This window comes from Mucilaginibacter frigoritolerans, from assembly GCF_007830615.1.
Classification (GTDB): domain Bacteria; phylum Bacteroidota; class Bacteroidia; order Sphingobacteriales; family Sphingobacteriaceae; genus Mucilaginibacter; species Mucilaginibacter frigoritolerans.
Window position 1 is genome coordinate 57672 of sequence record NZ_VLLI01000010.1, and the last position, 115343, is coordinate 173014.

Below are 115343 nucleotides of genomic sequence, written 5' to 3' on the forward strand. Positions count from 1 at the left end.
TAATTGAGTTTACTGTAATAAGGATATGTGCTTTCTGATCAGCCATATCACTTAATTCCTGATGATTTTTGGAACTTATCCTGAACATGGTTTCAATACCTCTGTCTGGTTTATCGTTATCCTTTTTCTTTTTTTTTCCTTCAGCTAACTTCCCAGCCTGATCATCGGGTTGTTTGTTAATATCAACGGCAATTTCACCCATAATATCTTTAACATTAATTTTTAAGACCGTTTAATTTCATCTTCTATTTAGCTAAAAGGAGCATGCGGCTGATGGTTTAATTCCTTCGATATCTTTTGAAAGTATAGCATTACCTTGTTTAAAAGTTATTACCCAAATGGTATCATAATCTGCAGGATCCCAATATAGTTTACCTTTTACACCAAGCATTTCTGCAATGGAAACCAATTCTTTATGTTCCCAAACCACTAAAATAGTACCACTATTTTTGGTAATATTGTTTGCCAGTTTATTAGCCTCATCAACATTATAATTGGTATTAATGTTAAGGTTGTATTTTATTGCAAGTGGTGTTGCCGTTTGCAGCATTCTGCAATTTTTTGTTTTTTTTCCTGTTCCGGGAGCGGGGACATATATATAATCAGGAACCCCGTATTTGCTTTTAATTACAGCAGGCAATTTAAGCGACCTGTTTAGTCCGCTGCATGATAAGTTATCTCCATCATCAGGCTTTTCACCATGACGTATTAATATTACCCGTAAATCACTTGTTTTACCGGATTTTGATTGACCACAACTGGCAGTAGCAATGCCAAGGCCAATTAAGAGGCAGGTAATGCCGATGATGACTTTTCTATTCATATTTTTAATAATTATATGGTTGGCTTATTAGTACTGAAAAACGTAACTGCAATAATAAATGCAATGACCGATACAATAAGGCCAAACATAAAAACGCTGTAAGCAATACGCAACAACCGGTATTTTTTACCTAAAACCACACCCTGTGAGTATAAATCTTTAATCAAACTGCCGTATAAAAACTCTTTATCATCCATCATTTTTAGCATGCCATAGTTATAATCATCCAAACCCATTTTATAAAAGTTGCCAAAAAATAACAGGTTCACTGTTTTATTATCCACTTCATCTTTTGAAAAAACGCCGTTGGGAATAGATGGACGGGTTGACAAAATGGAAAACGTCATAGCAGCAACGCTAACACCTAATAAAATAATAGTTGGTATCAGCAAGTATTCATATTCATTAAGCCGGCGCAATACCAAACTTATCAAAGCCGATAAAATAATTGAATTAACGGTGATCATGATATGTGCCTTTTTATCGGCCATATCGCTGAGCCGTTGATGATTACTTGAACTAATGCGAAACATGGTTTCTATTCCTTTTTCAGGCTTATCATCAATTGCTTTGTCTTTGTTCTTTTTTATTTTTGGACGATCGGTGGCTGGTGTTACATCTGCAACAGCAATATTTTCATCTAACTTATGTTCTGGTTGAACAACTTTATCTAACGCATTTCCAACCTTACTTTTTAATATTTCAATGTTTTTTTGTTTACTACTATCCAATAGCTGCTGGCAATAATCGGTATGATATTGATGCTTTTGTAAAAACACAATGCTTTTTTGGCGCCATTCTGATTTATTTAAATGGGGATGATGAAAATCATTATATTCCTGTTGCATCGCTTTGTCTTTTTTGAGAAAATCATCTGTCCCCAAATGATACAGATCGGCATCACAAATAATTTTTTCCAATAAACTATTTGGCGATTGTGGCATATGAGTCGCCATAATACAATTTTTAATAATCAGTATATCCGATTCATCAACTTCTTTAGCTCTCAGAAAACTTTCTGCCAATAAAGCGCTTTGCGATTCGTGGTGATCGGGATCAATAAAATACCCCAAATCATGGAACCATGCAGCAGAACAAACCATAGCCAGATCATGCGGGTTTACCTGATAATGATTTGCAATTTCGGTTGTTTTATTAACCACATCTTCTGTATGCTTTTTATTGTGATAAATAAAAGACTTACTGTTTTGTGTCTTGAAATAATCCAATGCATATTCAGATACCTTTTCAAGCAATTTGTGGTAATTCATCATAGTTATTTTAACAATTGTATTGTTTTTATTTAGCCTAATGGTTTATGATACATTCTGCTTATTCATTTCATGTAATAGTTCCGTATAATCATATCGTTTAGTTAAAGGCAGATCTTTATCGTACAATATTTTCACACGCAACGCTTTTAAACCCGAAATTCCCTGCAGGTCTTCAATTTCCAGCATTTCAATTCCATCATCCAGCATTTGTTTTGATTGCAGAAATTGAATGTAAGTTATGTACTCCCACTCTTCTTCTTTATTTGAGTAAACAATAGCTAATTTCCCAACCTCTGTAATACGTTCATTTGTGCCTTTAACAAAGGCCTTATCTATCCTTTTTTTAACTACCTCATAGCGTGCATTGTAGGCGCCATCAACATCAAATTGTTTTTCATCGGTACGAAAGCGGATAGATATGGGATTATTGAACACTAAAATAAGGGAGGTTACTTCAAGCGGATGGGGTAATGCGTTTTTTTGAAAATGATGCTCTATCTCCATTTCACAAAGTACCTGTATTTGCCAAAGGCGCAGGTTGTATAAGTCGGTCAGCTCAAATTTACGTTCAGGAACTATTGATGCTCCAATGTATAGGTTATGCTCTATACCATCAGTTTTAAATCTTTCAAAATAATGGGGAAATCGTGCCTGTGATTCAACCTGCGCATGATCAAGTATAAGCACCATTTTTTCATTTATGAGTATTATTGTTTTATCATACTCCCTTCGGTTTGAATGGAAGTCACCATCAGTTTTATCGCAATGTGAAAAATATTCACGAATTAAAGGCTTTATAACCGATTGCGATGAAATAGCCAGGTTAAACAATGGGTATATTTTAGTATCAAGAAAATGGTAAAACTGCTGTTCGGTATCAGCTTTAAAAAAATCAAGCTGGGTTATCAGCTCGCTTAATTCGGGGATATACTCATCGGTAAGATCCTTAAATTCAGCCTTTAGTTGCTCTAAAATGGCCATTATTGTTAGTGCCTGCTTTTGCAAATCTAATTGCAAACAATTGTTCCTGGTTATGGAAGAGTCTTTTATATCAATTTGTCCATAAAGAGGGTAAACGTCTTCAAATACTACTTCTTTTAGCGCATATTCTTTTTGTTGATTTTTATATTGAATTGATTTTAATGCTTCTTTTTCAAACTTCCAGTAAACGCTGGGGTGAATGGACGTGTATTCAATTTGTATAAGTGCCCGTATCCTGTTTTGAAGTTCTGTAAATTGACGATCTATCGTATCCGTTAAAAACGGCATTACTATATTGAGCCTGTTAGCATTGATACTATTAAGTTGCCCGGTTTTATAAGAAATGACTTCAAAAACACCAATTAAACGATTATTTTTTAATACAGGAGCCAAAATGAGGCTCTTAATATGCTGGTTATTAAAATGCTGTGTAAAGCCATTATCTTTGTTTTTAGCCAAAAAAGCGGGCACATCAGCTACTGCATAGTAAGTTTTCTCCTCCATAAGGCTGGTAATAGCAGATGCGCATAAAGCCTTGTCGGCATCTTTTTCTTCTTCACCAAATAAAAGAAAACTTGGAATACTTTGATCAAAACTGGTAATACTGAATTTGTTTTCGTTGGCATTAAAAGCAGCGAAACCAATATAGAGGTCCGGGATATTAAAGATGGAGCGAAAAATTGATAGCAGTTGCTTTTTTAATTCTTCACTGCGTTCGCCTAATAAAGTTTCTTTTAAAGCAGATAAAGCATTTTCAACAGTTGCATCAAATAAAGTTATAATGGCAAAACCTTTAGCAAGCCAGCTTCCCGACGGGAATTTTTGTTTCCAGAGCTCAAGATCGTCAAAATTATCTCTCAACAATTCGATATCGCTTTGTGAAATTGCAACTGATCTTTCGGTTGGTATCAGCTCTAAAAAATCACCATTATAAGTAATGCGATAATGTTTAATTACCCCCTCAGCAGTTGGAATATCATAAAACAGCGGACGGCTAAAATCAAAATTGGTACCGTAAAACCTATTCATTATAAGGCAACAACTCATTATATACAATTGATGCTCATCTGAATTCCTGATAAATATATCGAAAGGAGGATTTGCCGCATCAAGGATATTTTGAAGCCTTCTTGTTGGGCTAATTAAAATATGCTGATATGGAAGGGTTACAGCCTTAATTTCATTATTTGTTAATGCAACGGGAAAAAGTTCTGATAATAAGTTACTAATAACTGCCTGATTATTCTTCACCCAATTAAAGTCAGTTATTCCATTTTTTAATTCAGGATAAGGTTCTATTTCCCTTAATCTTTCTTTTGCCAATAAACTTTTTGCACCTGCTGAAACAGCCAGTTCTTCCCAATGCTCAATTATTTTGTTAAATGAGAACTGAAGCTGAAATGGATTATTTTCGGGCAACTGAAATTTCATTATGTAAATATAAAATCAAAATTTATAGCCGATAGTTATATAAGGGTATGTGCCTTCTTTTGAAAAACCAACAACTGCCTGTATCAGTACTAATTGAGCCGGGATAATGTAAAAACCACCGCCATAACCATCATGTAAAGCTGTTGATGATTCACCCGGTGTCCATACCCTTCCAACATCATTAAAACCTATCACACCTACACTACCAGGGGTAATATATGATGTAAAATCAAATAACTTTAAGTGTATTTCAAAGTTATCATATGCCATACTTTTACCGGTAAAGCGCCATATATAAAAGCCACGGAGATCCAAATCACCACCTAGTTTAACCTGCTGATAATAATTGGCATTGCCAGCAATAATGCCGCCACCAATACGGTTGGATATAACGAATACAGAATCCCTGTCAGGATTTAAATAAAAACTGAATTCTGTTAAGAATTTCCCAAAGGTGTGATTGCTTACATTAACTGAGGTCATTCCGGAGGCAATAGTGTTCCAGTAAATACCATTATGCGGTATGACGCCCTTTGTCCGTGTATCTAACGTTAAAGAGCCGATAACTCCTGTGGAAAACTGCGTGCTGAATACGTTTTGATCAGGATGTAACTGATTGTATTCGTTCAGGTACTTATTTTTATTATCATCTCTTTCACCATTGTAATATTCTTCCATAATACCCAGGCTTCCAACCCACTTGCCATATTTGTGTCTGATCCGCAAATCTGCTGCTATATAATCATACACATTTCTGTAATACTCAATATCCTTGCTACCTGAATTTACAAATACACTGTTGTTACCTACTCCAAAAAAATAACTATTATAATTTGGCCCTTTTGATAATACATTAGCAACTAAATCATCATCACCTATAGCCTTTTTAAATTCACCCTTGTAGTTTAGCAATAAGGAATTGTTCCCGAAGCCATAATCAACTGTCAAACTCTGTCTTGAAGAATATGGTTCTTTTCTGAAACCATGTTTTTCATAAACAAATTGCGGGATCAGTTGAAAACCGTAATCTTTATTGTAACTGGTCAACAATAAGGGTTGCAGGTAATCATACTTAAAACTGAATTTATTATAGGAATTTACTGACGTATCAGCAGCTGTTCTTAATCTGGCTTGTGATGATGGCGGAAGATTATTCTTTTCATCAGACCTGTCATAAACATAGAGCCTTGATTTATTATGCAGCGTACTGTCAATGGTAAATGTATCTTCATCGTCTCCGCCAATCATTCTAACAACAATTGGCGAAGCCTTTTTTCCGCTAACTACAAATTGATCTTTCCCTCCAAAACCATATAACCTAATTTCATTGGTGACAGATGGACTAAAAGTACGCTGATAAACTGTTCTCTCCACCCTGCCATCTTTCTTTACCCTGTTTATGGTTACTGATAAACTACCATCAGGCTGGTTAACTATTTCAAACTTTTCACGTTTATCAGAAGCTGGTATTTCAACTGTTTTTGCTAAAAACATGTAATAGGTTAACCCCTGTTCATTTAAAACGCTTCTGCGGGCAATGAGCTTTTTTATAATATCATTACCACTAAGTTTAAAAATGGTATCGGGCATTTGTTTAATAGCGCGGGTTATCACTTCGTCTGTTAACGTTTTCTGTACATAGGCAATCTCGGTTTTCCAATCCTGTTCTGACAGTCCGTTTAAAAAGTAGCGGTCAAAATAGCGGGCGTTTAAATTCCACCTGCTAATTGACCTGATATGATAGCCATAGCTCTGGAATTTGGCCATCAATAAATAATTTGATACTGCCCATGGTAAAAAGCCGTTGGCGCTGTCATATACCTGATCCCTGTCGCGCGGTACGGGTTTATATACAATGCCGTCGCTATCTTTTGTTCTTTCCCAACGCCATTGGTCTTCGTGCCTGTCCCAGTCGCCTAAGAGCATGTCCAATAGCCGGGCCCTTAAAACTAAATGCTGATCAACGCGATTAGCATCATCATCTTGCAGTTTTCTCTGTGCTTTTGGTGTATTATCAGTTTTATCTGCATTTAAAGGTTCGCGTTCTTCAAATAAAAATACCTGGTTAGCAAAATCTTTTCTATAACTGCCCAAAGCCGGATCATCTGGTACATAAACAATTTTTGGATGAGCATGTGGTATACTCAGCGCCTCAGCCAATTCTGGTACGGTTAAAGCCGCAAACGGATGTTCAGCTGATATTTGATCCTGTACAATATCTTTTGCTATTGTAGGCCTTAAATTAGGCGGCAGTACCTTTTCCGGGTATTTTTGAATAGTACGCAAAACCCATTCCTGACCACTACTGTCCTGAAGGCGTAGCGATTTAGTTTGCATCCCGCCGCCAAGCTGCAGTATTTTTAATCCACCTTTTTCTTTTTCCAGGTAAAACACAGGCAGTTTAACTTTTGTGGCCCAAAGCAGGCGGTAATTCTCACCCAAAAGTGCCCGGTGCAGTTTACTTACTTTATTATAATCTGGTTCAATAGCTACAGTAACACTATCAGCTGGTTTTACACCCTGTGCCAAGCCATTGAAATGCAATGCAGGAATAATAAGAATTAAGGAAATAAAAAATTTCAATTTGTAAAAGTTGAGCATCGACCTATGTGATAATTTGATTAAAACCCCTGCCGCAATAATTAACATTAATAGCATTAAGACAACCAATGACTATTATTAACCATGATATTTGCTTGTAGAAATCATGGTTAAATAAATAGTGAGGCAGCCTTAATCATGACTAAGATACATATTATGACCATTTTTATAATATCAATGGCTTTTTAAATCCATTTTATGATTCCTTTATGATAAGTTTTGTGTTATTCACATTTAAAAATCGGTAATGAAGTTTATCGGGATAAAAAGAATCTGTCAAATAAATTACAATGTCCAAAAATGAACTCGCGAACGCTGTGAATACCTTGAACACGCTGCCATCATCCCCTTTCTAAAAAAATATTAAAAAAAGTTCTGTCCTCCTGATAGGATATCGAACAAGCTAACAAATTGACTTTCAATAACTCGTAAAGCTCTATTTTTTCAATCGCGAAATAGTGCGGGTCCGTTCAACTAAAAAAGATAAGATTCTTTTAAAAAAGATTTGGATTAGTAAATCTAAATCCTACCTTTGCAATCCCAATTCGGGGTGTAGCGTAGCCCGGTATCGCGCCACATTTGGGATGTGGAGGCCGCAGGTTCGAATCCTGCCACCCCGACAGAAAGCGATACCAAACAAAAACCTCTTCAAATGCTTGAAGAGGTTTTTTGTTTTATAGCCTTGCGGAAGAAACGATACTATATTATTCTTTGATTTTTATTGCCCCTGTTTTGTAAAAACTGATCGCCTTTTGTATAATGCTTTCTATTGTTTGCAAGGGTAAATCTTCGTTCGGGTTAAACAGCATAATTTTCATTCTTGAACGGTCTTCCTGTATTAAAAACGACTCATCAAACCGCTTCCCCTCTACCATCCCGATGTAGGGCTGTTGGTACTTTTTATGCACCCATAAATAGCAGAACATTTTCCCTTTGTAGCAAAAAAACGGCATCCCGTATTTCCAGGCGTTAGTGATGTCTTCGTCTTGCTTTAAAATGATTTGCTTCAATGCCAGCAGCGTACCTTTAACAGGTTCATCTTGCTGCAAATAAAAATCATCTAATGTGCTCATTGTTTTTAATGATGGTAAATATAGCGACTTTGCGGATATCTCTGACGAGGCTGCAAACCCGGCCTTTGAGTGATTACCCGCCTGCTGCTAATTAACCACGCTGTCCCGCGAATACATGACACAAAAAGAAACACCCGGTACAACAGAAACAAGCCAGTACTGTAAATTAATAAGTTAACGCAAGCCGTGGGCCAAGCTGGGACAGCCCGGGCCAAAAACTGTAAAAAAAACTAAATGCTAACGTAAGGTCTTACTTAATAATGGTTTATTCAGGTACCCTCTCATCCTAAAAACAGTAATAAATCTGCATACCAATCCGCTCCTGTATTGTGCAATAACAAATGGTTCATCATACTTCTTAAAACATGCATTTACTTTGGCCGATGTCCGGTAATTAAACCCATCAGAGGGCACAATAAAATAAGCGCTTTCACCTGCTTTTAACTGATTTTTGTATTTATTTGTCCAGTAATATTGATGCAGGTCCAAAACGTCTCCTATTCCTATTACCTCTTGTTTAGTTTTATAAGCAATGTTAAATTCTATAGCGGCCCCCGTATCCCAATTGGTGATAACAATTGGTGCATTGGCTGGCATAATATATTTTGCTACATCGCTTTTATACAGGGAGTCGAAACTATTTCCAGCTTCCCGCCAACCATAGGAGTCGAGCGTAATATCCCCAACGCCGGTTTTGGGCCCTTGTTTTTGTAAAGATATTGTACCGGGAAAATGGTTTATCATCCCAATTTGTAATAATGCCACTATAAACAGGTATGATAGCGTCCATTTGATAATACCGGGAATGAGTTGTTCTTTACTTTTGGCGTTAGCAGCCAATTTTACGGCAGGGAAAATCAGCAAACTGCTGTAGCCAGGCCCCGACCAATAGGGATGTGTTTCTTTAAATAAAGAGATGAACAGGACAAAAGCAATTAATGGCATGCTGCAGAAAAGCAAGATCCTAACTTCCTTTTTTGCAATTGGCATCTTCCCTTTAAATATGGTTATAAGGCTAATAACAATAAGAACGAAGTTTATCGGATTATTACTTGCAGCCTGGCTAAATACGGCTTTTATAAAACCCAATAAATTCAATCCGCCCCCCAATGGGTTAACCCGGTCACTGTGGAATTTATAGGTAATAAAATCGTTTTGAAAGTTCCATATAATCACCGGAGACACTATAATTAAACTTATAATTGCACCTAAATAAATGCCAGATCTTTTCAGCCAATCCCGGTTAATAAATAGCACATAAAGTAAGGCTCCGAGCCATAAAAAAACGCCATGAGCTTTGCTCATCATACACAAACCGGCAGTTAATCCAAAAAGACACCAAAGTAAGCTGGCTTTGGGCATATCATCGGTTAAGCGGGAAATTTTGATAAGAAGTAAAATACCAATGAGCCAAAAAATCATTTCCGGGCCGTCTGGTAAAATATTAGTGCCCGCAGTAATGCTGCAATAAATTGACGAGGTATAAAGCAGTGCTGCAAACCAGCCGGTTTGCAAATTATTTATCAGGGTTCCTAATTTAAATATTACCCAGGTACAGATAGCCGAGCATATAATAGCGCCAAGGCGAACGGAAAGCTCATTATGAAATAAAAGATTTCCTGTAGTTAAACGGATTAACCAGGCCACCAGGGGCGGATGGTCAAAATAATTCCATTGAAGTTTTGATGCGAAGGTCCAGTAATATACTTCATCCGCACCTAATTCTGTAGTGGTCGAAAACAGCAACTTCAATATGGAAGATACTATAATCAACAAAAAAACTTTTCTTTGATAACTCACGGGTTTCTCTTTTATTAAAAATCAGTCATTATTTTCTAAAAACGCTGCAAAATACTTTATACAAGTTTACAAAAAACCACAAAGCATAACGGCTCCAAACAATTGTAGCTATTGCCAATGAAGCTGCTTTTAGCCCTCACCGCATTGCTTTACAAAATCGCCCACAATGTACTTAAAACCGGGTTGCAGTTAAAAAGAGAATGCAAGCCATAATAACATACCAGCCATACAGTAAGGCTTCTTCAAGTATTTTTTTCGAAAGTCCCATTTTTTGTTGCTTTTGTGTTTAAGGAATGCTAAAAAAGACGCATTCAGCACATAAACTTATAAGTCAATTCTGTAGTAATACGGAAGATATTCGAATCATTATAAAAATATATCCTGGGGTATCAATGTGCATTTCAAACACACATTTCGTTATCATGGCAAGCGTGGACGTTTTGCTGGGCGGGATAAAATCGTTTTATAACTAAAAACTTTAATTAATTAATATTAAATTAGTAAAACCTAATCCTACTTATTATGACTGGCTTCCAAAAATTCATTAATAGCGTACTTAATTCATTTAGATCTGTAGGCCCTATTTATACCTGGGTAACCGTTTGGATCATTTTCGGCAATGTTTTAGGGTTATTTGTTATCAATCATTTTTCACCAACTGGTAATATTGATTTTGGACAAGTGGCCATATGGGCACTTGCTATTTTTTTATTGGGTGCCGTTATCGGAATACTTTTTGGCGTGCCTAAAAATGTTTCGTCGCCCGTAACTAATGTTGTTACCCAGATGAACGCCGGCACTCTAGAACAAGGAAATTCGTCCCTTAAGAGCAGTACTACAAACCTCACGGAAATTTCGGATTGGCTTACAAAAATCGTACTAGGTGCAGGGTTAGTCCAGTTAAAAGAGATGCCCCACTTTATATTGAAAGTTGCTGATAAAATGGCGTTGGGAGTATCCCTTAAATCAAGCTATTACTCAACAAGCTTATGTGCCGCCGTGATTATTTATTACCTCTGTTTCGGCCTGTTATGCGGCTATTTTGCGATGCGAACCATTTTTACCGAAATTTTCAATAGTCAGGAAGCGAAAGCACAATAGATATTTCGCTATAGATAATCTACAGACAATAGTGTAAATCTGTATTATTGTATCATTTAGCGCTTTTCTCAAAGGACAAGCAAAGAAATAAATTTTGAACCATTGCAAAAAAATATGGCAATGAACAAACCTCTTTGTTTTAACTAAAATATTTAGCAAATTAGCATATGGCTGAATCAACAATAGAATGGACTGAACTAACCTGGAATCCGGTTACTGGTTGTAAAAAAATCAGTCCAGGGTGTAAATTCTGCTATGCAGAAGTTATGTCAAGACGATTAAAGGCTATGGGCGTAGAAAAATATAAAAATGGTTTTAAGATCAAAACACATCCGGAATCATTAAATATACCATTCACATGGAAAAAACCTAAAGTGGTTTTTGTAAATTCTATGAGTGATTTATTTCATGATGAAATCTCTTTGGAATTTATAAAAGCAGTTTTTTCCGTAATGAATGCCACTCCACAACATACTTATCAGGTACTAACAAAAAGAGCTGACAGGTTGTTATTAATAGCTAATGAATTAAATTGGACATCAAATATATGGATGGGGGTTTCAATTGAAAATGAAAAATATGTTCAACGAGTTACCGAATTGAGTCAAACACCTGCTAAAACAAAGTTTCTATCGGTTGAGCCATTACTCGGTCATATCAAAAATATACCTTTGGATAAAATTAATTGGGTTATTGTAGGAGGAGAGTCTGGACATGGGGCAAGACCGGTTAAACATGAGTGGATTGAATCAGTAAGATTACAATGTGAAAATCATAATGTACCGTTTTTCTTCAAACAATGGGGCAAACCTAAATTTAATACGAATGCCAATGATCCTACGATTGACAAATTGCATCCACGACATGCAAAAGGTGGCTGCGAGCTTGACGGGAAAATTTATCGAGAATTGCCTATAATGGCATAATTTCATTTAAATTTTGGTTTAATTACGTCATTAGCAATCTTTATTGCTGTAGTATTATTGGTCGCCAGATAAAAATGGTACATCGGTGAATTTTTTGAGTTCCGCATTACAAAAGGTTGAGACACATATTTGAATATTGTATTAAGACGTTCTCGATACAACTTTGCGGCTTTTAAAATGGTATTATTTAAACGTTTTCCTCCTTCTAATTCTCCAAATAAATTAAGTGTATCGCTTGCATAAAAGTAACTCCTGATTTCACTTTCTGAAATTCCTAAAAATATCTGCAACCGAGCAACCCATGTATCATCGATATTTCCGTCTTTTTTTAAAAGTCTGGTGACCCCCATACCCAATGGCACTAATATCCACATATCAATACCCAAATCTTTTAATATTTCTAAAGATTCCCATTTAACCTGCATTCCTTTTGGATCAATAAAGGCTAAAACCCTAGTAAACTTGTTGGCAGGTTTACGTAAATAGTCGGCCATATCCTTTATCTTAACATTGCAATCTTCGGATTTTACGATAAACTTCCTTTGGGGATACCTTGACTTTATCAAGGTTTCTAGATTATCAGCATACTTTTTTTCAAGTTCAACAAAATAATATAGATTAAATGGTTTAGGTTCATCAATTGCCAAAATGCGCAACGCAGCGCCTTGAATAATAGCTTCTTTTTTTTCAATTTCACCAGAACCAGCAAAGCCATCAAAATAAATCAATTTAAACGGTTGGTTTTTCATTACCGTTAGATAGGCTTGCGTGTATGAGATTACTATTTCAATTTTTTGACTAGTCCAATCCCCGCCAAAGTTATTATTCATGATAAGTGGTTTAGAATTATAAAGGTATGTTACTTAAAGCCAATTTGAGAGGTTAATTAACATATCTTTAATATTAATTAAACTTCCTTATATTTCTTCCCGATTAAGTATCTTCCCTCCTCCCCAACTGCACTAAATTTAGCAACAGCATAACTTAGCACCAAATGCATCAAGCATACTGCTTGCGAAGGGTTTATTTTATTAATTTAATTTTATTGACAAAAGAATAATCGGCGAGCATGGGTACTTTGCCAAAAGACTGAACACTTTGTTAGTACAGACTACTTAAAAAATCTGACGTAAAGTTTAATGTTAAAGTTCGAGCCTATTATTAATAATAAATCAAACAGCCGCTGGTTATATTTTCCCAGTAAGCCTTTTTCTAATACGGCTTAATGACGGTGCTTGAATGCCCAAATAAGAAGAGATGTGGTATTGCTGTATGCTATTAAAAATATCCGGGTGATGTTTTATCAAATCAAGATAACGTTCTTCCGGTGTTTTAAAAAGAAAACTCTCTGTCCTATCTATCGCTACATTAAACGCTTCCTGCGCTAATAGCCTGCCAAAGCATTCCCATTTATGGGATTGTTTATATAAATTAAGCAAATCGGTTATACAAATGTAAATGACCGTGGCATCAGTCATCGCTTGCGTGTGATAATCACATGGCACTTGATTGATAAAACTTTTAAAGGTAACAACGAAGCCGTTTTTGGTGTATAGAAAAATATTTTTCTGATCATTAGTCTTTTCATCGATAATAAAAGATCGGAAAATACCACTGGTAACAAACCCTAAATTTTTGCAAACAGATTTATATTCATTATAATATTCACCTTTTTTATAAGTCTTACAACGCCAAAAACGTGACGATTGTTGGAAGTCATTTTCATCTAAACCTGCAAAGGCTTGTAAGGCATATTTTAGAATCGAAATTTCTGTCTTCATTTTTCAGTAATCGAATAGACAAACAAATATTTTTTCAAAGGCAAATCGAATATAGGTAGCTATACTCGATTAACCTTTTTAGGGTAATTAATCAAATCAAAAATTGTACTGTTTAGAATGTGCCAAAAGCACATTTGATGGCATTACTTATTTAGCCAATTATAGACATAACCGGCTACCTCTTGCCAATTAGGTTCGCCAACAATATAATGGCTCCTTCCTTTAAACTCTTTAAATGTAATTACACTACTAGTGTCTTTATATGCCTTGAAATTTTTCAAGTTTAAAGAGGGTGGTACAATATGGTCCTTCTCACCGGCAATTATAAGCAAGGGATTATGAGGTTTTTTTAAATCTATTTTTGCAAAGCTTTTTAACGTTCCTCTTGGAATACTTCTACTTTCCGGAACGGCAATTTCATCAAAAACTTTGTCAGACTCCGCTCGCGTCATGGTGTTGCAAAAAGCATAATAGAACCATTTTTGAGTAGGTATAAATACGGAATGGCCCTTGAGTGGGTTAATTGCAGGTAAATTAGCATTCCAAAAACTCCATTTTAAAGTTATAATTCCAACAGGAGCAGCTCCGTCAATACAAACACCTGCGGCTCCTTTATTCATAGAAATTAACTTTTGAACTACAAGCCCAGCCATGGAATGGCCGATGAGGATTGGCTTTTCGGGCAAGGAATCAATTAACTTAGCTATATTATTTACTACATCTTCAAAATTAACCTTTGCAAGTCTTGGGTCAATGTTCTTTCTAAGATCCGCCGGATTACCTTCATGATAAGGATTTGCAGGAGTATAACATTTATAGCCCTTTGCTTCAAAATAGGCCTTCCATGCCTCCCAACTTTCTGGATTAACGAACAGTCCATGAATAAATACAATAGTTTTAGATTTTATCATCTTCGTGTCTGGCTCTTGTGCTTGTGAAAAAACCCGATGAGACATAAAAAATAGTGACAGAGATAGAAATAGGAGTTTTAGTTTCATTTTGAGGATTGAATTAATTTCTGCAAATCTCACCTATTGGAATAACTAAAATGTTAACCGAAGTTAAGAACCACTATTTTTCTTCCTTTAATCCAACTCCATGGCCTTGTTTGTAGTAAAAAATGGGATTGAAAAACACGATCTTAACCCGGGTTAATCGATAATAAATATTGCTTTTGTTTTTTTGTGAAAAAAAATATTTATGGAAAATTCAGAAACAAGCAATACTGCGACTCATCAAAAACAGAAATTTTCAAGTATCAAGGAGGAGATTGAATTCCGTGTCGGCAACAGGATTACAACCGACGAAGAGTTTGATATTCATTCAGCATTACGGGAACTGCTCGAAAAATTTGGACTTAGCCCTGAAGACACCGGCGGAGATATTATCTTTGAAGGAAAAGATCCTATTGTACCCAGTACAATAAAGTTTGCATCGGCATCTGCACTGGGCCTTACCGCCAAGGCAGTGGCGATTGCAAAATTATGGAAATACAGAACAGGGGAATCGCAAGACATAAAAGTCGATCTGCGCAGGGTGATCCATCGCCTGTCTCCTTTTTTCCAGGGAAAATGGGAAAAACTCAACAGTTTCAGTCCGGGGTTTCCAACGGAAATATCCAGCCCTTTTTCACCGCATTTCTACAAAACCAAGGACGATCGTCATGTAATGCCACTGGATTTTTATAATCGCCTCAGAATTTCCACGCTGAAATTCCTGAATGTTCCTGAAGATAAAGATGCCATTGCTGGGGCTATCCTGAAATGGAATTCTGATGAACTGGAGGAAAAAGCTAATGCTGAAGGTTTGGTGCTAACAAAACTCAGATCCGTTCAGGAGTTTCTTGCCACAGCGCAGTTCGAAGTTCTAGAGAAGTTGTCCATCATACAGATTGAAAAAATCGGAGAAAGTGATCCTGTTCCATTCACATCCGATCCAAGCACACCGCTTGAAGGAATTCGGGCGCTTGGAATGGGCCATGTAATCGCTGGTGCAGGCACGGGACGCGGACTTGCACTACACGGTGCTGATGTGCTTAACATCTGGTCGCTAACGGATGTAGAAATGGAAAGTCTTTATGCAACTGCCGATGTAGGGATGCGCTCAGCAAAGCTTGATCTCAAGTCAATCGAGGGAAAAGCAACTATGGATGGTCTGATTAAAACCGCCGACATTTTTTTTGCTAATCGCCGCGTTGGCTATCTGGAAAAATATGGACTATCGGCAAATGATATGGCAAAGATCAGACCTGGTATTATCCACGCAACGGTGTCGCTATTCGGACAAGAAGGACCGTGGGCAAGCCATAGTGGCTTTGACGTATCGGCTGGTGTTGCTACGGGCATCATGGCGTTGGAGGGAACATTGGAAAATCCGCAGTTGCCGTCTATCATGGTTGTTGATGACTATCTGGTGGCGTGGCTGTTGACAACTGCCATTATTGCAACCCTGGTTCGCAGAGCTGAAGAAGGCGGCAGCTATAAAATCCATTGTTCATTATCACGAACTGTTTTGTGGATGTATCAGCTTGGTGTGTTCGATAAAGAATTCGCAACATCTATAGCGGGCAAGTCCCCCGGTCACGAATTTGTGGACCCTGAACTCTTCACCGCTGACACTCCAATGGGAAAATATCAGGGCTTAACGGAACAGGTATTCATGTCCAAAACGCCAGGACATTACAAGTATGCGCTGCTTCCCCGCGGAGCATCAGATCCGGTCTGGGAAAAATAGCATTATGTCAAGTAATCTACGCTAACCTTGACAAATCCGCAATTAGGTTCAAACATGAGGATGATAACCCATTAACCGGGTGATCATCCTCATTATATCAGTTGATAGTGACGTCATTTATCAGACGTTCTCAGTAAAAAACCCTATCGCTCCTTAACTGTACTAAGTTTAGCAACATCGTAACTTAGTCTTAAAGTGTAGCAAGCACCCCGCTTACAAAAAGAAATACATATATAAATAGGCTAAAGGAAACAGAGCTCAAATGTTAATAAAACTAAAAAGTTTATTTTTTTAAATTTAATTTTATCATCTATGGAAACAAACAAAAGCGAAAACAAACAAAATGAAGCTGCTCCGAGCACTTTTGCTCAGACCTTTTTCCACGGCACAAAGGCCGACCTAAAGCTTGGTGACTTTATAGAAATTGGTATTAACTCAAACTATGGGCAAAAAAATAAGGCGAAATATATTTATCTCACTGCTACGCTTGATGCCGCTATTTGGGGTGCAGAACTTGCTTTGGGCGAAGCGCGCGAAAGGATATATTTAGTAGAGCCAACAGGCCCTATTGAGGATGATCCTAATTTGACAGACAAAAAATTCCCGGGTAACCCTACAAAATCATATCGCTCAAAAGACCCATTCAAGGTTGTTGGTGAGATTGCCATCTGGCAGGGACACTCAGCAGAGCAAGTCAACGCAATGAAAGGTGGATTGGCAAAACTTAAGGGACAAGGTATTGAAGCAATAGAAGACTAAAACAGCTCTTCAACAAAACGTAGCAGGAGTAGAACTTATATGCAATATTTTAGTTGTACCATTTACATTAGCAGCAAATACAAAAAGTAATTTATCTCCCTTATTCAATTAACAATCTGACTTATTAAAACCATATGTATATTCTTATCGGCATAATCGTAATTATTGCACTGGGTTATCTCTTTTTTGCCAGGAAACAAAAAACCGTAATCCCCAATAACCTGGCCAACAGTATTTACCGCAATCTACTGAATGAACATGTAGATTATTATTCCAGGCTCAGCCCTGATGAAAAAACGAGATTTGAAAAGCTCCTTTCTGAATTTTTAGCTGATATAAATATTGAAGGGGTTGGAACCGAGGTTACCGATCTGGATAGTGTGCTTATTGCGTCGAGCGCTATTATCCCAATTTTTGGCTTGGGCAACTGGAAATATAAAAACCTTACAAATGTTATCCTTTACCCAGACACTTTTGATAAGGAGTTTCAGTTTGAAGGTGAGAACCGCAATATATTGGGAATGGTGGGATCGGGCTATATGAATGGCCAAATGCTCCTTTCACGTGCTGCATTGGATAAAGGCTTTTCCAAATCGTCAGGTAAAGAAAATACGGCTATTCATGAATTTGTTCATTTGCTGGATAAATCAGACGGCGCAACAGATGGTGTACCTGAAAACCTGATGGCACATCAATATGCTATCCCATGGCTCAGTATGATGCACCAGGAAATGCATAGGATTGAACAGGGAAAATCAGACATTAGTCCTTATGCCTTAACCAACGAGGCAGAATTTTTAGCAGTAGCTTCGGAGTATTTTTTTGAAAAGCCTGATAAATTCAAGCATATGCACCCGGCTTTATATGATCAGCTAAGCCTGATTTTTAACCAGGCCCCCTCAGATAGTACAGAGTTAAGTAATGCCATCAAATCCTGAAAAAAGCTCATCTAACTTACACCGCCAATTAGTCCGGGTACTTTCATTGTTTTTTTAATACAAGCATTTCGTTTCCTCCTTTTTGAAATTCATAAGGTACCTTTTTAACTTGCGTTTGAATTTCCGCAAATCAAAAAAAATCGCCCTGCTTTATTTTCAAAATAAGCCCAGTTCATCTTTGGATTTGTCGCTATAACCCCACTCCTTTCCTTCGGCTAATTCGGGATAATCATAACGATCGTCTTTAAGCACGATATATACCATTCCTAAAACAAGGAATGGCGACGCCAAAAACCATATGGTAGCACCTGGAGCATAGCCTACCACAACTAACAATATGTAAATTATTAAACATAATGTAGTTAAACCTACTGCTGACATTGCATTCATCACGTTGAAATTTAGTTTCAATTTATAACACCTTCACTAAAAAAAAGTTTTCATCCTCCTGAAGCTTTTGTCAAACTGATTTTTTCAATCAAAATATGATATTATAATTTGTGAGATAAAATCCCAATTTAATTATTCATAATGCAACAATGACTAAATAGGATTTTGATCTAAAAACAAAAGCCTGAAATAACTTAATTTTCAGGCTTTTATCTTTTTAAAATAGAATTTTGCAAAGAGGAGAATATTTAACTTAAACATGGATTCATTATACTCTACCTTCTTTAGCGGAGATTCTAATATCTACAATAAAAAGGTGGGAGACGGTTTGTTTGCTCCCCACCTGTACAACTTAGGGTTTAGCTATTTCGAGTACAATTCGGCCATCTATCTGGCCTTTTTTCATCTCGTCAAATACGGCATTAATATCCTCTAGTTTAGCCGGGATTACGGTAGCTTTTACTTTACCTTCAACAGCGAAAGCTATCGCTTCCTGCATATCCTTGCGTGTTCCTACTATAGATCCTCTCACAGTGTACCTGTTAAGCACTGTTTGAAATATTGGCAAATCAAAACTACCTTTTGGCAATCCATTAAGTGCAATAGTACCCTTACGGCGAAGAGCGGAAATGCCCTGTTGAAAAGCGATTGGCGAAACTGCGGTAACCAATACGCCATGCATGCCACCGGTTTTCTTTTTCAGGTATTCACCCGGATCTTGATTTCTTGCATTAACCACCAGCTCTGCACCTAACTTTTTAGCCAGTTTAAGTTTGTCGTCGGCAATGTCAATTGCAGCTACATGCATACCCATTGCTTTGGCATATTGCACAGCTAAGTGGCCCAAGCCACCGATGCCTGATATGGCTACCCATTCGCCCGGTTTAACCTCAGTTTCCTTTAATCCTTTATATACTGTTACCCCAGCACAAATAATCGGTGCCATTTCGGTGAAATTAATACCGGCCGGAAAGTGTGCAACATATCTTGGATCCGCCAATACATATTCGGCAAAACCGCCATCCACACTGTAACCGCCATTTTGTTGTGTATCGCATAATGTTTCCCAGCCGGTAATACAAAACTCACAGCAACCACAAGCACTCGCCAACCAGGGAACGCCAACAATATCACCTTCATTTACACCTGTAACCAACCGCCCTTTAGCTACCACATAACCCAGCGCTTCGTGGCCAGGAATCAGGGGTAATTGCGGCTTAACCGGCCAATCGCCATTAATGGCGTGCAAATCAGTGTGGCAAACACCACATGTAATAACCTTAACTAATATCTGGTTATCATTCGGTAACTTAACTTTTATCTCTTCAATCTGTAATGGCGCACCAAACTCGCGTATCACTGCCGCCTTCATGGTTTTAGGAATCGGTGTTCCTAACACAAAGCCTGATGTTGTTTGATTTGACTTGTTGCCCTTACTTACCGGGGCCTCTGCAATAGTTTCCATTTTGATTTTGGTTTTAATTTTTTTAAAGTTCCTCAATTCAAATTGGTCAGGTAATGATGCGCCACACTAAAAAAGGTGACACTTATCATATTGGTAAATATGTTAAAATCAGGATTTCTATTGGTTTGAAATCGGATATTCAAGGGGGGCAACAAGCACGCATGTTAATCGTTAATACCTCAAGCAACTATCTACATAATAAAAGGGATTCGCCCCAATATCATGCTGTAATTCAATATCTTAGTTGGATTTCATTTCTTACTCACCAATACCCTCAGCCTTTTTTTGACAGATTGATTTCAATCAACTTTAAAGTCCGCTATAACAGGATTATGATCAACCAATTGCTCATAATTAATCATATCCGAGATGCTTGTATTAGATAATATTTTAAGCTCTTCTTCGCGAATTTTAAGGTAAACCTTCCGTATGCTACATGTTGCCTCATCGAGGCATTCTTCGCAGTTATGATAGTGGTATGCACTGGCACAGGATACCCTTGCTATCGGCCCATCCATCAACCTCACTACACCAACCAGAATTATTTCTTCGGGCAATTTGTTTAATACATACCCTCCGTCTACACCCTTTTTACTAAATAAATAACCGGCGTTTCGCAGGTCTAATAATATTACTTCTAAATACTTCTTGGGGATTTTTTCCAGCTCAGAAATTTTTGAAACCGGCATTGGAGGTTTATCCAGATTTTTCGCCAGAAATATAAGTGCTTTTATAGCGTATTTTGCTTTTTTTGATAGCATAAGGTTTTAATTTTTTTAAGCCACCAAATAGCAGCGGAAGACACAACTTAGATTAATAATATTAACCAACAATAAGGCTTTTCAACATCCACAAAGATTGCGATATAAGCAGCAATATTTTTATTTACCAGCCTTTAATTGCGCCTCCTTTAAAGGCTTTTTCGGCAGCCGCTGCCACTTCTGGCGATTGATAGGATTTTACAAAATTCTTCACATTATCCTGATCTTTATTATCGTTTCTTGATACGATGATATTTACGTACGGCGACTTTTCATCCTCAATAAATATCCCATCACGTTTAGCAACCAAACCCGCCGGGCCTGCAAACGTATTATTGATGATAGCTATGGTTACCTTTTGGTCATCCAGTGCTCTTGGCAATTGAGGTGCTTCCAATTCTAATATTTTTAAACTTTTAGGATTGGCGACGATATCGTTTACAGTTGGTAATAAACCTACGCCGTCTTTTAGTTTTAGCAAGCCTGTTTTTTGCAACAGCAGTAATGATCTGCCACTGTTAGTAGGGTCATTGGGAATAATAATCGTACTTCCATCTTTCAAATCAGCAAGAGTTTTAATCTTTCTGGAATAACCCGCCAATGGATAAACAAAGGTATTGCCAAGTATGGCAAATTTATACCCACGTTGTTTGGCTTGTACATCCAGGTAAGGCTTGTTTTGGAACACATTTAAATCGATATCTCCCTGGTTTAAAGCCTCATTGGGCATTACATAATCGTTAAATTGTACCAGCTCTATATCCAACCCATATTTTTCTTTGGCTACTTTTTGTGCTGCCTGTGCCACTGTATATTCGGGCCCGGATTCAACACCAACTTTAATATGATTGGTGTTGTTTGGTTGAGCTTTTTTTCCACATGCTGCCAGTCCAATACACGTGACAGCGATCATTAACAAATTTTTCATTTTTTTTATATAATTATTTACGGTGGTCTACTTTTTTTGCAATAAATTCACCTGCTACCTGAATAATAAACACCAGTAATACTAAAAGAACAAGAACAGTATTCATAACCACTATATCATAACCCACATAGCCATACTGATAACCAATCTGTCCCAATCCACCTGCACCAACTGCGCCGCCCATTGCTGAATAGCCAACAAGCGTAATTAATGTAATTGATGCACTGCCAATAATAGAAGGTAATGCTTCGGGCAGCAATACTTTGAGCACAATCTGCAAAGGCGTTGCTCCCATTGACCGGGCCGCTTCAATTAAGCCGTTCGGAATCTCAATTAAACTATTTTCAACCATCCTTGCTATAAAGGGCGCAGCGCCTATACTTAATGGCACCAACGCTGCCTGAACGCCGATGGATGTGCCCACCAATGCCCTGGTAAATGGAATCATCCAAACAATTAAAATAATGAATGGGATGGAACGGAAAATATTAACCAGCATAGAAACAGTTCCATTTATCCAACGATTTTCAGACACTTGCCCTTTCCGGGTCATAAACAGCAATACGCCCGTAGGTAAACCTAAAAGGAAACCGAAAAAGCCGGATACAAAAGTCATTACAATGGTTTCCCATAAACCTTGCAGTATCATTATAAACATAGTGTTAGACATATCCAAGTACCTCCACCTCTATTTGTTTACTCCTATAATATTCAAGGGAGTTTTGCGTGTCTTTTTCGCTACCGGTTACTTCAATAAGCATTACGCCGTATTTCACTCCGCCGGTATAATCCATCTGCGCGCTAATGATGTTATTATCAACGTTAAATTTCCTGCTGGCCTCAGATAAAATGGTTGCCTCGGCCGAATGTCCGTTAAATTCCAGTTTGATAACAGGATGGCTATTCCCCGCAGGTGTAGGCGACACCCGCTGTTCATATTCAGCGGGCAGTGCCGCATGCAGGGATGATGCGATGAATTGTTTTGCTATGGCAGTTTCCGGATAGGCAAAAACTTCACTTACAGTGCCGCGTTCAATCAATCTCCCTTCGCTGATCACTGCTACCTCGTCGCAAATGGCCTTTACCACATTCATTTCGTGAGTAATGAGCAAAATGGTTATATGGAAACGCTGGTTGATGTCTTTTAACAGGTTAAGAATAGCGCGTGTTGTTGCCGGATCAAGGGCGCTGGTGGCCTCATCGCACAAAAGCACTTTAGGATTAGTTGCTAATGTTCTTGCAATGGCTACTCTTTGTTTTTGTCCGCCTGATAAATTTGAAGGATATTCATTTGCTTTGTCTGCAAGGCCAACTAATTCCAGTAATTCAGCAACCCGTTTTCTTATTTCATCCGCTGGGGTATTACTTAATTCAAGCGGAAACGCTACATTCCCTGCCACAGTACGTGATGATAATAAGTTAAAATGCTGAAAGATCATTCCTATTTCGCGCCTTGCTTTGGCAAGCGCAGCGGATGAAAGCTGGGTTAAATTTCGCCCGTCAATGAGTACATCTCCTGACGTTGGTCGCTCCAACAGGTTAACACAGCGAATTAAGGTACTTTTCCCGGCACCCGAAGCGCCAATTACCCCTAGTATTTTACCCTTAGGAACAACCAGCGAAACATTAGACAAGGCGCTGACCTTGCTGTTCTTTTTATAAAATGTTTTTGTAATATTTTTTAGTTCGATCATTGTTATCGTCATTTAAGCTGGAACAAGACCCGGGAATACCATAAAGAATTCCTGGCCGGCAGCTTTGAAGCAGCGTGCAATAAGGTGTGTTCCGATAAGCAAATAAGCGAATCAAAAATGGTGGTACCAGCTATTTATATCTTCAACAGGCTGTCCACTTCTTCATTAAATTCTTTAATAAATTGCTGATAATAAACTCCGGTTGCGGGCCCGGTGAAACCCGTATAAATTTTTGCAACATTCCCTTTTTTGTCTATAAATATAATTGTAGGGAAGGATAAAAATGCGTTTAACGACGGAAACGATTCAGCAACTGCTTTTTTATCAGCAAGGCCACCAAAAACTTCATCGTATTCAATTCCATATCTCTTCTTGAAATTCTCAATGGCATTTTTAACATATTCAGTATCAGCCTTGCGCTCAAAATGAACACCAATTGCGGCTACGCCACGGTTCTTATTCTTTTTATACCAGGGAGCCAGAAAGGCCGCCTCGTCAATACAGTTAGGGCACCATGTTCCGGTGATAGTTACAATAACCACTTTACCTTTATACTTATCATCCTTAAGCGATACCTTATTGCCGTTTACATCAGGTAAAGAGAAATCAAAACTGGTATAACCATCTTTCAGATAAGTCAGTTTATAAGGATCGGGTAGTGCAGCGCCGGCATTTTTCACTCCGGTAAATTGTGAGCCACCTGATGTTCCTGTTAGCTGTCCAGATGCATCAAAGGTGCCTGAATAGTAAGCAGGGCCGCCGCCGATAAATGAGGAAAGAAAAAACTGGTTTCCCTTTACAATCCCTTCAAGGTACCTCGAATCGCCGGTAATCCTCATGAAGGTGGCATACAGTTTATTACCTTTTTGCTTAAACAACCCTACCGCTTTCTCTTCTTTCCCGCTATTTGATTTGAAATCAATATCATAAGTACCTGAAATATCTGCTGAGGGCTTTTCTCCGCTATCGTCAAAACGGAAGGATTGGCCAAATACCGCATCAACCGGAATGGTTCTGCCGGAGTGGTCTTTTTTCCTGAAAGTACCAGTCAGTTTGTTATAACCAATGGCAAATGCCAATTCGTTGTCAAACTGGTCAAAAGGAACAAATAACGAATCGCCTTTTTGTGTTAACGCACTGGTTTCAAAACGCTCATCACCATTCAGTAAATATATTTTCCTGGTGGCAGCAGTTTTTCCATCCACCTCAAAATTAAAAGGAACATCGGTCCCATTGGTTAAATGGAACACCGCTCTCCATTTGCCTTCAGGAACTTTAGTTTGTGCCATGGCAGAAAAACTACCTATAAAAGAAAGACCCAGGATAAACCGGCTTATTAAACGTGCTATTTTATTCATTACTAAATTAAAAAATTGAACAGAGTGCAAATATAATTTTAATACACTAAATCTATGGAATATATATAATTTATTACAATTCAGACATACGTAAAATCCACAACAAGTACAAGATTTTCATCTTATCAGAACTTATTCTTTATATAAACTAATATGTTTTAGATAAATAAGGGGTTTGTTTTAATGAATTAAACAGGGTAACACATTTATCTATTCCGGCTTTGCCGTTTAATTTAAAATACCAAAATTCTTCCAGGTCACCATCATTCATTGTCATTTGTGTAAAACCCTGGGTTTTGTGTTCAGCAAGTTCCCAATTGGCAATAATTTTATAATTAATCTTGTTTCTATAACCAAAACATGTTGTCCGGTCCACCTTAAATAAAGGCGTGTCGGTGAGTGTGCTGGTTTCACTGTAATCTTTGTATGCAGAGAATCTGCATATCTGATCGGTCTTATTTCTGGTAGTAGCTGCTAGTATAACAGGCCTGTTATTTTCAGGTAATCCTGCTATTACATCTAAACTGAGAAGTGTGGCCGCTTTATGCTCCCCATGTGTGGAGGAATCCGGCAATAAGCACAAAACAAAATCATAATGCTTCTTTGATAACACACGGTTTAGATTTCTTTTAATCAGCGCGATATTCCAGCTGGTATCCAACGGTTCTTTTTCATCTAAACCATAATGGGCATCTGTTTGATCTTCGAAATAATAATTAGAAACCCCTATAATATTACCTGCGTTTCTTAATTCTTTTTTCCGGATTCGCGGCAAATTGGCCTGCCCGGCTTTTTTATCCGTAAGTTCAACATGGTAGTATTCTTCGGCCAGGGTAGAATATTTATAGCCTGCTTCTCCATCTGTAATCACAAACAAATCAACTGTACCATGCTGCTCTTTTGCAATTTTATAAAGCGTTACTGAAAATATGCTTTCATCATCTGGATGGGCCACAACAACCAATACACGAGGGCCGGGCGTGACGTTTTGTGCCTCTACTTTTAATATGGCGAACAGAAGCAAAAAAGCAAGCTGTGGGAAAATGATTTTAAAGCGCATTAAATATTTGTAATGAGGTAATTAAAATAAGAGAGAATGTTATGCCGCAACTGTTTGATAAACAGATGTAATAACTTCTGCCACGTGGTCTATTTCATTTAAGGTATTAAACTTGCTAAATGAAAAACGGAGATTATCAGACCCGCTTTCGATGCCTAAAGCTTTTAATACATGTGATGAAGAACTATCCCCACCCGATACTGCAATCTGATTGTCGTCAAGGTATTGCAACAGGTTCCGGTTTAACAGGGTTTGAGGTAAATTCACATTCAATATAGCAGCAATGCTTTTTTTTGAATCAGCAGAATTACCGTTAAACCTGATTCCGGGTACCAGCGCTGATAGTTTATCGATCATGCGGTCTTTCATACTTTGTATTAACCTCTCTTTTTTATTTGCTTCATCATAAGCTATTGCCAACGCTTTGGCAAGGCCAATTATGCCTGGTATATTTTCTGTGGAAGTATTAAGCGATGGCGATAATCTGCTTCCTTTGCGGCAATAAAGTATCCCAATGCCTTTAGGGCCATGGAATTTGTGGGCAGATGCAGCAAGGAAATTAACCTTTAGTTTTTTTAAATCATGTTGATAGTATCCCATCGTTTGTGCAGCATCAGTATGAAAAATCGCTTTGTATTTTTCACAAAGCACACCAATTGTTTCTATATCGTTTAAATTTCCGATTTCATTATTGGCATGCATCACCGATACCAAATTCCGGGTGTTTGTTCGGAGCAAGTAGTCGAGGTAATTAATATCAAGGTTACCTTTTTCGTCATGCCTGATATAACTTATTCGCAAGTCATGCTTTCTCTGCATGACTTTTAATGTTTTTAGTACTGTCTGATGTTCAAAAGGAGTAGTTATTACATGATCAACAAATGCACATTCAATGGTTGAAATTATTGCCAGATTATTTGCTTCTGTGCCTCCAGATGTAAAAATAATTTCCTCGGGCGAAGCATTTAATAATTTGGCAATACTTATCCTGCTAATCTCAATTGCGGCTTTTGCATCCCTCCCATATCCATGATGTGCAGACGGAATACCAAACTTATCCAACAAATAAGGCGTCATCACATTATACACTTCCCTATCAAGCGGAGTACTCGCTGCATTATCCAGGTAAATTTTAATATTATCCATTATTAAATCAAAAATCATTTCCTTTAACTTATCCGAAGGTTGAAGGAAATAACCTTCAACCTTCTATAGACAAGTATTTTCAAACTATTAAATCGACTAAACGATACAAATGTATATAAAATCTATAGACTTTATATACATTTTTTTTTAAAATGATTAATTGATGCCTAAAAAGAGGTATTACAGGAGCGGTAGATTTCACTCCTGGTTCTTTTTTTACCTGAAAAGTCATTGATTGTGTAGTAGCAGACTGTTCTGTTTATAAAATCAAGCCTATCCTGCAACTGTTTATTGTTATTATCTATTCTTCTCTAACTTCTATTCGCAATTGGTGCGTATTGAAAACGCTTGAATAAGGGGCTACACTTTTGGTTAAAAAGACGCTGCCACCTATAACACTATCATGCCCTATAACTGTTTTGCCGCCAAGTATGGTGCTTCGGGCATAAATAATTACATTATCCTCTACTGTAGGATGCCGTTTAACATCAGACAACACTTTACTTACCTGCGATGCTCCCAGTGTAACTCCTTGATAAATACAAACATTTTTACCTATAATGCTCGTAGCCCCAATAACAATACCAGTGCCATGGTCAATGAAAAACGGCACATCAATTTGTGCATTAGGATGAATATCTACCCCCGTTTTGCCGTGTGCATGTTCGCTTAATATGCGGGGTAAAATAGGTACTGATAGTTGTGACAGTTTGTTGGCAATTCGATAAACCGCTGTTGCATAAAAGCCAGGATAAGAAACAATTACTTCATGTATGCTGACAGCTGCAGGGTCTTCTTCATAAATCTTTGTGGCATCCAGCCTTAAGTTCTGGTAAATTTCTTCAAGCGAGGCGTAAAATTTATAAATAACTTCATCAATATTTATGGTAGATGGATCCAGATAACTCAACAAAATATTCTCCAGATCAATTTGATTCTTTTTAAGCTGTCCCTCATATATCGACTGTCTGTTTAAACGATTATTGGGAAAAAGGAATTCAAAAAGATCTGACAGCCAATCTACCGCCTGCCTAAAAGACGGAGTGGCTTCCCACTCCGCCTTATGGATCTGGTATAGGTGTTCAATAAACGTATTGACGCGGTTTGCTTCCATTTTCATTTTTTAAGTCGATGAAGCGTTTCCACAAGTAAGTCAACTTCTGCACAGGTATTATAAAATGCCAGCGATGGCCTAACAGTACTTTCCACCCCAAAACGGCGTAGTATTGGTTGTGCGCAGTGATGACCTGAACGTACAGCAATTCCCTGCTTATTGAGTTCATGCCCCACTTCTTCGGTTTTATATCCTTCGAGCACGAATGATAATACGCTGGCCTTATTTGCAGCAGTACCAATTAACCGTAAACCTGGTACTTCTTTTAAAAGTTGGGTAGCATATATAAGCAGGTAATGTTCGTACGTCGAGATCTTCTCCATTCCTATGCGGCTTACATAGTCTATCGCCGCCCCAAGTCCCACGGCATCCGCTATGTTACCTGTACCTGCTTCAAATCTGGCCGGGGCATTATGATACTGCGTATGTTCAAATGTCACATCAACAATCATATTTCCACCGCCTTGCCATGGTTGCGTTTCATTTAAAAGATCTTCTTTTCCATAAAGCACTCCAATACCTGTAGGAGCGAATACTTTATGGCCCGAAAAAACAAACCAATCGGCATCTAATGCCTGAACATCAACAGGCATATGCGATACTGACTGTGCCCCGTCTACTAAAACCTTTGCACCTGCCAAATGGCCCAGCCTTACAATTTGTTCTGCAGGAGTTACTGTTCCCAATGCGTTGGAAACCTGCGTAAAGGATACCAGCTTTGTTTTAGGGCCCAATAGTTTAGTATATTCCTCTATGATAAGCTGCCCGTCATCATCTACCGGGATTACCCTGATTTTAAGATTCTTCTTACTCGCAAGTTGCTGCCATGGAACAATGTTTGCATGGTGCTCCAGGTGGCTAACAATAATCTCATCCCCAGCCTGCAAGTTTTGTTCGCCCCAGCTTTTGGCAACCAGGTTAATTGCCTCTGTGGCACCCCTCACAAAAACAATTTCATTAACAGATGCTGCATTCAGAAAATTTTGCACCTTTTTGCGGGCTCCTTCATACGCATCAGTGGCCCTTGCTGCCAGTTCATGTGCGGCGCGATGAATATTTGAGTTTTCATGCTCGTAGAAATAGCTGATCCGGTCAATTACCTGTTTAGGCTTTTGTGTAGTTGCCGCATTATCCAGCCAAACCAATTGTTTGCCATTTACCCTTTCCTTCAGAATGGGAAAATCCTGCCGGATGATGTTTACATCAAAAGGCGGATTGATTATTCCGCTTGCGCCCGAAGATTTTGGAGCAGAAAACTGCGGAGGTATCGTTTTCAGGAAATAATACGATGGGTCACTTACCTGTTGCGCTGATCCAAAAGGGAGTTGCGGAACCGCAGGAGCAGTATTTATCTTATTGAGCGTATCCTGCAATTCTTTCTCAAAAGAATGATCCTGCAAATAAGGCAAGCCATTTAAATTATTGAGCGATAATCCGTTTCCCGAAAAAGGAGTAGCGGGTACGTTATTGCCATTTGAAAGGTGCGATGGCTGTACGGCAGGATCCTCAAAACTGGTTTGAGGTTCGTTTAGATTGATTACGTTTCCCTGGTTAACAGCTGATGGAGATGCACCCACACCTGCAAGTGATGGCGGTTGCGGGTTATTGCCAAATAAAGCAATAGGAAAACCGTTTGCACCAGGTATCCCACCAGCGTAATCACCGACAGGGTTATATTCCTTTATCGGCTCTGTTTGAGCTATTGGATCAGCACTTCCGGGTAAAGCTTTGAAAAACTGATTAGCCAGTTTTTCAAGCTCCAACAAGTTAGGAAGACTATCTTCGTTAATATTTGTACTCATGGTAATTTCCTAATTCAACATCTTCCAAAACAGCAATCGCATCATCAACCAATACCGCTAATGAACAGTAGAGCGATACCAGGTAGGAAGCAATAGCTTTATTATTGATCCCCATAAAGCGTACTGATAGTCCGGGAGATTGCTCTCCGGGTAAGCCGGGTTGAAATAAGCCAACAACTCCCTGGCGGCTCTCGCCGGTTCTAAGTAGTATGATTTTGGTTTTATTGTTATGAATAGGTAGTTTATCAGAAGGGATCAGCGGAATTCCTCTCCAGGTAATAAATTGCGATCCAAAAAGTGAAACGGTTGGCGGCGGAACTCCCCGACGGGTACACTCGCGCCCAAAAGCGGCAATAGCCAAAGGATGAAGCAGGAAAAACCCAGGCTCTTTCCAAACTTTTGTTATCAACTCGTCCAGATCATCAGGCGTAGGCGGCCCTAGTCTTGTTTTAATCTTTTGCCCCGGAGTAACACTGTGCAGCAAACCATATTCTTCATTATTAATCAGTTCACTTTCCTGTCTTTCTTTTATAATTTCAATAGTTAACCGAAGTTGTTCGCTGATCTGGTTATAAGGTTTGCTATATAAATCGGATACACGGGTATGAACATCCAGCACTGTATTTACAGCACTCAGATTGTATTCGCGCGGATTTTCAATATAGTCAACAAATGTAGATGGTAGTTCGCGTTCGTCTCTGGATGAGCAATCTACTTCTACGTTTTCTGCGTCTTTAACCCTGTTTAAACGATACACGCCCGATTCTACAGGAACCCAGTTCAAAAGCTGGGGCAACCAGCGGGGGGTAATTTTTGATAATTGAGGGACCGTGCGCGTAGCAATGGCCAATTGCCTGGCGGCTGCGTCGCCCAGGGCCGTTTGTTTTGTTTTTTGTTCTGCCATTTTTTTATTAATAAAGGATATAGTTGATCTATAATCTGTATTTCACAATAATAGTATATTAATTCTATAGAACAAATAGGAGTTTAATATTTATTGTAAAATTTTATAAATGGCAGAACAAATAACAATACTATTCTTTGATTACTTATTGTGGTAAGGGTATGGCTTCTACAATTACATCCCAATGTGAAATAAGCAGTTCAAACCGGTGCTGTTCTGCTTTTTTGTAGCCTTCCTGGTCAGGATAAAGGTCTTTTTTAAATGGATCAATTATACTATAATCCAGAGCGAGGTGTTCATTTTTAAAAGTTATAGCCACTTTAAAATCCCAGCGGCTGTCTTCACTGCTGTGTAGAACAGGGGCTTCTGCTTTTATGCTGACGATATCACCTTTATCCTGTAGCTTTTTAAGTAACGGATAATGATTCTTTTTCCATAACGCTATAAATTCATCTGCATAACCCCATTTTACTTTGTAATAGCTTTCAATAGTAAGATTGCCGGAAGCAGTTTGAGCAATTGCACGGCTTTGTGCGATGATTGAGATTAGGATAAAAATAAAGACTATTTTTTTCATATGATATATATTAAGTTAAAGTCACCGGCGGGAACCCTCCGCCGGGGAGATATGGTTATCTTCAGTGGCCCAAACCTCATTTAGGCCACTGACTTTAAAAATGCAATGGCCTTTTTATTCAATACGTTTACCTGCTTTTGTTGCTTCCGCAACTTCAATTAGTTTTCCTGACTTGACATCATAAATATAACCATAAATGGGGATATCTTTGGCTACCAACGGGTGCTTTCTAATTCTTTCCACATCTTCAGTAACACTTGCTTCCAGATTTTTTATGGTTAAAAAGTTAATAAATCTGGCCTCGCCCGATCCTCCTTCTTCCTGCACGTTCCGCCAGCCTTTTTCATCTACGGCTGCCGTTTTTAAGCTTTTGGAGAGCAGGTCCTGGATAATCTCGTTAGTGAACAGTTCCATCCCGCAATCTGTATGATGAATTACGAACCACTCCTTTGTGCCGAGCAATTTATGAGATATAATAAGTGACCGGATGGCATCGTCACTTGCCCGGCCACCTGCATTTCGGATAACGTGGGCATCACCCTCTGCCAGGCCTGCATATTTTGCAGGATCCAATCGTGCATCCATGCAGGTAAGTATTGCAAATTGCCTTGCAGGGGGCAATGCGAGTTTTGATTTATCGCCAAAGTGTTTAACATACTCAGCGTTGGCCAAAAGTATCTGTTGATGAACAGCGGTATCATTAGGCTGCGAATTTGTGTTGTTTGCCATAGGATTTTGATTATTGATAGGTTATATAACGTTTTTTAATAAGTTGAATCTCCAATGCTTTAATTAGCGACGAACACAAAAGCTCATTGTTATAGTTAAAGTCACAATTGAGCTAATTGTAATTTCTGGTCTTTTAAAAAATAGTATTTCATTATCGGCCCCGAAATAACCATCGTAACCACTGTCATAACCACCAATCCTTCAAATACTGGCCCGCTGATAATTTTAGCTTGTAAAGCAATTAAGCCCAGCACAATTTCCTGCGAACCACGGGCATTCATTCCAAAGGCCACTGCAACTGATTCGTTCCTGGTCATCCCACTCAGAGAACTGCCAATACGGGCGCCTATCAGCTTTGCAAAACAGGCAATTACCAGGATAAGAACTACTATTTCCAGATTAAAATTGGATATGAAGTTTAATCGTAAACCTACCGAAGCGAAAAATAGCGGCGCCAAAACGTTAATAGTAAATTGGTGCAATACTTGTTTATGTGCTTCCGTAAAATATTCGGAATCGCCAATGGCTACACCTACTAAAAACGCACCAAACACAGCACGTACACCAAGGGCTTCGGTAACTGCGGCGCCTATAAAGCACAGACAAACTGCCACCGTAAATACATTACTCATTTTACCACTTTTGCCTGCATAAGCCAGTAAGCGGTGTATAATCCAGCGTCCGCCAGTAAGCATAAACGCGGCAAACAGCACAACGGTTATCACCGACCAAAACGAAACCTGCTCCTTGCCTGCATTCATCATCTGGATGATGATTGAAAACAAAATCCACCCCAAAAAATCATCCACCATTGCTGCGGTTAATACTATATTGCCTATCCTCGTTTTAAGAATATCCAGATCGAGCAGTATTTTAGTGATAACTGAAAGTGCAGTAATAGAAAGCGCCGTGCCAAAAAAAAGCGACGTAACCAGCTGGTTATTGACGCCGTTAGCAAAATGATCTTTATATAAAAACCATACCGTTAAAAAGCCAATTGCAAACGGAAATATAATACCGGATAAGCTAATAGCTATTGCTTGTTTGCCATTTTGTCTTATCTGTTTTAAATCAACTTCAAAACCGGCTATAAACATCAATAAAATGATACCAATATTAGCTATTCCATCAAAAGCGCCACTGGCTTTTGGTGCTTCAATAAATATATTTCTAAATACTTCCGGAAAAAAGGTACCCAGTAACGTGGGCCCTACAATAATGCCAGCAAAAATTTCACCTATAATGGCCGGGAGTTTATATCTGCGGCAAATTTCGCCCAGGAACCGGGCTGGCACCAAAATGATCAGTAAGATCACCAAAAAGTGGATAATTTCTGTAGAGCTGAGCTTAGTAATCATATGTATTTTTTTAAGGTATACCTCAATTGAATACTTTAACTTTCACCGTAGCCAACCTTCTCCTCCTGATAAAGTAGCCAATAATAATTGCTATAATCATAAAATCTATTTAACCAGGCTTGCAAAACGTTGATAAAATGCGGTTGGGCTGTCCTCGTGTTTAGGTGCATATTTTCCGGCTATAATAGGAATGTAAATCACCCTTCTGCGACTCTCCTCCCCTATAACTGAAGATTGTGCCACGCGATGCCATAAACGACCGTCGTGGATAGTTAAGTCTCCAGCCTCCGGAATAATTGCTATTTCGTTTTTATCGGCATTGTTATCAAGAAAATATTTTTTGCGGAACAACATGCTATACAGGTTTTGTTTGTGCGTACCGGGCAGTATCCTTAAGCCACCATTTTCGGGTTTTAACGAACTCAGATGAATCCCAACATTGAGCATTGGGTTTAGTTTTTGTCCGTGGAAAATATCTCTTAAGCCATCGGTATGCCAGCCCATTTTGGTAAAGCTGCTATTTGGCCCGTTTACATAGTGATTAAGTACCATTCCATCCTTTTCGGTAGTGCCTAATCGTGCACCTGCACCAACCATGTTGAGGAGTACGTTAAATCTGGGATCTTTCGTGAATTCAGAAAAAATAGGATGATGAAGATTTATAAAGGCAAAGCGTTGCACAATGGCAGAACCGTCCAAATCCTTTCCGTACTTAATAGGTACCCCGTTTATTTTTTCAATTTTATTGTTGATCCAGTTTTGCTGCACCTGCTCAGATGCACGAATAATATCTGCAACCGTTTCGGGTTTAATGAAGTTTTTGAAATGAATAAATCCATTTTCGTTAAAAAAATCGCGTTGTTCAGAAGTGATTAGAGAACCGAGGGTATACTTTGGGTATAGATTTGACATTGAAAATTAAATTAAAAATTAATAAGTAAGAGAAGCTTTAAAACCGGCAGATCAGGATGCTGAAATGAATAACCGGGAAGAATTAACAACAACAGCAACACATCACCTTAACGGAAAGGTGCATTCGCATGGGGCGCGCGATTTTGATATGTTGTTTATTATTCAATTAATACTATGTCTATGGATATAGTAGACATTGCAAATGTATGTAAATATTTTACTTATCAAAATAATCTTTACTATTTTTTATTTCTTATATAAACCGGCTGTAATCCGCTCAATAAGTGATTTGTTAAGATGCCTTGCACCTGCAGCAGACAGCTTATTTAAAAAGCCGGGTACAATCTCTGCCTTTTTGCTGAACATTCCTTTTAAGCCAACTTGTGCCACTTCATCAGCCTGCATATTAAACTTAGCCGCCAGGTCTGCCAGGGCATCCATTCCGGCCCGGTGGGCAAAGCCTGTATCAGTTGGACCTGGGCAAAGGCAGCTTACAGAAACATTGCTATCTATCAGTTCATACCTTAATGCCCTGCTGAAAGACAACACAAAGGCCTTGCTTGCCGAATATACCGCCAATGTGGGTACCGCCTGGTACGCAGCAGTGCTTGCCACGTTTAATATAAATGCAGTGTTTTGTTTCCTTAATATAGGCAGCAGAAAATAAGTCAGTTCAACCAATGCATTTATATTAAGGTTCAGCATTTTTATTTGCTCTTCCAGGCCTACGTTCTCAAAATTACCCCAGGCACCAAATCCTGCATTGTTAATTAAAATAGATATTGGAACTGACAACCCTTTGCCCCAGTCGGAAAGTTTTGCGGCCGCCCCATTCTCCGACAAGTCAATCGCCAGGTAATAAACGTCAACGCCATAATCTTTTTTAATTAATTCAGCAATCTGCTGTAGTTCTGTTTCAGACCTTGCAGTTAATAACAGATTGTAGCCCCAACCGGCCAACTGCAATGCAACAGACCTGCCAATTCCTTTACTCGCACCGGTGATAAGGGCATATTCCTTCATAATAATATTCAATTATTGTTTCCACAAGTTTAACAATAATACGCTACTAAATTTGTAGTCTATTAAAATTCTATGTGTTTTCGTTGTTAAAATATGCATTGATATCAGCTGCTAAAATGTGGTAGTAGCATACTATGATCTCTTTGCTCTCATTGTAAAGGCCATCTTATATTGCTTATTATTTTAATTAACACCACAATTCATCCACATAAAAATTAATTTTATTTAGAGTTAAAATTAATTGATTATTAAGATATTTTTAATATCCAATCATAACTTGCTTGCGAAACCTATTATATCTCAGTCTTTTCAAGATCATTAGCTGTATTGATAATTATGCAAACATTTATTTTAAAGCCCCCTTAAAGCGGAAAATAAATCCAATAAATATTCTCTAATACCTAACCATATAAAATCAATTATGAAAAAAATCAATATAATAATATTCGCGGCTCTTACTATTATGGTAATTAGCTGCAAGAAAAATTCCCCCGAACAATCAAATACATTTGGAAAGAAGACGATCGGTTCAAGATCATTAGCATCTTCACCGGGAGATGTTGTTGGGAAAGTTGTTGTTGGCTACCAGGGATGGTTTGCTGCAATTGGTGATGGCTCACCTATAAATGCCTGGTGGCATTGGTCGCAGGATGAATCACAGGCCCCATCAGCAAGCAACCTTGGTTTCAAATCATGGCCAGATGTACGTGACTATACCAGCACTTATCAAACAGGGTTTGCAAATTTGAACAACGGGCAGCCGGCCAAATTATTTTCGTCATTTACAGATCAGACTGTTAACACACAATTTCTATGGATGCAGCAGAATGGCATCGACGCAGCCGCATTACAACGATTTGATCCTAATGGCTCGGAAGGGCCAATTCGCGATGCAATAACCGCGAAGGTTAAGACTGCAGCCGAAACTTATGGCCGAAAGTTTTATATTATGTATGATGTAAGTGGATGGACCAATATGCAGTCTGAAATTAAAACCGATTGGACCAGTAAAATGTCTGCCTATATCTCATCATCTGCTTATGCAAAACAAAACGGGAAACCCGTAGTATGTATCTGGGGATTTGGTTTTAACGACACCAATCATCCATGGACAGCTGATGTATGCCTTGATGTTATAAACTGGTTTAAAGGACAGGGCTGTTACGTTATCGGAGGGGTTCCAACGCAATGGCGTACTGCACCATCGGGACAGGATTCCCGGCCCGGCTTTTTGGCTACCTACAGTGCTTTTAATATGATCTCGCCCTGGATGATCGGCCGCATTGGCAACATAAGCGACGCTGATAACTATTACAACAATGTGAATATACCAGATCAGGCCTACTGTAATTCCAATAATATCGACTATCAACCATGTGTATTGCCAGGCGATTTGCAGGAACATCAACGAGTTCATGGAGATTTTATGTGGCACCAATTTTATAACATGGTAAAACTTGGCTGCCAGGGCATTTACATATCAATGTTTGATGAATTTAACGAAGGCAATCAGATTGCGAAAACTGCGGAAAGTTCGGCGTTTGTTCCAAGTGGTTCATCCTTCGTAGCATTGGATGAAGATGGTACAGCCTGCTCAGCTGATTATTATTTACGATTGACAGGTGACGGTGGTAAAATGCTAAAAGGGCAAATTGCACTTACAGCTACGCGCCCAACCCAGCCCGAGGTAAGTAGCGGCAGTGTTGCACCAATAGGGCAAACGGTAACTTTTAAAGGTTCAAACAATTTATATGTAAGCAGCGAAAATGGAACACAACCAATGACTTGCAACCGCACTGTCGCCCAGGGTTGGGAATCATTTCTAGTTGTGGATGCCGGAGGTGGCAAAATTGCTTTGCAAACACAGGGAAAATACGTGTCATCAGAAAATGGTACCCAGGCAATTACCTGCAACCGCACAGCAGTTGGCCCATGGGAACAATTTGATTGGGTAAGCAATGCAGACGGAACAGTTTCTTTAAGGGGTAATAACGGACTGTTTGTTTCGAGTGAGAACGGTACCCAACCAATGACCTGTAACAGAGTTACTGCCGGACCATGGGAATCATTTAAAATAAATCAATAACCAAATACGCTAATGATCTTTGAAGAGACCGTATCATAATCAAATGATGCGGTCTCTTTTATTTGTTTTCAATATTAACCCAAGCTAGAGTTTTGAAATCCAATAATGAAATCAGAATATGCAAAAACCTAAAGGCCATATCTGGAAGCATATATCTATTTGCCCCTTTTTTACCAATTTTTCAAACCCCTAAAAATAGATTGGTTAACCGTAATAAAAAGAGGTCAAATCAAAATTGGTGAAGAGGGGTAAATATAATGTAGTTTATCCACACTAAACATCGTTTTCGTGGTTAAAAGGTTAAATAATAAACCTTTATAGTATAATTTGTGTTTATATCCATGCAAATGCAGACAAAGAAAGGACCTCTTTAAATTAATTCTATTAAATCTATAGAAATTATAGTAATTAATTTATCTTTGCACAGAAACGTTCTTTATCATTTATCCAGAAAGACCGAGGGAATGGCCCTGTGACGTCTTAGCAACCTGTAGCAATAAGGTGCTAATTCCACTCCTTAATCGGGAGATAGATAAAATCAAGTGTACCTACTTGTAATTAATGCGACCCGCGCGGTTTCTGGGATAGTGAATAGAGGCAATTAAAAAACAAAATATGAAAATTTACCTGGATAATGCCGCCACCACACCGCTCGACCCTATCGTACTGGAAGCGATGACACCATATTTACTTAACCATTTCGGAAACCCTTCTTCGCACCATAAGGCTGGAAGAGAAGCCAAAGCCGCACTGGAATATTGTCGGAAAAAGATAGCGGTTTTGTTGAACGCAGAGCCGGAAGAGATCATATTTACCTCGGGCGGCACAGAAGCGGATAATATCGCTATTATCTCAGCAGTAACTTGCAACCACATCGACCATGTAATCACCACTCCTTTTGAACATCCTGCAGTTTTACAGACCCTTAAATTTTTAAGCAAGCAATACCATACCCGGGTTAGTTTTATTAAACATGATGAAAAAGGCAATCTTGATCTACAGCATCTGGAATACCTATTGCGCAACAATACGCACAATCTGGTATCGGTAATGCATGCTAATAATGAGATCGGCAATCTTAATCAAATTGAAAAAATAGGTGAACTTTGCGAAAAATATAAATCATTATTTCATACAGATACGGTCCAAACCCTGGGGCATTACGAGTATGATCTAAGTCATCTAAAAGTTCATTTCCTGGCGGCATCCGCACATAAATTTCATGGGCCAAAAGGCGTCGGTTTTCTGTATTGTCGTAAAGGACAGCGACTAAACCGAATTATTCATGGCGGGGGCCAGGAAAGCGGCTCACGCGCAGGTACCGAAAATATCCCCGGTATTGTTGGGATGACCAAAGCACTGGAATTGGCTTATGAACGTATCGAAGAAGACAGCACTTTTATCAGGCATTTAAAAAATTTGCTAATAAGCCGCTTAACTGAAATTTTGCCCGACGTTCAGTTCAACGGAAATTCAGCCGACTCCGATAAAAGCCTCTATACAGTATTAAGTGTAAACCTTCCAAGTACGGAGACGGATCTCTTGCGCTATCTGGATAACGAAGGTATCGCTGTATCTGGCGGCAGCGCCTGTTCTGGCGGCTCACCCTCCCATGTATTACAAGCCTTAGGGGCTGATCTTGAAAGAACAACGATTCGTTTTTCCTTCAGCAAATTCAATACACCGGACGAACTGAATGTGGTCGCAGAAAAGCTGGCCGCAGTTTATCGGCTGGTAGCTGCTTAACCAACAACATACATTATTATATATCTACACACTAAATACAACATACATGAAGAAGTACATTTTTACCGCATTACTTTTTGCACCGGTTTTCTTAAAAGCACAAACGATCAATTATACGATTAAAGGCAGCATCGGAAATTTAGATGCCCCTGCGAAAGCATACTTAACTTACCGTACGGCAACCGGCAACGTAATCGATTCTGCCACGCTGCACCAGGGAGTCTTCGAGTTCAAAGGTGCGTTTACCAATCCAGTTAAGGCGACCTTAACCATAGCCCATAACGGCGAAAGTTTAAAAGGATCGAGAAGGCCAGACCAACTGCAGGTATACCTGGAGACCGCTACTATCAATATAACTGCTTCTGATTCCGTTTATAAAGCGACAATAACAGGTTCGCAACTTAACGATGTCAACACCGAGCTTACAAAGGTACTGCAACCCTATACCGATCAGATAAAAGCGGCAGAGGCTGCTTACAGCGCGCTACCCAAAGATCAGAAAACAGACCAGGCGGCTGACGAGCTGGATAAAAAAACAACAGCTATAGAGCAAAATCAAAAACCAGTGTTGGCAATTTTCATCAATAGCCATAAAAACTCATTGATTGCTTTGGATGCTTTAAAAACCTATGGCGGGTATTTTCCAGAAGCTACAGATGTAGAACCCCTATACAATTCACTTGCTGTCGATGTGAAAAATAGTGTACCCGGGAAGCAATACAATAAATGGCTGCAAGGGTGGAAAACTACTGCACTTGGCGCAGATGCACCTTTGTTTACCCAGAACGATAAAGACGGAAATCCGGTTAACCTTGATTCCTTTAAAGGCAAATATGTATTAGTTGATTTCTGGGCATCCTGGTGCGGTCCTTGTCGTAAAGAAAACCCGAATGTTGTAAAAACTTTTAACCAATTCAAAGACAAAAACTTCACTATTTTGGGTGTATCATTGGACAGTAAACGTGATGCCTGGTTGAAAGCAGTAGAAGATGACCAACTAAACTGGACTCAGGTATCCGATCTGAAATACTGGGGCAATGATGTGGCCGTACAGTACGGTGTAAGAGCGATCCCGCAGAATTTCCTGATAGATCCCAACGGAAAGATCATCGCAAAAAATTTGAGAGGTAATGCACTTGCGGCTAAACTCAACCAAATATATAGCCCAAGCAATACAACTGTTACTGCCCCAAAAGTTGAGGGTAAATAAAGTGTAATAATTAACTGACTGTACATACTATAACCTGCGCGGGCCGCCGTGCAGGCTATTTTCTGACGGTGGAGTGGCCGAGCGGTTTAGGCGGAGGTCTGCAAAACCTTTTACGGCGGTTCGAATCCGTCCTCACACCTCAAAATAAAAAATGAAAAAATATAAATTATCATTGGTTTCCGCGCCGCTGCCAGCGGCCTCTCCAAATAATAATCAGTAATTAATTAAGGAATTTAACGGGAAGATATAAACTGCTCAGCAAGCAGATAGCTAATTTAAAAACATCATGGATACTAACATCAAAACCACAAGCAATAAAGACGAGATCGATGTTTCCTCGCCTGCTGAACTGAGGTATTGGGCAGATAAATTCGAAGTAACAAATGTTAAACTGAAAGCAGCAGTGAATGCAACTGGCTCTTCTGTCAAAGCAGTCGAGGCTTATCTCCGGAAAAGATAAGTATGAAATCATAACATGAAAGCAATTATTCTCAAGAAATTTGGCCCGGTTGAAAATTTCGAACTGGCAGAGGTAGCCACCCCTGTTGCTGCTTCTGGTCAGGTGCTTGTCCGGATTAAGGCTGCCGCATTTAACCCTATCGATTATCAAATGCGCCAGGGAGCCAATGAACGAAAACTACTGAAGTCTCCTATCTTGGGAAGGGAATTGTCTGGAGAAGTAACTACAATAGGTGCTGGTGTTCCGAATTTTACAATCGGAGACCGCGTTGCAGCCTATGTGGGCAGCCTTGGCTCAAACGGGACTTATGCTGAATACATTAGCGTGCCTTACCAATTGCTGGCAAAACTACCTGAAGGCATTTCATTTCAGACCGCTGCCGCATTACCCCTTGCAGGCTTGACTGCATTACAGTGTTTCAACAGGCTTACGGTGGAAAAAGATGCCCCCATTTTTATTGCAGGTGGAGCCGGAGGTGTTGGTTCGATGTTGATCAAATTTTTATTGGCCGCAGGTTATATAAATCTGTTTACAACGGCGGGTAGTACGCAGAGCATTGAAAGCCTCCTGGCCATCGGCCTGACCAAAGAACGCATTTATAATTACCACCTTCCCGGGCTGGAAACAACACTCCGTTCCGGAAATGCAAACAGCGGCTTTGATTTAGCGATTGATCTGGTTGGGGGCCCCCTATCTACATTATGTGCCGGATTATTGAACGTTTATGGGTCATACATGAATGTAACCAATCTGTTGACACCAACAGCCGAAGAAATACTATTCAACAAGGCAGCAGCAATTATTAATATTGCCAATTATGCAGTGGCTTTACATGGTCATTCGACCTCATTATCGGTCTACGGTCAGCAGTTAACGACACTTTTTTCAAAGCTTCAGCAAGGTGTAATAGAAGGACCAGCAGTATATACAGTGGGTGAATTCAGTGCAAAAACAGTCATCCAGGCACACCTAATGTTAGAAGAAAACCAGACAAAGGGAAACAAGCTAGTGATGTACATTCCTTCTTAACCAATGTAGATATTCCGGAGCCAATCTCTGCCGGTGCGCATAATAAACCTGCTGCCCAAGTGTTTTCAGGTAAAGATTAAAGGAACGGGCTTCTTCACTTGTTCCCGTCATTTTCTGTGTGGTGGCATTCCAGCGGGAGGGATTTACATAACGCCTTGTGGTGAACTCGATCCGGTCTCCCTCAATGGTAAGACGTAGGTAAATCGGCGCTGTGCCGTTAGCGAGAATTTTGGTCTTTTTAAGTGCGAAATTTAAACAAAAAGCACTAATCATAACGCTGATAATTAAATAGTTACATGCCATTTTTATTGGTTCAGCGAGACCTATAAGGTACGAGATGGCAATAGGTCTCGCAAGAGGTCTCGATCAGATTGAGAAATTATGGTCGAATTTGGTGGGGCTAAAATGCAAAAACGCCTAAAATCAGCGATTTTAAGCGTTTTTAATCTTCTTTGGTAGCTACTCAGCGGGGATAAAGGGAGCCGATTAGAACACCTTTCTGCAATTTTAGCAATTATTAAAGATATTACTAAAACAAATCATTGAAAATAATTGATTATAAAATGCTCGGAGCGGGAATTGAACCCACACGCTTTTGACGGGCGCGGATTTTTTGACCGTAAGGAGTTAAATAATTTTATTATTTTCAATGGTACCGTCAACTATTTTTAGACCTGTGCGATGTTCCTGTCTGCCTTCATCAAAATAAACGATCTCAAAAGTCAAGCCGTTTAAAGCGTCTGGTATCTTCTTCGCCATAATCTCGTCAGCTACCGTATGAATACCTTCAACACGGTCAACGTATTTAGCCTTTAATTCGAGATAATCATATGGGGGCAGATTATTTTTAATGGGTAGTTTTTCCAAAGTAGTGAATTTCAAGTCGCTAATTTGACGAAAACAGATATTATAGGCTGGATAGCTTGAATTGTTATAGATTTTAAGTGCATAACTCCAATTCAATTCCCAATGAATAATAGGTTTAACGCCAGCGCCGATAAATGTAACCCACCTTCCATTTTCGTCTACTTCAACCGGGTTTTTGTTACTGTAACCTCTTGGACTTCTACCTCCTCTTTGCCAAACCAGATCGACTTCCAAATATGGCTCGCCAACTGCAACGGATTCCAAAGGTTCCCCTTTAAGCCGTTTATGCATTTCGAGTTCAGCGTCTGCTTTCCAACTATTCAATAATATTGTGGGGAATTTGCCTTCATCTTTATCTATCAGGTCAGCGCAATTTGCGCAAAGCCAAATTCCATTGCTAATGTGACTGCGTTGCTCCGGTGTTAAACCGGTCTCATAACGAGGGCCACCTACTGCCGCAGCGGTTATATGTGCGCCCTTACCAATTCTCGTCGATTTTGTCTGCTCTGAATTTGGTCCAACGGTGTGAGTTCTACAGGCAGGATTACTGCATAGAAAGCCAACTCGCTCTGCAAGTTTAGTGATAGTGTCTTTTGAAAAATCGTCACGAGCCATACATCATTCTTTATGACCTAACTTAAACCGCCTCTATTCATCATTTCCCCTTCTTAGGATCATGGGGTTTTAAAGTAGGGTGTTTCGGCTGAGTTGGGGGGTCAACTCGTCTTCTTCTGTCATCTTGTCCTTCTTCTGTCTTAGGTTTTGGACCGGGCTTAATAGATTCAATTTTTCCCATAATTATAGTTTTTAGGTTAAAAATTTGTTTCTATAAAGGTACAAAAAACTGTAGCCATGACTATCCATTAAATGGCTTGCGGCAATGTTTTAATTTAATTGTATTTTTAGGTTCTCTTAAATTATTGCTCATGCCTCTAATTACCAAGAATTTCAATCAGATTATTGACGAGAATAACGAGCTAATGAACTATGCCGATTATTTAAAAGATAGTATAACTGGTTTAAAAACATTGGTAAGTGATCAGGAGAAATCAAATGTCAAAGACGAGCCTGCTATTCAAAAATATTTTGAACAGCACCCATCTACTTTATTGGGCGCTCTTTGTGGCGTGTCCAATAACTCTAAAGTCGAGGGCAATCTTATTATATCTCAACCTCGAATAAAAAGTTTGGCCAGGGATAGGCAACCTGACTTTTTGATTATTACCGGTAATTCTTTGCAGGTGTTTTTCAATTTTATAGAAATTGAGGCGCCGGCAAAAAAGATATTCCACAAAAAAAGATATGAACTATCAAAGGATTTTTTGCAGAGCTATTCCCAATTAACCCAATGGCGGTCGTTTGAGCATAGTGTAATTTCCGACTATTGCAATTTTACGGTTAACACGCTATTTGGCAATAATGGCGATTTCAAAGTAAAACGTAAACATTATTATAATTTTATCTTGTTATATGGCAATTCCGGGGAAGTACTCGAAAAAAATGACCCTACCTACACCAGTCTATTGCTATCACAATTTAAGGATGAAATTCAGCATGTTACTTACAGCCGTCTTATATCAGATCCATTATTTCACCAACCATTAATTACTATTAAAAGGAGGGCAAACGTTGATCAATTTGAAGCTATAGGAATGGACCCGATTAAATATTATGATTATTGGCGTTGGTCAAACCACCATTATATATCAGGTAAACAAGCTCTTATAAAAAGTTCGGCTTATCTCAACGATGATGAAAAAAACGTTTTGATAGGAAAAATAACGGCTTACGACAAACTTTCTTCCGAAGAAATTCTAAAGTTGGAAAACAGGAGTTATTAGAATTGTAAGCAACATGCAAGCTGTCCATATAAATGCAAGCGAACTGGAAGATTCCACTAATCAACTGATAGAGGCTGTAATTAATAATTTGCCTAATAAAATTGGGCTGGTAAAAAATCAAAACGAATTTAAACAAGCCGTTGACCTGCTCATTAACGAAATTTTTGAGCTGTTTAGAACTAAATATGAGCGGATTAAAGATCATCAGCGGTTTAAAAATATTTTTTTAGGCTTAATTCGTTCTAAACAAGATGAACTGTTAAGTGGCAAGACCTGGGGTAATATATTTTCCGAAGTGAGGGATATTGATGGTAATTTAGATAAGGATCAAACTTATTTTGACGCTATATTAATCTACTGCGAACTAAATAAAACGTATAGCAGAGATGTAGTCATTGGTTATCTTATCGAAATAACAGGGTTATGGAACGTTTTTCCTGCGATAAATAATTTCTGTTTAAATAACAAAGCAATTCTGTTAGATCACAGGCCGCTGCCGGAAGAAATTAAAACCTCTAAATTGAAAGCAGTATTGTTTGACTATGGCTTCTGCAACTTGGATTTAATTAAGGTATTAACAGCTGAAGGTTTTGAAGGCATAGCTGGTCTGTTGGCCAAGAACAAACTGCCCTATCAAATTGCTATGTTTGATTTTTTAGGGTTCATTTCCTATTTAGAGAATGAACGTTTTAAATCTAAGCATGATATGTACAAAGAAATATCAAAATGGCTTGATTCAAGTAAAGATGGAAGAAGCGTCAAAGGCAATATTAATTCATTGCTCTCTTTTACAGCCGAAAATAAAGATCGTTATACAGCCTATAAACATACTGAAGAGGTAAAAACGGACTATTCAATGTTAAAATAGGGTGTACGCCCCTGTTGTCGCCCCTTAAAGCCCCTCATATTATTGCATATCGTAAAATGATATGCTACAATGGAGGCCATATTTGGAATATTAAAAAGAGGAATTGCAATAGCGGATAACTATGCAGTCTGCCATATAGTAATTGTGCTATTTTCTATTTGTTGCGTTCGTCGTACATCGATAAAGCTACAAATAAGGTATCGAGGAAAAAAAAATAGCGTAATAGTAAAATGGAAGCCATGTAAAGCCAGATAATTTAAGCGGGTTTTTGTAGAACATAAAAAGCACTTAAATATCACTTATCAAGCACCTAACGCGCGGGAAAGCACATATATATGTCTATTAATTGTCGGTTTATTCAGCCTATGGCCGATATTATTACAGCACCATCAAAACAAAAAGCCCTAATACGGACATGTATCAGGGCTTTGACCGACAGCAGGAAATTAATCAAACACTTTTAATTACCTTATGAAAATTTGGTTTTCACTTTATGCCCCGCAAGGGGCCGCCCGGAATTTTGGGCGCTCATAGGTATTTTTAAGTACTACCGGGCTTGCTATAAATGGATAATAACATTGATTATACCGGCGACTATAAACAAAGCACCAACGATATTTAGCAGGGTTTCTATGATGGTAGTAAGTACAGCCTTAATGTAACTGCTAAAGATTTGTACGCCTGTAATACTTCGGCGGTTAAACCTGCGCCGTCCTATTTGAAAGCGGATGAATAAACCTGCTATGAGAAGTAGTGAACCGTAATGATTTGGATAGCCTGTACTAAGAAATAAAAGTGTCATAATTTCATAGTTGAATGGTGAATAATACAAAGGGGGGATTACCCCCCCCTTATTGTTAGTTAGTTTAAGGCACTATTACCGTGTTTGGCAAATTCTTTACATAGGTCAAATGCGGTTTGGCTTCTTTGTAAGCCTGTGCCATACATGATGCTTTTAAACTTAGCTTCATCGTCTTTGTAATTGCGCACGTTCTGAAAGTACCCGGTAACAGCGTTATATGCTCCAAATAACGTTCCTTTGGTAGTTACTTCCTGTTGTGTCGGGTTGGTTAAAGCATATTCCATTACGCTACTTACCATATTATTATAGGTAGTAGATAATTCGTCTTGCTTGCCGTTTTGCAGGTTTTGCAATACTTCCTTATTGGGCGCCATTGCTACCTGTATCAAGCGTTTAACCGCGGTATCAGTTATGCGTATCCTTGACCAATCATTAAATACTGCTTCTAATTCGTTGGCTAACTGGTTAGTAATTCCTAATAGGGTATGCGCCTGTTTAAGCCTGTCATTTGCACTTACGGTATGACGTATTTTAATAGAATTACTATGATTACGAATAGCAGCGTTAAGCGTATTTTCACATACTATCCTTACAGGGGTAAAAGCTGCGGTTATGCTACCGTAACCATCGTGCGAAGTGGTCAAAAACAAATACTGTTCTATTAAATCATTCCTGCCAACTTTAATGTAATCGGGAAGTTTTGCCGTAATAAAAATTCGTTCGCCGTTACCTAATGCCCCTGCCGTTTCGTATAAAATGCCGTCCTTACCACCAACAATACTATCAAAGAAATCAAAGGCGTTTACATTCTGCACCACTTCGTAATCATTACCAACTACACCCAAAACCTGCTCGGTATCGGTGCGGATGGTGGCAAAGAAGTTAGGTACTTCAATTTCGGGGATAATAATATCCGTATCGGGGTCGCCTGTATAGTTATCAGTATCGTAGGTAAACAAGGGGCGTTTTTCAACGGTATAATTTAATCCTGCGTGTTTAATCGCTTCTGCGCTGGTTGGGTAATCGCTAATGATCTGCCCTAAATTGTGCCAGGCTTTTTCTTTGACACTAAAAAAGCTGTGCTTTTGTGTCTGTTCGTTATAATTGATGTTATGTGCCATGCTGTTAATTGTTATAGGAATTAAGAAATTCGTTAAACTCAAATTGAAAAAGCATAGGGTTAGACTTTGCCAACTCTTGCGCATAACCAACCCAATAGATTTGATTGGTTAATTCTATAAATAGCTGTATCATTGTCTTAGTTATCAAATGGTTTCACCTTTTGAAATACGCCCTATGTAACATTAATACATAGGGCGTTTCCATTTACTTACTCAAAGAGGGATAACAATACTTGCCTCAACCTCTGCCAGTTTCTCTACACATAGTCCCCTAACTTCGTGGGCGACATAGGCGATAATGAAAGGGTTTTTAGTTACAAACTCTTCGCCGTCATCATCGTGTATTATCAGCTCGCAACGGTGAAAACGGCTATCGCTCGCCATGTCGTCCTTATCTTCGTTTTGGCCAACGGTGAAACTGTCAAGGTTAGCAATAGTGTTTTGCAGCTTGTTCTTTTGTGCAATCTTTTTGCCTAACACTTCTACCAGTTTTACGGTGTCGGCTAACTTTCGTGCCTGTTGTTCCCTAAGCTGTTCTTTCAGTTCCTTTTTGCTTGGTTCTGCTTGTGGCTTGGCTTCTTCTGCCTTGGGCTGTTCTTGCTGTTTTGCGGGTGTTTCGGTTTTGGGTTCTTCCTTTTTAGCCTCATCTTTTTTATCGTTAAAGGCGGTACTAACAGGCAGGTTGTTTATTTTTTGACCGTTGCCTGTATTGTCTGCGTTCTTATCTGTGGCGTTGTTATCTGCTTTATTTATTGCGCCGTTTGTTTTTGCTTCTGCGGTTTTCATGTTTTCCAAATTTTAAATATGATTTAATATTGAATTGACTAATTGCCCGATTGGGGCGTGTGCTTATCTGTGGGGCAACCTGTCGCCCCTATGGGCTGTGTGGGTGGGCTTCTGCCGTTTGCTGTTTTCATGGTGCTTTGTTTTTTAAATCACCCTCGGCTGAAGCCTCCGGTGGCTTTTTGTAAGCACCCTCACCTGAACACGGCGGGCTGAAGGACAAGACTTTGCGGAAAAAAATACTACCCCCGAGCGAAGCGAGGGGTGTGGAGATTTTTTTCCAGCAAACCCGCAGGGCACGGTCTTGGCATTCAGTCCCGCCGTTCAGAAATTTGCTTGCGAAAAAGCCAGTGGAGAAAATGGAATGAGCTAAAGGAAGTTAGAAAAGGGGAATCCCCGGAAATATGGGTCGAGTCCCGCAGGAACGAGGACACGAGGCCCATGTTTTCTCGATGCAGTGAAGCGGCTGAGTGCTAACGAAGCGGCTGGAACTGCTGACCCACAAAGCAGTAAATAATAAGATCAGACCAATTTCGGACGGAATATATGTGTACCTTGACTGTTTTAACAGATTGGAAATTTTAGAACGTTAAATGAACAGTAATACGAAAACGGTGGCTATTTCAAAAACGTGCAGATATTGCGGAAACGTTTATACCAAGAAAGACGGGGAACATGTTTTCCCGTACGGGTTAGGTGGCGAAAATTTATATATAGATTGCGTTTGTGAGCAATGTAACAATTACTTCTCCGGATTGGAACTGGAACTTTACCAGAAATCGTTCTTGGGTCTGATGAGAAGTACTATAGGCGTTGAGGGGTATACGCCAAACGCACGTAACCGTTCACCATTCAAAGCGCCTGTTTTACTGAGTTTTGATGAAAAAAACCAAATCGTTTTTGAAATTGGCCAGCAGTTTAGGATGCAGGTGTTTGTCAGGCCGCAAATTTTTGCTATTGGCGGGAAATATTATGTCGAAGCAGACAGTATGGAAAGCAAACAATTGTTTGCAGATGCATTTGTCAAATGGAAAAAAGAAAACGGAGTACTGACCGCGTGTGTGGAAAAGAAAATTATTCATGTCAAATTCACCATTGCTGACGGACATTATTCCCGCTTGAGTGAACCGGTTAAAAAAGATGTCAAAAAGCCGATTCAATATTGTACCCTGCCTGAAGACCATCATTTGTATGACCATTTAAGCCCGCGCCTGTTCATCGACGATGATGAAAAACTAAAAATAAGAGCACGGACGCTTGTGGAAGCCGAGATATTTCTGGAAGATTTGTTAAATGACACACTGTTTAACAATCAGTATGGCAGTTTTAGCGGCTCCGATCTGAATTCGCCAATAGTTCATGTTGGCTTTAGTTTTGACAGCGTAAAATTTCAGCAAGCCTTGGTCAAAATCGGTCTAAACTGCCTGATCTATTATTTCCCGCAGATCAAAGAGAACCCGTCACTTAATCCCTATATCGGTTATGTCATGCACGGAACGCATGGGATAAAAGGTGGCATGGAGGCTAAAGATCAGTTAATGGATTCGGTGCCGGAAACCCATAATATCTTTTTTTCATCGTGGGAAGGAAACGTCAGGGTGCGGATCAGCCTGTTCAGCGGCCAGTTTGTGTTCGCTTTCTGGATAGAAAATCTGCCTTTATTGGGACATAATAGTTACCATCGTTTATTGATCGATTACCAGCACCGTCAGCATACGTTCCAAGATACTATTGCATTTTTGAAGTCATTTCCTGTCGGTAGCCAAGCAAATGAGCCATTATCAGGTCTGGCGAAAAAATAGCTTATCAAAAGCATCTGCTTATGAAAAACCACTCAGGATATGATGAAACGTTGTTTAAAGAAAAATTCAATGTAAAAGACATTGCCATTCCTAAGGAGCATCGTCTTAAACATCGGTTATTAATGAAAATCAATGAAGCCTTGTGGCACGAATTTAGAAGTTAAATAAATTCAAATTGGAGTTGTATAGCCGATCTAATTGCACTTCCGGATTTAAAAATTAACAAAGCCCTGCCAAATAAATAGGCAGGGCTTCCAAGCAGTTAGGTCCAATCCGTCAATTATTTAGCAGCATTCTTCTTTTCAGTAACTGTATTGCGCACTTCCTGCGCGGTAGCTTTTAATTGTTGCATGGTGTTACGGAGCCTGGTTCCGGCGGCGCTGTTGCCTTTGTTGAATTTTTCCGCGTCAATCTCTGCTGATGCGATGAGTTCTTTCAATTTTGCGATTTGTTCCATGATAATGATATTTTAAAAGTGAATAAATATAGTTGGTTTTAAACGGGCAGCAAATATAGGACTTGATTTTATACAGCCATTCCCTGTTCCTGCTCTTTTTCCTTGCCTTTATTTAATTGCAGAGCCTGATCAAGCTTAGGTTCCTTTAAAAATTGTTCACGCTTTTCCGGTTTGCCATCTTCTCTAAAGAAGTTGATTTGCCTGAAACGTGGCGCGGCTTCAATATGTAGCTTCACGTCTTGCCCGTCTTTAACGGTAGTTATCAGCGGCCGGTTACCATTTTCAATAGCTAACATTAAAGCTTCTTGTTTTTTAGGGTCAGCCAGTTCCTTGATCTGGTATTTTTCCAGTGCTTCTTTGGTCGTAAAACCGTAAGATGGAACATGGTATTGGTTGGTGGTATAATTCTGATAACGGTCTTTCTGGCTATCCATATCCAGCTTGATCCAGGCAGCATAAGGCTGGCCCCCTAAGTTTAAGAGGTCATCACGGTAAACCGACCGTCCTTGTATCAGGTTTGCCGCCTGGTCAACGGTGAAGCCTCTGCCGCGTTCTACGAAAAAGGTTTGTGTCTGTGCCGGTGTGCGGAAAGTACGCTGGAAGTCTTTTTCCACGTAATCTACTTTACCTGCTTTCATCGCGGCCAGTTCGGTAGCGTGTCCGGCGTCTTTTCCAGCCGCCAAACGGCTGTCACCTTTTTGGTCCTTGAAAAAGCTGATCGCATCGCTCACATTTTCAAAAGACTTGGTAAGGTTCTTACCGGGTTCTTTTTCATTACGTGTAATAATAAAATATTTATGGCCCTCTTCCAAAGCCTTGCCTGTATTTAAAGCTACCGCGAACTTATTCAAATAATAATTATCCGATTGGCCGGATTGCCTGAAGTGGGCGGTCACATCCACCTGCCCTTTATTACCTTTTAGTTGTTCGGCAACGGTAAACTCGGGTAAGCCTTTTTCCATTTTTTGCTGTGCTTCATCAATGGCTTTCTTACTGAAACGCAGGTCTTTCATTTCGTTTTGGATGTTCTCTAAATTGTTCCTGTTCATATCAATTTTGTTTATGGTTAATGAATTTGCTTGTTTTATTTCTTCCAGTAACTGGTCAACGTGCCGGTAGTAAATGGGGTAATCCGCGTCCCCCGGCAGGTAATTATTTCCTGCCGCGTTGTCCAGGTATTCCAAAGCCTCACCGACTTTTTCAAACAAACGCAAGTGGTGCGGCTGTAATTCCATATCCTGCGGCCGAAGTTCAAACACGACATGCGGCATCCCGACATCCTGTGCATCTTCCAGCAGGCTGATGATCGTTTCCGCATATTTGGTTTCAAGTTTCATAAGGTTACATATTAATGCGGAACTGCCCATACAGGCGGATAGTGTACAATTGCTCCAGTTTCCGCGATACCGTTGCTATTCATTTACCGCTCCATTTATCCGGCTGGTTATTCCTTAACAATAGCGGGTAACCCGCTTTCAACTTCGCCTTGATCACCCGTACCTTTTTTGAAAACAAGGTTTTCGCGGCTTCCACACCGGCACCTGCCGCCTGGGTAGCCATCGATTGGTCCATCGTCATGAGTTCCATGCTTTGCACTGCATTGTCTGAACTCGCGCGCATGGCGTCCTGCGTTTCCGCATCGTTCGCCCTTATTCCCGGCATACCGTCGAGGTCATATACCGTCAGGTCAACAGGCAATATGGATGTGCCCAAACGGATATTCTTAATACTGAGCATCACCCGTTGGTTGGTCACCTGGCAAAGCCCGAAAACGGAATGGCCCTTGGGGATGAACTGGCCCTTGATCCTGATCGTATCCGTCATTTGCAGTTCCACTGAAGTGCCTGTCTTCACTTTCCCGCCTTTAACGATAACCGCGCGGAAGGCCTTGTAGATACTGTCCGGCTCGGCCTTCACCTCTTTTTTAATTTGTTCCGTTACCTTTTCCGGGTGCTGAATGTCCTCGATTTTTTCGAGCATCGCGTTTAACTGCTGCATTTCCGGGTCGGGGGCGCTGCCCTTTGACTTTTGCTTTAATAGTTTTTCCAGTTGAGCCATATCCGGGGATGTTGCGGGTGCCGCCGGTGCATAAGCGGGATAACCACTCGTGGTTTCGGGTAAATGGATCTGCCGGTTGATCTCGGCCAGTTTCTGGTTGATTTTAACTTCGCTGGCTTGTGCGCTGTTTACCGTGACCGCTTTATTTTTAGCAAAGCCTGTGGTGTCCCATCCTAAAGCGGCAAATGCGCTGCCGCTGTTGTTTGCTTTAATCGCTGCGGAGTCCCTTTCTGCCTGGTTATACAGCGCCAGCTTGTCTTTCGTCTGCCGATTTTTGAGATGCGCGCCCGGCAGGTTCATGTTCAGCCCCGCGTTTAGCGTTTTACTGTCCGCCGCATTTTTCTTTCCGCCGCCAAACGCCCAAAACAACAACGCGACAAAGGGCAACAACAGCAGCGGCAGCAAGAGCAGCAGTTTCCGTTTGTTCTTTTCTTTTTGTTCCATTGAAAATGATTTAAATGATTAATAATTATTCGTTTGCTAATTGTCTCCTAATGGTACTCATGAGTGCTTCGCAGTTCGTTACATAAATGCCCTGACCAGCAGGTAAAGGCTTAACCCGCCAAAGAGCAGGCAGACCAGTACCAGGAAAACCCATTTTGCCTTTGTGGAAAGGTTAGCCGTTTTCGCGTTGAGGTAAACCGCTATACGGGTTTGTATCTCCCCAAGCCTGTTAGCTGCTTTACTTTTCCAACCAGCCCTTACAGCAGGTATGACCTCCCGCCTGAATTTTTTAAATAGCTTCATTGTTCTGTGTTTTTAACTTGTTCATCCCTGTTTTCCAGTGTCTCCCATTTTTCGATCAGGAAACCATGCGGGTTATTATCCGAACGGGACACATTCCGCAAACAGCCCTGCGTGACCAGGCTGCGTGTAGTAGTTGAAGTGCTGCGAATCAGCTTTTCTGTGGCATAGCACTTAAAAGCGTAGGGATAGGTATTCATATCCAGTTGGATGCTGTCCACGGTAATTTGCTGGCTGATATTGCCGGAAATCAAGTTGGCGTAATAACCACTTTCACGCAGGTTGTCATATTGCCTTTTGGCGCTTTCGTCAGCCAAATACAAGGCCTTCGTCAAATTCGCCTGTATTTCCTTGTCGTCGGGGTCGAGCGTAAAAAAATATTCGTGGAACATTTTGATTTGGTCGCGTGCTTCCACCGGGATATTGTCCTTGCGGTCGGCAGCAATGGCTTCCAATGCTTTCCCGTTCGCCAGGATATAAATATGCGCCTTATAATTCTCCGAACTCCGGTAGCTTTCATAAATCGCAAAGCAGGTGATGGCAATACAGGCGGTTATCAGCAAGTAACTGAATAACTTGATATGACGAAATGCGCTGTCGATATTTTTGAATTGTTGAAACATAAGCCAAGCCCCCCTCTAAATCTCCCCTTGTTGGGGAGACTTTTTTTAGTATTAATAATTTTGTTGATTAGCTTTTACCCGATATTTTGTCTTCCTGGTAGCTGCTTTTGCCCGCGCTGTTATAGCCCTGCCTGAAATCAGCCGGGGCGTTAATGATATTGCTCCGGGCCTGCTCCATACGGCCGCCCGCTGCTGATGCCACGCTGACCGTCGTAGTGGCGGTGGTCGCTGCCACGTTGGTTACCTTATTTAATAAGCCGTTACCGCCATGCGCGTGGATAACATAATTGGCTACGCTGGGGACACAGAAATAACCGACAATGCCAATACATAAAAAAATAAGGTAACACGTATCGGTCGGTGAAAAGAAGGTGTCGCCTGAGCTTTGTATCTGGTTAATGTCAATCTGTAGCATCTGCTGTTGCACCTGCCCGATGATGGCGCCGAAGATATTGGCGATGGGCAGCCAAAGAAAGATGTTGATATACCTGGCTATCCATTGCGTGAGCGTGTGCTGCAAGCCGTCGAATACCGCAAAGCCGAAGACCAAAGGGCCCAATATGGCCAGCACGATCAGGTAAAAGGTGCGTATCGTATTGATACAGAGGATAGCCGCCGCATAGATCACCTGTAAAATCTCCGACATCCACTCCTTGATATCGTTCTTAAAATTGTAGGCTTGCTTGTCCATCCAGAACTTTACGTCGTTGCCCAAAGAGGAAAACGTGCCCTCATTCTGATCGTTCGGGTCATCCGGGTGCGTGTACGCATACCATTTTGAGCGGTCGCCGTTACCGTCATCGCCGACATACATTTGATAACTTGAACTATTTTTTATTGCATCTTCCTTTTGCTGCAATAAAAGCGCAATCGAATTATTACTATTCGTCACCATATTCCCGGTCGTCGTCACGATAGGCTGCATAATGCCATTCATCAGCGAAATGACCGCCGGGAACAATACAATGCAAATCCCCAAAGCAAATGGCCGGAGCAACGGGTAAAAGTCGAGCGGTTCCGCTTGCGCAATCTGCCGCCAGACGCGCGAAGCGATATACCACAAGGCCGCGAAACCCGCAATCCCCTGCGCCGCGCCGATGAGATTTGAACACATGGGGATCATTTGGTTGTACACATTGTCAAGCACCGGCTGCATTCCCTGCAAGCTGCTGGTAATATCCTGCGCACTGCTCAAAAGCGGCAGTTGCAGTAGCAATAGCATGCCCAGGCTCGTGTATAATATTTTTGTTTTCATGTTAAAAGAGTTTTTGAAAGGTATTCGCCTCGTTTTGTTCCTGTTGCCGCTGGATAGCCAGTATTTCCGCCTCGTTATCGAAATTTCGCAGGAAGGTCAATTTGCTTTGCGTATCGGTATAGAGGTGGTCAATGGCTTTTAGGCGTTCGGCATCGTTCATCCGCAGCGTATTAGCGGTCAGGATATTGGTTAGCGTAGTCAGGTTATTGAGGCTTTGAGTCAATAGCTGCACATAGACGTTGTTCAGGTAAACCAGTTCCGCAGCGCTGAAATGGCCGCCCGAACTAAAATTATTGTAGGCCGACTTATACTCCGTCACAATCTCCTCCTGGTCTTCGATAATATCCGCCACCCTTACATAGTTCCGCACCGCCGGGCTAACCGCCATCAGGCTGTTCAGGAAACCGGCATGTAAATTAAAATTGCCTTCGGAAATACTTTTGACCTGCTCATAGCCTTGTGTCAGGATATTATATGTCGTTTTCATATCCGACAGGATAGCTTTCATTTGTGTAAGCTTTTCTATATCCAGGATGAGTTGCTGCATATCCTGCACGGTGGATTGGGCATTAGCTTTACGTGCAGTAAAGCAAAACCCGGCTGTCAGTAATAATAGTATGATAAACTTTTTCATAACCTGTTGATTATTCGTTTACAATTTGTTTTCAACAGCACTCATGAACGCTGTTTAGGGGTTAATACCATAGAGGTTGCCTATTTCCGCCGCATCGTTACCGTCGCGGTTCCGTTGGATGACCAATACCCGCACGTGCCTGCAAAAAGCGCATGTAAACAGGTACTTGTCGTTGATTGCTGAAGTGACCCTGTTGATGCGCTTGATGCGCTCATCATCAGACATGACCAGCCCGCCGGGCGTGAGTATGGTTTGCAATTCAGTCAAGTCCTTGTTGAGTTCAGCAAGTAAGTTTTGCTGTACCGTGCCGATATAAGTTTGTTCCTGCGCGGTCAGCCCGGCTAAGCCATTCAGATCATTAAATTGGCTAACAATGCTTTGCTGTTCGGATTGAATGCCGCTCAAGTCCGTGCTGTTTTTAACCTGCGGATTGATCTGGCTAAGCGAATTGTAATAAGTGGAGTGCAAATTATACTCGCTATTCTTCCAGTTCTTGATCGAACCCCACTCATTTTTCAGCATCGTATAACCCTGCCTAAACTGCACTTCACAGGCATTCAGTGCCACGATCTGCTGTTCGAGGTATTTGATCTGTGTCTTGCTTTGCTGGAACCATTCGGCAAATGTCTGCGCCTGGCTGTTAGCGGCCGTTGCAGTAAGCAGTAGCAGTATTGCGCCAAATAAAAAACCTTTTACCTTACTGTATTCCATAATATTGTCTTAAAGTCAGCACTTCGTTTTCATCCTCGGCCCGCTCGATGCTCAATTGCTCGTTCTGAGTGGTAAATTCCTGCAAATCGTTGTAATTTTTGTCCATGTGGTCGGATGTCTTATTGATTAAATCCATCCGCTTGGCATCGGGCATTTGCGTTTTGCCGGGGTTGATAATAACCAGCACCTGATCCAGGTCCTTTACACTTTCCTGTAAAATCCCCGAATAAACCCGTTCCATATAGGCCAGTTCATCCGCATTGAAATGCTTGTCATTTTTAACGAGCGCCCAGGCTCGGTTATAGGAATTAACCAGTTCGACCTGTTTCGTAGCAATGCCGCTGACTTTGGAGTACCATGCAATGGCCGTCTTAATTTGCCACAATTCGTTATAATATTCACTGAACAGGCTTTGCTGTTTCTGCGACCAGCTTGAAATTTCGGATAGTTTCAGTTGCGATAACTGGTTTTCAAGCGCCTTTTGCGCGTTTTGCAGCCATATCGTTTGATTCTGCATCCGCTGCACCTCCAGGTCGATGGCCTTGATAACCCGGCCAACGGTAGCAGAAATGACCTGCCCAACCACAAGTTGCGCATCCGCTCCTTTTGGTATGGACACGAAGATGGACACGGCTGAAAGTGGTAGAATTACCATATATTTTTTCATGACTCCTCCTTACCTTCCCAAGGGGAAGGATAGTTTAATTCGTTAATAATTTTGTTAATTGATTTTTTGATAAACCGCTCGGTTGACTTTAAGCAAGTGTCTGTCTGGATCGAAGCGGAATATCCGCCCGTTGGTGGTTTCGTCCAGCACATGATTTTGTGTGTCATAAATGCCGTTCAACTGGCGCACCTGCCGGTGTTTTGGTAATAGCCTGCCGTTGCGGATGGCCTGGTAAGTGGTGTTACGGGTTATGAGAAAACTATTGTCCCTGATAAGGGTAATCACTAAAGTGTCATTTGCCTGGGCGTATGCGCTTTTCGCAAAATTGACATAAGTGCCTGGTATAAAAGCTTTAACCTTATCGGCCTGCTTGTTGCAAGCGGCCAGCCAGAACAGCGGCGAAAGAATGATGAGATGCAAATAATTTTTCATGATTTTAATTTTTGGGGTGATTGTTCCTAAGTTCCTGCGCCAGCATGGCGATGCCTTTTTGAATGCTCCCATATTGCCGGGTATATTCCTGAACCTTGACCTTTTCGCTTTCCTCGGTGGTATAGGCAAGATATTCTTCAAGGCTTACTTCCGTCCGGTAAACCTTACTGTATTGACCGCCCAACGAGATAAAGACCTCTTTGTATTTCCTTTTCGGGTCATTGGCCTTGTTCATCGACAGGATTTGCGCTTTTTCCTTTTCGGTTAAGCCTAACAATTCCTGTATCTGGTCAAACTTGTTCTGATATTTGCTTTGGTCAAGTAGAATTTTGCAGTCGCTGTTATTGATAATGGCCTGCTTAACTACAGGTGAACTGATAATGTCCTCGACTTCCTGCGTTACCACAATGGCCTCGCCAAAGAATTTGCGGACGGTTTTGAACAAATATTTGATGTATTCTGCCATGCCTTCTTTAGCAATGGCTTTCCAGCACTCCTCGATCAGAACCAGTTTGCGCACCCCTTTCAGCTTACGCATCTTCGAGATAAACAACTCCATGATAATGAGCGTCACGACCGGGAACAGGATGGGGTGGTCTTTCACCGCATCGATTTCAAAGACAATAAAGCGTTCGTTCAGCAAATCCAGGTTTTCAGTGGCGTTTAATAAGTAATCAAACTCTCCACCCCGGTAATAGGGATTCAGCACATACAGGAAATTCGCCACATCAAAATCTTTTTCCTTCACCTTGCCATCTTCCAACACCTGTAAATACTCTTCCATAAGGTATTCATAGAAAGTATTGAAGCAAGGAAAAACGTCTTTGTACTTTTCAAGGTGCTGAAAGTAACCTGTCAACGCATTGGAGAGCGCCACATATTCCGAACGCCGGAAGTTTTCATCATCCTTTTTCCAGAGCGCCAATAGCAGGGTCTTGATACTTTCTTTTTTCTCGGTATCGAGGATATCGCCGTCCGTTAAATAGAAAGGATTGAATTTGATTGGCTCGCTTTCCGAATAGGTGAAATAATAGCCGCTGACTAAATCACATAGTCCTTTATAACTATGGCCCACATCCACCAAAACGATATGCGTTCCCTGCTCATAATAGCTTCTCACCATGTGGTTGGTAAAGAAAGACTTTCCGCTGCCGCTTGGCCCTAATATGAACTTATTGCGGTTCGTGGTAAAACCTTGCTTAATCGGTTCATCCGAAATGTCTGCGTGAACTGGCTTACCCGATAACCTGTCGCCAAAACGGATACCAAAGGGAGAAATACTGTCCCGGTAATTGGTTTCCAAATTAAAAAAGCAGACGGCCTGTTCCACGAACGTATCGAAAGTATCATTCATTGGAAAATCGGCTTCGTTGCCTGGTAACCCTGCCCACCAAACCTGCGGCGCACCGTCGGTTTCCTGTTTCACGGCGGCATCCATTTGCGCCATTGCCGAACCGACCAGGTTCTTCAGGTCTTTGACCTTTGCCGGGTCGTCCGACCAGGCCAGCACATTAAAATGTGCCTTAACGGGTAGTCGTTGTTCACCAACTGCCTCGTTCAAAAAATCATTACAGGCATCGCTGCCGATAGCGTTTTCGCGGGAATAGCCGGACAGCGATTGCAGGCGTAATTTTTTAGCTTCCAGGCGCTTGATCGTTTTTCCGGCATCTTCAATAAAAAGATACTGGTTCAGGATGTGGTTGCAATTAAGCAACTGGCCCAATGGTGAAGCAAAACCAATACTGAACTTGGTTTTATCCGTGCTGTACTTATCGTAATTGATGCGGCTGCCGCATAAGGCCGGCAGGTCTTCCGCATCCGACAAAGTGTATAATTCGCATTGCTGGTCGCCAATTTGGATGTTGTCCTTCAAATGAATATCGCGGATAATGGGTTGCTGCCCCGGGCTTAACAAAAAACAATATTGCTCGATGATACCCGGCTTGTTGGCCGTGCCCGCCAGTTCATCGTCGTTCATCCGTTTTAAAGTAACAAAGCCGCTGTCGGACAGGATACGTTCAAACTGACCCGTGCAATCCAGAAAGTCCTTATATAACACCGGATTAGTGGTTTGCTGAGGCACAATGGATTTACGCAGGATATTACTGTACACCGATGTTGCAAGTTTACGGTCGGCAGGCTTTTGGGTAAGGAAAATATAACAGCGGTGGGCTAAGTAGGGGCGTTCGTTAAAGAACCGTTCGCTACTCCGTGACAAGAAGCTTTTGCCTGCCTTTTCAAAATCTGCGCGGTAAGCCGTTTCCATAAACCAGTCCTGTTTATGGAAAATACTGAAGGTCGGCAGTAACCGGATGGCCTTGACAAATGCCTGGTGATAGGCTTCATAGTCCCGGTCGGACAATGTAAATATTTCCGGCAAGTTCGCTTCGTAAGCAATCGTGATATCCCCGCTGGCCGAAAGGATTGCGGCGTTCTCTACTTTACTTAATGGCAATAACCGTTCTATATCGATGATAGGTGATGACATGCTACAATTGTTTGGATAAATGAATGAATATGCGCCTTGACCGGAACCGGATACCGCGCGGCAATTGCTTTTTAGCAAAGTGTTTGGACAGGCCGTGTTCGCCAAAACGGTGGCTTAACCGGATAACAGCAATAGACAAGGTCGTGCCCGAACCGCCGATAACCGGCAGGATGATATACATGCTCAAGCCGCAGATATACAATACCGCGAAAAGGATAAGCAGTAAAACCAACCCTACGGCCAGGTAAGCAATATATTGCGCCTTTAAACCCTTAAAGGTGATCGGCTTATTGATGCCTTTATTGATATGATATACGGTTGCCATATTACGATACGCCAAAAAATGATTTGATAACAGTAGCTACTACCACTAAAAAGATACAGGAGCCAAACCAGGCGGCTGCCACCTTATTGGTATCCGGTTCGCCGGCGTTCCATTTGTTGAACACTTTAATAGCCCCGACTATGCCGACAACTGCACCGATAGCATACATCAGCGTGCAGCCGGTATCGAAGTAGCCCTGTATCATTGTCGTCGCAGATTGAATGCCCGCGTTCCCGTCCTGCGAAAAAGCAGAGTCGGCGGCAACCAGCATGGCAGCAAACATTAAGGTCTTTAATAGGGCTTGCTGCTTCGCGGTATAGGGAATATGATTGGTGAAAGCGCATTTAACGGCTTTGAATTTTGATTTTACGGTTTTAAACATGATCGAAAGATTTTATGGTTAATAATTAGTTCCACAAGGCGCTGAGTTCTTCATCGGAAATGGGGAACAGTACATTTTCGCGGATATACTCGTTGATAGCCCGTTCATTGGCCGTGCCTTTTATTTTCGGGTACTTAGAGCTGACGAGGCCGAACAAGGAAATGAAATCCTGTTTGGTGCCTTGCTGCGTTTCCAGGATATGAAATATACTTTTCAGTTCCTCCAGCACATCAGGCACCACGCTTTGCTGCCTTTGGCGCCCCTCGTCCGTGTAGTCATTTTCAAAATCCTCTTTCTCATCCTCTTGCGCCTTGCTTACCCGTGGTGCAAAACCGAATTGCGCCATACTTAACCTCGTCATTCCTTCCGGCAAAACCGATTCGCCCATCAGGTCATTTTCATCATCCAAAGGTTCATCTTCAAACTCCTCGTCCCAGGCATGGCCCAAAGGCTCTGGCGGGTTGCTGTCTTTGTTTTTACCGCTTAAATAATCCTGTACTCTGTGACGGTAAAACAGCAGGATAATGACCGTGTACCAGATGATGCTGAGTACTAAGGCAGCGACCAAAAATTGCTGCCAGGTGAAATGTTTTAACATAATTTTTGTCTTTGTCCTGCCGCCCCATTGCGGCAGGAATTACAAAAGCAAAGGTTGCACGGCTGCAAATTTTCGATTAGGTAAGCTTCGGTAGTACTTTTAAATAAGTCATAATTGGCTTTAAAACAGAACTTTAGTCATCGTCGTTTAGCGCGGAATTTGGTTTTTTCTTACCGGTCGGCACGTATTCGTCTTCATTTTCCATTTTCAAATTGAGGCTGTCCCGCATTTCGTTCAAGTAACGTGTACGGCTTAACCGTTTTCTTTTCCGCAATTCGGCAAACCGTTTGGCAGGTATGCCGATATTAACGTTGAATTTTTCTTCGAGCCAACGAAAGATTTCACCCAAACCGGCAGTTCCATTATTGAGTTTGCCGGTATGGTAAAGCCCTAAGCCGACTTCGGCAAGGTCGATAGTATCGCCTGTCCAATTCATTTCGCGCACTTGCAAGTTGCCGGAAAGCGCCTGCGGGTCGATATTCTTTTTCTTCAGGTGCAACAACCTTTCCAGTACCCAATCCTTTAAAACTTCAAAAGCCTTAAACTTGGAAAAAAGGTAATCGCAACTGGTCGAAAATTCGGGATCAAGGTCGGGCACTTCAGGCAAAAGAATGCTTTGCATTTCGGCCCCTCTTACAAAATACAGGTTATCCAGTTCGGTCGCGTTTAACTTATAATACTGGTAGAGAAAAGCATATTGCCGGAAAAAGCGTTCGATGTAGAATAACTCTTGTTCTAAAAAGGCCGTTTGTTTTTCGGCGTCACCGTAGGGCAGGTTGGTTTCGATATTGTACAATTCCGTGTAATAGATTTGCCATTGGTAAAACGAGGGTTTGATGACTTTGAAAATGGGGATTTCTTCCTCTTTATCTTTGAATTTCAGGTCGCTGAAGTGTGTTCTTAACCTTTTCAGCGCCTCACGGATAAGTTTCAAAGCGGTTGTCCATCTTTGAAAGGGGTCTTTGATCTGGAAACAGGTATGTTCCAAATCTTCTTCCAACTGTTTTAACAGCCGGGTACTGATTTCCTGGATCATTTGGAATGTTATGGATTAAAGTAAATCCTGTTTCGCCCGTTCACTGGCAACAACTTTTCACCTAACAGGATACGCGTAATGATTTATCCATAGCATTCAATTTAGATTTTTAATAGTCGGTTATCATGGTCAAAAATAATTGCCAGTAAAGGGCCGCTCAATACCTCAATACTGTAAAAATGCTTCCTAAATAGGGGAAGAAGCCATGACAAAAGAGGCAGAACCGCTAATAATTAGCGGTTCTGTAATTTGTGAAGTAATGCTGTCCGATTTTTTGCGCCCGTTTTTCTCAAAGCATTTTGGATATGTTTTTTGACGGTTTCTTCGGAAACGACCAGTTGGGCGGCGATTTCTTTATTGCTTTTTCCCTTGTAAACCTGCTGTACAACCAATATTTCCATGCGTGTTAGCCCGTAGTGCAGGCAGTTGGCCATAAATTCATCGCGACTCATGCCGTCGATTGTAGGTTCGGTTTGTTTTTTATTGTATTCGTTTCGTGCGTTCTTGACCGATTTAGTGATAAAGAGTATGGAAATAATCACAATACCCGTATTGGTACAAAGTACTTCTATGGTTTGATTCGCCTCTACCAAGCCGAAAAAGGCCAATGCTGCCCAGGGAGTAACTGCGCAATGCATGGCAATTTCTTCTGCATACTCTTTCCTGTTTCGGCTTTCCCTGTATTTATGCCGGATAGCCCTGAACATGGCCCAAAGTAGAACGACGGCATAGCAAAATGGTACGATCATTCCAATACGTATATCTACATCCAGTTTGCCGTTAATGGCATAAACCACCACAAAAAACACCAAGTAGGGCAGCGCTAAAAATAATGGTACGCCAAACAGGGCGTGCCACCGCAAGGCTTTCAGTTCAAAAGCCTTGTAAAAATAAAAAGGGAAATAAGAAGCCATCAGAAAACCCGTACCATAAGCGATCATTTCCTGTACGCTTACTGCTATAGGTATTTGAGCGTCGGGAAATAAGCCGCCCGTAATGTTATATAACAACATCAGGAATAATAACAGCAAATACCACCCGCGATTTTTATCCCCTGGCCAGTAGAAATAACTGGCCAACTGAAACAAGAACATCAAAATTTCCAGCCCGATAAAAATGGCTGTTATTAACTCGACCTGAGTACCCCATACTAATCTTTCCATAGTAGTAAAGGCTATTGGTGACTCAGAAAATACAGGGTATAGCTAAGCCTCAACTCGTCATATACCTTAAAACCGGCTTTTTCATACCAGGGCAGATTTTCCAAAGTAGAGGTTTCCAGCAGTACCGAACGGTTCTGTGCTTTAGCGTCCGCGATCAGCTCGTATAGAAGTTTAGTGCCGATGCCTTTGTGTTGATAAAGCGGATCAACCCCAATAAACCACAAATAATAAAAAGGGATGAGCGGCTGTTTGGCTTTGATCAGTTTTTCGCGTTCCATCGCTTCGCTGATACCAGCGACACCAATGGCGGAAAAGATCAGTTTAAGGTCGAGCCAAAGCGTTGATTTCTTTTTGTCGGGATACAGGACAAGTGCGCAGGCCTGTCTGTTATCAGAGATATACACCTCGCCGAACCGGTAGCAGACCTCGAAAGAATAATTCATTAAAGACTTGATCCGTTCTTTGCGTTTATCATCCTGGCGGACAATATAATTTACACTCCGGTTTTTTTCAAATGACGAAGCCAGCAGCTTAATAACAAGCGGCTTGTCCAGTTTTGTTGCTTTTTTCATAAGTAGGTAGTAGTAGTTTCCTTATCGGAAACGGTCATCAAAAAAATATTTGGTTTGGCAGAAACGCAGGCGATGACCTGGCTCTCTTAAACATCGGCCCGGCAAGGTCAAGAATAAGGTAGCACAAGTCATGCCCACGTTTTTGTGGACTCTAACTTGCTTCCACCTTATTCTTTTATAGATTTTGCCGGTGTGATGTTATTAAGGGAAGCATTCAGAAAGTGTATATTTATATCAAGTTTATTTTTCCATATTAAAACACTGTTTTTTAAAAAGCGGCATCCTCGCCCGGGGAGGCCGCTTATGAGTTTATTTATAACTGATCATTTTTATTTAAAAATGAAAAAACTAAAAAGAACAAAAGCGAATATCTAAAAACGCATGATATCTTTTAAAAAGCTTTCATTTAAAAAAGTGCTCCCGCACTTAACGGGAGGCACTTTCACATAATTAATTAACCTTAATTATTAACTGATTTTATAAAGAACAAGTAAGTATTTTAATCGCCAACCGGCGGTCTTTGTGTTATTTCATTTTCTTAAAAGGGCAGCCTTCAGGGCCCTTCATAATTCATTTCGTCTTTTTATTTGCCTTCAGAATCATTTCTTTTAGTTTCATACGGGCCTTGAATAAGTTTGATTCAGATGTTTTGATATTAATATTTAGCATTTTTGAAATTTGTTCATGTGAATAACCATCAATAGCATATAAGTTAAAAACGATACGGCAACCTGGGGATAGTTCCTGAACTTTCACTAAAAGGTCGTCGTAACTTAATTTAGTATTGGCATATTCTTCTTTTGTCGTATAATCAGTTGTGTCCAAATTGTCAAAAGATTCGGTTTTTATATTGCTACGGTAATATCCAATTGATGTAATTACCATAATTTTACCTAACCACGTTTTAAATGAATCCCGGCGGTGATACCTTTTTATACTTGTAAAAACTTTCAGGAATCCTTTATTTAAAATTTCTGCGGCGTCATACCGATTATTCGCGTACCGGAGACAAATTCCCATCGCAAAACCATAGAATGTTTGATAAATCATCTTCTGAGCGCTTCGGTTTTTCCGCCGACATTCATTAATTAGTTGTCCAATTTCTGATGTACTCATATTCTTCAATGCCGATGTTGGAATTAGTTGTTTTTGGCTCCTCCGGTATTATTATGGTTCATCCACCAATAAATAGGAAATAAATATCAATTCCTTGTTAATACCCAATTGAGGCAAATAGTGTATCGATTTGAACCCAGCAACCATTTTATTTAATTCACATACAAACACCTCGTGGTCATCATGATTAAAAACGGATTGAAGTTGACTTATCAACTCGTTCTTAGTCGTTTTATAACCCAGGGCACCTATCAATGATTTGATATCCGGGGCGTCATGATAGGTGGCGTTTCTTATTTTCATGGGCTAATTTCTTCTCAAGCTGGTTTCTGGCAGCAATACCAGGCGGATGTAATTGTCGCCGGTAAGGTATTTGCCGGCCATCTCCTTTAGGCTTGCCGGTGTCACATCGTCAAGTAAAGCGTTATAATGGTTTACCTGTTCCATATCTTCATTATTCTGTAGTTGACCATTGATATAGCCCAGCCAAAAGCCGTTGGTTTTTAATTGTGGTTCTAAACTATTTTTTCCCTCCGTCCGCCATTTATCTACGTTTTCCTGCAACGGGCCATCGTTGCGGAGTTTGGCAATCTCATCTAAAGTGGAGGCGATCAACTTGTCTACATTTTGCGGTGCACAGCTAAACTGGATAACAAAACTGTAGCGCTGTTGCGGGTATTTGGTGGTCTGCTCGGACACACTTGGACTGTAAACGCCGCTTTCATCTTCACGCAGCCTTTGCAACAAACGTATTTCCAGGGCTTCCTTTAAAGCGTCCAGTTTAACACTATTTGCCGCACTGTAATCGAATTTGCCGGAAAAGATCAGTAAGACGGTAGATTGCGGTTCACTGCCTTTATATATGGTCTTTTCGATCCTCCCCTCCGGGATATGGATACCCAGGTCCCTTGCCACTTCATGGCCGTTGGTAGATGGAAGAGAACCCAAATATTTTTCCAGCAGGGGCTTGATCACATTGGTATCGATGCTGCCCACAAACGTGAAAGTGAAATTTGAGGCGTCAGAAAATCGTTCTTTGTAGATGGTATAAGCCCTGTCCAAGTTCACTTCTTGCAACTTTTCGAGTGTGGGGCCGGTACGCCTGACGTTATAATTACTCAATATCGCGCTCACCGTGTCGTTGAAAACATTCTTGGGGTCATTGCCCCGGTTAGCCAGTGCCGCCTTACTTTTTTCGATGATGCCCTTAAAGATAACGCTGTCTTTGCGTGGCTCGTTAAACTCTGCATAGATCATTTGAAAAGCGGTTTCCAGGTCCTTTTGTGTCGAACTCCCACTAAAGCCCTGGTAGCGGTCGGAGATATAGGGCGCTACGCCGACCTGTTTTTCTTCCAGAAATTTGCTCAGTTCGGTAGTGTTAAAATTACCCGCGCCCCCGGAGACGATGACGCCAGCAGCATTCGCCGCGCTTTGGTAATCCGCATCGCTGTATAGGGAAGTGCCACCTGGCGCAAAGGCGCTGAATTGGATCTCATCATTTTTATAATCGGTTGGCTTTAGGATAACTTTTACACCATTGTTCAAAGTAATCGTGGTTATGTTCAATACTTTATTTTGTTGCTCATCGATGATCTTACCGGGAATCGGTGAGACGGCAAGTAATGGTAACTTACTCACTTCGTCTTTATAGGGCGACAGGTTTTCGGTTTCGACGGATCTGAGCCAATTATTTACAATAAGTTCATTTGGAAGTGTGTTTTTATCCTTATCAGGCGCCTGGATCAGTACAACTCGGTTTGTAGTAGTGATATATTCGGCAGCCAAATTATTTACTTCACTCAAGGTAATACCCGGCAAGTCCCCGCGTGTCAGTTTTGCCTCAGCTACTATTCCGGGTGCTGCAATATCCTTTAAAAAATAGGCCTGGTACTCCTTAACAAAGCTTTCTGAACTGGTTTTGTCCTTTTCCTGTAATTGTTCATCCAACCCGTTCAGATATGCGGTTTTTGCCCGTTCCAACTCGGTCGCTGTGAAACCAAAGCGTTTGACCCTCTCGGTTTCCCGCCATACTGCTTTAATGCCTTTTTCCAGCTCACCCGGTTTGGCGTTGACGCTGGCAACATAACTGTCCAGACCACCCATAAAACCGGTAATACCCGCGCCGCCACCTACAAAAGGCGGATCGACATTTCGTGACAGTTCAGCATAACGTTCGGCCAGCATCTGGTTGAACAGATTTTGTATGATGGCTTTGCGGTAATCCACCGCCGTTTTTAATGGCAGCATGGGATGTTTTATAATGATCTCTGCTGTGGTAGAGGTCATTTCCTTATCAGTTACGGCGACAAATTGATTTTTGCCGGTTAGTGCTACGGTATATTTTGCCCTTATCCTTTCATGTACAGGGTTTTTCAGGTCACTGAACATTGTTTTAACCACCTTTTCCAGGCTGTCTGCATTGATGTCCCCCACGATGATTAGCGCCTGTAAGTCAGGCCTATACCAGTCATGGTAGAAACGTGCGATAGTTGGTCTTTTGAAATTATCCAGTACTGTATCCAAACCTATGGGTATTCTGACCGCATATCTTGAATTATCTAACAATACCGGCCAATACACCCGCTGCATCCTTTCGCCTGCACCTTTGCCCAGTCTTTTTTCCTCCAACACTACGCCGCGTTCCTTATCGATCTCGGTCGGATCAAGGGTAGCGCTTTGCGCCCAGTCGTGCATGATCAACATACCTTCACGAAGGATATCCGGTTTATCAGACGGCAGTGGCAATTCGTAAACCGTTTCATCAAAACTGGTATAAGCGTTGATATCCGCGCCGAACCGCACACCCGCTTTTTGCAAATAATCTACCAGCTCGTTATGGGGAAAATGCACGGTGCCATTAAAGTTCATGTGCTCCATAAAGTGAGCCAGGCCGCGCTGGTCCTCATCTTCCAACACAGAGCCGACTTTGTTGACCATATACATATACACCCTGTGCTTGGGTTCTTCATTATGGCGGATATAATAGGTAAAACCGTTGGGTAGGTGTCCGACTTTCACCGCCGGGTCCAATGGTAAAACCTGTCCTTTCACAGACATGCTTAAAAAGGTTATACCTAAGAAAATTATTAAGACAGCAAAAGGCAGTCTGATCGATGTGGGTGTTTGTTTCATTTTTTTAATTTTAGGTGGCAGATGGTTTATTTTAACAACTCCAGAATTCCCTCATTTTCGATTAGAATCATTCCATGACGGTCATCGGAAACGCCTTGCGTTAAATTGTAAGTATAGGTTGGTATTTTTCCATTCATCACCGTCGGCAAATAGAAGAACTGAATATGTTCGCCCACATTATCAAATTCTTCGACGACTTCAATAATGTGGGTTGATATGATAAATCCACATTTCTTATATTTCGAAAAGGCTTCGGTTACCGCCAGGGTGGCATCATAGGCATCCTTTACATTAGTTCCTTTAAAGAGCTCATCAAAGATGACAAACAGCTTTTTTGAGGCACTTACGGCTTCAGCAACTTCTTTCACACGTCTTACCTCGGCATAATAATGACTATAACCTTGCGCTAAGTTGTCTGAAACATTGATTGATGTGTACAGTCCATCCTTTACAGAAAAGATCATTTCATCTGCGGAAACAGGAAACCCCATGTGGGCAAGATACATGGCTATGCCAACCGACTTCATCAGGGTGGATTTTCCAGCCATATTTGCACCGGTTAGGAAGAAAACATTTTTGTCCCTGTTTATTTCAAGGTTATTGCCTTTTGCAAACTTAACAAGCGGATTTTTACAGTTGATTATAGACAAATTATTGTTGTCCGCCGACTGAGCAAGTGCATATGAAAATCCTTTTGTGCGGGATACCCCGGCGACAGCAATATAAAGGTCTAAATGGTGCGTAAGATCCACCAGGTCCAGTAAATACTGATTCATCCGCACTCTAAATTTACGATCATAACCGACCATTTTAGAAAAGGATATTTTTTCGGATTTAAACCCTATTACTTTTAGATGATTTTCGAGCAAATCACGGGCATTCTGCAAGTCTTTTGAAACCGGATTTTCGCCCATGAAAGAAATGATATGAAATACCAATTCATTTAGCTGACGGCAAAATTTAAGAGTTGATTGAATTTGCCTGACTCTTAAATTGTATTCTTCGGATACGCCCACCATTTTCATGGTTGCAATCCGCACGGTGCTCACGAGGCTGGACAAAATGCCTACCCCGCCACCTTCAAGATATGTTTCCGCAATTGAAAATGCTTGGGCATCTATTGTAAAAGGAATATTAATCTCCTGAAAATGTTTAAAAATCGAACTCCTTAAGTTGATTGCTTCATAGTCAGTCAATGGGTTATTGAACATCTTTTCCAGAAGCCGGGAAGCTCCGGCCGTTTTCGCACTATTAAAAACGGCATATACAGACTTATTGCTATACCTGTCCAGTAAGTTAAGATCTTGCCTGGTTTGAAAATCAGTGAAAAAAGTCATATTTTATCTTGATTTTGATTAAGTATATCCAGTATACCTTCATTTTGAACGATAAGCATTCCATGGCGATCTTCCGTTATGCCTTTCTGAATTTTATAATTATAAAAAGGCTTGCCATCCTTCATTGAAGTTGAAAGGCATATAAACGAAATGCTTGGGTACAGTGGCCTCAGCTTTTCACCAGCTTCAATGATGTGTGTTGAAATCATAAAAATGGAATCATTTTTTTTCGACAAGGCGGACGTAATTGCAACCGTTGCATCAAAAGCGTCTTTGACATTAGTTCCCCGGAACAGTTCATCGACGATGAGCACCATCCGTTTACCTTTTTGCAGATATTCAGCCATTTTACGTATCCGCACTACTTCTGCGTAAAAATGACTATGGCCAATACTCAAGTTGTCAGACAAATTTATCGTAGTCAGTAAGCCATCAAAAACGCTGAAAGTCATTCGTAAAGCAGGAACGGGAAATCCTATATGCGCTAAAAACACCGCAATACCGAATGATTTCATAAAAGTTGACTTTCCGGCCATATTTACGCCGGTTAAAAAAATCAAGTTCTTGCCGGCTGTTGCTGCGATGTCATTCGGGACCGCGCCTGGAAGTAAAGGATGCCTTAATCCGGTTATTTCTAAAATTGGCTCTGGGCTATCCTGTACTTTAGGAAAAGTGAGTCCATTTGCCTTTGCAACCTCTGCCACAGTAATATTGACATCGAGTGAATAAATTAGATAAAGCAGTCTTTTCAGCTTTTCCCGTTTTTCGAATCTAAAATAACGGTCAAGATCAGTAAGCTGGCGCCAATTGATTGTTTCATAACCCGGAATCACTTCGCGGACAGCCTTAAGTTCGGCATAAGTATCCTGATAAGGACTTACTTTAGCTTTACTTCCAATTTTGTCTAAAAAAGCTTCCAGCTCTTTTCCAATACTGATCACTGCTTTTATCGCAGCTATTTGAAGTTGAGTTTGTGAATTGGGTTGAATAAATTCCTTTAAAAATTGGGCGGGAGACCTTTTTTTGTATACCAATAAGCTACGCTCATCCGTATCTTGCAAATATTGGTCCGCCAAATCCAGGTTGATCACACTTATCGGAAATTCCAGTTGCAGTTCATGGAAAAATTCAAACACTTCAACTCTCTTTTTTATAGCTTTCGCCGAAGCTAAGGGGTATTGAAACAATTCATCCAGCTGTTCGGCGCCCCCCTTTGTTTTGGTAAAATTAAAGAGCGACTGTACCGCCCGTTTTCCTTTTTTACCGGGAATTTCAAGGTCGTTAAGGGTTTGTTTATCTATAATAAAGCTCATATGTTTACCTGCTCTTTCTCCTTAAGTAAATGATGAAGGCAATTAAAATCAGTATAAGCGGATATATCCATCGGAATATCACTGAATATATTCTCCACGATTTGTCACTAATATTTGTATCATTATCAATGCCTGGAGGACGATGATTGTCAATAGGCGAAACCCCATCAGAAAGCCATTCGAAAGCAGCCGGAATAAAGTTATAGTTACCCGAATTAGCCGTTTCGTGACTTTCAAATAACCGGCCATTACTTAGAAAGTCGGCATCACCTGTAACTATTATTTTCTGTTTTCTGCCATTAATATCTTTTGAAAGCGCTATGACGGTAGGATAGGTTTTTGCCTCTCTAATATCATTTGCAGGGAACACAATCGAAGCGCTCTTAAGATCGATTTTTTGAGTTTCCGTCCAACTTTTTGAGCCTGAATTAAATAACACTTGTGCCAGATATCCCTTATCACCTATCAGATTTAGCGCTGCAGCAGTAGGCATATATAAGCCCTCGTGCCTCTCTAAAATATCATTAAAATATTTAGAAAAATGTATGGCATCTGTCGATGGCTTCAGGCTCATCAAATCAGGCTGTAAATGCTGGGTAGTATCCAGTAAGGTGCCAGGAAGTATTTTTACGCCGAAATCACTTAAAATTGGATTTAAGTACTCCTGAGCACCGGGCTCGCCAAGAATCATCATATTCTTACCTGACATAAGGTATGAATGAAGATTCTTTATTTGGCTTGCTGACAGCGCTGTTTTTGGATCAGCTAAAATCAGTATGTTAATATCATCTGCAACCGGTTGATCCAGCGAAACCTCACGTACATCAAATCCCTGGTTAACTAAAGCGTATCTATAGTCTTTCTGTACTGTAAATCTTTTGTAACCGTCTTCATAATTGCTGTTTATCGACCGTTCATTGTGACCGCTTATCACCCCGACAATAGGTAATTTTTGATTTAGCCTTTTCAACGCAGCTGAAATTTCCGATTCCCATGGCACAACTATCGCGTCGTTAAAAGTTCTCAACCAGGCGGTTTTATTATTACTCCCTTCAATCAATGAAACCTGCTGAAATCCTTCGGAAGCCAGATCTACTTTGGGATCAATATCGGCATACGGGATAACATTAAAATCCATCCGCATGACCTGCATGGTGGAATCAAGCAATTCCTTTTCGGACAATTTACTGGGTTTTTGATAAAGTGAGCTTTCATTGGTTCTATGATAATAATATACATATTTCAATTTTAGCCTCGGTTTGAAACGTACATAAGCTTCATACCGTTTTTGATCATTTTTAAACTCTTCCGGTAAAAAATAAAAACTATTTCTTGCCAAAACGTTTACATATGTCGTTATGGTAACATCCTCCGGAAGTTTTGAGACAATATCCTGGCTGCCTTTGGTAAGTGTGTTAACCTTGTTCCGGGTTACGTCAATGTAATGTTTAAAATCGGGTTGGGCGCTTAAGTAGCCAATGGCAATTGTGATCAAAAATACTATCCCGTAACGAACAGAGCGCTGAACGAAAGTACTTGGCTGCCGGTTAAAGCTTAAGCGAAGTACCGTAAGAGATAAAAACAGTCCTGAAATCATCAGGAAATAAATAAAATCTTCGGACGTGATAAGGCCACGTATAAATACATCTGCCCTGGAATTGATTGAAAGCCAATAGGTTATATCCCTTACAAAAGGAATACTTTGGCCTATTCCGCCTATCATTGACAAAACGGCAAGTATCGCAAAGGTGCCCATTGCTGCTACGATTACATAAGAGGAAATGGAGGACATAAAAAGTCCTATCGCCTCGGAAACCGCTATTATTAAAAACAGGCCCAGCAAGCCGCAAAATACCAAAGGGACATCCACATTGTGAATGGTAAACAAAGAGAAGATATTAAACACCAATAATATCCCGATCAGCGCCAGGTCAAAGCAAAGCAGGGCGAGGTATTTACCGATAACTATTTGGACATTTGTTACTGGTGAAGAATACAAAAGCTTTACAGAGCCACTGCTGAATTCATGGCTCATTATTCCCATGGTTACCAAAGGAATATAGAGGTATAAATAACTTTCGGCAGCGGAGTAAAGACCTTCAGGGCTGGCATAAGCAATAATCGTTAAGTCAGTGGCCTCAGATTTGGCCCGCTTCCAATACATAAAAAGCTCAAAAATGTGCGAAAACGACAAGCTGCTTTGTATGCAAAAGACAATCAAAACCAACCAGGCAACCGGGGAATAAAAAAGTTTACGCAGTTCGTTCTTCGCTATATTTAATATGATTTTCATAGGTTATTTTTATTGGATAATTCGGTAAAGATGGCTTCCAGGGAATTTTTCTCCTGTATGATTTCTGTTAACCGCCAGCCTTTGGCAACACTCATTTCAACGATACGCTCGGTAGCTTCCTGAGCGGATTCAAATTTTACTTTGTAACGATAGTTTCCAAGTTCAGTGACTTCAACGACCCCAGCGATATTTTTAAGCTCATCAATTGACGGCGCGCCGATCATTGTAACAAGTAGGGATTCGGGAATGATGTAGTTATCAAAATCAACAATGCTTCCCGAAAACACGACATCACCATGATTGATCATCCAGATGTGATCACAAAGCGCCTGCACCTCCTGTAGAATATGCGTTGAAAGGACTACGGTGCGTTCTTCGGCAATCTCCCTGATAAGATTTCGCACCTCCAATATCTGATTAGGGTCGAGTCCGTTCGTCGGCTCATCAAGTACCACCAGGGCTGGCTTGTGTATAATAGCCTGGGCGATACCTACACGTTGCTGATAACCGCCAGATAGGTTTCCGATCAGGCGCCGCCGGAAGTGCCCGATACCCACTTTTTCCATTACTTCGGTTACTGCATCATCGATATCGTTGGAATCCATTAAACGGAGGTTGGCTGCATAGTTAAGATATTCTTCGACCGTTAATTCGCTTAGAACAGGGGGCTTTTGAGGTAGAAAGCCCAGGAAACGTTTTGCATTGATCGGGTCATTTAACATGCTGATTCCGCGTATGTAAACATCACCTCCGGTTTGTTTCAGAACACCGCACATGATATTCATGATGGTTGATTTTCCAGCACCATTGGCGCCTAATAAACCATAAATACCGTTTTTTTTGATATCCAGGTTGATATCTTTGATCGCCCATTGAACCGAATAACGGTGAGACAGGTTGACAACTTTAATTATTGAGTTTTCCATGATAATTTATAAATAGGTATCCTGTCCGGTATTTTGAACCAGGATCAGGATATACCTACAATTTAATTGGGGAGTAAATTCAGCGTTCAGACTAAGACCTTGCTACTCAATAACCCGGATTTTGCGTCCAACCTGGATTAAGTTTCAATTCCCCATAAGGTATTGGATAAAGTGCCGAATGTCCATCGGCAGGCCAGGTTGGTTTCTCGGCAGTCATAACACTGTTGAGCAGCCCTAACCGTTTCAAGTCAAACCACCGGTGTCCCCATTCGCAGAAAAATTCAGTCTGCCGCTCTTTTAATAGAGCGGACTTCAGCTGATCGGCGGTAGTGGCCGTAGTATTAGGCAGGCCTGCACGGGTGCGGATAGCATTAATATCCGCAGCTGCGCCAGCAAGATCACCTTCATTGATTTTTGCCTCCGCCCTGATAAGATATTGTTCGGCCAAACGGAATAAAACTTCACCTTCTGTGGTCCCATTGACTTGTAAGGATGTGTTGTTTTTGTATTTATACGGATAATAGTAGGTTGTACCATTTACTGTATTGCTGGCAGTCCAATTACTTTGACGCAAATCACCAGGTTCAAAGGCATTCAAAAGCTCCGGCATCAGCACATATTCCGGTGTAATTGCACTGGAATAAGGAACGAATGTATTACCTTCCGCGACTAAATAAGGATAGAAGCCCGTTGTCAAACCTTGCCATATCGCCTCCTGATTGCCTGCGATAAAAACATTATTTATGTTTTCCAATTGATACATACCCGATTGAATAATGGCGGAAGCGGCGCTGTCGGCCTTCGCCCATTGCTGGCGATAGAGGTAGACCCTGCTCAGCAGGGCCATAGCTGTATATTTATTGGGTCTCGCCTGGCCGCTGGAGGGGTAATTGACCGATAATTTTCCGGTAGCATCCGTCAGATCTTTTGTAATCTGCGCATAGACGTTATCACTTGAGCTTCGGGGTAACTTACTATTAGTAGTATAATCGCTGGTCAATGCTAAAGGTACCGCACCATAGAGATTGGTTAAATAAAAATAAGACAACGCACGAACTACCTCACATTCGCCTATAAGTTGATTGCGAAGGGTATTTGAGATGCCTTTGCTGGCCGTTAATCCTTCTATTGCAGCGTTAGCCTGATAGATAAGCGTACTGCCATAGAAACCGGACCAGATTACACCCGTACTTCCGCCTGACAGGGTTGCATTACCGGCTACCTGTTCATCATTATAAATCGGAGCATAATAGCTATCAGTTATCGTCATGTCATCTGCTGATACCGAAGGGTAGAGCGACATATATCCCGACAGTGGTCCATTTTGGCTGCCGAATGCATTAATGTATATGCCTACAACGCCGTTAACAGAACCGGCACTATCTGCAAAAACATTGCTTGTAACTAACTGCCCGGGTTCATTGGCCGGAACTACGAGCAGTTTTTTGCAGGACGTACCAAAAAATCCAAGAATGGTAACTGCAAAAATGTAGCTGATATAATATTTTTTTTTCATCTTAAGCTTATTTAAAGTGTATAGAGGCTTGATTTATTAAAGATTTGCATTAATTCCTGCGACAATAGTTCGTTGAGGCGGTAGACTGAATAATGACAAGGATTCCGGATCACCGAGCTGATAGCCTGTAATCAAAAACAGATTCTGTCCACTCACATAAAACGAACAACTTTTGAGGGCCATCTTCTTTGCCCAGGAATCCGGAAGCCGGTAAGAAAGAGATGCAGTCTTCAGCCGGATATAAGATGCATCACTATAGGCCCCTGTAGAAGATGAGAAAGCACTGGCGGCGTTATAAATATTAAATGCATTGCTACCATTAAAGCCGTCTGCAAATCTTTGTATGGTAGCCTGGTCGCCAGGTTGTTTCCACTCCTTGCCAAACAGAATTGCAGGTTCATTAACCAACGGTGAACCAGGGATGTCTGAAGCACCATTTGCATAAATATTGTATAGATAATTAGCGCCTTTTTGAACGCTGAAATTGAAAAACAAATAAAGGCTCCATCTTTTATAATTTAAGGTGTTTCCAAATCCGCCTTGTAATTTTGGATTGATGTCCACTAACTGCGTTTCATCTCCGCCAACGCTATTAAAACCACTATAAAGATTTGGACTACTGGTGATAGTTCCGTTTGCTGCTTTAAACTGAAAAAGACCGGTTTGCGGGTTTACCCCTTCGTAGGGAATCACCTGTATATCGCTAAGCGGCTTCCCTACAACGTATAAAGAGGCATAGGGTGTGTTCTGTATTCCCGGAAAGCTTTTCAGCACGTTGCTGTTGTGTGCCATGTTAAATGAACCTGTCCAGCTAAATGCGCCGAATTTTATATTCCCTGAACTAATTGCCAATTCCCATCCACGATTCTCTACCTGGTATGGGGCATTTTCAGTAATTCCGCTGAAGCCGGTTTGAATTGGTTCCAGGTAGGAAACTAACTGATTGGTTTCCAAATTTTGGTAAACATTGAAATTCACCAATAACTTGTTTTGAAAAAAGCCAAGGTCGATCTGTTCATTGAATTTTTTATTCAATGCCCACGCATAGACCGGGTTCAACGGCGTGATTGGGGTGTATCCAGTGAAACCCTGGTAAGGAAAACTGCCTGAAACTTGCCAGTTTGGCTGGTATTGATACGGTTGGACACCGTCAGAGCCGCTTGTTCCGTAATTGACAGCAAGCTTGGCAAAGCTTAAAAACGTCAAATTGTTCTTCACCCAGTTTTCTTCAGACAATATCCAGCCAACGCCGGCAGAACCGAAGCTACCATACCGCTTGTCCGGTCCGAAATTGCTTGATCCGTCATGGTTTCCGGTTAGATTAATGATGTATTTTCCATCCCAGTTATAATTTATCCGGGTAAAACCATCTACATACTTGTAATATGATGCGGTATTTGTAATTTGGTACGAACTTGCGCCACTGGTTGAGTTTAACAATTGGTCAGATGTATAACCAAACCCAAGTATGGTATATTGCGTACCATAATTTTTTTTATACGTGCCACCAATCAACACTGAAAGTTTTCCTTTCCCGATTTGCTTATAGTAGTTTAATTGAGGAATGATATTGATGACATCAGTATTACCGAACGAAAATGTTGATGAACCCGTTGGACCATATTGAGGGTTTTGTGAGGCAATTGGTTGCTCGCTGGTAAAATCTTGAGTCGCTCTCCCGTAACCTGCGTTCAATGACACACTAAGGTTTGACAGGAAATTATAACTTGCCAGGATATGTGTATTGAGATTGTACGTCCCGTTGCTTCCGGCCGTCTTTAAATAAGCGAGAGGATTGCCCTGTAAATTATTGTATGAATAACCTTTATAACTCCAGACAGGATTTCCATTTGCGTCCAAAAGGTTGGGGAAATTGGGTGGCAAAGTAAAGCCGGCAAGGGCCGCAGGTTCTCCTGAATTGTCATTTGAATCATAAGAATAGTCAGTTCCGAAATCCAGCTTAAATTTTTTATTTTCAGAGGTATGCGTGAATGAGCTATGAAATGTATAACGGTTGTCAGACATGTCACCAGGAAAGTCATATGTGCTCCTGGTATAACCGCCGCTTATTAAATAATTGTTGTACTCGTTACCTCCCGACTGACTAAGATGTAAATCCGTATATTTTGCCGTTCCCCCAAAGAAGTCCTTAACCCAATTGGTGTTTTTATTTTGGTCAAATAATAAGAGGTCCGGGTCAAGGGACGTACTTGGTGTCAACTGATCATTGGTTAGCGCTTCATTACGCATTTGGAGGTACTGCTGAATATTCATCATCGGAGTTGTCCTGGTCGCCTCTGTGATACCTTGATTATAAGCAACTGACAAAGCATCCGCGCCTGCCTTTGCCCTTTTAGTAGTAATAATCACTACACCGTTGCTTCCCTGCGATCCGTAAATAGATGTCGCATCAGCGTCTTTAAGAACGGAGATGCTTTCGATATCATGCGGATTAATGCCATTTAATGAACTCAGACCGACCTGTTGTGCTAAAGGGCCAGTAAATTGGGCATTGGCAAAACTGCCGCCGATCAGCGCCTGATTTTGTAGCGGCATGGGCACCCCGTCTACTATGAACAATGGTTGATCATAAGTACTTAACACGGTTTGTGGGTCCGTAGCGCTAGCAAGACTATTTTGTCCTCTGATTTGTACAAGCGTTCGGGACCCCGGTGCACCACCTGTAGGCGTGATATTGAGGCCAGGCACCTGACCTTCCAAGGCATCTACGACGTTGATAACGGGTTGTTTTTCAATTTGGGCGGCCGTCACCGTAGAAATTGATCCTATATTATCTCTGCGTGTGGTTGTGCCATAGGCTTGCACTACTACAGCGTCGAGCACGCTATGACTGTGATGAAGGGTAATCGTAACACTGGGAGCGCCCGCATAAATCAGCAACTCCTTACGATAGCCAACGTAGCTTACGATAATCGAATCGCCCTTAGTGAGATCCGGAAATTCAAAATCACCTTTAGCGTTCGTGGTCGTGTGGTAGGTCACTGAACCTAAAGCTTCCACATTTGCACCTTGTATTGGCGCGCCGGTCGTATCGTAGACCCTGCCCGTTACATGATCACGCTGCCTGTTTACAGGGTATTTTTGGTTGTCCGTTGCTGATTTCAGTTTAAGGACTATAGTTTTGTTGACGATTGCATAACTGAAAGGTTCGTTTTCGAAGCAAGCTCGAAGCACATCGTCCAACAGCATATCTTTCGCATTCAGCGTTACAGGCCGCGCTTGCTTCAGCCAGTCGTGGTTATAAAAAAAAGAATAACCGGTTTGGGATTTAACGAGGCTGACAAATTTATCAAATGGCATATTGTGCGCTGATATGTTGACTTTTTGAGCGAATGCTGTAAAGCCAACCTGAAGGAAGAACAGCAGCACTATCCATTTTTTTAAGCCTTTTTTCAGGCCTCTACAGTCGCTGTCTGTCTTTTTACTTTCTTTGGGTAAATCATTTAAATACATACTTTTGTTACGATTTGGTTTGAAACAAATGAGAAATTGGATTTAGCCTAATCATTGCTCCGGTTCCGATTGCACTCGGTTCCGGATTTTTTATTTAATTAGGGATTAGTTTAGTTAATTGGGGGCGTTCTTGGTATTTATTTAATCATAAGCATTGATTTATTGGTAAACAATTATTTTCTTGCCGTCAACGGAGAACTTCACACCGCTGTAAGTAAGGATTTTTAAAACATCTGATAATTTCGAATATCTCGGCATATCGCCACCCAGCTCATAAGTTTTGCCGGTGTTTACGTAAACGACATCCATATCATACCATCGACTGATCTGATCCATCACCGTCTTGAGTGAAGTCTCACTATTGAACACGAACATGTCATTTTTCCACGCAAGAACTTCCTGCATATCTGCATGGTTAAGTATCTTAATGACACCGTTATCCTGTTCAAATGATTGCTGGCCAGGCGTAAGGACAAAATCATTGACCTTGATGCTGCCTTCAATCAGCGTGGTTCGTGGGTGGAGATCAAAGGCGCTTATATTAAAGCGGGTGCCAATATCTTCAATTGTTTCATTTCCTACCCTAACAGAAAATGGCTGATGCGCGTTGTGTGTAACTTCAAAATAAACCTGGCCTGTAATAAATACCTGGCGCTTAGACGAGGTAAAATTAACCGGAAAGCGAATCGAGGATTCAGCATCCAGGATTGCAAGTGTACCGTCCGAAAGTGTAAGCTCATGCTTACCCCCGCCTCTTGGCACGGTAAGCGTATTATAAACGATCTCAGAATTACTGGCCGCATTATCTTTTAAATAAATTAAATCACCCACTTTGGATTTACGCACATTCTTTCCTGCGACTTTAGCAATATTTCCTGGGTTCAGGGCTGTCAAGGTTACTTTTTTACCGTTCCCAAGTGTAAGAACCGCCATATTACCCGCAACGGCGTCGTTTTTAAATATTCCGGGTTTGATTGCACTAATTTGATTTTTACCTGGTTTGTGCAAGAGAAAATACCCCCCAATAGAAAGAAATAATAGGATTGAAGCTGCGGCGGCTATCCGGGGCCAAAGCCTTATTATAGGTTTTTGGGTTTGACAGGGAAATCCTGTGTTTTTTGCAATCGAAGCAGCAATCCGCTCATGTGCCTGTAATAAGGTATTTTGGGTTATATCTTCTCCAGGTAGCTTCGATTCAGACAAATACCAACTTTCCAAAAGAACTATTTCCTCTTTTGAGCAAGTACCTAATCTGTATTTTTCTAATAATGTCTTTAATATTAATTCATCCATAGCCAAAGCTGTTTTCTGTCATTTTATTGTAATGACAGTTTACTCAAGCCTAAGTATGAGATGAAATGAAAATAAATTTTAAAGAGTGTGTAAATAACATCTTTCGAAGTCGCTTTTTTACATTGTTTAATGTCGCCCTAATGCTGGTTATATAGATTATCATTAATTTCGTACGGTTAATTACAAAGTATGTCCAATCATAAATTTTCTGAAGAACAATTAGCGGCTATAAATCAGTTATCAGAAGCATTACAGAAATGCCAGGAATTAGATATTCATATTTCGGGTATTGCAGAATTTGATGTTAAAACATTTGAAGATGCTGACGGAAATGATTATGCAGCCATTTCTTAATAAGTATAAAACGACATCATAAGTTATAATTAAGCGACAGCTAAAGATGTTATTTACAACGTGGGTTATTAATAGAGCGAACCTATAAATGGTGAAGCAAAACACCTGTAGAAACGCCGAGTTTTAGTTTTGCAAAGGAACAGGGCAACCCGGTCAATAATATTTATTAAATGCTAATATTTATAACGCCTTTCGGGAAACCGGGAGGCGTTTTTTGCTATAGCCGGTTATTCCCTGTTATATTAATAATGGGCTCCCTCACAAGTACCCAGTAAGTTGCCCCGGTAACCGGCTCTGCTACCCCAAGCGCTATTTCGTAGCCCAATCGCTTATAAAAACTAATATTTTTCGGGTTAAAGGTTTCGAGATAGGTAGCAACCGCCAGTCCGTCGGTTTCCTTTAAAACCGGAGTGATAAGTCCTGCGCCTAAGCCTTGCCCCTGTAATGCGGGATTCACGCCGACAAGCGATAAATACCAGGTATCGTCTGTAATAACGCCATGAAGCTGGTTATGCATAAAGTTGGTTATAGTCAACCATACGGCTAATGCATCGGGGCCTAAATAATACTTTATAAATGCCTGTTTCCCTGTACTCTTTTCTGATTCAAGAAGAGTGCCGGGCGGTTTGGCCCAAATGGATGCCCCATATCGCTCGTCGGGTATAAACAACCGGCCATAGGTTTCGGCCTCAGTCATTGAATAATCCATATAGCTCGTTAATGCCAGCTGTTTGTCTGCCGCACTGCCGGGGACTTGCTGCGTTATGGTGATGATAAACGGATCGAAAATTAAGGCATCGTGTAATGCTTCGGCGACTTCTTTATACTTAAAGGTGTACATCAGTATGTTTTGGGTTATTAACTATTATTAATGATAATAAATGGTTGTTTGATATTAGAGTCAGCGTAGAAATGTCGCTAAGGCCTAAAAACAAATAAGTTTTTCGTATCGTGATTTATGATTTTTCTTTAATACTAATTCATCCATAGCCAAGCTGATTTCTGTCATTTTATTAAAATGACAGTTTACTCAAGCCTAAGTATGAGATGAATTGAAAATAAATTTTAAAGAGTGGGTTATTAAAAGAGAGAGCCTACAAATGATGAAGCAAAAATAGAATAGCACCTGCCGAAACGCCAAGTTTCAGTTTTAAAATTCTTAATGCATTACTTACCTGGCTCTTTACTGTATGCTCAGATATTTCTAATTCTTCAGCAATTTCCTTATAGGATAAATATTGTTTCCGGCTAAGTTCAAATATTTGCCTCATTTTAGAAGGCAATGCCTGAATTTCCTTTTCAATCAGTTCAGCCAATTCCTTTTCCCTGTAAAGTTCCTCGGTAACAAATTCCCCTTCCTTAATGAATTGTTGTAATGACTTCAGATAATCGGAAATTACCTTTTTATGTTCAATTTGATTAAATATCCGATAGCGTATCGCACTGTATAGATAAGAGGAAAGCGACGATTTTAAAACTATATCTTCTTTCTTTAGCCATAACGATGAAAATATTTCCTGAACGACATCTTCTGCCTCCGCTTCATTTCTTAGTATTTTCCGTGCATGAAGGTAAAGTACCGTCCAATAACGTTCATAAATTTCAATGAACGCGGCATGCTCCCCGGACTTTAACAAGTCGATCAATTCATGATCAGGAAGGGTTCTGAGCGTTCCCACTTTTTTTTTAAGCAACGAATTTACAATAAAATAACGAAAAAATAACAAAAATCAGCTAATCAAGTATTTAACGAGTATAATGGAATATGTCCATATATGAACGTTTTAGAGTTGCTCACTCGTATAATTTAGCTAAAAATAGCTGAAAACTTTATCAAGTTCTGACTCGTCACAATAAGAACTATTTTATATTACAAGTAGTTATATACACAGAATCCGCGCCGGCTTTGTTAAACGGCGCGGCTTTCGCTCCTTGATTTGATCATAGTTTCCAGGGGGATGCGGTTATGTTCCCCCCATTGGTTCATCATTTTGATGATAGGTAACACGGTTTCCCCAAGTTCGGTGAGGGTGTACTCTACTTTCGGAGGAAGCTGGTGGTATATCTTTTTGTTCAGGATATGGAACTCTTCCAGTTCTTTAAGCTGTTGACTTAAAACCCGTTTAGTAGAGCCAGGTATAGCGCGCTGTAAATCGCTGGGCCGCAGGATACCTTCCGAAATGGCATATATCAGGCTTGTCTTCCATTTGCCGCCCAGCACTTCTTTGGTCATGGTGAGACCGCATTCAAGCAGCAGGGGGATTTTTTTTTCGTACATCTTCAAATTGCTTTTATGCAAAGATAGTTATAGGTACAAAAATGTACCATAGGGGATAAAATTATCCATAGGTGAATCTTTTGACCCTTATTGCGTGCCGGAAAAGATGTACTGAAATTTGCAATAGATCTTAAAAAATCAATTTTTTAAAACCATGGAACAGAATTCAGCGAATAAAGTGCAAAGTAAAGCAAGTGAGGAACGCCAGGTACAACATGTACTGGCCAGATATGTCAGGGCAGCAGACCAACTAAATGGCAAGGCAGTGAGTGACTTGTTTGTGCCGGATGGTAAGGTGGAAGTGTACTATGTTAATAGAGGAAACCGCGAGTTACTTTTTGTATTGTCAGGACAGGCGGAAATAGAAAATGCCATGTCCAACCTCATGAAACCGCATCCTGACAGAGGATGGAGTCATCACACAACGCATGATCATATTATTGAAGTAAATGGAGATCATGCTACAATAGATGCACAATTTATCAGGTTTGATGCTGTAGGTGAAATCCGCCCGGACAATGGATGGCCTGAAGGAACATTAGGAATAATGGGCAAGGTAACACCTACAGAATCGGGTTACTATCAGCCTACCTTGCAAAAGATAAGCGGGGAATGGAAAATAGTTACTCACGTTATTCTTCACGATCTGCCTTTTGCAATTCCGGGAAGGTAAGATTCCGGATAAAAAGGACGCCCTGGAAAGTTCCCGGGCGTCCTTTTTATCAAAATAAGGCAGCCCGGCGAAAGCGGCTGCCTGACTTACGGTAAACAAATTTCTCGCGAAATCCGTTTACCGCAATACATGCGGGTTGATACACCTGAGTGGGAAAGGTATCGCCTGGCCATGAAATCCGTATATACGTTTAATAAAAATATTACCACCCGCAACGGGCATTTGCAGTGTCGAAAGGCTGGTCACGTACCCAATTTATAATTGCTATTTTTCATAATTCAACATTTTCGTTAAAGTTTCCCTGGCGTTCATTAAATTGAACTTACACGTTCCCTCACTTTTCCCAAGTAGTTCATCGGTTTCCCGATCAGAGTAACCATCTATCGCATATAGATTATAAACGAGGCGCTGCACGTCGGGTAGTTGCTGGATATTGGCAAGAAGTTGGCAGTATCCTAAACTATGATCTTCCAATGGCTGGTTATAAGCAAGATTTACATTTTCAATACCATCCGTAATCAGCTCTGTTAATTCAACACGGTAATAACCAATCGAAGTATGGATCATGATCTGTCTGATCAAGGCCTTAACCGGTTTTTGGACGTCATACTTTTGAAGACTAAAGAAAATATTCAAAAACCCTTTATTCATGATTTCAGCTGCTTCATGGCGGTTACGGGCATAACGGAGACAAATTCCCATTGCAAATCCATAAAAGGATTTATAGAGCAATTTTTGACATTTCCTATCCTGTTTTGTGCAACCTGCAATCAAGTTGTCCAAATCTTTAATTTTATTTTCCATTAGCCGCTGGTTGTTTTTTATAGAATTGCTTTATTCTAAAGGCTTTATGATAAGACCCTGATAAAACAAAAGCGATTTTAAGTAGTTTAAAATATCAAGTTTCAGAACTATTGCCTTCATTGGCGACACCAAATATATTGTTGCCGTTTTCATCCAGCTCATAAGTATGCACATCAACCAGCAAGCCATTGATGTCTTTAAGCACGTAATTGTATTCCCATGAATACAACAAATCAAGCCCCTCAAAACCTTTTTCTTTGAGAACCTGCCTTAGTTCCTTATCGAATTTATGCGGCAGCGCAATATCCAGGTCCAAGTGTTCACGGGTTTGAGTGCCGACAAGCACATCAACGCACCATCAGTTACTCCTTCCGCTGCCTGACCAAATAATTACGCCGGTCCTCAAATATTGTTTGTTCGACAGGCAACAAAATATCGGTAAAAAGCTTGCTAAACTCTTCGCCATGTTTGGCCGGTTTTTGGGTTTTAAGATCGAAGTGAAAATAATTTGTCCATAAAACAGCTTTTAAATGGGTTTGCTTTTCATCCCACATTCGCATTTCGACCAGCAGGCTCCGGGACGTGGCCGCGATTAATTGCGAATCAATCTGTATGGTTTCCATTATGAAGGCCGGTTTTATGTATTGTAACTGGTTTGAAGTCACCACCCAACTTAGCCCCTGGTTAATTGCAATATCAAAAATATCAAAGTTATAGTTTTCTATTAGCTGATCTTCGCGAGCATTAAGAAAATAATCAATATAACTGGAATTGTTTAAATGGTTGAAGGGGTCGCAATCCTGAAACCGAACCTTTCGCGTTGTGGTTAATATTTTTTTCATAAGTTTTAATTTACATACCGTTCGGTATGTTGCAATGTAAAAAATTTTATTTAGTTAATTTCTCGTCAATCAACAAGTCAATCATGTCCATCATGTTGTCTATATATGTCCTGTCCAGATGGGTGAATGCCAAAAATATACTTCCTTCAATCATGGCGTAAATGTTTTTGCCATAAACGGCAGCATTTACATCCGCGCGGATCTCGTCATCATCGATCCCGTTTTGGATAATGCGTATTAAATCATTTTCAAGCCGTTTGGAAATTATTTTAACGGCATTAAACAGGGTTTCATTTGTATTGTTGGCATCCGTGCAAACATTTAAAATAGGGCAACCGCCAATACCGGCTATTACATCATAATAAGTTCGGTGATAAATGGTTAAAGCCTTTAATTTTTCAATAGCGTTATCATGCTGCGCAAGATGAAGCCCGATGGGGGCAATCACTTTTTTGACGTTTAGCTTAAAAGCTTTAACAGCAAGCGCCTCCTTGTTTTTAAAATTGAAATAAATTGCGCCTTTGGTTAAACCGGTGGCCTTTGTTAAATCGGATAAACTGGTGCCTGCATAACCCTGCCTATTAAATATAGGGGCTACTTTTTGCAATATAAAATCGCTGGTACTCAAGCTATCAGTATCCATTTGTTATAATTTCTTTAGCAAATATAATTCAAAAACCAATTGGTATGATGGGGGGTTGAAAAAATGTTTAAATTTCCGGCAGGGCATGCAAGAGATAAATGTTTCGCTTAAGTTGCTGGCAGAGCCCGGTCAAGCGTCGCTTGACCGGGCTGAAAACCCTTAAATTTCAAGAATTTTTATTGAACAGACAATGTGGATATTACGGCAGGCTTCACCAGGCAACTCCGTGCGCTTTAGAGTACCGAGTTGTGTTGATAAGAAGGAAAATCGCAATTAACACTCAAGAAGTTGATGTGGTCAAAGTGTTCCGGAAATGCCTGTTTGTAGTTTTTCGGAATCTGGTGATCAACGGCTCCGGAATGTCCAAACTAATAGCAGGAAGCAATAACATACTCCATACTCTTTTTAGCATACTAAAACAATGTACATTTACTCCGAATGGAAATATCACAGGAAAAGGCAATCAAAATTCTCCATGAAAATTGTTCGCTTGATTGGGAACTAAGCTTATATAGGGATCATATCATTGTTGCTCTCCCGGTTGCCGAAGGAGATTTCAGGACAACTTATTTGAACGTCAAAAAGCAAATAACAAAATGTATCGATGAGCATTTCCCGGATAGAAACGAAGAATTATTGTTTGAGATCAGGAACGGTTCCTGGAACTGCGGCTTCAAAATTAAGCAGGCTATAGGCTAAGCACCTGCAATAAACTGTTATGTTATGCTATAGGGTCTGGAATTAAGTCGGTCATTAATTCTGTTCCTCAACTAATTACATTGACAATGCCTGCTCCGTATCGTCATTCTTTACAGGTGATATGGCTTTACCATTTCGACCTGTGGATTGATCATCAGAGCCTTGCTTTATTTTTCGAATGTTTTCCCTTTCTCTTTGTCGGTTCCTCTTGCTCATTTGCCGATGTTGTTTTTTGTTGAGTTGTTTTTCATTTGGGTTTGAAATATTAACCGCCAAACCTGCTTCCTGCGCTGATGCATCATCCACCTTATCTAAGTCCGCAAGTTCACTTTTAAATAGTCCCGCGATTTCATCCTTTATTTGGGCATAGGTTTCTATAACGGTTTCCTCACTTACATAGCTAACTATGGGGATGGATTTAAAATCTGCTTCCTCCTTAGCGAGAACTTCATGATTATTCTGAATGGCACTATGAAACATTTTAAGCGCAATCTTTTGTTCGGGGTTGTCAGCTACCATACCCACAAACTCACCCGATGATAGCGCCGCAATCTTGGACGCTGGTATTGCATAGTCTAATTGCGTGGCTTTAGAGAATGAAGTATCTCCGCTATTTATGGTCAGGCTGTTTTTATCCTGTACGATCTTACCAAAATTATCCGCTAAAGTCTTGGCGGTATCGCCGGTTACCTGGCCGCTGATTACGTTGCCGACAATACCGGTAATGACGTCGGCCTGCTCCGCACCATAATCTTTTTTTAACTGACTGAAATCCTGGACCGCTAAAGTGGTAGCAACTTTATTGGAACGCGCGGTAGCGATCAGACTATCCATGTTATTAAAAAAGATAGTCGGAAACTCATCAAAGATCAGGCTACTTTTTAGCTGGCCCTTACGGTTAACCAACTTAATCATTCGAGATATATATAAAGACAATACCGCACCATAGATTTGCAGCTTCTGCGGGTTGTTGCCTAAACAAATGATTTTCGGCTCGTTGGGATTGTTTACATCTAAGGAAAAATCATTGCCGGACAGTACATAATATAACTGTGGCGACGCAAGTCTTGCCAGCCCAATTTTGGCGCTTGCAACCTGTCCCTCTAATTGTGCTTTAGCATTATTATTATAAGCGGATATAAAAGGATTAATTAAGGCGGTTATTTCCGGCTGTTTTAACAACACTGAAAATAAGCGGTCATAATCAGCTTGCATCAATTCAATTACATGCGGCAGGGTACAATATTTACCGTCCTGATACTTACGCAGGTACCAGATGATAGCAGTTAAAAAGTTAATCGGGCTTTCGACAAAGAAATCACCTTGCTTTTTTATCCATTCCCTATTTAAACCTAACATGATTGTCCGGCTTGCTTCGGTCGCATCTGTTATATCATTCATACTGCCTGGGTCAAGTGGGTTACATCGGTGGGTATGGTTTAGATCGTCAAAATTGATAACATAAAAAGCCGGCTTGGTTTTGTAATTACCTTTGTACTGTAATAGTTTGTTGTAAGCTATTTTGGAAAGGTCATCGTATTTAAAATCATATAAAAACATTGAGAAACCTTTTTTAATATGCTGATCTATAATATGCCTGATAACGAAATAAGATTTACCTGCGCCGGGTGTACCTGCCACTAACAGGCCACGAAAGGGATTGATGAAGTTTATCCAGCTATCCCTCGTTTTGCCTCTAAGGTTATATTTGGCAGGCAGGTTAATTGAATACTCGTTTTCCAACTTCCTTTCTTCCTGCGGAAAGGTTTCATTCTCGCTGTTGAAAATATCCTTGTTTAGCTTTTCTTTCAGTATCCGCGATAACCAGGCGCCACCTGTAAGCATTAGTAAATATCCAATACCTGTCAACGTCATATAGGCAATAGCGATTAGCGCCAAATCTGTATGCAGGTAAAAGCATAGGATGCTTATCCAGTAAATAAGCAGGCCAGTAAGGAGATAGGCTGTAATGCTTTTATAATTGATCTTTTCATCTTTTTTGCCTTTGACACCAACCAAAGAAATAAACAGGCAAAGCAATGCTGCCAGTTTAGGTTTCCACCAGTTATTGAATAAACCTGTTTTGGCAATATTGGCGATAATTCGGTCAGTGATATTTGCTGTCCAGTGCCACTGTGTAAATGCCTGGTAGCAACAGATGTAAAAATGTATGGCCAATATAAAAATGCTGATAAGTCTTGTAAAGTCGATGATCTTCCTTAGCCCTTGTGTATCTTCTCCGGTGTGCATTGCAATCCCTCCTGATATTTATAAATCCAGTCCCTGGTCTTGTTCCTTTTCTTTTGATCTTCTTTTTTTCTTTTTTCGCGGCCCGCTTGGCGCAGCTTCCGGCTGATATTTAGCCAGGGCCAGCGATAAATAATTAGTTTGTTGTGGTGGTTTGAGATAGGTTTTTGGCTGTTGCGTTGTATTTGGCGCGTTACGCTTCAGTATTGGTTTATGTTCTTTTTTTAACTCGGGTTTTACTTGTTTATCTTTGGTGCTGAACCTATCCAAAATGGCTTTGGCACTATAAACCTTGCCTAAATCACTACCGTTGAATACCGTTTTATTGTGATTGTCGATATAAGTGATACCATAGGTGTAACCCTGCTCATTCACGCGGAAAACAACATTGACGTGCTGCTTTTGCAGTTCGGCGATGAAAGTGTTTTTAGTAATCGCATCGTATTGCTTAAATACCCTTTCAATGGCTTCTTTCAGCGGGTCTTTATATTGCTTGCGCCTTTCAATATTCTTATCAAACTCTTTTTGCAAATTGGCCAAAGTTGGTTTGTTATAGATGGCACTTGCCTTTATGGGTATGCCAACCTCTTCGCCTTTGTCATTAATAAGACTATAAATTAACCCGCCTTTTTCACGCATCATTGTATTTTCGCCGCCCCGGTCGGCTATGACGTTAAACTGTTTGAGTATAGCGTTAAATTCAGCCAGTGAGGTAAATTTGTAGCTGCCGATTACAGCATTTACAATATTGGTGATAGTCCTTTTAGTAGGTGTTTTGCCGTAGATGGCTTTCTCCAAATTGGCGGGTTTGATATTTAAGGTGTTGCTGTTTTTCCTGCCTTTGGCCTGTACCAAAGCATATTCCTTTTCCAGTGCTATTCGGGCCGGTTCGGATAATTTCCAACCAATACCGTGCGTATCAATCCGATTGCCATCCGGTTTGATATTGATAGTCGCAATGTGGACGTGTGTATGCGCGGCATCATTATGTTTATATACTAAGTAGGGCTGGTCGCCAAAGCCAATCTTTTCCATATAAGATAAAGTGATCTGCTGTAAAACTTCATTGCTCAACTTATCCTGTTCATCAAAATTGAGCGTGATGTGTACCGCGTTTGTTTTAACCCTGGTGTTCAGCATGGTTAAATGCTCAAAACGTTGCAGTTTTTGCTCCAGGTTAAACTTGTCAATATCACCTGCAAAGCCGCTGGCCAGCAATAGCCTGGCTTCACCGGCTGCTACCTTGTTTTCATTGTAATGCAACATACCCCTAATATTTTTCCCGTTCACGAAACGTGTAACCATTTTTCAGCTAAGCGGTTAATTATGCCTAATAACTCTTCGACCTTACCGCCGACCTTTTTATATAGCTCTGCCGTTTTGAGCGTAAAAAATGCACGCTGTGCTTCCGACTTACTCATGTGAAAGAATTTAGTCTGCTGATTGATATTGATGCCGATGGCTTTCAATTCTTTCCTTATCAAAGCCATTTCCTCCATAGGGGCATTTAATGATACATCCTTATAAAAACAGTTGATTTGTTCGCCGGATAATATCATTCGTGCCACTTCGCCTACGCTTTGGCAGCCGCTTTCCTGCTGTATCTTTTCCAATTTTTTAAAGACTTTTTCGGTAACCCGCACAATAATGGGCTGGCTTAATATGTCTTCGGGGTTTTCGAGTTTTTTACGTGGCATAACGTACATTTAAGGGTGTTCCAGACTTCGCGAGTTCCGAGCGAAGTCCCGACCGTAAGGGCGGCAAGATGATTTTCGTATACGAAAATCCATCTTGCTGCATTCTGTCGAATGCAGAACTGGCCTTGCGAAACTGCTTCGCAGTTTGATTAATGGTTTCTAATTGAGTTTGTGGGTGGTCAACTTTGGCCGGAATGTTGGTGGCCCGGTTCCGGTTGGTTCAGCGGAATAAATGACCTGAGTAGCTGGCGTATCTTTTGCCGCGGCTCTTGCCGGATGCGTTTGATCTTGGGGTAGTATTGGCCGTTGAATTTGCGGCCTTTGAGGTTGCTGTTGGTTTCCATGCTATCAATTTTGATAGGCAAATTTGAATAGCATGGATTTTGAGATTTGGGTAATGTTCGGTAGTACTGCGAAATATAAGCGAGAATGATAATTACGTTACTTCCATCAGGGCACCAATCCTATTTTTTTTAGCTGGGTAAGTTCAGTAGCAGATAACATTGGTGTAGCAATCACCAATAAATGTTTGGGGCGAGAACAAGCCACATAGGCAAACCTGATATGCTCTTCTGTAAAATTCCCCTCCCTGAACCAGTGCGAATGGTGTCCTCCTTTACTTTGCTTGTTTTTATGCGATATCAGCAAAACAGCTTCCAGCGTTTCCCCTTTCACACTATGAATAGTGGTCGTCCTGAATGGATTTTTGAGATTAGTGAACGAATGTATCTCATGGACATATTTATCACCTTTATTATCAGGCGATTTGATTCCATTCTTAATTTTATCGTAGGTGACGGAACTATACTTTAATAGAAACCATTTATTCATTAAGAATTGTTTAACCAAAACCACCCAATTTTTCCAGGTCATATCAACCCCGTTTGCCTTAAAAGGATAAAGCACATTTGCCTCGTCCAATAGTCGCTTCAATAATAAGCGCCACTCCACCGGGTCAATCCCATCCGGGCAATATTGATTTTTCACATCCGGATGGCCGCCGTAAGCTATCGAAAAAAAGAACTTTCCTGCGTACAACAGCGCATTAGTCAACTCGTCCGTATTCCGCTGCTGTTTATTCCAGCAATGCAGTGCTATGGCAAATAATTCTATCTTCGTGTATTTATTATTCTGATTTTGAACCCGTAACGGGTCTAAGGTAGACTTGCCGCGCGCGAGGATCACACACTGGTTTAAAGTTAAGGAGTGCTTTAAAATCAATTCTTCAAACTTCGTAGGTAAATCTGAAAATGACTGGTCATCATACTGCCAAAGGATACAGGGCGCCGGTATTAAATTACCAATATTAGCCTGTACGATATCTGAGTTACCAATCATTAAGCTGGTTAAATCTACAATGGATTGATTACTCCGGTAGTTTTTGGTCAGTTTTAGTTCGAGAAACTTTTTCTTCTGAATGTAGGCCATTAACAATTCCGGGTTTACATCTCTGAACTCATATATCGCCTGATTGATATCCCCAACAAAATGAAAAATCGTCCCTTTCTGCTGAAGAATGTCGATAATCGTTAACTGATCCTCAGACAAATCCTGGCATTCATCGACAATAATTACCGGAAATCTCAGGGCTATCTTTTGTGTCAAGAACTTGAATTTAGTGAGCAATCGGCAACATAGGAATTCTGCATCTGAATAGGTCGCGAAGCCGTCCTTTATAAATTTTGTCTTTACGGTTTTGAATTCCTCAAACTCAGTAGTAGTCAGGCCTCTTGAGATTATGCTCTTGGCAATATCCGTGTCACCTACAACCGTTTTCCAGTTATCCTTGAAATGATATTCAGTAGCTTTTACGGGTACCTTTTTCCCTTTGTGGTCAACCTTGAACTGGTAGGCATACATAAAATCCGCCCCACTATCCTGCTCAATGATCCGAATGCTTTTATCGCCGTCCTTACCTTTGTAGGCCGTTAAATAATGACAAAATGGGTGCAATAGAAAATTGTGCAGCCAGCTATCGAACGTTCCGATAAAATGCGGATGAGTGCCAATAGTCAATTCACTATATTTTCTGATCCTGTTATTTAATTCCTTAGCGGCGCTATTGGTAAAGGTTAAAACGGCCAGCCCGCCGATATTTTGCTCCTGCCATTTAGAGATTTCGTAAGAAGCCTTTAACCCGATTACTTCCGTTTTTCCGCTTCCGGGGCAGGCCCTTAAAAACACATGATCCTTAATATACCGGTGGATATATTCCATTTGCTCACTACTAAGTCGCGTTAAATCCGTCAATTCGCATTTGAGCATTGAAGATAGCTTATAAGCTATCTTCAATTTTCTGTTGGTATCCATTAATCTACCAGCCATGCGAGCGCGTCTTTGATATATTGAGGAACTGCAAACGAGGTTTCCGGCTCAGAAAGTCTTTGGGATAAGGCCTGTGCAAATTCCCCTTTATCAATATGGTTTAACAGGAAATACGCCGCGTCAGCTTTATCATTAATATTCGAGTTTGACCAGTCCTTTTGGCTATAAGCCTGCAGCTGGGTCTTTACAGGCCCATCGGTATCGATAAGTCCTAACTGTACCTGGGCCATCAATACGATATTATTGCCCTCTAATGCCAAGTCATACTCAAATGTTTTTAAATTAGAGTACAACCTGCAATTAACGGATTGTTGGATGAGTTCAGCAATTAAGTACAATTGGTGATTTTTGCCTGGCAAAGTATTCTGCCCAGTTGGTTTTGCAGTCGTTTCCGGATCGTTATCCGTTAAACCGGCACATTTTACGGGGATACCCGGACAAATCACAAAGGATTGATCTTCATCCTTTTTATAGCCTCTGAATATGGCCATAAAGTGGTTGAAGTAAAGACCGTTTAGGTTAATAATGGAGATACCATAGTCAGTTAAGTTCTTAAAATAAACTTTATCCGGCTGCTTTGCAGCAAATTCCTTTAATACCATTTTCGCTATTTCGCTAATGACCAGAGCCTCTGATATTCCCTCGACAAATAACACCCCTTTGGCAAACAACAAGGTGGATTTAGTGATATCGAGCCACCTTTCTAAAAAATTCTTTGTGGTGGTTGTTAGGCAGCAATCCGCGACCGCTGTAAAAATGGGGTTAGCTGAGCCATTGACTAACGAAAGTATCTTTACGGCATTTAGGTCGCAACTGGAGGCCAATGCCGGAGAGTGTGTAGTTACAATAATCTGGATTTTACTTTCAATTGCCATTTCCTGTAAATACTGCATTAAGCGGCTTTGCAGTTGTGGGTGTAAGTGCGCTTCCGGTTCTTCGATCAGTAATATTTTATGAGAAGTTTCGGCAGTTTCGGTACCGTCAAATTCCGCGAGGATGGTTGCTAAATATAGGATATTATTAAAGCCAAGGCTGTTTTCATTTAACTCCCGGAACATTTCGACTTTGTTGACTGTGCCGGATTCCGGTAGTAGCGGGTAAAATAAAAGCCGTATTCGCTCTACTATCCTGTCAAAATTAATTTCAGTGAACTGTAGGGAGGTGTCCTGTCCGAAAAGCGGGCCAACGGACTTTAGAATATTATCTTTGATGAATTTGTTGGCGATTTTGATAGACTCATCATTGAGCAAATCTTTGTTCAGGGCTGCGAACTTTTTTTCCAATGGATGAATTTCATCGTCGTTTGTCCGCAGGTTCTTTAATAACCGCGACAAACGTGAACCTTTAAACGCTTTTAGTTTATCCTCGGCATCCCTTAACGCGGGCAAGTAGATACAGTTGATTCTGTTGAGTAATTCCCACTCAAAGAAACCGCTTTCTGATTCATTGCCCCATATCTTCCGTTTAAATTTACCCCGACTGTCCTCTTTGTTTTCTATCGCTAAATTTAAAATTGCTTTTTCGGGATTATTCAGGTCCAGCCAGGGCAGGTATATCACCTGTTCCTCGTCCGATAGCTTATCAAACTCACATCGAATATTGATTTTAGGTTCCCCTTTAGATTTCGCTGCTTTTGAAAGCGGTCTGTGAAAATCAGTATCTACTATGCCCGTGCGGCCAAATTCGTCTTCCAATAAGATTAACCTGATAGCATCTATAATGGTGCTTTTTCCGGTGGCATTTTCACCGACCAATACGTTTAGGCCTTTATTCAACTTAACAGTGAATTCACTATTAAATGTTCGGTAACCTTTAATTTTTAGCGTCTTGATAAACATCGATGGTTTAGATTATTTAGGCAATATTGGAACTCCTTTAAGTTAGAGCATTGAAAGTTACGGATTTAATTTTAACATGATATTTTGGTAATAAAATATAAGAGTACTACCTGATTTTACTCAACTCTTTTTTCTCATTAGTCTCACAATTGCTTCCTTAATGAGATAGAAATATGGGCAAGGAAAAAACTATATATCGGCTTCAAGATATAGAAAAAAAGAATAGAAATTTCGTCGAAAACCCTGTTGAAAATGAGGAAAATAGCGATAATTTTCGTAAATTAATAGCTGAGATTATTGTAGAAATTATTATAAAAAGGAAGAGAAATGGATGCGATAGGGTATATAAGAATAAGTAAGAAAGATCAATCAGTTCACTCGATAGACTACCAGGAAAAGAACATAAGAGATTATTGCGAATACAATCATATTGTACTTGGGTCAGTTTTTGTTGACGACGGTGCATCAAGCTATACTTTTGACAGACCTGATTACAAAGCACTCGAAGACTTTATAAAGCAACATAAAGGAAAGGTAAAGTACCTGATCGTACTTGATCATGACCGCTTTAGCCGTAATCTACCTGAAGCATTGCAAAAAATCGAACAATTAGAAAAGAAGTATGGCCTGAAAGTTATAGCGACAAGTGAGCCACTGGATATTGACACATCAGACCCATCAGTATTTCTTTTAAGGGCCTTTAAATACTTGATCGCTAATCAGGAACTGTTGACGATTCGGCGCAGGGCAAAGTTAAGTGCACGTCACGCACAAGAGTCTGGCCGGTATTTGAATAGAGCACCGTACGGTTACTTAAATGGCAGACAGCCCGATGGTAAGATGATATTAGTCATAGATGAAACCAAAGCCTACATTGTTCAAAAGATTTTCCGTGATTACTTGGCAGGTGTGCCACGTTATTTAATACACAAAGAGATAAGGGACTTGGGTTTCCCTCAAAGTGGTAATGGCGCAATATTTAGAATTTTGATCAACCCCTTGTATGCAGGTCTTGTAAGAGTCGTAGCAAGTGGTAAAAACCCTGAAAAAATCATTAAGGCGATTCATCAGCCGGTCATTTCAGAAACACAATACTGGCGAACGCAAGAAATGCTTGGACTTACCAAACGGGCAATGAAAACCCAACCCAAAGATGAGTTTCCGTTAAAAGGTATTTTAAAGAGCCCTTGTTGCGGCCAAAGCATGACAGCAGGTTGGAGTAAGGGTAAGAACAAATACTACCTATATTATCGTTGTATCAAGCATAGCAACGTTAATATTTCGGGTGCTCTGCTTCATGAACAGTTTAGTAAGCTTTTGATCAATCTTAGTTTTACGCAAGAGGCAATTGATGAAATAGTAACAGAGGTAAAGAGCGGTTTAAGTGCGATGAATATCAACCGTAACAAGGAGTTAAAGGTGGTGATGGATCAATTAGAAAGGCTTGAAGAAAAGATCGATAGCGCGGAAAAGAAGCTAATGGACGATACAATTAATGGCGCGACTTACAAGAAATGGAACAAAAAGTTCATTGCAGAAAAAGGGCAATTGCTTAAACGCAAAGATGAGTTAGACGGTGATTTGGAGGATTATATCAATCAGGAACTACTTGTATTACCTTATATGCTCAATTTGCCGAGCATTTTTGAAGATTCTTCTATCAATCAACAGCATGCTATTTTAAACGAGGTGTTCAAACATGGTCTCACATTTAGAGAGGGTATGTTTAGAACACCTTGGATACATCCAGAGTTTGAGCATAACCTACTGAAATTAAAACAATTAAGGCTGCTCGAAATCGAACAGCCCCATGATAATTCCAATGGAATCTCGTATTGCGGAGAGAGAGGGATTCGAACCCTCGGTACCGTTGCCAGTACGACAGTTTAGCAAACTGTTCCTTTCGGCCTCTCAGGCATCTCTCCGTTTTTTAAATATGTTCCCCTTTTTTCGGGATTGCAAATATAGCAATTAGGTTAAGTCGTCAAAAAAAAAAGTGTTTTTTCTAGTAATCTATTCTCACGTGGTAGATACTCATCAGCATTCGCTTAAAAATAGTTTTAATAGTTTCAATATCCTTTAGCGTTATATCACTGTCTTTCAATTGATTCTGATCAAGCTTATATTTTACAATGCGGTCAACCAGGTTACTGATAGAAGTTTCATCGGGTTCCTTTAACGCCCTTGAAGCGGCCTCAACCGAGTCGGCAAGCATCAAAACACCCCCTTCTTTTGAAAAAGGGACAGGTCCGGGATACCTAAAAGTGTTCTCATCAACGAATTTTTCAGGAAAATTTTTCAAAAACGACTGGTAAAAATAATCAGCCCGGGTATCGCCGTGATGGGTGCGGATAAAATCTATCACAATTTCTGGCAGGTTGGCCTTCCGTGCCATTTCAATCCCCTTGCTCACATGCCTAATAATGATTTGGGCACTTTCCTGATAGGACAACTTATCATGCGGATTAAAACCCGGACTCTGGTTCTCAATAAAAAACAGCGGGTTCTCCATTTTTCCGATATCATGGTACAAAGCCCCTGCCCTAACCAGCAATGCGTTTCCGCCTATTGAATAAATAGCATTCTCGGCCAAATTAGCCACCTGTAGTGAATGCTGAAAGGTACCCGGTGCCGTAAATGCCATTTCACGCAGCAATGGTGCATTGGTGTTGGTCAACTCTATCAGGGTAATATCAGAGGTTATGGCAAATACCTTCTCGAAAATGTAAATAAGCGGATAAGCCAGTAACGTAAGCAGCACACTCACCACAAAGGGCACAAAATCCATCCAATCCAGGCTTCTTATACTACCTTCGCGGATAAACGAAATACCTAAAAATGCAACAAAGTAAGTAAAGGTTATAATCAATGCTGAGATCAGGAACTGCTCACGCCTTATCAGGTTTTTAATACTATAAATAGAAACCATGCCCGCCGTAATTTCAAAGTAGGCAAACTCAAAGCTGTTGGGTACAAAAAAGCCGGCTATTAAAACTACCAGCAAATGTATATTTAATGCCAAACGGGTATCAAACAATATCCGGATGATAATAGGTACAATACAATAAGGTATGAAATATAAATTGGGCAACTGCAGCTTAATAGCCAATGATAAGGTACCAAGCATGGCGGTAATTACCAGTAAAATTAAACTCACCAGGCGATTATCCTCATAAATATCTTTACGAAACAGGTATAAAAATACCATAAGCAAGGTAATGGCAATACCCACCAGTAAAAACTGTCCTATAAGTACCAACCTGCGGTCGCCGTTTATCCGCGCATTATCTTCAAAAGCTTTTTTAAATGATTGCAGTTTCTGATATACTTCATCACTTACAACGGAACCTTTGGCAACTATTATTTCACCCTTCTGTACCATGCCCCTGGTAGTTGACAAGCCATCCACCACTTCTTTTTCAAGGCGTGAGGTTAATTTATTATCATAGCTTAAGTTGTATTGCAACCTGTTGCTTATCAAGTCAATCAAAAATGCTTTATCCAGATCGGTCCGTCCACTTAATACTTTATCGCAATAAGCTATAGCTTTTTCCTTTGTAAACAGATCAGCCGTATTTTTTTCGGTGGCAACATTTTTATTTAAAATAGTGATGGCATAGTTTTCGGCACTTTGCTGATACTTGGGGTTAAGGGCTAAAACTCCCCTGTTATAAATTTCATTGAGCAGATTACTTCCCGCAGCAATGTAATTAGGTTTCTGCCGGTTATTAAAACCGGCATTGTGCCATTTTATTTCCAGGTCATTTTTAAATCCGTCAATTTCATGACTACCCATATCTTCATCCAATTGATAAATAGGCGTGATACTGGCCAGTGCTGTTTTCTGATCGTTCTCAATTTCCTGCGATGTTTTTAATATAGCGAAGTTATAGGGAGATACCAGTTCCTTTTGGTTCCATATCCTCCCCTTTTCAATATCATAACTAAACTTAGCCTGCTTGGGGAGTGTAAATACAATTACAGAAACACTGGCCAGCATCATTAAGAACTTAAGATTGCGGGAGTATTTGCGCAAAATAGCCTTTTGGCGCGTTGAAGATAATTTTGCCATTTACGTTTTAACTGCGCAAAAATAATATAAGTTTCTGGTATAAGCAGTTTTTCTTAACATAGGCCACTTTTAGGTATCATCAAAAAATAATTTGCAGCATAATATTTACAATGCATGCATAGTAAAAACATTAACTTTGCAATCCAATTTTAGTATCCTTTTTATGAAAGAAGTAGTAATTGTATCAGCAACACGTACGCCTATTGGTAGCTTTGGAGGCAGTTTGGCCAGTTTATCAGCCAGCCAATTGGGTGCCACAGTTATAAAATCGGCCGTTGAAAAAGCCGGCCTTAAACCTGAACAGATACAGGAGGTATATATGGGTAATGTACTATCGGCCAATTTGGGGCAGGCACCAGCCACGCAGGCGGCCATATTTGCGGGCTTGCCTTATTTACCGGCTACTACTGTAAATAAAGTGTGTGCATCTGGCATGAAAGCCATTATGCTGGCAGCTCAAAGTATTGCACTTGGGCAAAATGATATTGTTTTGGCTGGTGGTATGGAAAGCATGAGTAATGTGCCATATTACCTAGATAAAGCACGTAATGGATACAGACTTGGCAATGGCCAGTTAACCGATGGATTGATAAAAGATGGCCTTTGGGATGTTTATAATGATTACCACATGGGCTCAGCTGCTGAATTATGTGCCACCGAATGCCACATCAGCCGCGAAGATCAGGATACATTTGCAATTGAATCGTATAAAAGAGCACAGCAGGCCCAAAAGGATGGTAAATTTAAAGACGAGATTACCCCTGTTGAGTTAAAAGATAAAAAAGGAGATGTTACCTTATTTGCTGATGATGAAGAACCAGCAGCAGTAAAATTTGATAAAATCCCATCTCTTAAACCTGTATTTAAAAAAGATGGCACCGTTACCGCTGCCAATGCATCTACTTTAAATGATGGTGCCGCGGCCCTGGTTTTAATGAGCAAAGAAAAAGCCGAAGAGTTAGGTATAAAACCGCTTGCCAAAATTATTGCTTATGCCGATGCGCAGCAGGCACCGGAATGGTTTACCACAGCGCCGTCAAAAGCAATCCCCCTTGCGCTTCACCGTGCCGGTTTATCTGCTGATCAAATTGATTTCTTTGAAATTAACGAAGCATTTTCTGTTGTAGCTATTGCCAATAATCAGCTTTTAAAAATCAATCCTGCAAAAGTAAACGTTAACGGCGGGGCTGTGGCCCTTGGTCATCCGTTGGGCGCTTCAGGTGCCAGAATCATTGTTACTTTGCTGAATGTTTTGGAGCAGAATAATGGAAAATACGGTGCAGCGGGAATTTGTAATGGTGGCGGCGGAGCAAGTGCAATGGTTATTGAAAATTTGCGTTAATTAGTAACATGAAAAAGTTATTAATTATTTGTTTTCTGATGGCTGCCTTACCACGTATTATTTTTGCCCAGCAAGCAGATTCGGCTGCCAATCTAAAGAGATTGCGTTTATACGAGGATAGCCTGGCGTATTTAGGTAAAAAAATAATAAATGATAGTGTTGATTTTAACCGCAAAAATGCCAACTACGCCTTTATAAAAATGTTAGTGGGTACACTTAAAGTACCAAATTCATTTTATTATCCATTTGATTCTTTAAAATCCATTACCATCACCAACTCGCCCGACAGGCATTTCCGCATATTAACCTGGCATGTACTTAATGATGATGGCAGCTACCGCTTTTATGGCACCATACAAATGCGGGGAAGCAGTTTACAAATGTTCCCGCTTAATGATTATTCTCCACAGCTAACCAACCCCGAAGATTCCATTACTACTAATGCTAAGTGGTTTGGAGCTCAGTATTATAAAATAATACATGTTACTACTCCAAAATCATACTATGTTTTACTGGGATGGAAGGGTAACACTATACAAACAACAAAAAAGGTAATTGATGTACTGTCATTTAATGATGGTAAAGCCTTTTTTGGTTTGCCTGTGTTTGATGGCAATGGTAAAACCCGCAAAAGAGTGGTATTTGAATATACACGCCAGGCATCTATGTTATTAAGATATGTGCCCGAGCAAAATCTGATAGTTTTTGATCATCTTTCACCACCTGATCACAAATTGAAAGGCAAGTTAAGCAGCTACGGGCCTGATTTAAGCTACGATGGTTATGTTGAAAGGGGCGGGCACTGGGCCTTTGTATTAAACCTGGACATGAGAAATGTTCCGGATGCGCAGGATGAACAATACGTTGATCCCAAAAAACAGGCAGCAATCGATAAAGCTACTGCTAACCAATAAGAAATTATCGAATAAAACACAATAAACAAGACCTATAATTAATCAATAACCAAATATTAACCTCACATCTAATAGCAATTTCAGTATTAAATTCTGATTCACAAGAATTATAGTATTTTAGACGATTATTTTAACTGACTTTATGGTTCAACAAACAGTGGCAGCTGATGCTGTGGTAAAAAAATCCAGATTCCCAAAAAGCGTTCCATTCATTATTGGAAACGAAGCGGCAGAGAGATTTAGTTTTTATGGGATGCGGTCAATATTGACGCTTTTTTTGGTGAAACAGTTTTTTAACCCTACTGGCAGTGCAGCGTTATCCCAGCAAGCTGACGCACATGCCAATAAGCTAAATCACCTGTTTGTAATGGTAGCTTATGCGCTGCCATTTGTGGGTGGCATGGTGGCCGACTGGTTTACCGGCAAATATAAGCTCATATTATATATCTCGATGGTTTACTGCCTGGGACATCTTTTATTATCGATGTTTGATACCAGCCTCGGCGGCTTTGAATTCGGGATGCTTGTAGTTGCTATTGGTGCTGGCGGTATAAAATCTTGCGTATCAGCCAATGTGGGCGACCAATTTGATGCCAGCAATCAAGATTTACTTTCGAAGATTTATGGCTGGTTCTATTTTAGTATTAACGCCGGCTCCATGTTATCAACTATTGCTATTCCAATTACTTATCGCCTATATGGACCGAAATGGGCTTTCGGTATCCCGGGTATATTGATGGCGCTGGCCACCCTTATATTCTTTTTGGGCCGCAAACTATATGTAAAAGTTCCACCACAGGGCGTTAACCGCAATAACCTGGTATTTATAACATTTTATGCATTAACCCATATAGGGCAACGCAGACCGGGCGAGTCGTTATTGGACGTTGCCAAAGGCCCGTTCGATCCTGAAAAGGTAGAGGGCATGAAAGCGGTTTACCGAGTAATGGCCGTATTCTTTTTCGCCCTGGCATTTTGGGCAGTTTGGGACCAATGCCTATCAGAATGGACACTTTATGCTGCTAAATCAGACCGCAATATTAATCTTGGCTTTACTTCATTCGTTATTGATCCGGGTTCAGTATCCACGTTTAATACTGTTTTCCTAATGATATTTATAGTGCTATTTAATTATGGATTATATCCGTTTTTAGATAAACTGGGGTTAAAAACCACTCCACTTCGCAGACTTGGCACCGGCTTAATTTTAACTGCTTTGTCGTTCGTAGTGATTGCCTTTACACACAATAGCATCGAGCATGGCGGCACACCGTCAATTTGGTGGCAGATACTTGCTTTTATGATACTTTCGGCTGCCGAAGTATTGGTGTCAATTACAGGCCTGGAATACGCTTATACGCATTCGCCAAAATCAATGAAAAGCACCATGACGGGCCTTTGGCTCCTGGTAGTATCATTTGGTAATCTTATTACCGCAGTTGTTAACAGCTTTATCGAAGGTGGCGGATGGTGGGCTCGTAACCTCAAGGGCGCAAACTATGAATGGTTCTTTGTAATATTTATTGGAGTGTTTGTGGTAGCATTCCTATTTATTTCACCGCGACTGAAGGAACGCAACTATATTACCGACCCATATGTTGATAACCAGGTAATTGCAGATACACATCAACTGTAAATTATTTACATTATTTAAAAAGCAGCAGGGTAAAAAATACTTTGCTGCTTTTTTATTTTTTATGCCGCCAAAATCAATTAGTTTTGCGAACTCTTTATTATAATTTTTAAGTGCCAGATAGCATAGTTATTATCCCGACTTATAATGAAAAGGAAAACATCGAGCGGATGATCCGCAGGGTTTTTTCCTTACCTCATGATTTCCATTTATTGATCATTGATGATGGGTCGCCGGATGGCACTCAAAATATCGTTAAACAATTACAGCTCGAATATCCCGAACGGTTGTTTATAGAAGAACGTGCCGGTAAACAGGGATTGGGAACTGCCTATATTCACGGTTTCAAATGGGCCATAGCGCATAATTATGATTTCATTTTTGAAATGGATGCCGATTTTTCCCATAACCCTGATGATCTGCTCAGACTAAGGGAAGCCTGCGTTGAAGGGGCAGATGCCGCCATTGGTTCAAGGTATATTAACGGAGTAAATGTTGTTAACTGGCCTATGAGCAGGGTACTGATGAGTTACTTTGCTTCGGTATATGTACGCTTTATAACCGGTATAGATATTCAGGATTCTACCGCAGGATTCATGTGCTACAAACGCAGGGTATTTGATACCCTTGATTTGAATAAGATCAAATTTGTAGGCTACGCTTTCCAGATAGAGATGAAGTACACCACCATAAAACATGGCTATAAATTAGTGGAAGTACCTATTATATTTACTGATCGTACTGCCGGAACTTCAAAAATGTCGACAAGTATTTTCAGGGAAGCTTTTTTTGGGGTGATCCAGATGAAGATCAACTCTATTTTTCGGAAATATCCGGAAGGATGATCACCTTTTTGTAATATTGTTTTTACTAAAGGGTATTCATAGTTCAACAATTCGTCATCAGGGCTTTCCAGTTTTCGGACTTGAAAAATAAACACTAATTTCGTTGGCAATGAACGAACATTTAGATCCTGACCGCGAACGTCTCTCTCCTGCTGAACGTGATATTGAAAAAGTTTTGCGCCCGCAGGTATTTGAAGATTTTACCGGCCAGCATAAAATATTAGCCAATTTAAAGATTTTTGTACAGGCTGCCCGTCAGCGCGGCGAAGCACTGGATCACGTGTTGCTACATGGCCCTCCAGGTTTGGGAAAAACCACCCTCTCCAACATCATTGCTAACGAAATGGGGGTTGGCTTCAAAGTCACTTCGGGCCCGGTACTGGATAAACCTGGTGATCTGGCTGGCCTGCTCACCAATTTAGAAACCGGCGACATTTTATTCATTGACGAAATTCACCGTTTGAGCCCGCTGGTTGAAGAGTATTTATACTCAGCTATGGAGGATTTCAAGATTGATATTATGCTGGAAAGCGGTCCTAATGCCCGCTCGGTACAAATCTCGCTGAATCCTTTTACACTTGTTGGAGCCACTACTCGCTCAGGGTTATTAACTGCACCTTTACGTGCCCGCTTCGGTATCAATGCAAGACTTGAATATTACGATGCCAAATTGCTTACCACTATTCTATTGCGCTCCTCATCTATATTAAAAACCCCTATCAGTGATGAGGGTGCCTATGAAATTGCCCGTAGAAGTCGTGGTACACCACGTATTGCCAATGCACTGTTGCGCCGTACCCGCGATTTTGCACAAATAAAAGGCGATGGCAATATTGATACCGCAATTGCCAAATACGCGTTAAATGCACTAAACGTTGACGAGCATGGTCTTGATGAAATGGATAACAAAATATTAAGCACCATAATTGATAAGTTTAAAGGAGGCCCTGTTGGCTTAAAAACCATTGCAACAGCCGTTGGCGAAGATGAAGGTACCATTGAAGAAGTTTATGAACCCTTTTTAATACAGGAAGGCTTTTTAATGCGTACCACCCGCGGCCGCGAGGCAACAGAAAGTGCTTATAAACATCTTGGTAAAATAAAACTGGGCGGTAATCCGTCTTTGTTCTAAAATAAAAACACCCCTTAACTACTCCTGATAAACTAATGAAAAATTTCTTCCTTTTTATAGCCCTGCTGATTACTGTAAAAGGCTTCTCTCAACAAACCACTAAAGCTGTTAACCTGGTTGATTACATCAACCCTTTAATGGGCAGCGATTCCAAGTACGATCTTTCAAATGGTAATACCTACCCTGCTATTGCATTGCCATGGGGTATGAACACATGGACCCCTCAAACAGGTAAAATGGGCGACGGGTGGCAATATACTTATGATGCCCACAAGATCAATGGCTTTAAAGAAACGCACCAGCCTTCACCATGGATGAATGACTATGGTCAATTTGCCATAATGCCGGTTACCGGGCATCTGAAGGTATCACAAAATGGTCGCGCCAGCTGGTTTTCCCATAAGGCTGAAATAGCAAAACCTTATTATTACAGTGTTTTCCTGGCCGACCATAACGTAACCACAGAAATTGCACCTACTGACAGGACAGCTCAATTCAGGTTTACCTATCAGAAGAACGATAGTTCTTTTATTGTGATAGATGCATTTGATAAAGGATCATTTGTTAAAGTTATCCCGAAAGAAAATAAGATTATTGGCTACTCCACCAAGTTTGCACGCGGGCCATTAAAAAACTTTAAAGACTACTTTGTTATTTATGTTGATAAACCTATCGTAATAGCGCAAACCTACAGCGATTCAACATTAACCGATTCATTATCACTACACGCCAAACATGCTATAGCTGTTATTGGCTTTAAAACCAGCGATAACGAAAAAGTGCATTTAAGGGTAGCCTCATCATTTGTGAGCTTTGAACAAGCAGAGCTTAACTTAAAAAGAGAGCAAGGCAACGATAGCTTTGATGTTACCGAACAAAAAGCTAAAGATGTTTGGAACAAAACCCTTAACCATCTGGTAGTTGAAGGTGGTTCTGTTGATCAGATGCGTACCTTTTATTCATGCATGTACCGCATGCTGTTTTTCCCGAATAAACTTTACGAAGTTGATGCCAACAACAAGATTGTGCACTACAGTCCGTACACCGGCACAGTAATGCCGGGTTATATGTTTGCGGGAACTGGCTTCTGGGATACTTTCAGGGCACTTTATCCTTTCCTTAACCTGGTTTATCCAAGCATAAACAAAGAGATGCAGCAAGGCCTTATAAATGACTACAAAGAAGGTGGCTGGTTGCCTGAATGGTCGAGCCCAGGTTACTCTGATGTAATGGTGGGTAATAACTCTGCTTCAGTAGTTTCTGAAGCCTATATAAAAGGTTTGCGGGGTTATGATATCGAAACTTTATATCAAGCCTTAATACATGGAGCCAATAACGAGGGCCCAAGAGCAACCGGCCGTAAAGGTGTTGAATATTACAACCAACTGGGTTATGTACCTTACGATGTTAAGATAGACGAAAATGCCGCGCGTACATTAGAGTATTCTTATGACGATTTTGCCATTTATCAATTGGGCAAGGCTTTACACAAGCCTGAATCTGAAATTGGCATCTACAAAAAACGCGCGCTGAACTACCGTAACCTGTTCGATCCGTCAACCGGTTTAATGCGCGGTAAAAATAAAGATGGCTCATTCCAAACGCCATTTAATCCATTTAAATGGGGTGATGCCTTTACCGAAGGTAACAGCTGGCATTATACCTGGGGCGTTTTCCAGGATATGCAGGGATTAATTAACCTGATGGGTGGTAAAAAACAATTTATTGCCAAGTTAGATTCCGTATTTACGCTCCCTCCTATTTTTGACGACAGCTATTACGGCGAAGTGATCCACGAGATCCGCGAAATGCAGATTGTAAACATGGGCCAGTATGCACATGGAAACCAGCCTATACAGCACATGCTTTATCTTTACGGATATGCAGGCCAGCCATGGAAAACCCAATACCACGTGCGTGATGCTATGAATAAATTATACATGGCTACTCCTGATGGCTATTGCGGCGATGAGGATAACGGACAAACATCTGCCTGGTATGTATTTTCGGCAATGGGCTTTTACCCGGTTTGCCCGGCGAGTGATCAGTATGTATTAGGTGCGCCATTGTTTAAGAAAATTACCGTAAACCTTGAAAACGGCAAAAAAATAGTGATCAATGCGCCAAACAACAGCGACAGTAATATTTACGTAAATACCATGACGGTTAATGGCCAGCCTTATGATTTTAACTGGCTAAGCCATAAAGCATTATTGCAGGGAACTACCATTAACTTTAACATGACCGCACAGCCAAACAAACAACGCGGTACAAAGGATATTGACGTTCCATTTTCTTTATCAACCGAAAAATAGCATATGAAAAATTTCATTAAAACCATTGTATTTTCATTTATTCTGCTCGCTTTTGCCGGCATAGTTAATGCACAAAACAAGCTACGTTTAGGTGTGGCCGGTTTAAACCACAATCACGTTTATGGAATTTTAAGTAGATACAGGGATGGCAAGGCCGATATTGTGGGCATTGCAGAGCCAAACAAAGCCTTATGGGTAAAGTTTGGCAAGCAATTCCATATCCCCGACTCCTTGTTCTTTACAGACCTTAAAACAATGGTGCTTAAAACAAAGCCCGATGCTGTTTTAGGTTACAACGCTGCCGCTAATCATGTGGATATTGTGGAAGTATGTGCACCATTACATATCCCGGTTATGGTTGAAAAACCTTTGGCGGCCACTTTGAGCCAGGCTAAACGGATGGAAGAACTGGCTAATAAATATAACATCAAAGTATTAACAAATTACGAAACCACATGGTACCCGTCTAACTTAGACGTATACAATACCGTAAATGCAGGCACTATTGGATCAATTAAGAGAATGGTAGCGCACGATGGACATCAGGGGCCAAAAGAAATTGGTTGCAGCGAAGAGTTTTTAAGCTGGCTTACCGACCCTGTATTAAACGGTGCCGGTGCCCTTAATGATTTTGGATGCTATGGTGCCGACCTGATGACCTGGATGATGCATGGTCAAAAGCCTATTGCGGTAACAGCTATTGGAAGGCATTACAAACCGGCTGTTTATCCAAAAGTAGAAGATGACGCTACCGTTATTGTAGAATATCCGGGTGCTATAGGGCAGATAGAAGGATCATGGAACTGGCCATTCTCTATAAAAGATTTTGAAGTTTTTGGCGAAACAGGTTACCTGCATGCCCTTGATACCAGTCACATTGTTAGCCGCCTGCGCGAAAACATTAAAAGTTCAAAAACAGTTGATCCGCTTGCCGCGCCTATAAATGACCCAATTATTTATTTAACCGCAGTGCTGCATAACCAATTGCCTGGCACGGATGATCTTTCGTCCTTAAAGTACAATATGATTGTAATGGAAATATTGGATGCTGCAAAAAGATCAATTAAAGAAGGCAAACGAATTGTGTTATAGATAGATTATTTCAAATAAATTCAAACTTTTATTGTTATTCTTTATTTATACCAAAAGCAAAATAATATTACTTTTGCCCACTTCAAATTTCAAATACACCGTTATCAAATGATTAAACAACTCATAGCCGTTGCAGCACTCTCATTTTCTGCTTTGGTTTCATCAGCACAGTCAGCAAGCAATGCGGCAATTATGGCCCGCAAACAAGTACCAATCGTTTGTTATCACCAAATCCGTGATTGGAGGCCAACTGATTCCAAAACATCAAAAGATTATATCATACCTGTTGCTGCATTCAAAGAGCACATAAAAATGCTGGCTGATAGTGGTTACCATACTATACTGCCTAATCAGTTATATGATTATTTAACAAAAGGCACCCCACTGCCAAGCAAACCTATTATGCTTACGTTTGATGATACCGACCTTGACCAGTTTGAGATTGCACGCCCTACGTTGCAGAAATATGGTTTTAAGGCTGTTTATTTTATCATGACAGTATCTTTAGGTCGCCCGCATTACATGAGCAAGGAGCAGGTAAAGCAACTATCTGATGAAGGAAACGTAATTGCCAGCCATACCTGGGATCACCACCGCGTAGACCGGTACAAACATGATCCTAATCCTAAAAAGGATGACTGGGTGATTCAAATTGAAAAGCCAACAAAAAAACTGGAGGAAATTACAGGCAAAAAAATGGAATACTTTGCTTACCCGTTTGGTGTATGGAAAAAACCAGTATTACCAATAGTTCAGAAGTATGGCTTTAAGTTGGCATTTCAACTTGCTGACAAACGTGATCCTGACTACCCGTTGATGACTGTTAGAAGAATATTGGATAGTGGTTACTGGTCAACAAAAACATTCAGCAATAGTTTAAGACATAGTTTTTAATCCCCTAGCCCCTAAAGGTGGAATTTAAAATACAACGGAAGCTCCTCTTTGAATAATTCAAAGAGGCGTTTTTATTTGAATACGATTTGAAGCCAGATAGCAGACTAATTTTAAATTTTGTTTTGTGGTATATTTGCACCAATGCTCCAAAACAAACAGCAATATAGCACGCTCATAAAAAATGAAGCCAAAAGGCTGGGCTTTATGTTTTGTGGTATATCAAAAGCTGATTTTTTGGAGGAAGAGGCGCCCAGGCTGGAAAACTGGTTAAAAAACAACATGCAGGGCGAAATGCACTACATGGAAAACCATTTTGATAAGCGCCTGGATCCACGCCTGTTGGTTGATGACGCAAAATCAGTAATCTCTTTAAGTCTTAATTATTTTACTGATGCACAGCAAATTGACCCCTCAGGTCCTAAAATTTCCAAATACGCTTATGGTACTGATTATCACCAGGTAATAAAAGAAAAACTCAAACAACTGCTGGACATTATAAATGAACAAATAGGCGAAGTGAGCGGACGGGCCTTTGTTGACTCGGCTCCGGTGCTGGACAAGGCCTGGGCCAAAAAAGCTGGCTTAGGCTGGATAGGAAAGAACACTAACCTGATCAGCAAAAAGGTTGGCTCGTTCTTTTTTTTAGCGGAGCTGATAGTTGACATTGAACTGGAATATGATATTGCCCCCACTGCCGATCATTGCGGTACCTGCACCAACTGCATTGACGCTTGCCCTACCCAGGCTATTGTAGGGCCTTATATTGTTGATGGCAGCAGATGTATCTCCTACCTTACCATTGAATTAAAAAATGAAATACCTGCGGAGTTTAAAGGTAAAATGGACGATTGGATGTTCGGCTGCGATGTTTGCCAGGATGTTTGTCCATGGAACAAATTTTCCGTTTTGCATCAGGAACCTGCCTTTACTCCCCACCCCGATCTTTTAAACCTAAAAAAGCAGGATTGGGAAGACATTACAGAAGACGTATTTCAAAAAGTATTTAAAAACTCTGCTGTAAAAAGAACAAAGTACAGCGGTTTAAAAAGGAATATCAATTTCCTTGGAAAGGACAATTAAGATTATTTACAGGCGATTAATAACCACCTGCAAAATCAAAAAATATAAAATCGCCTGACTTCCAAAATCGAAAATCCGACTTCCGAAATTGAAAAAACTATCCTTTTTTAAACTTATCAGCCAGCATTTTCAACATATCCTCATTAACAGGTTTTGCGGGTTCATTATCCTGCTTTTTAAAAGGCTTTTGATCGTGCCTAATATTTTCATTATTTCTTGGAGGATTGGGCTTCTGGAAATCTTTTTTAAATGGTTTCTCAGCAGGCTTTTCCACGGCATTAACATCAACAGGAGCCTGAGGTTTTGGTTGTACCGGCTTAGGTTGGCGCTCGGCAATTCTTTTGGCAGTAAAACGGTTATGTATTTCTTCCAGCTTGCGTTTAGTATACAAAGGAAAATCCCCCTGCATCATCCACGAGTAATAGCTTGGCTCTATTCTTAATACCTCTTCAACAGGTTTGCCCTTATGTTTACCAAAGTTAAAGGTCTCTTCTCCATCTTCATTAAAAACCATGCGTCCGGCAAAATCAACCGGTTTGCTTAGGTTAGTAAAGTTATGCAAAGCCTCTACATCGTTAACAACGGGGATTGAACGGTTTCCTTTTTTATCTTCCCATTCGGTATTCTCATAACGGGCCACCTGGGCAAGCAAAACTTCCATAGTAGCACGGGTATCTGCCTCGGCAGAGTGTGCATTTATAATTTGTTTATCACAATAAAATTGGTAAGCAGCCTTTAAAGTGCGCTGCTCCATCTGGTGAAATATATTCTGCACATCAACAAAATGGCGGTTATCAAGGCTAAATAAAATATCGGCCCTTAAAAACTCTTCCATCAGCATAGGGATATCAAACTTATTGGAGTTATATCCGGCAAGGTCACTTACATCAATAAAATCAGCTATTGATTGGGCTATTTCTTTAAAAAAAGGCTCACTCTTTATATCTTCATCATAAATACCATGCACTAATGATGATTCCAAAGGTATAGGCATCCCAGGATTAACGCGAAAAGTTTTCACCTCTTCACTGCCGTCGGGGTGCAACTTTATAACAGATATCTCCACAATACGGTCAATACCAATATTGGTTCCTGTTGTTTCCAGATCGAAAAATGCCAGCGGGCGCTTTAAATTAAGTTTCATCAATAAGATGTATTATTTACAAGATAATTGTCTTTGCTACTGTTTACGGCTCAGGATTTTTATTGTTTCTTAAATCGCTACCTTTTAATCATTATGCAAAGGCCGCAAAGGTCATAAAAAGATTTCAGTACTATAAATTAAAATCCAATTAATTTAATTCAATAAAAATACTAATTTGTCGCCACCTTATTCTCAATTTAAACGATGAAAAAAGTCCTGATAATTATACTTGTTTTATCGTTTTTTAGCAAATTTTCCCAGGCACAGGATTTTACTTATGGCACTATTACTCAAGAGGAAATGGATATGGCCAAATATCCCAAAGATACTTCGGCCCACGGTGTAGTTTTGAAAGAATTTGGTGATTCGAAAATCACTTATACCAAGCGCGGTATAAGGTTAATACATACTTATCATGTTAAAATAAAGATTTTTGACAATAAAGGTTTCAGTAATGCAACTATTGAAATACCTGTTTATGGTAATAATAACGAAGAAGATGATATAAATTATCATCAACCTGTGTACGATATAAAAGGGGTAACTTCTTATAAAGACGAGAAGGGCTTAACCCAACAAATAGACCTCGAAGACAAGAAAATTTACCAGGTGAAAGATAACAAAAATTGGCTTACTTATAAGTTTGCTATGCCTGGGGTACGCAATGGCTGCGTTATCGAATATCAGTTTACTTTTGAAACTTCTTTGCTGGAACACTTCTTCTCATGGGAATTCCAGGGCGCCATTCCAAAAATAAGTTCCGAATACGATGTCCATATTCCAGCATTCTGGGACTATAATGCCTCTTTGAGAGGGACGCTTAAGTTGAACACAAGTCAAGCAAAAATTGAATCACCCTGTTTTTCACTCCCCGGCGCACATTGTGACTGCTCATTTATTGTTTATTCAATGAATGATGTACCTGCATTTGTGGAAGAAGAAGCTATGACTGCGTCTAAAAATTACAAATCGGCCATCTATTTCACCCTAATTGATTATACGAACCCTTACACAGGTAAAAAAGGTAATGGCACTAAAGAATGGGCCGACATTGATGATAGATTAAAAAGCGAACTATTCTTTAATGGTCAATTAAAAAGAAAAGGATTATTAAAAGATAAAATAAGGCAAGTAATTGAAAATAAAACAGACACCTTAAACAAGGCAAAAGCCATTTACAGTTTTTTGCAAAAATGGTTTAAATGGGATGGGGTTTATGGGATTTATAGTGAGAATTTAAGCAAAGCACTTGATAAACATAGCGGTAGTGATGCCGATATTAATTTGAGTTTGGTAACAGCACTGAATGCTGCGGGGCTAAATGCGAATGCTGTAATACTATCCACAAGAGAAAATGGCACCATAAACAATATCCATCCATCCCTTGATGATTTTAATTATGTTGTAGCAAAATTATTTATCGGCAATCAAAGCTACCTGCTGGATGCTACCGATCCGCTTTTACCGTTTGGCGTATTGCCTTTAAGATGCTTAAATGGCAAGGGCCGCGTAATGAGCCTTGATAAACCATCTTACTGGATAGATATGGACACTCATCAAAGTAAAAGAAGCGCCAGCATTATGGATTTTACTTTGCAGGAAAACGGTAAATTAAAAGGCACTATCACCAACTATTCTATTGGATATGACGCCTATTTAAAAAGAAATGCAATAAAAAAGTTCAATTCGACCGATGAATATGTTGATGACCGCTATAGCAATTGGCAAAGGCTCAAAGTACTTAAATCTACCATAAACAATCTGGATAGTCTTGATAAGCCCCTTGAAGAAATTTATGAGGTTGAAATTTCCCAATATGACCAATTAAATAATAGCAAATTCGCCTTTACACCTTTTGTTTTAAATAAAATCACCGAAAATCCCTTCAAGTTAGCAGAAAGGTCGTACCCTGTAGATTGGGGGATGCCTTCGGAAGATAAATACATTGTAAACGTTCATTTACCTGGCGGCTATCTTGTAAATAGCCCTCCACAAAAAATAAATCTGGGATTGCCGAACAATGGAGGAACGTTTTTATCCAGCTATGAACAGCTTGATAATACGTTCATATTTTCCACTATTACCAAATTCAACAAAGGCATTTATAGTTCGGCGGAGTACCCTTATTTAAAGGAGCTTTATAATAAGATTATTCAAATGGAAAAAAGTGAAATTGTATTTAGTAAAAAATAATTACCATGATGGGTTTTAAATCAAACAACGACTTGCTGTTACTACGTATAACCAGAAGATTTTTTTGATCTTTTATTCGCTCTTCTAAATCTATTATTTTAATTTGCTGCCACCTTATTCTCAATTTAAACAATGAAAAAAGCCCTGATAATTGTACTTATTTTATCACTTTTCACTAAACTTTCTAAAGCTCAGAACTTCACCTTCGGCACTGCTACCCAACAGGAAATGGATATGACCAAATACGCAAAAGATACATCTGCTCATGCAGTGGTTTTGCAAGAGTTTGGTGAATCAAAAATGAATGTGAGTAGCGATGACTATATTAAAGTATTTTTCACCTATCATGTTAAAATAAAGATTTTCGATAATAAGGGCTTTGATAACGGCACTGTTCAAATACCTGTTTATAACAATAGTAATACAGATTTGTATGAAGATGTCAGTAATATTAAAGGCATTACCACCTATAAAGATGATAACGGTTTAACAAGGCAAATAGAGCTCGAAGACAAAAAAATATACCCGGTAAAAGAAAATAAGCATTGGGCCAATTATAAATTTGCGTTACCCGGCTTACGGAATGGCTGTATTGTAGAATATCAATACACTATTGAATCACCCTATTGGGAAAACTTTCACTCATGGCAGTTTCAAACCGATATTCCTAAAATAAGTTCGGAATATGATGTCCATATTCCCGGTTTTTGGAATTATAATGCATCTATCAGAGGGTTTCTAAAACTTGACAAAAACACATCCGAAATAGAGAAGGAATGTTTTTCATCAGGAGGTGCACATTGTGATTGTTCATTTATCACTTATGGCATGCACAATATTCCGGCATTTATAGAAGAAGATGCTATGACAGCACCCAAAAACTACAGATCGGCTATAAACTTTGAGCTGGTTGACTATATGAATCCATATACAGGAGCAAAAGTAAGATACACTAAAGAATGGAAAGACGTTGATTATCAACTCAAAACAGATTCTTATTTTGGTCGCCAGTTAAAAAGAGAGAGCTTATTAAAAGACAGGATCATTCCCGTAATTGCTGGTAAAACTGACGATTTAAGTAAGGCTAAAGCAATTTACGCTTATTTACAAAAGTGGTTTAAGTGGAATGAGTATAGTGGTATTTCTTGTGTCGACGGCTTAAATAAAGCATTGGACTCGCATAGCGGTAGTGTTGCTGATATTAATTTTTCATTAATTAATGCACTGAAAGCTGCAGGCTTAAAGGCCGACGCTGTAATATTATCTACACGGGAAAATGGCAGTATCAATAGCCTTTACCCGGTTATTGGCGATTTCAATTATGTAGTAGCTAAAGTTGACATTGGTACTGATAGTTATTTCCTTGATGCTACCGATCCGCTTTTACCATTTGGTATGTTGCCTTTAAAATGCCTTAACGGACAAGGTCGTGTAATGAGCTTGGACAAACCATCTTATTTTGTTGATCTTATTACAAAACAAAAACAAAAAAGCACCTATTCAATGGAGTTTACCTTACAGGAAGATGGTAAGCTAAAAGGCACCATCATAAACTATTCTATTGGTTATGATGCCTATTTAAAAAGAAAAGCCATTAAGAAATTCAACTCAACCGATGAATATATTGAGGCAATTAACAGTCGGTTACCAAAACTTAAAATACTTAAGTCAACTATAAATGCTCT

102 protein-coding genes, 3 tRNA genes, 1 pseudogene and 1 riboswitch (2 of these 107 cut by a window edge) are annotated in these 115343 nt (G+C 40.3%); of the genes and pseudogenes, 31 read left to right on the forward strand and 75 right to left on the reverse strand.

Annotated elements, in window-relative coordinates; all coding sequences use genetic code 11:
• The 5 genes in view from JN11_RS16525 to JN11_RS16545 are tightly spaced (at most 51 nt apart) and all read right to left on the reverse strand, a layout consistent with a single transcriptional unit that may run on beyond the window.
• Positions 1–202 carry the start of a Pycsar system effector family protein gene (locus tag JN11_RS16525; protein ID WP_211360805.1) on the reverse strand. It extends 452 nt beyond the left edge of the window, so the window shows 202 of its 654 coding nt (coding positions 1–202); it begins with the start codon at positions 200–202; the stop codon falls past the left edge of the window.
• Between the two features lie 51 nt (positions 203–253).
• Positions 254–823, reverse strand: coding sequence for a histidine phosphatase family protein (locus JN11_RS16530; RefSeq protein WP_144914344.1), 570 nt, complete (start codon positions 821–823; stop codon positions 254–256).
• An 11-nt stretch (positions 824–834) separates the two neighbouring features.
• A complete protein-coding gene (locus JN11_RS16535; RefSeq protein ID WP_246139037.1) occupies positions 835–2097 on the reverse strand; it encodes a Pycsar system effector family protein in 1263 nt (420 codons plus the stop codon).
• A 42-nt stretch (positions 2098–2139) separates the two neighbouring features.
• Positions 2140–4509 (reverse strand): GAF domain-containing protein, encoded by a 2370-nt coding sequence (locus tag JN11_RS16540; RefSeq protein WP_144914346.1) that lies wholly within the window; start codon positions 4507–4509, stop codon positions 2140–2142.
• Positions 4510–4524: 15 nt separating this feature from the next.
• Positions 4525–7092, reverse strand: a complete 2568-nt coding sequence (locus JN11_RS16545; RefSeq protein ID WP_246139038.1) for a BamA/TamA family outer membrane protein — start codon at positions 7090–7092, stop codon at positions 4525–4527.
• Between the two features lie 564 nt (positions 7093–7656).
• Here JN11_RS16545 and JN11_RS16550 point away from each other — a divergent pair.
• Positions 7657–7730 (forward strand) — tRNA-Pro (locus JN11_RS16550).
• An 84-nt stretch (positions 7731–7814) separates the two neighbouring features.
• On the opposite strand, the gene JN11_RS16555 is transcribed toward JN11_RS16550, so the two are convergent.
• Both JN11_RS16555 and JN11_RS16560 read right to left on the reverse strand, forming a co-directional pair.
• Positions 7815–8183, reverse strand: a complete 369-nt coding sequence (locus JN11_RS16555) for a DUF1801 domain-containing protein (protein WP_144914349.1) — start codon at positions 8181–8183, stop codon at positions 7815–7817.
• Between the two features lie 237 nt (positions 8184–8420).
• Positions 8421–9983 carry a glycosyltransferase family 39 protein gene (locus JN11_RS16560; protein ID WP_170227777.1) on the reverse strand — a complete coding sequence of 521 codons (1563 nt, stop codon included), beginning with the start codon at positions 9981–9983 and terminating at the stop codon, positions 8421–8423.
• Positions 9984–10505: 522 nt separating this feature from the next.
• Here JN11_RS16560 and JN11_RS16565 point away from each other — a divergent pair.
• Both JN11_RS16565 and JN11_RS16570 read left to right on the forward strand, forming a co-directional pair.
• On the forward strand, positions 10506–11084 hold the full coding sequence (locus tag JN11_RS16565) for a hypothetical protein (protein WP_144914352.1): 579 nt from the start codon (positions 10506–10508) through the stop codon (positions 11082–11084).
• Positions 11085–11251: 167 nt separating this feature from the next.
• The gene (locus JN11_RS16570) at positions 11252–12010 is read left to right on the forward strand and encodes a DUF5131 family protein (RefSeq protein ID WP_144914354.1); all 759 of its coding nucleotides are present in this window, start codon (positions 11252–11254) and stop codon (positions 12008–12010) included.
• Between the two features lie 2 nt (positions 12011–12012).
• Here JN11_RS16570 and tcmP read toward each other — a convergent pair whose 3' ends face one another.
• From tcmP to JN11_RS16585, 3 genes are all read right to left on the reverse strand, one after another.
• A complete protein-coding gene (gene tcmP / locus JN11_RS16575) occupies positions 12013–12840 on the reverse strand; it encodes a three-Cys-motif partner protein TcmP (protein WP_144914356.1) in 828 nt (275 codons plus the stop codon).
• Between the two features lie 357 nt (positions 12841–13197).
• Positions 13198–13791 (reverse strand): Crp/Fnr family transcriptional regulator, encoded by a 594-nt coding sequence (locus JN11_RS16580; RefSeq protein ID WP_144914357.1) that lies wholly within the window; start codon positions 13789–13791, stop codon positions 13198–13200.
• 143 nt (positions 13792–13934) lie between these two features.
• On the reverse strand, positions 13935–14789 hold the full coding sequence (locus JN11_RS16585) for an alpha/beta hydrolase (RefSeq protein WP_211360806.1): 855 nt from the start codon (positions 14787–14789) through the stop codon (positions 13935–13937).
• Positions 14790–14991: 202 nt separating this feature from the next.
• Between JN11_RS16585 and JN11_RS16590 the strand changes: the two genes are divergently transcribed.
• The 3 genes from JN11_RS16590 (at position 14992) to JN11_RS16600 (ending at position 18221) form a co-directional block, all read left to right on the forward strand.
• Entirely contained in the window at positions 14992–16524 is a 1533-nt protein-coding gene (locus JN11_RS16590; protein WP_144914359.1) for a CoA transferase, read from the forward strand.
• A 312-nt stretch (positions 16525–16836) separates the two neighbouring features.
• Positions 16837–17283, forward strand: a complete 447-nt coding sequence (gene arr, locus JN11_RS16595; RefSeq protein ID WP_144914360.1) for an NAD(+)--rifampin ADP-ribosyltransferase — start codon at positions 16837–16839, stop codon at positions 17281–17283.
• A gap of 134 nt (positions 17284–17417) precedes the next feature.
• The gene (locus JN11_RS16600; RefSeq protein WP_144914362.1) at positions 17418–18221 is read left to right on the forward strand and encodes a M90 family metallopeptidase; all 804 of its coding nucleotides are present in this window, start codon (positions 17418–17420) and stop codon (positions 18219–18221) included.
• 156 nt (positions 18222–18377) lie between these two features.
• Here JN11_RS16600 and JN11_RS16605 read toward each other — a convergent pair whose 3' ends face one another.
• From JN11_RS16605 to JN11_RS16685, 17 genes are all read right to left on the reverse strand, one after another.
• A complete protein-coding gene (locus tag JN11_RS16605) occupies positions 18378–18611 on the reverse strand; it encodes a hypothetical protein (RefSeq protein WP_144914364.1) in 234 nt (77 codons plus the stop codon).
• A 352-nt stretch (positions 18612–18963) separates the two neighbouring features.
• A complete protein-coding gene (gene adhP / locus JN11_RS16610) occupies positions 18964–20076 on the reverse strand; it encodes an alcohol dehydrogenase AdhP (RefSeq protein WP_246139039.1) in 1113 nt (370 codons plus the stop codon).
• A gap of 299 nt (positions 20077–20375) precedes the next feature.
• A complete protein-coding gene (locus JN11_RS16615; RefSeq protein WP_144914365.1) occupies positions 20376–20837 on the reverse strand; it encodes an RrF2 family transcriptional regulator in 462 nt (153 codons plus the stop codon).
• 124 nt (positions 20838–20961) lie between these two features.
• On the reverse strand, positions 20962–21765 hold the full coding sequence (gene metQ, locus JN11_RS16620; RefSeq protein WP_144914367.1) for a methionine ABC transporter substrate-binding lipoprotein MetQ: 804 nt from the start codon (positions 21763–21765) through the stop codon (positions 20962–20964).
• Positions 21766–21778: 13 nt separating this feature from the next.
• Positions 21779–22414 (reverse strand): methionine ABC transporter permease MetI, encoded by a 636-nt coding sequence (gene metI, locus JN11_RS16625; RefSeq protein ID WP_246139040.1) that lies wholly within the window; start codon positions 22412–22414, stop codon positions 21779–21781.
• A gap of 13 nt (positions 22415–22427) precedes the next feature.
• Positions 22428–23459 carry a methionine ABC transporter ATP-binding protein MetN gene (gene metN, locus JN11_RS16630; protein ID WP_144914370.1) on the reverse strand — a complete coding sequence of 344 codons (1032 nt, stop codon included), beginning with the start codon at positions 23457–23459 and terminating at the stop codon, positions 22428–22430.
• 134 nt (positions 23460–23593) lie between these two features.
• Positions 23594–24817, reverse strand: coding sequence for a peroxiredoxin family protein (locus JN11_RS16635; protein ID WP_144914372.1), 1224 nt, complete (start codon positions 24815–24817; stop codon positions 23594–23596).
• A gap of 148 nt (positions 24818–24965) precedes the next feature.
• The gene (locus JN11_RS16640) at positions 24966–25877 is read right to left on the reverse strand and encodes a PIG-L family deacetylase (RefSeq protein ID WP_144914373.1); all 912 of its coding nucleotides are present in this window, start codon (positions 25875–25877) and stop codon (positions 24966–24968) included.
• 39 nt (positions 25878–25916) lie between these two features.
• Positions 25917–27023: a cysteine desulfurase family protein gene (locus JN11_RS16645; RefSeq protein ID WP_246139041.1), complete on the reverse strand. Its 1107-nt coding sequence runs from the start codon at positions 27021–27023 to the stop codon at positions 25917–25919.
• A 301-nt stretch (positions 27024–27324) separates the two neighbouring features.
• Positions 27325–28137 carry a serine O-acetyltransferase gene (locus tag JN11_RS16650; protein WP_144914572.1) on the reverse strand — a complete coding sequence of 271 codons (813 nt, stop codon included), beginning with the start codon at positions 28135–28137 and terminating at the stop codon, positions 27325–27327.
• A gap of 2 nt (positions 28138–28139) precedes the next feature.
• Positions 28140–29939: a family 2A encapsulin nanocompartment cargo protein cysteine desulfurase gene (locus JN11_RS16655; RefSeq protein WP_144914374.1), complete on the reverse strand. Its 1800-nt coding sequence runs from the start codon at positions 29937–29939 to the stop codon at positions 28140–28142.
• On the reverse strand, positions 29923–30843 hold the full coding sequence (locus JN11_RS16660; RefSeq protein WP_144914376.1) for a family 2A encapsulin nanocompartment shell protein: 921 nt from the start codon (positions 30841–30843) through the stop codon (positions 29923–29925). Before JN11_RS16660 ends, JN11_RS16655 begins: the two co-directional genes overlap by 17 nt.
• A 145-nt stretch (positions 30844–30988) precedes the next feature.
• Positions 30989–31420 (reverse strand): hypothetical protein, encoded by a 432-nt coding sequence (locus JN11_RS16665; RefSeq protein ID WP_144914377.1) that lies wholly within the window; start codon positions 31418–31420, stop codon positions 30989–30991.
• A gap of 114 nt (positions 31421–31534) precedes the next feature.
• Positions 31535–32149, reverse strand: coding sequence for a beta-class carbonic anhydrase (locus JN11_RS16670; protein ID WP_144914379.1), 615 nt, complete (start codon positions 32147–32149; stop codon positions 31535–31537).
• A gap of 101 nt (positions 32150–32250) precedes the next feature.
• Complete coding sequence (locus JN11_RS16675; protein WP_144914381.1) at positions 32251–33507, reverse strand: cation:proton antiporter; 1257 nt, start codon at positions 33505–33507, stop codon at positions 32251–32253.
• 105 nt (positions 33508–33612) lie between these two features.
• Entirely contained in the window at positions 33613–34419 is an 807-nt protein-coding gene (locus tag JN11_RS16680; RefSeq protein WP_144914382.1) for a phytanoyl-CoA dioxygenase family protein, read from the reverse strand.
• 246 nt (positions 34420–34665) lie between these two features.
• Positions 34666–35442 carry an SDR family NAD(P)-dependent oxidoreductase gene (locus tag JN11_RS16685; RefSeq protein ID WP_144914384.1) on the reverse strand — a complete coding sequence of 259 codons (777 nt, stop codon included), beginning with the start codon at positions 35440–35442 and terminating at the stop codon, positions 34666–34668.
• 421 nt (positions 35443–35863) lie between these two features.
• Between JN11_RS16685 and JN11_RS16690 the strand changes: the two genes are divergently transcribed.
• From JN11_RS16690 to JN11_RS16715, 6 genes are all read left to right on the forward strand, one after another.
• Entirely contained in the window at positions 35864–37528 is a 1665-nt protein-coding gene (locus JN11_RS16690) for a lectin (RefSeq protein ID WP_144914385.1), read from the forward strand.
• Between the two features lie 440 nt (positions 37529–37968).
• Positions 37969–38067: riboswitch (SAM riboswitch) on the forward strand.
• A gap of 76 nt (positions 38068–38143) precedes the next feature.
• Positions 38144–39274: a cysteine desulfurase family protein gene (locus tag JN11_RS16695; protein WP_144914387.1), complete on the forward strand. Its 1131-nt coding sequence runs from the start codon at positions 38144–38146 to the stop codon at positions 39272–39274.
• Positions 39275–39320: 46 nt separating this feature from the next.
• Positions 39321–40484 (forward strand): TlpA disulfide reductase family protein, encoded by a 1164-nt coding sequence (locus tag JN11_RS16700; protein WP_144914389.1) that lies wholly within the window; start codon positions 39321–39323, stop codon positions 40482–40484.
• 67 nt (positions 40485–40551) lie between these two features.
• A tRNA-Cys gene (locus JN11_RS16705) sits at positions 40552–40624 on the forward strand.
• A 146-nt stretch (positions 40625–40770) separates the two neighbouring features.
• Complete coding sequence (locus JN11_RS16710) at positions 40771–40944, forward strand: DUF3606 domain-containing protein (protein ID WP_144914390.1); 174 nt, start codon at positions 40771–40773, stop codon at positions 40942–40944.
• A 15-nt stretch (positions 40945–40959) separates the two neighbouring features.
• Positions 40960–41973 carry a quinone oxidoreductase family protein gene (locus tag JN11_RS16715; RefSeq protein ID WP_144914392.1) on the forward strand — a complete coding sequence of 338 codons (1014 nt, stop codon included), beginning with the start codon at positions 40960–40962 and terminating at the stop codon, positions 41971–41973.
• Here the strand turns inward: JN11_RS16715 and JN11_RS24980 are convergent.
• Entirely contained in the window at positions 41950–42276 is a 327-nt protein-coding gene (locus tag JN11_RS24980; RefSeq protein WP_144914394.1) for an Arm DNA-binding domain-containing protein, read from the reverse strand. The genes JN11_RS16715 and JN11_RS24980 overlap by 24 nt on opposite strands.
• 324 nt (positions 42277–42600) lie before the next feature.
• Positions 42601–43455 carry a hypothetical protein gene (locus JN11_RS16725; protein ID WP_144914395.1) on the reverse strand — a complete coding sequence of 285 codons (855 nt, stop codon included), beginning with the start codon at positions 43453–43455 and terminating at the stop codon, positions 42601–42603.
• A gap of 311 nt (positions 43456–43766) precedes the next feature.
• Between JN11_RS16725 and JN11_RS16730 the strand changes: the two genes are divergently transcribed.
• Together JN11_RS16730 and JN11_RS16735 are read left to right on the forward strand one after the other, a co-directional pair.
• The gene (locus JN11_RS16730) at positions 43767–44681 is read left to right on the forward strand and encodes a Shedu anti-phage system protein SduA domain-containing protein (protein ID WP_144914397.1); all 915 of its coding nucleotides are present in this window, start codon (positions 43767–43769) and stop codon (positions 44679–44681) included.
• Positions 44682–44769: 88 nt separating this feature from the next.
• A complete protein-coding gene (locus tag JN11_RS16735) occupies positions 44770–45549 on the forward strand; it encodes a hypothetical protein (protein WP_144914399.1) in 780 nt (259 codons plus the stop codon).
• A gap of 559 nt (positions 45550–46108) precedes the next feature.
• On the opposite strand, the gene JN11_RS16740 is transcribed toward JN11_RS16735, so the two are convergent.
• From JN11_RS16740 to JN11_RS16750, 3 genes are all read right to left on the reverse strand, one after another.
• On the reverse strand, positions 46109–46351 hold the full coding sequence (locus JN11_RS16740; protein ID WP_144914400.1) for a molybdenum ABC transporter permease: 243 nt from the start codon (positions 46349–46351) through the stop codon (positions 46109–46111).
• A gap of 59 nt (positions 46352–46410) precedes the next feature.
• Positions 46411–47472 carry a DUF932 domain-containing protein gene (locus tag JN11_RS16745; RefSeq protein WP_144914402.1) on the reverse strand — a complete coding sequence of 354 codons (1062 nt, stop codon included), beginning with the start codon at positions 47470–47472 and terminating at the stop codon, positions 46411–46413.
• Between the two features lie 213 nt (positions 47473–47685).
• The gene (locus JN11_RS16750) at positions 47686–48258 is read right to left on the reverse strand and encodes a hypothetical protein (protein ID WP_144914403.1); all 573 of its coding nucleotides are present in this window, start codon (positions 48256–48258) and stop codon (positions 47686–47688) included.
• A gap of 590 nt (positions 48259–48848) precedes the next feature.
• On the opposite strand from JN11_RS16750, the gene JN11_RS16755 reads away from it, so the two are divergent.
• Positions 48849–50057, forward strand: a complete 1209-nt coding sequence (locus JN11_RS16755; protein ID WP_144914405.1) for an HNH endonuclease — start codon at positions 48849–48851, stop codon at positions 50055–50057.
• Between the two features lie 20 nt (positions 50058–50077).
• On the forward strand, positions 50078–50221 hold the full coding sequence (locus JN11_RS24480; protein ID WP_170227779.1) for a hypothetical protein: 144 nt from the start codon (positions 50078–50080) through the stop codon (positions 50219–50221).
• 116 nt (positions 50222–50337) lie between these two features.
• On the opposite strand, the gene JN11_RS16760 is transcribed toward JN11_RS24480, so the two are convergent.
• From JN11_RS16760 to JN11_RS16890, 27 genes are all read right to left on the reverse strand, one after another.
• A complete protein-coding gene (locus tag JN11_RS16760) occupies positions 50338–50514 on the reverse strand; it encodes a histone H1 (protein ID WP_144914407.1) in 177 nt (58 codons plus the stop codon).
• Positions 50515–50582: 68 nt separating this feature from the next.
• On the reverse strand, positions 50583–51851 hold the full coding sequence (locus tag JN11_RS16765) for a hypothetical protein (RefSeq protein ID WP_246139042.1): 1269 nt from the start codon (positions 51849–51851) through the stop codon (positions 50583–50585).
• Positions 51852–51930: 79 nt separating this feature from the next.
• Positions 51931–53016, reverse strand: coding sequence for a conjugative transposon protein TraM (gene traM, locus JN11_RS16770; protein ID WP_144914408.1), 1086 nt, complete (start codon positions 53014–53016; stop codon positions 51931–51933).
• Between the two features lie 78 nt (positions 53017–53094).
• Positions 53095–53319 (reverse strand): hypothetical protein, encoded by a 225-nt coding sequence (locus JN11_RS16775; protein WP_144914410.1) that lies wholly within the window; start codon positions 53317–53319, stop codon positions 53095–53097.
• Positions 53316–53939, reverse strand: coding sequence for a conjugative transposon protein TraK (traK, locus tag JN11_RS16780; protein ID WP_144914412.1), 624 nt, complete (start codon positions 53937–53939; stop codon positions 53316–53318). Before traK ends, JN11_RS16775 begins: the two co-directional genes overlap by 4 nt.
• A gap of 67 nt (positions 53940–54006) precedes the next feature.
• Entirely contained in the window at positions 54007–55194 is a 1188-nt protein-coding gene (traJ, locus tag JN11_RS16785; RefSeq protein ID WP_144914414.1) for a conjugative transposon protein TraJ, read from the reverse strand.
• 1 nt (position 55195) lies between these two features.
• Positions 55196–55828 carry a TerB family tellurite resistance protein gene (locus JN11_RS16790; RefSeq protein ID WP_144914416.1) on the reverse strand — a complete coding sequence of 211 codons (633 nt, stop codon included), beginning with the start codon at positions 55826–55828 and terminating at the stop codon, positions 55196–55198.
• Between the two features lie 54 nt (positions 55829–55882).
• Positions 55883–56539 carry a hypothetical protein gene (locus tag JN11_RS16795; RefSeq protein WP_144914417.1) on the reverse strand — a complete coding sequence of 219 codons (657 nt, stop codon included), beginning with the start codon at positions 56537–56539 and terminating at the stop codon, positions 55883–55885.
• Positions 56526–57170, reverse strand: coding sequence for a conjugal transfer protein TraI (locus tag JN11_RS16800; protein ID WP_246139043.1), 645 nt, complete (start codon positions 57168–57170; stop codon positions 56526–56528). Before JN11_RS16800 ends, JN11_RS16795 begins: the two co-directional genes overlap by 14 nt.
• A 90-nt stretch (positions 57171–57260) precedes the next feature.
• Positions 57261–57638 (reverse strand): hypothetical protein, encoded by a 378-nt coding sequence (locus tag JN11_RS16805; RefSeq protein ID WP_144914421.1) that lies wholly within the window; start codon positions 57636–57638, stop codon positions 57261–57263.
• Between the two features lie 4 nt (positions 57639–57642).
• Positions 57643–60126, reverse strand: coding sequence for a TraG family conjugative transposon ATPase (locus JN11_RS16810; protein ID WP_144914423.1), 2484 nt, complete (start codon positions 60124–60126; stop codon positions 57643–57645).
• A 1-nt stretch (position 60127) separates the two neighbouring features.
• On the reverse strand, positions 60128–60451 hold the full coding sequence (locus tag JN11_RS16815) for a DUF4133 domain-containing protein (protein WP_144914424.1): 324 nt from the start codon (positions 60449–60451) through the stop codon (positions 60128–60130).
• A gap of 1 nt (position 60452) precedes the next feature.
• The gene (locus JN11_RS16820; protein WP_144914576.1) at positions 60453–60734 is read right to left on the reverse strand and encodes a DUF4134 domain-containing protein; all 282 of its coding nucleotides are present in this window, start codon (positions 60732–60734) and stop codon (positions 60453–60455) included.
• A 124-nt stretch (positions 60735–60858) separates the two neighbouring features.
• Entirely contained in the window at positions 60859–61431 is a 573-nt protein-coding gene (locus JN11_RS16825; protein WP_144914426.1) for a hypothetical protein, read from the reverse strand.
• A gap of 133 nt (positions 61432–61564) precedes the next feature.
• A complete protein-coding gene (locus tag JN11_RS16830) occupies positions 61565–62467 on the reverse strand; it encodes an RteC domain-containing protein (protein ID WP_144914428.1) in 903 nt (300 codons plus the stop codon).
• 233 nt (positions 62468–62700) lie between these two features.
• Complete coding sequence (locus JN11_RS16835; protein ID WP_144914429.1) at positions 62701–63630, reverse strand: response regulator transcription factor; 930 nt, start codon at positions 63628–63630, stop codon at positions 62701–62703.
• An 11-nt stretch (positions 63631–63641) separates the two neighbouring features.
• Positions 63642–64202, reverse strand: coding sequence for a GNAT family N-acetyltransferase (locus JN11_RS16840; RefSeq protein ID WP_144914431.1), 561 nt, complete (start codon positions 64200–64202; stop codon positions 63642–63644).
• Positions 64203–64772: 570 nt separating this feature from the next.
• Positions 64773–65318, reverse strand: coding sequence for an RNA polymerase sigma factor (locus JN11_RS16845; protein WP_144914433.1), 546 nt, complete (start codon positions 65316–65318; stop codon positions 64773–64775).
• A gap of 51 nt (positions 65319–65369) precedes the next feature.
• On the reverse strand, positions 65370–65621 hold the full coding sequence (locus JN11_RS16850) for a GNAT family N-acetyltransferase (protein ID WP_144914434.1): 252 nt from the start codon (positions 65619–65621) through the stop codon (positions 65370–65372).
• Between the two features lie 3 nt (positions 65622–65624).
• Positions 65625–68450, reverse strand: a complete 2826-nt coding sequence (locus tag JN11_RS16855) for a M16 family metallopeptidase (protein ID WP_144914436.1) — start codon at positions 68448–68450, stop codon at positions 65625–65627.
• A gap of 26 nt (positions 68451–68476) precedes the next feature.
• Complete coding sequence (locus tag JN11_RS16860; RefSeq protein ID WP_144914438.1) at positions 68477–69787, reverse strand: MutS-related protein; 1311 nt, start codon at positions 69785–69787, stop codon at positions 68477–68479.
• Positions 69784–71100: a MutS-related protein gene (locus tag JN11_RS16865; protein WP_144914439.1), complete on the reverse strand. Its 1317-nt coding sequence runs from the start codon at positions 71098–71100 to the stop codon at positions 69784–69786. Before JN11_RS16865 ends, JN11_RS16860 begins: the two co-directional genes overlap by 4 nt.
• A 4-nt stretch (positions 71101–71104) precedes the next feature.
• A complete protein-coding gene (locus JN11_RS16870) occupies positions 71105–73393 on the reverse strand; it encodes a Gldg family protein (protein WP_144914441.1) in 2289 nt (762 codons plus the stop codon).
• Positions 73390–74319, reverse strand: coding sequence for an ABC transporter ATP-binding protein (locus JN11_RS16875; RefSeq protein WP_144914443.1), 930 nt, complete (start codon positions 74317–74319; stop codon positions 73390–73392). Before JN11_RS16875 ends, JN11_RS16870 begins: the two co-directional genes overlap by 4 nt.
• Before the next feature lie 106 nt (positions 74320–74425).
• A complete protein-coding gene (locus tag JN11_RS16880; protein ID WP_144914444.1) occupies positions 74426–75835 on the reverse strand; it encodes a RagB/SusD family nutrient uptake outer membrane protein in 1410 nt (469 codons plus the stop codon).
• Positions 75836–75871: 36 nt separating this feature from the next.
• A complete protein-coding gene (locus JN11_RS16885) occupies positions 75872–79309 on the reverse strand; it encodes a SusC/RagA family TonB-linked outer membrane protein (RefSeq protein WP_144914446.1) in 3438 nt (1145 codons plus the stop codon).
• A 159-nt stretch (positions 79310–79468) separates the two neighbouring features.
• Positions 79469–80602, reverse strand: a complete 1134-nt coding sequence (locus JN11_RS16890) for a FecR family protein (RefSeq protein WP_144914447.1) — start codon at positions 80600–80602, stop codon at positions 79469–79471.
• A gap of 189 nt (positions 80603–80791) precedes the next feature.
• Here JN11_RS16890 and JN11_RS24485 point away from each other — a divergent pair, with 189 nt between their 5' ends.
• Positions 80792–80956: a hypothetical protein gene (locus JN11_RS24485; RefSeq protein WP_170227780.1), complete on the forward strand. Its 165-nt coding sequence runs from the start codon at positions 80792–80794 to the stop codon at positions 80954–80956.
• Positions 80957–81173: 217 nt separating this feature from the next.
• Here JN11_RS24485 and JN11_RS16895 read toward each other — a convergent pair whose 3' ends face one another.
• The 3 genes from JN11_RS16895 to JN11_RS16905 form a co-directional block, all read right to left on the reverse strand.
• A complete protein-coding gene (locus JN11_RS16895; protein ID WP_144914449.1) occupies positions 81174–81797 on the reverse strand; it encodes a GNAT family N-acetyltransferase in 624 nt (207 codons plus the stop codon).
• A gap of 253 nt (positions 81798–82050) precedes the next feature.
• Positions 82051–82635: an RNA polymerase sigma factor gene (locus JN11_RS16900; protein ID WP_144914451.1), complete on the reverse strand. Its 585-nt coding sequence runs from the start codon at positions 82633–82635 to the stop codon at positions 82051–82053.
• 230 nt (positions 82636–82865) lie between these two features.
• Positions 82866–83234: a winged helix-turn-helix transcriptional regulator gene (locus JN11_RS16905; RefSeq protein WP_144914452.1), complete on the reverse strand. Its 369-nt coding sequence runs from the start codon at positions 83232–83234 to the stop codon at positions 82866–82868.
• A gap of 154 nt (positions 83235–83388) precedes the next feature.
• On the opposite strand from JN11_RS16905, the gene JN11_RS16910 reads away from it, so the two are divergent.
• The gene (locus JN11_RS16910; protein ID WP_144914454.1) at positions 83389–83907 is read left to right on the forward strand and encodes a nuclear transport factor 2 family protein; all 519 of its coding nucleotides are present in this window, start codon (positions 83389–83391) and stop codon (positions 83905–83907) included.
• Between the two features lie 264 nt (positions 83908–84171).
• Here JN11_RS16910 and JN11_RS16915 read toward each other — a convergent pair whose 3' ends face one another.
• The 4 genes from JN11_RS16915 to JN11_RS16930 all read right to left on the reverse strand — a co-directional run bounded on the left by JN11_RS16915 (position 84172) and on the right by JN11_RS16930 (position 86196).
• A complete protein-coding gene (locus JN11_RS16915) occupies positions 84172–84711 on the reverse strand; it encodes an RNA polymerase sigma factor (RefSeq protein ID WP_144914456.1) in 540 nt (179 codons plus the stop codon).
• 94 nt (positions 84712–84805) lie between these two features.
• Positions 84806–85057: a nucleotidyltransferase domain-containing protein gene (locus JN11_RS16920; RefSeq protein ID WP_394348830.1), complete on the reverse strand. Its 252-nt coding sequence runs from the start codon at positions 85055–85057 to the stop codon at positions 84806–84808.
• A gap of 16 nt (positions 85058–85073) precedes the next feature.
• Entirely contained in the window at positions 85074–85553 is a 480-nt protein-coding gene (locus JN11_RS16925) for an acyl-CoA thioesterase (RefSeq protein WP_144914459.1), read from the reverse strand.
• A gap of 46 nt (positions 85554–85599) precedes the next feature.
• Complete coding sequence (locus tag JN11_RS16930) at positions 85600–86196, reverse strand: TetR/AcrR family transcriptional regulator (protein WP_211360810.1); 597 nt, start codon at positions 86194–86196, stop codon at positions 85600–85602.
• A 438-nt stretch (positions 86197–86634) separates the two neighbouring features.
• Between JN11_RS16930 and JN11_RS16935 the strand changes: the two genes are divergently transcribed.
• On the forward strand, positions 86635–86895 hold the full coding sequence (locus JN11_RS16935) for a hypothetical protein (RefSeq protein ID WP_144914460.1): 261 nt from the start codon (positions 86635–86637) through the stop codon (positions 86893–86895).
• Positions 86896–86970: 75 nt separating this feature from the next.
• Here JN11_RS16935 and mobC read toward each other — a convergent pair whose 3' ends face one another.
• The 6 genes from mobC to JN11_RS16960 form a co-directional block, all read right to left on the reverse strand.
• On the reverse strand, positions 86971–89145 hold the full coding sequence (gene mobC, locus JN11_RS16940) for a conjugal transfer protein MobC (protein ID WP_144914462.1): 2175 nt from the start codon (positions 89143–89145) through the stop codon (positions 86971–86973).
• An 18-nt stretch (positions 89146–89163) separates the two neighbouring features.
• Complete coding sequence (locus tag JN11_RS16945) at positions 89164–90447, reverse strand: relaxase/mobilization nuclease domain-containing protein (RefSeq protein ID WP_144914464.1); 1284 nt, start codon at positions 90445–90447, stop codon at positions 89164–89166.
• The gene (locus JN11_RS16950; RefSeq protein WP_144914466.1) at positions 90429–90839 is read right to left on the reverse strand and encodes a mobilization protein; all 411 of its coding nucleotides are present in this window, start codon (positions 90837–90839) and stop codon (positions 90429–90431) included. Before JN11_RS16950 ends, JN11_RS16945 begins: the two co-directional genes overlap by 19 nt.
• Before the next feature lie 179 nt (positions 90840–91018).
• Positions 91019–91183 carry a hypothetical protein gene (locus tag JN11_RS24490; RefSeq protein ID WP_170227781.1) on the reverse strand — a complete coding sequence of 55 codons (165 nt, stop codon included), beginning with the start codon at positions 91181–91183 and terminating at the stop codon, positions 91019–91021.
• A gap of 106 nt (positions 91184–91289) precedes the next feature.
• A complete protein-coding gene (locus JN11_RS16955; RefSeq protein WP_170227782.1) occupies positions 91290–93056 on the reverse strand; it encodes a UvrD-helicase domain-containing protein in 1767 nt (588 codons plus the stop codon).
• A 92-nt stretch (positions 93057–93148) separates the two neighbouring features.
• Complete coding sequence (locus JN11_RS16960; RefSeq protein WP_144914468.1) at positions 93149–95002, reverse strand: ATP-dependent nuclease; 1854 nt, start codon at positions 95000–95002, stop codon at positions 93149–93151.
• A 327-nt stretch (positions 95003–95329) separates the two neighbouring features.
• Here JN11_RS16960 and JN11_RS24985 point away from each other — a divergent pair.
• Positions 95330–96106 (forward strand): annotated as a pseudogene (locus JN11_RS24985) (recombinase family protein); the annotation flags it as partial.
• Positions 96107–96840: 734 nt separating this feature from the next.
• Here JN11_RS24985 and JN11_RS16975 read toward each other — a convergent pair.
• Positions 96841–96927 (reverse strand) — tRNA-Ser (locus JN11_RS16975).
• 80 nt (positions 96928–97007) lie between these two features.
• A complete protein-coding gene (locus tag JN11_RS16980; protein ID WP_144914469.1) occupies positions 97008–99074 on the reverse strand; it encodes an HD family phosphohydrolase in 2067 nt (688 codons plus the stop codon).
• A gap of 163 nt (positions 99075–99237) precedes the next feature.
• On the opposite strand from JN11_RS16980, the gene JN11_RS16985 reads away from it, so the two are divergent.
• The 9 genes from JN11_RS16985 (at position 99238) to queG (ending at position 110321) form a co-directional block, all read left to right on the forward strand.
• Positions 99238–100416, forward strand: coding sequence for an acetyl-CoA C-acyltransferase (locus tag JN11_RS16985; RefSeq protein ID WP_144914471.1), 1179 nt, complete (start codon positions 99238–99240; stop codon positions 100414–100416).
• 8 nt (positions 100417–100424) lie between these two features.
• Positions 100425–101330 carry a hypothetical protein gene (locus JN11_RS16990; RefSeq protein ID WP_144914472.1) on the forward strand — a complete coding sequence of 302 codons (906 nt, stop codon included), beginning with the start codon at positions 100425–100427 and terminating at the stop codon, positions 101328–101330.
• Between the two features lie 142 nt (positions 101331–101472).
• Positions 101473–102966, forward strand: coding sequence for a POT-type proton-dependent oligopeptide transporter (locus JN11_RS16995; RefSeq protein ID WP_144914474.1), 1494 nt, complete (start codon positions 101473–101475; stop codon positions 102964–102966).
• Between the two features lie 110 nt (positions 102967–103076).
• A complete protein-coding gene (locus JN11_RS17000; RefSeq protein WP_144914476.1) occupies positions 103077–103808 on the forward strand; it encodes a polyprenol monophosphomannose synthase in 732 nt (243 codons plus the stop codon).
• Between the two features lie 109 nt (positions 103809–103917).
• Positions 103918–104940 carry a Holliday junction branch migration DNA helicase RuvB gene (gene ruvB, locus JN11_RS17005; protein ID WP_144914477.1) on the forward strand — a complete coding sequence of 341 codons (1023 nt, stop codon included), beginning with the start codon at positions 103918–103920 and terminating at the stop codon, positions 104938–104940.
• Between the two features lie 35 nt (positions 104941–104975).
• On the forward strand, positions 104976–107255 hold the full coding sequence (locus JN11_RS17010) for a GH92 family glycosyl hydrolase (protein WP_144914479.1): 2280 nt from the start codon (positions 104976–104978) through the stop codon (positions 107253–107255).
• A gap of 3 nt (positions 107256–107258) precedes the next feature.
• Positions 107259–108347 carry a Gfo/Idh/MocA family protein gene (locus JN11_RS17015; protein WP_144914480.1) on the forward strand — a complete coding sequence of 363 codons (1089 nt, stop codon included), beginning with the start codon at positions 107259–107261 and terminating at the stop codon, positions 108345–108347.
• Between the two features lie 108 nt (positions 108348–108455).
• Positions 108456–109241, forward strand: a complete 786-nt coding sequence (locus JN11_RS17020) for a polysaccharide deacetylase family protein (protein WP_144914482.1) — start codon at positions 108456–108458, stop codon at positions 109239–109241.
• Positions 109242–109382: 141 nt separating this feature from the next.
• A complete protein-coding gene (queG, locus tag JN11_RS17025) occupies positions 109383–110321 on the forward strand; it encodes a tRNA epoxyqueuosine(34) reductase QueG (protein ID WP_144914483.1) in 939 nt (312 codons plus the stop codon).
• Positions 110322–110418: 97 nt separating this feature from the next.
• On the opposite strand, the gene JN11_RS17030 is transcribed toward queG, so the two are convergent.
• Positions 110419–111465 carry a 3'-5' exonuclease gene (locus tag JN11_RS17030; protein WP_144914485.1) on the reverse strand — a complete coding sequence of 349 codons (1047 nt, stop codon included), beginning with the start codon at positions 111463–111465 and terminating at the stop codon, positions 110419–110421.
• 204 nt (positions 111466–111669) lie between these two features.
• Here JN11_RS17030 and JN11_RS17035 point away from each other — a divergent pair, with 204 nt between their 5' ends.
• A complete protein-coding gene (locus JN11_RS17035; protein WP_144914487.1) occupies positions 111670–113658 on the forward strand; it encodes a DUF3857 domain-containing protein in 1989 nt (662 codons plus the stop codon).
• A 132-nt stretch (positions 113659–113790) separates the two neighbouring features.
• Positions 113791–115343, forward strand: the 5' portion of a protein-coding gene (locus JN11_RS17040; protein WP_144914488.1) for a DUF3857 domain-containing protein. Its footprint extends 430 nt past the window's final position; the window shows 1553 of its 1983 coding nt (coding positions 1–1553); the start codon lies at positions 113791–113793; the stop codon falls past the right edge of the window.

Bases quoted from the DNA above. Each gene is read 5' to 3' on its own strand.
- JN11_RS16995 (WP_144914474.1), top strand. From the start codon at position 101,473: ATGGTTCAACAAACAGTGGCAGCTGATGCTGTGGTAAAAAAATCCAGA.
- JN11_RS16660 (WP_144914376.1), bottom strand. From the start codon at position 30,843: ATGGCAGAACAAAAAACAAAACAAACGGCCCTGGGCGACGCAGCCGCC.
- JN11_RS16820 (WP_144914576.1), bottom strand. From the start codon at position 60,734: ATGTTTGCTGCCATGCTGGTTGCCGCCGACTCTGCTTTTTCGCAGGAC.
- JN11_RS16860 (WP_144914438.1), bottom strand. From the start codon at position 69,787: ATGACTTTTTTCACTGATTTTCAAACCAGGCAAGATCTTAACTTACTG.
- JN11_RS16635 (WP_144914372.1), bottom strand. From the start codon at position 24,817: ATGAATAAAATAGCACGTTTAATAAGCCGGTTTATCCTGGGTCTTTCT.
- JN11_RS17015 (WP_144914480.1), top strand. From the start codon at position 107,259: ATGAAAAATTTCATTAAAACCATTGTATTTTCATTTATTCTGCTCGCT.
- JN11_RS16955 (WP_170227782.1), bottom strand. From the start codon at position 93,056: ATGGAATATATCCACCGGTATATTAAGGATCATGTGTTTTTAAGGGCC.
- JN11_RS16675 (WP_144914381.1), bottom strand. From the start codon at position 33,507: ATGATTACTAAGCTCAGCTCTACAGAAATTATCCACTTTTTGGTGATC.
- JN11_RS16650 (WP_144914572.1), bottom strand. From the start codon at position 28,137: ATGGAAGCAAACCGCGTCAATACGTTTATTGAACACCTATACCAGATC.
- JN11_RS16985 (WP_144914471.1), top strand. From the start codon at position 99,238: ATGAAAGAAGTAGTAATTGTATCAGCAACACGTACGCCTATTGGTAGC.
- JN11_RS16615 (WP_144914365.1), bottom strand. From the start codon at position 20,837: ATGCTATCAAAAAAAGCAAAATACGCTATAAAAGCACTTATATTTCTG.
- JN11_RS16790 (WP_144914416.1), bottom strand. From the start codon at position 55,828: ATGAAAAAGTTTATCATACTATTATTACTGACAGCCGGGTTTTGCTTT.
- JN11_RS16765 (WP_246139042.1), bottom strand. From the start codon at position 51,851: ATGAAACTTGAAACCAAATATGCGGAAACGATCATCAGCCTGCTGGAA.
- JN11_RS16930 (WP_211360810.1), bottom strand. From the start codon at position 86,196: ATGGATACTGATAGCTTGAGTACCAGCGATTTTATATTGCAAAAAGTA.
- JN11_RS24480 (WP_170227779.1), top strand. From the start codon at position 50,078: ATGAAAAACCACTCAGGATATGATGAAACGTTGTTTAAAGAAAAATTC.
- JN11_RS16850 (WP_144914434.1), bottom strand. From the start codon at position 65,621: ATGAAAATAAGAAACGCCACCTATCATGACGCCCCGGATATCAAATCA.
- metN (WP_144914370.1), bottom strand. From the start codon at position 23,459: ATGATCGAACTAAAAAATATTACAAAAACATTTTATAAAAAGAACAGC.
- JN11_RS16875 (WP_144914443.1), bottom strand. From the start codon at position 74,319: ATGGAAAACTCAATAATTAAAGTTGTCAACCTGTCTCACCGTTATTCG.
- JN11_RS17010 (WP_144914479.1), top strand. From the start codon at position 104,976: ATGAAAAATTTCTTCCTTTTTATAGCCCTGCTGATTACTGTAAAAGGC.
- JN11_RS16910 (WP_144914454.1), top strand. From the start codon at position 83,389: ATGGAACAGAATTCAGCGAATAAAGTGCAAAGTAAAGCAAGTGAGGAA.
- JN11_RS24980 (WP_144914394.1), bottom strand. From the start codon at position 42,276: ATGGCATGTAACTATTTAATTATCAGCGTTATGATTAGTGCTTTTTGT.
- metQ (WP_144914367.1), bottom strand. From the start codon at position 21,765: ATGAAAAATTTGTTAATGATCGCTGTCACGTGTATTGGACTGGCAGCA.
- JN11_RS16655 (WP_144914374.1), bottom strand. From the start codon at position 29,939: ATGAGTACAAATATTAACGAAGATAGTCTTCCTAACTTGTTGGAGCTT.
- JN11_RS17035 (WP_144914487.1), top strand. From the start codon at position 111,670: ATGAAAAAAGTCCTGATAATTATACTTGTTTTATCGTTTTTTAGCAAA.
- tcmP (WP_144914356.1), bottom strand. From the start codon at position 12,840: ATGAATAATAACTTTGGCGGGGATTGGACTAGTCAAAAAATTGAAATA.
- traM (WP_144914408.1), bottom strand. From the start codon at position 53,016: ATGGAACAAAAAGAAAAGAACAAACGGAAACTGCTGCTCTTGCTGCCG.
- JN11_RS16750 (WP_144914403.1), bottom strand. From the start codon at position 48,258: ATGAAAACCGCAGAAGCAAAAACAAACGGCGCAATAAATAAAGCAGAT.
- JN11_RS16915 (WP_144914456.1), bottom strand. From the start codon at position 84,711: ATGGAAAATAAAATTAAAGATTTGGACAACTTGATTGCAGGTTGCACA.
- JN11_RS16695 (WP_144914387.1), top strand. From the start codon at position 38,144: ATGAAAATTTACCTGGATAATGCCGCCACCACACCGCTCGACCCTATC.
- JN11_RS16645 (WP_246139041.1), bottom strand. From the start codon at position 27,023: ATGGATAATATTAAAATTTACCTGGATAATGCAGCGAGTACTCCGCTT.
- JN11_RS16925 (WP_144914459.1), bottom strand. From the start codon at position 85,553: ATGAAAAAAATATTAACCACAACGCGAAAGGTTCGGTTTCAGGATTGC.
- JN11_RS16865 (WP_144914439.1), bottom strand. From the start codon at position 71,100: ATGAGCTTTATTATAGATAAACAAACCCTTAACGACCTTGAAATTCCC.
- JN11_RS16670 (WP_144914379.1), bottom strand. From the start codon at position 32,149: ATGGCAAACAACACAAATTCGCAGCCTAATGATACCGCTGTTCATCAA.
- JN11_RS17020 (WP_144914482.1), top strand. From the start codon at position 108,456: ATGATTAAACAACTCATAGCCGTTGCAGCACTCTCATTTTCTGCTTTG.
- JN11_RS16700 (WP_144914389.1), top strand. From the start codon at position 39,321: ATGAAGAAGTACATTTTTACCGCATTACTTTTTGCACCGGTTTTCTTA.
- JN11_RS16605 (WP_144914364.1), bottom strand. From the start codon at position 18,611: ATGAATGCAATGTCAGCAGTAGGTTTAACTACATTATGTTTAATAATT.
- JN11_RS16600 (WP_144914362.1), top strand. From the start codon at position 17,418: ATGTATATTCTTATCGGCATAATCGTAATTATTGCACTGGGTTATCTC.
- traK (WP_144914412.1), bottom strand. From the start codon at position 53,939: ATGTTTCAACAATTCAAAAATATCGACAGCGCATTTCGTCATATCAAG.
- metI (WP_246139040.1), bottom strand. From the start codon at position 22,414: ATGATACTGCAAGGTTTATGGGAAACCATTGTAATGACTTTTGTATCC.
- JN11_RS16580 (WP_144914357.1), bottom strand. From the start codon at position 13,791: ATGAAGACAGAAATTTCGATTCTAAAATATGCCTTACAAGCCTTTGCA.
- JN11_RS16980 (WP_144914469.1), bottom strand. From the start codon at position 99,074: ATGGCAAAATTATCTTCAACGCGCCAAAAGGCTATTTTGCGCAAATAC.
- JN11_RS17030 (WP_144914485.1), bottom strand. From the start codon at position 111,465: ATGAAACTTAATTTAAAGCGCCCGCTGGCATTTTTCGATCTGGAAACA.
- JN11_RS16665 (WP_144914377.1), bottom strand. From the start codon at position 31,420: ATGAAAAAAATAGTCTTTATTTTTATCCTAATCTCAATCATCGCACAA.
- JN11_RS16710 (WP_144914390.1), top strand. From the start codon at position 40,771: ATGGATACTAACATCAAAACCACAAGCAATAAAGACGAGATCGATGTT.
- JN11_RS16935 (WP_144914460.1), top strand. From the start codon at position 86,635: ATGGAAATATCACAGGAAAAGGCAATCAAAATTCTCCATGAAAATTGT.
- JN11_RS16540 (WP_144914346.1), bottom strand. From the start codon at position 4,509: ATGAAATTTCAGTTGCCCGAAAATAATCCATTTCAGCTTCAGTTCTCA.
- JN11_RS16570 (WP_144914354.1), top strand. From the start codon at position 11,252: ATGGCTGAATCAACAATAGAATGGACTGAACTAACCTGGAATCCGGTT.
- JN11_RS16815 (WP_144914424.1), bottom strand. From the start codon at position 60,451: ATGGCAACCGTATATCATATCAATAAAGGCATCAATAAGCCGATCACC.
- JN11_RS16835 (WP_144914429.1), bottom strand. From the start codon at position 63,630: ATGGAAAGATTAGTATGGGGTACTCAGGTCGAGTTAATAACAGCCATT.
- JN11_RS16555 (WP_144914349.1), bottom strand. From the start codon at position 8,183: ATGAGCACATTAGATGATTTTTATTTGCAGCAAGATGAACCTGTTAAA.
- mobC (WP_144914462.1), bottom strand. From the start codon at position 89,145: ATGCACACCGGAGAAGATACACAAGGGCTAAGGAAGATCATCGACTTT.
- JN11_RS16990 (WP_144914472.1), top strand. From the start codon at position 100,425: ATGAAAAAGTTATTAATTATTTGTTTTCTGATGGCTGCCTTACCACGT.
- JN11_RS16745 (WP_144914402.1), bottom strand. From the start codon at position 47,472: ATGGCACATAACATCAATTATAACGAACAGACACAAAAGCACAGCTTT.
- JN11_RS16880 (WP_144914444.1), bottom strand. From the start codon at position 75,835: ATGAAAAAAAAATATTATATCAGCTACATTTTTGCAGTTACCATTCTT.
- JN11_RS16585 (WP_211360806.1), bottom strand. From the start codon at position 14,789: ATGAAACTAAAACTCCTATTTCTATCTCTGTCACTATTTTTTATGTCT.
- traJ (WP_144914414.1), bottom strand. From the start codon at position 55,194: ATGAAAACAAAAATATTATACACGAGCCTGGGCATGCTATTGCTACTG.
- JN11_RS16795 (WP_144914417.1), bottom strand. From the start codon at position 56,539: ATGGAATACAGTAAGGTAAAAGGTTTTTTATTTGGCGCAATACTGCTA.
- adhP (WP_246139039.1), bottom strand. From the start codon at position 20,076: ATGGAAACTATTGCAGAGGCCCCGGTAAGTAAGGGCAACAAGTCAAAT.
- JN11_RS16810 (WP_144914423.1), bottom strand. From the start codon at position 60,126: ATGTCATCACCTATCATCGATATAGAACGGTTATTGCCATTAAGTAAA.
- queG (WP_144914483.1), top strand. From the start codon at position 109,383: ATGCTCCAAAACAAACAGCAATATAGCACGCTCATAAAAAATGAAGCC.
- JN11_RS16825 (WP_144914426.1), bottom strand. From the start codon at position 61,431: ATGTTAAAACATTTCACCTGGCAGCAATTTTTGGTCGCTGCCTTAGTA.
- JN11_RS16805 (WP_144914421.1), bottom strand. From the start codon at position 57,638: ATGAAAAATTATTTGCATCTCATCATTCTTTCGCCGCTGTTCTGGCTG.
- JN11_RS16855 (WP_144914436.1), bottom strand. From the start codon at position 68,450: ATGAAACAAACACCCACATCGATCAGACTGCCTTTTGCTGTCTTAATA.
- JN11_RS16755 (WP_144914405.1), top strand. From the start codon at position 48,849: ATGAACAGTAATACGAAAACGGTGGCTATTTCAAAAACGTGCAGATAT.
- JN11_RS16565 (WP_144914352.1), top strand. From the start codon at position 10,506: ATGACTGGCTTCCAAAAATTCATTAATAGCGTACTTAATTCATTTAGA.
- JN11_RS16945 (WP_144914464.1), bottom strand. From the start codon at position 90,447: ATGGTTACACGTTTCGTGAACGGGAAAAATATTAGGGGTATGTTGCAT.
- JN11_RS16775 (WP_144914410.1), bottom strand. From the start codon at position 53,319: ATGAAGCTATTTAAAAAATTCAGGCGGGAGGTCATACCTGCTGTAAGG.
- JN11_RS16840 (WP_144914431.1), bottom strand. From the start codon at position 64,202: ATGAAAAAAGCAACAAAACTGGACAAGCCGCTTGTTATTAAGCTGCTG.
- JN11_RS16715 (WP_144914392.1), top strand. From the start codon at position 40,960: ATGAAAGCAATTATTCTCAAGAAATTTGGCCCGGTTGAAAATTTCGAA.
- JN11_RS16905 (WP_144914452.1), bottom strand. From the start codon at position 83,234: ATGTACGAAAAAAAAATCCCCCTGCTGCTTGAATGCGGTCTCACCATG.
- JN11_RS16725 (WP_144914395.1), bottom strand. From the start codon at position 43,455: ATGGCTCGTGACGATTTTTCAAAAGACACTATCACTAAACTTGCAGAG.
- JN11_RS16760 (WP_144914407.1), bottom strand. From the start codon at position 50,514: ATGGAACAAATCGCAAAATTGAAAGAACTCATCGCATCAGCAGAGATT.
- JN11_RS16885 (WP_144914446.1), bottom strand. From the start codon at position 79,309: ATGTATTTAAATGATTTACCCAAAGAAAGTAAAAAGACAGACAGCGAC.
- JN11_RS16740 (WP_144914400.1), bottom strand. From the start codon at position 46,351: ATGACACTTTTATTTCTTAGTACAGGCTATCCAAATCATTACGGTTCA.
- arr (WP_144914360.1), top strand. From the start codon at position 16,837: ATGGAAACAAACAAAAGCGAAAACAAACAAAATGAAGCTGCTCCGAGC.
- JN11_RS24485 (WP_170227780.1), top strand. From the start codon at position 80,792: ATGTCCAATCATAAATTTTCTGAAGAACAATTAGCGGCTATAAATCAG.
- JN11_RS16960 (WP_144914468.1), bottom strand. From the start codon at position 95,002: ATGTTTATCAAGACGCTAAAAATTAAAGGTTACCGAACATTTAATAGT.
- JN11_RS16870 (WP_144914441.1), bottom strand. From the start codon at position 73,393: ATGAAAATCATATTAAATATAGCGAAGAACGAACTGCGTAAACTTTTT.
- JN11_RS16590 (WP_144914359.1), top strand. From the start codon at position 14,992: ATGGAAAATTCAGAAACAAGCAATACTGCGACTCATCAAAAACAGAAA.
- JN11_RS16895 (WP_144914449.1), bottom strand. From the start codon at position 81,797: ATGTACACCTTTAAGTATAAAGAAGTCGCCGAAGCATTACACGATGCC.
- JN11_RS16535 (WP_246139037.1), bottom strand. From the start codon at position 2,097: ATGATGAATTACCACAAATTGCTTGAAAAGGTATCTGAATATGCATTG.
- JN11_RS16950 (WP_144914466.1), bottom strand. From the start codon at position 90,839: ATGCCACGTAAAAAACTCGAAAACCCCGAAGACATATTAAGCCAGCCC.
- JN11_RS16730 (WP_144914397.1), top strand. From the start codon at position 43,767: ATGCCTCTAATTACCAAGAATTTCAATCAGATTATTGACGAGAATAAC.
- ruvB (WP_144914477.1), top strand. From the start codon at position 103,918: ATGAACGAACATTTAGATCCTGACCGCGAACGTCTCTCTCCTGCTGAA.
- JN11_RS16680 (WP_144914382.1), bottom strand. From the start codon at position 34,419: ATGTCAAATCTATACCCAAAGTATACCCTCGGTTCTCTAATCACTTCT.
- JN11_RS16890 (WP_144914447.1), bottom strand. From the start codon at position 80,602: ATGGATGAATTAATATTAAAGACATTATTAGAAAAATACAGATTAGGT.
- JN11_RS16530 (WP_144914344.1), bottom strand. From the start codon at position 823: ATGAATAGAAAAGTCATCATCGGCATTACCTGCCTCTTAATTGGCCTT.
- JN11_RS16690 (WP_144914385.1), top strand. From the start codon at position 35,864: ATGAAAAAAATCAATATAATAATATTCGCGGCTCTTACTATTATGGTA.
- JN11_RS16845 (WP_144914433.1), bottom strand. From the start codon at position 65,318: ATGAGTACATCAGAAATTGGACAACTAATTAATGAATGTCGGCGGAAA.
- JN11_RS16830 (WP_144914428.1), bottom strand. From the start codon at position 62,467: ATGATCCAGGAAATCAGTACCCGGCTGTTAAAACAGTTGGAAGAAGAT.
- JN11_RS16685 (WP_144914384.1), bottom strand. From the start codon at position 35,442: ATGAAGGAATATGCCCTTATCACCGGTGCGAGTAAAGGAATTGGCAGG.
- JN11_RS24490 (WP_170227781.1), bottom strand. From the start codon at position 91,183: ATGGAAACCAACAGCAACCTCAAAGGCCGCAAATTCAACGGCCAATAC.
- JN11_RS16640 (WP_144914373.1), bottom strand. From the start codon at position 25,877: ATGCGCTTTAAAATCATTTTCCCACAGCTTGCTTTTTTGCTTCTGTTC.